The sequence below is a fragment of the Porphyromonas gulae genome (assembly GCF_000765945.1).
Taxonomy (GTDB): Bacteria; Bacteroidota; Bacteroidia; order Bacteroidales; family Porphyromonadaceae; genus Porphyromonas; species Porphyromonas gulae.
This window is the reverse complement of sequence record NZ_JRAT01000012.1, coordinates 1-115343: the sequence shown is the minus strand read 5'-3', so window position 1 is coordinate 115343 and position 115343 is coordinate 1. Positions and strand designations below refer to the sequence as shown.

The following is a 115343-nucleotide window of genomic DNA, read 5'->3' as shown; positions in this document are numbered from 1 at the left end:
TTGGAACCACCGGAAAGGCTTTCTGCTCCTTTCACATTGGCTTTCTGGGCAAAGGAAACCGGCATAACTGCTGCAAACAGGACAGCTGCCAATAAACTTTTCTTGTTCATACTGATTGTGCGTTAATAGTTAAACGTCTAAAATTATTCTGGTTCGTTAGTATCAGTCAGATCACTGACATCACCATTTTCTACAGATGCGGAAGAGTCGTCTTGCGGCAAAACTTCGTGGGTATGATCGGCATGCTCTTCCGCCTTGTTCTCTTCTTCCTCGGAGACTACACTGCAAACGGAAGCGATCTCGTCTCCACGCTTGGACAGATCGATGAGCTTGACACCTTGTGTAGCTCGGCCGATAATACTCAGATCGGCCACTTTCACCCGAATGGCGACACCGCTCTTATTGATGATCATAAGGTCGTTGGCATCGGTAACGGCACGAATATCAACCAGCTTTCCGGTCTTTTCGGTGATATTCAGTGTCTTCACCCCTTTACCACCGCGATTGGTAATACGGTAGTCGTCTATATTCGAACGCTTGCCGTATCCCTTCTCGCTTACTACCAAGATGGTTTCTTCTTCCGGATGCTTGATAGAGATCATTCCTACCACTTCGTCCTGACCGTCATCGTCGAGCGTCATTCCCTTCACTCCCATGGCTGTACGACCCGAGGGACGAACCACGGATTCATGGAAACGAATGGCACGTCCACCGCGATTGGCAATAACCATGTCGCATTTACCATTGGTCAATCGGACACTTACCAAGCCGTCGTTGTCTCGCAGGTCGATAGCGATCACGCCATTGGCACGTGGACGGGAGAAGGCTTCGAGCAATGTCTTTTTGATGATTCCTTTCTTGGTACAGAAGAGGAGATAGTGACTATTGACAAACTCCTTGTCCGTCGTCAGGTTCTTGATACGGATAAAGGCATTGACCTTATCGTCGGGATCGATATTAAGGAGATTCTGAATAGCTCGTCCTTTGGCATTCTTGGCACCTTCGGGGATCTCATACACCTTCAGCCAATAGCAGCGCCCTTTGGCCGTGAACAGCATAATGGTGGCGTGCATGGAGGCCGAGTAGATATACTCCACGAAATCCTCTTCGCGAGTATCCGATCCCTTGGCTCCGACTCCGCCACGAGCTTGCGTTCTGAATTCGCTCAGAGGGGTACGCTTGATGTAGCCCATGTGCGAAAGGGTGATGATCATATCATCGTCGGCATAGAAATCTTCGGGGTTGAATTCTTCCGAAGCATATATGATCTCGCTCTTGCGAGTATCGCCATATTTCTCTTTTATCTCCAACAGCTCGCTTTTGACCAGCTCCATCAGCAATGCTCTATCAGCCAAAAGAGCCTCCAAATGATTGATGGAGGCCATGATCTCTTCGAACTCTGCACGCAGCTTGTCGCGCTCCAGTCCTGTCAGGGCACGCAGGCGCATATCGACGATGGAACGTGCCTGAATATCCGACAAGTTGAAACGCTCTATCAAGCGACTCATTGCCTCTGCAGCATCTTTGGAGGAGCGGATGATAGAGATAACTTCGTCGATATTGTCTACGGCTATAAGCAAGCCTTCGAGGATATGAGCGCGCTCCCGTGCCTTACGCAATTCGAAACGACAACGGCGCGTCACTACCTCCTGACGATGATCCACGAACTCTCCAATGAGATCTTTCAGATTGAGGAGGCGGGGACGTCCCTTGACCAAGGCGATATTGTTTACGCTGAAAGAGCTTTGCAAGGCCGTCATCTTGTAGAGCTTATTGAGCACGACCGAAGCATTGGCATCGCGCTTGATCTCTACGACGATCCGCATTCCCTTACGGTTCGACTCGTCCGATATATTGGAAATACCATCCAGACGCTTCTCGTTGATCAGCTGTGCAATGTTGGAGACAAGCTCGGCCTTATTGACCAAATAGGGAATCTCCGTGATGATGATCCTCTCGTGGTTATTGTGCTGCTCGATCTCGGCACGACTTCTGATAACGACACGGCCTCGTCCCGTCTCGAAGGCTTCCTTCACTCCGGAATAACCGTATATGAATCCTCCTGTGGGGAAATCCGGAGCCTTGACATACTGCATCAAGCCCTCCACGTCTATGTCGCCATCCGCTTCTATATACGCCACACATCCGTCAATGGCTTCGGACAAATTGTGGGGAGGCATGTTGGTAGCCATACCGACAGCAATACCGGAAGCACCGTTGATGAGGAGATTGGGGATGCGTGTGGGCAGAACCGTAGGCTCCTGACGTGTATCATCGAAATTGTTCTGGAAGTCTACCGTTTCCTTATCTATGTCCTGAAGCATCTCACCGGCAATCCGGCTGAGGCGCGACTCGGTATAACGCATGGCAGCAGGCGAATCGCCATCCACCGAACCGAAGTTGCCCTGACCGTCCACCAACGGATAGCGCAGGCTCCACGGCTGTGCCATACGCACCAAGGCCATATAAACGGAAGAGTCGCCATGCGGGTGATAGTGTCCCAGCACTTCGCCGACGGCATTGGCGCATTTGCGAGTAGGATTGGTGTACACATTGCCGGTTTCGTTCATGGCATAGAGCACACGGCGATGAACCGGCTTGAATCCGTCGCGGACATCAGGCAAAGCTCTGGAGACGATCACCGACATCGAATAGTCGATGTAGGCGGTCTTCATTTCCTCCTCGATGCTGATGTTAATAATTCTGTCTTCTCGATCAGTCATTTTCTTATATTATGCTATGGTGAAAGTGCCGGGCCGGTCAATTAACCGAAGGCGGATATTTCCACCATTATATTATTCCTGTTTCCTAATTGTTTCCCGTTGGCAAATGGGATACAAGTCCCGTCCAAACAAGGCACTAAATTACTATTTTCGGGCAAAGGGAATACGTTCGCAATCAAAAAACTTACTCGCCCAAGCTGAAGCCTTTGCGTCCGATCAGATGCCCATCGGCAAAGAAATCGACCCGATAAGCTCCGGGCATCAGGGTTTCTCCCACATTCCAGTAGAGGATCACATCGGTCTGCTCTCCGGTGTATTCTATTTGTTTGCGACAGGAGTAGCTGATCTGCTTGCCCTCGAAGGCGAAAACGTCGGCAGAGGATTTTTGGAGCACGTCGTCACTGGGTGTGAGGATACGGGCGTAGATGGCTTTCTCTCCGACGGGAGCCGTAATGTTCTTGGGAATGATGAAGCTCATCTGAATGTTCTTGATCTTCGTCACCTTCTTGGTCGAACGGCCTTTCTTGTCGAGCAGAGCCACCGATATGCCGGTAGCCTCCAGTTTCGATGCCAGCTCCACCTTCCCGGTCAGCTCGGCTTTCTCCACTTTCAGACGACTGGCCTCGCCCACGGCCTCGGAGAGGTTGCGCTTCACCTCCTGATTCTCCGTTCGGAGGCGGGCATTGGCTGCATTGAGGGAGTCGATCTGCACGACATACGACTTCAGTATGGCACGAAGGGTCTTGACCTCTCCTCTCAGCTCGTTTATGCGGCGTGCATTGGTCGTCTTGACGGTTTTCAATTCGTCCTGCAAACGATTGACGCGGGCACGCTCGGCGGAGAGCTGAGCCAGAAGGGAATCGTTGGCCAATTGGATATTCATTTCTCCCGCAGAGCCGGAGAGCTTATTGTACTGCTGCGTATAGTCCTCGGATATACGATCCAGTTCGTCCTGCATGGCCTCCTTTTCGAGCTTGGCAAAGTTCTCACGATCCTGTTCCAGGGCAGCACGTTCGCGAGCCACACGCCAGTTGAAGAAAAACCCCATGGATACAATAAGAACGAGTACGGCAGCCCCCATCAGGACGAGCCTCTTCTTCGATACTTCCATCGTTTCCTTGCTATTACCTTAATAATATGTATTGCTTTATCGAACCTGCCGAACGAATCGTCCGGACTGCCAACGGTAGACTAACGGTTCGGGTGAAAGAAAAATTGCCGCAAGCGGTTTCTCCTCCTCTGCCAAGGTCTCTGTCACGGTCTGACGGACCGACAGGGTGTCCGACTCTTCCGAGAGCGACACCTGCATGTAGGACGGACTGAGACTTGCATGTATGGCCTGATAGGCATACGACTGCCTGTCCGTATCGGGGAGGAAAAAGTCGTCTATCCGAGGTTGCTGCCAGAAGCGGTCGGCCTCGAGCGGCTTCCATTCGGTGGTGTAGAAATCGATCCGGCTATCCGCCACGGGACGCGAGACCGTGGTGACCACGCAGATGACGGAGCTGCTGTCCGAAAAGGGTAGGACGCGCATAAATACTTCTCCGACGGTACTGGTCTGAATCCTGATAAAGTTCCGATTGAGGAAGAACGTAACGGTACCTCCCAGAGAAGACTCCAGAGATGCCGTATGGGTAAAGCCGGTGAGATGGCCTGCCCTTCGGCACAAATCGTTCCGCTCCTCCATGGTTACGATCGGCAGGACGGATTCGGGCATGGCCAAGAAGCAACGCTCCAGTTCGCTCGCCACTATCTCCTGCGACCTTGCAGGCAGCACACTACCGAATATGCATCCCGAAAAAATGGCGAGAGCCAGACTCAGCGACTTGGCTGTCCGACTGATAAATTCCTTCTTCATTATGCTTGCAAAGATAATCGGGCACACAAAAAGCACCAAATAGCACCCGAATCGGCCCCAAGGACTACAAGCCTGCGGAAGCATCGCCCTCGGCAGACTCCGTACCGCCGGTGGTAAGATCTTTCTTCTTGGTCAGATAGGGATTGTCCACCGCTATCCTGATCGAAGAGGAAGCTTCGCGCAGATGCCTGTTCTGTATGAACTGGATCTTCGCACCCTTGATCGTCGTGGCATTGACATCCTCGGGATGCTCCATAAACCGCCCGGGGGCATAAAGCCGAAACGTCCCGATCTGTCCGAGCCTGACGGTATTGCCTTCGGCCAACTCGCGCCTGAGGTAATAGGCCAGTCGATCCACGGCATTGCGCACATCGCCGGTCGTGAGCGAACTCATCTCGGCAACGTCCCGAATTACCTCTTCAAAGTCGATTACCTTCGATTTCTGAGCTTCGGCATAATACATCGTTTTGCCTGCATGCTTGCCGACTTTCATTCGGCGTTCCTTCACTGTGTACTGTATCATTTGTTCTGTCTTACTTCCGTGAAAACTTCCTAAGAGCCTCCCGACCGGCTCATCAGGCTCCAAATATAGGCATTATAAATAGGATCTTCCATAAAAGAATAGTATCCCCTCATATGAGACCATAGTATCCTCTTATAGGAGACCATAGTATCCTCTCACATGAGACTATAGTATCCTCTCATATGAGACCATAGTATCCTCTCATAGGAGACCATAGTATCCTCTCGTATGAGACCATAGTATCCTCTCATATGAGACCATAGTATCCTCTCATAGGAGACCATAATATTCTCTCGTATGAGACCATAGTATCCTCTTATCATTATATAATATCTACATTTGCAACACAAAGTATTGAAACGCCTGAAATGATACGAAAGGGAGCTATCGGAAGATTGTTCGGTCGGTACCGAGAGGAAGCCATTCTATGCTGCATACTCAGCCTGCTCTACGGAGCACTGACAACGTACATAGCATCTACCGGACTGCTGACGCCGCACGACGGACTCATCGGAGCCTATCTGGGCTATGACAACTACTATCGCTTCGAAACGGCAGGAGGTGTCTTCGACGTAAGCCATCCCTTCCTGAACCTCTTCTATGCCCTCAATCGGTTCGGATTCGTCACGATCGGAGGAGAGAGCTTCGCCCTCGGCATTTGTCTGGCCTTGATGACGTTGTGCACGGCAGCAGGCGTAACGGCCACCTACGCCTATCTCCGCCGTGTGGCGGATCAGGGACGAACGAGGAGCCTGCTCGTCACCCTCCTCTTGGCCGGTAGCTTCACAGCCCTTACCCTGCCATTCACCATCGAGAGCTATCCGATCTCGTTCTTCCTCCTTCCCCTTTCCATCACCGTACTGTCAGTTCGGTACAAGATGCGTGGGAGCTTCGGCGGAGGCACCATTCGTTGGTTTGCCTTTCTACTGGGAGGAATCACCCTGACCAACGTGGCCAAACCGGCCTTGGCTTTCCTTTTGGAAAAAGGGACGATAGGCTCGCGAATCAGGAAGGGAGCGGCCTTGGCAGGAGCATTCTCGCTCTGCGTCCTGCTGGTCGGCCTGCTCTTCACCTATCGGGCGGCCCAACAGGGACAACCCGAGAACGATCCGCGTGCGCTGGCCATCCGCATGTTCGACTTTCGGCAGGGAGCCGACGAATCGGTAGCCGAATACTTCGGCCATCCGCTCCTGATCAGCGATCTGGCCCCGGCACGCCGATACGAAGAGACCACCCTGCGCCCTACACCCTATCGCCGGCCTTGGTCCTATATCGTGCCGCTGCTTTTCCTCACGACGGTTGTCGCCGCCCCCCTGCTGAAGTGGAGGGAAAAGCTCGTTTGGCTGCTGCTCCTGTATCTATCGGTGGATGTAGGGGTCAATGTGATCGGAGGATACGGGATGAATGAAGCGGTGATATTCGGAGGACATTGGGTCTTTCTCTGGCCTATGTTGTTGGGATGGATTTACCGGTCGATCCCTCGGAAAGCCTGCCGCCCGATGGATATGGCGGTCTTCCTGCTTGCGGCCGTGCAGACAGTACACAACCTCTCGGTCATTCTGCTGCGCCTGCATCTCTGACGGCGACCGAAGAGGTTAGGCTCCTCCTACCGGCAGTCCCGGTCGGCATCGAGCCGGAGAAAGATGAAGATCAGCAGGGTAAAGCCCCAAAGAGAAGACCCCCCATAGCTGAAAAAGGGAAGGGGAATACCGATAACGGGCACGAGGCCGATCACCATCCCGACATTGATAGAGAGGTGGAAGAGCAATATGGCCGCCACACTATGGCCATAGACTCGCGAGAAGACTTTGGTCTGACGCTCCGCCAGTACAACGATCCGTATGATCAGCGTGGCATAGCCGATCAGCAGCAACACGGATCCTAAGAAGCCCTGCTCCTCGCCCACGGTACAAAAGATAAAGTCGGTATCCTGCTCGGGCACATATTTCAGTTTGGTCTGCGTCCCTTTCAGGAACCCCTTGCCCATAAATCCGCCCGAGCCGATCGCGATCTTGGACTGGTCTACATTGTATCCTCCTCCCCGCAAATCGTCCTCTATTCCCAAGGCAACCCTGATACGCATCTGCTGGTGGGGCTGCATCACTTTGTTGAACACATAGTCCACCGAATAGAAGTAGCCCACCGAACCCAGGGCGAAAACGGCTATCAGCGCATACGACAGCACATACCGCTTGATGGCCATTGCCAAAGCCCATACGACCAATGCAGCCAAAAGGCCGTATGCCACGAGGACAAAATCCACCGACACGAAGTACGACAGCACTATGGCTACGACATAGGTGGCAGCAGTAAGCCCTGCCGCCACGGCATAGAAGCGTCCTCGCTCCTTGGTATAGATCCGCACGAGGAAGACTCCTATCACAAAAGCCATCGAGACCACAGACCATTCGGCGGCATCCGTATGTCCCCACCATACATCGCCCTGCAGCTTCAAAGCCGTGACGAAAAAGAGGACGGCACAGAAGGCAATACCGATGAATACGCCGGACATTCCCTCACGATAGAGGGCAAGGAAAAAAGCTATATAGACGAGGGCAGACCCCGTTTCGTTCTGCATCAGGATAAGCAGTACGGGGATGAGGATAATGGCAAAAGTGTAGGCATAGGCTTTCATCCCTCGCAGGACGAAGTCGTTCTGATTCAGCTTCCACGCCAGGAAGAGGGCTGTGGTCACCTTGGCAAATTCGGCCGGTTGGAGTCGCAACGGCCCTATCACCAGCCACGAATGCGAGCCTTTTATATCCGGTGCTATCAGTATGGTCAGAGCCAAAAGCCCCAGCATGGCGGCATAGAAGACGGGAGCCAGCGACTCGAAAATATCCGTCTCCATGAGCAGAACCATAAAGCCTATCACCACCGCGAGACCGATCCACAGGAGCTGCATCATCGGACGACCGCCCATGGCGAAAAGATGGGATATGTCGAAGTCGTAGCTGGCTCCGCAGACGGCAAACCAACCGGCCACGACGAGCAGCAGATACAGAATGATGGTAAACCAATCGATCCGTTCCTTATAATTGCCTCGGTCTCTCTTAAAAGACATTGCTGTAGTGAATTGCAGTGTTGGACATCTTCGTGGCTACGGCTTCGCCCTCCGGAGACAGATTGCCCTCGCGGAGATAATACTCCATCATTACCCGTCCAATGGGAACTCCGTACATGGCCCCGAAGCCGCCGTTCTCTACATAGACGGATACGACCACCTTCGGATTATTGCGAGGGGCAAAGCCAAGGAAAGCCGAATGGTCTTTACCATGAGGATTCTCGGCCGTACCCGTCTTGCCGCATACCTCTATTTCCCCTGGGGCGAAGTTGGCCGCATGGCAGGTTCCGCCCGTTACGGCTCTTGCCATTCCCTCTACTATATACTCCATATTCGCCGCACTGATGCCGCTGTTCTGCCAGTTCGTATAAGCCGTATCGAGAGGGATCCCCTGAATGGCTTTCACCACATGCGGACGGCGATAGCGTCCTCTGTTGGCAATGATGGCACCCAGATTGGCTATTTGGAGCGGAGTGGCCAAGATTTCACCCTGACCGATCGAGATGGAAATAATGGTGGAGGAATTCCATCGCCCCCTATAAGCCTTGTCGTACACCTTGCTGTTGGGGATATAGCCTCGCCTCTCCCCGGGCAGATCCAGTCCAAGCCTGTAGCCGAACCCCAGTCCGACGATTCTGTTCTTCCAATGCTCGAATGCCTCCTGAACGGAAGGATAGAATCGCCTGCTGTCCAGCATGGCACGAAGCCCCCAGCAGAAGAAAGCATTGCAGCTGGTAGCCAGTGCCGGCACCAGACTGAGTGGAGAGCCGTGGCTATGACAGGCCGGCCTGTTGTTCAAGGGAGGGAAGCCATGATAACAGCTAAAGGCATCCGTAGGCCTGATCACCCCTTCCTGCAGGAAGATAGCCCCTTGTGCCGGCTTGAAGGTGGATCCCGGGGGATAGGTGGCCTGAATGGCTCGGGCATACAGGGGCTTGTTCCGGTCATGCTCCATCTCCAAATGATTTTTCCCCCTGTCCTTACCGGCAAGAAGCGAGGGGTCGTAAGAGGGTGAAGAGACGAGACAGAGTACTTCCCCCGTCTCCGGCTCGATCATCACTATAGCCCCACGTTTCCCCTGCATCAGCTGTTCGCCCAGCGTCTGTAGCTTGCTGTCGATCGAGAGGGTCAGATCGCGCCCGGGGATGGCCGGCGAATCGTATTTGCCATCGGAATAGTGTCCTTTGATACGACCGCGAGCGTCACGAAGCAGGACTTCTATCCCTTTTTCTCCTCGAAGCGTTTTCTCGTACTGACGCTCTACACCGCTTCTGCCCACATAGTCGCCGGCAATGAGCGAGCTGTCACGCTCCAAGTCGCGCGTGTTCGCTTCGGATAGATAGCCCAGCACATGTGCGGCTCCATGATACTTATATTGACGGATGGCACGGGGACGAATGGAAAAGCCCGGGAATTTGAACAACTGCTCCTGAAAACGTCCTGCTTCGCGAGGGTTCAGTTGAGCCAGCAGGAGTTGGGGCACATAAGGCGAGTAGCCGGGATTGATACGACGATCCCTTATGTCCTGAAAACGCTTGTGCACATACTCCGGCTCCACATTCAAGGTCTGACACAGAGCAAGGGTATCGAATTCGCCCACCTCTTTCGTCACGGCTACGAGGTCGTAGGCCGGTTCGTTATAAACGAGCAGCTCTCCGTTGCGGTCGTATATCACCCCTCGCGAAGGATATACAGGCTTCTGATAGAAAGCATTGCTATCCGCGCGAGCCTTATAGTTCGGACTCAGGATCTGCAGATAGAACAGGCGTATCGCATAAATGAACACCACACAGATCGTGGTTATCACCAGTAGGAAACGATGTTTTTCGTTGGGATCTTTCCGCCGTTTACTCATTTTCTGGCATTTTGAGTCTCTTGCCAAAAAGCGAATTCATAATAAGCAATAGCAAATAAGTGAGCAGGATGCTTGCCCCTGTACGAAGCAGCATATACGGCACACTCAGCAGGCTCCACGAATCCAGAATGAAAAGGAGCAGATGATGTATGACGGTAAGCTCCAGCACGAACACATATACACCGACTTTCAGATTCCGTGCCGACGGTGGATACCCCAAGTCCGAATCCTTGTCCAAGAAAGGACGTGCCAGTCCGTTGCGGGCGAAAGCCGTAGCCGTCAATGATGCGGCATGCAGCCCGGGTACTCCGCTAAGAATATCAAGGAGCATACCTATTATGAATGCTCGCCACAGAAGAGCGGAAACCGACATGTTCAGCGGCAGCAGCATCAGAGCATATATATAGACGAAAGGGGTGGCTACTTTGAACAGAAATATGTAGTTGAACACCCATACCTGTAGCAGAACGAGCAGCACGGCTGCCGAGAAAAACCTTATCTCGCGAATCATCAGTAAGCCTCCGTTTTGGGTATGTCGTTTTCCTCCTCCAGTTTCTGTCTCTCTATGTCGATCTTATTCAGGATCACATACACATCCGTCAGCCTGCCGAAGTCGGCAGACAGGATCACCGGCACGGCACTGAACGAGTTCCTCTCGGCCAAAGGCGTATCCTTGCCCTTTATCTTGCCTACACGCCCGACCATCAGGTTGGCAGGGAAGATGGACGAATACCCGCTCGTTACTACCGTATCGCCCTGTGCTAGCTGCACATGACGGGGCAGATCAGTCAGCTGGGCTACATTGCTCCCGGGCTTCTCCCATAAAATGGAACCTACGTATTCGCTTCCCTTGAGTCGGCAACTGAGTTTGAACTTCGGGTTGATGATCGGGATCACAATAGCATAATGGTCTGAAGCAGCCGTTACGGCACCGACTACCCCCGTAGCTGACACGACCCCCATCTCCGGCAGTACACCATCGGCTCGTCCCTTATCTATCGTCATGAAATTCTCCACCCTGTTATAGGAGGCATTGACCACCTGTGCTCTCAGGTAGTCCATCTCCACCGGTTGGGGATTGAGGGAATCCGGCCGAAAAAGCAGGGGGTGTACAGAATCGGCTATCGCAGCATCAACGGCTCTCTTGAGCGAAATATACTCCAACTCCAATCGTGCATTGGCATCGAGAAGCATGCGGTTTTTCTCGCGCAGATTCATATAACTGCGCACTTCGCCCGTCAGGCTATTGATACGCCCCGTCAGGGCATTGGCTATCGCCATTCCTTGTGCCCGATGGTAGATGCTGTCGTTAAAGAGTACGACAAAGGCTACTGTCTCCAGAAAAAGAAACAGTAGCCAATGCCGATGACGTACTATAAACTCAATGAGCTTACGCATGTTAGAGCATGCAGGAAGAAGGTTTTTCGGATTATCTCTATCGGATCAGGAAATTGAATGTGTCCACATATTTGAGTGCAATCCCCGTACCCTTGGCTACGGCCAACAGAGGTTCATCGGCTACCTGGAAAGTGATACCGAAACGATCGGTCAGACGCTTATCCAAGCCGCGCAGCATAGCTCCTCCACCGGTCAGGAATACACCGTTCCTCACGATGTCGGCATAGAGTTCGGGAGGAGTTTCCTCCAATGCTTTGAGGATGGCAGCTTCGATCTTCACGATGGACTTCTCCAGACAGTGTGCCACCTCCTTATAACTTACGGGTATCTTCCGCGGCAGGGTATCCATCTGGTCGGCACCGCAGACGAGGTAGGTCTCAGGCGGTGAAGCCAAGTCTTCCGAAGCAGCACCTACATTGATTTTGATCTGCTCGGCTGTACGCTCCCCGATCTTTACATTGTGTTCGCGGCGCATATAGTCCATAATATCATTGGTCAGTTCATCACCGGCTACACGGATGGACTGGTCCATGACGATACCGCCGAGTGAAATGACGGCAATCTCCGTTGTACCTCCGCCTATATCCACGATCATATTTCCCTCCGGAGCCAATACATCTATACCGATACCCACGGCAGCAGCCATAGGTTCATATATCATATATACGTCACGCCCACCTGCATGTTCGCTGGAGTCGCGCACGGCACGCATCTCGACTTCCGTACTGCCCGAAGGGATGCCGATCACCATGCGGAGCGATGGATGGATCCAACGATGCTTCTTACCGATCATACGGATCATACCGCTTATCATCTGCTCGGCAGCTTTGAAGTCGGCTATCACACCGTCTCGCAAAGGGCGTACCGTCCTGATATGCTGGTGTCCTTTCTCGTACATCTCACGAGCAGCTGTCCCTACCGCTATCACTTCATCTGTGCGGCGATCGAATGCTACCACGGAAGGCTCATCCAAGACGACCTTACCATCTTTGATTATTATCGTATTAGCCGTACCTAAGTCAATGGCCAATTCCTGTCGAAAAGAAAATAATCCCATCTTGTTCTGTATCTGTAGAAAAGTATTTCCTGTGCTGGTGACGGTACGGGAGTGCTATATCCGACCATTCTTTTGCTACAGGCCTATTTTCTATGTTTTTGTTAATGTTTGAAATGTCTTACTCCCGTCATCACCATGGCAATGCCCCTCTTGGTAGCCTCTTCGATGCTCAGGTTGTCCTTGATGGAACCTCCGGGCTGGATGATAGCGCGAATACCTGCTTCGGCAGCTATCTCCACACAGTCGGCAAAGGGGAAGAAAGCATCGCTGGCCATGACAGCCCCATTCAGGTCGAAGCCGAAGCTCCGCGCTTTCTCTATGGCCTGTCGTAGAGCATCGACTCTGGAAGTTTGCCCCACTCCACTGGCATAAAGTTGGCTATCCTTTACCAAAGTAATAGCATTGCTCTTGCTATGCTTTACCACCTTATTGGCAAAGATGAGGTCGTCCGTTTCGTCTGCCGTAGGCACCACCGGTGTTACAGGCTTAAAGTCCGTAGCCTTCGCTGTCACACTATCCGTTTGCTGCATGAGCACACCGCCAAACATGGAACGGAACTGCCACTGCTCACGTACAGGTTCTTTCTGTAAGAGGATGATCCTGTTCGTCTTTCGTGTCAGATATTCCATGGCGGCATTGTCATAATCGGGAGCAATGATCACCTCGAAGAAAATCTTGTCGATCTCTTGAGCCGTTTCCTTATCAATAGGAGTATTCGTCACCAGTATGCCGCCAAAAGCCGATACGGGGTCACCTGCCAGAGCAGCCTGCCATGCTTCGATCAGCGTACCGCGCGAAGCTATGCCGCAGGCATTCGTATGCTTGAGGATTGCAAAGGTGGGGGCGGAAAACTCACTGATAAGCGATACCGCAGCTTCGATGTCCTGCAAATTGTTGTAGGAGATTTCTTTCCCTTGGAGCTTATCGAAATAGAGGTCGAAGTTGCCGAAAAAGAATCCTCGCTGATGAGGATTCTCCCCATAGCGAAGCACTTTCGGGCTATCTGCCGACATACGGAAAGCCGTCTGCTCTCCATCATCGAAGTAACGGAAGATAGCACTGTCGTATGCCGAACTCACTGCAAAAGCCTCACGGGCATAGTGTCTGCGTTCGGCTATGGTAGTTTTGGCTCCCCGTTCTTTCAGCAGTCTGTAAAATCCGCCATACTGAGCCCGTGACGAGATGATAACGACATCTTCGAAGTTCTTGGCTGCTCCTCGAATGAGAGAGATACCGCCTATATCTATCTTCTCTATGATATCTGCTTCCGATGCCCCCGATGCCACGGTGGCCTCGAATGGATATAGATCCACAATCACCAGGTCGATAAGGGACAATCCGTATTCTCCTACTTCGCGCACATCGGTTTCATGACCACGACGTGCCAAAATACCGCCAAAAATCATCGGATGCAATGTCTTCACCCGTCCACCAAGCATCGAAGGATAGTGCGTCAGGTCATCTACAGCCCGACACGGATAACCGAGTGAAGTGATAAATTCATGAGTGCCTCCTGTGGATACGAACTCCACTCCTTGTCTGTTCAATTCGGCCAATATTTCGGCCAAACCATCTTTATGATAGACCGATATGAGAGCTCTACGGATAACCTTTTCCATCACACGCGATTTGCTGCTTGTATTACTACGTAGTTAAATAGGAATGGTTACAAAGGTAGTGGTTTTTCCGACAGATAGTTGCGTATTGTTTCTCCGATACCAACAGAATAACTTTACCATTACACATGCAAACTCTTAGGTCAATAAAATTATTTTCCTCGATAGCTGCATGAGCGATTTAGAAACAAAAGACATCTTGTTTGCTTGCAGTTTTACAAAAATGGCAATTTAATTTTCCATTGATTGCATTTCAATCAGCTAAAGCATAAGCGTTTACTTCTCTTTTTATCCACAAAAAAGAAAGTTGCTTCCACCGATCTTTCGACGTGGAAACAACTTTCTTTATAGTTTTTTTGCGGAGGTTCCTTACCGCTTACTTGGCTTTTTCCAGCTCAACGGTGAAGTGACGCATGATCGGATTTTCATACGTAATCACATAGCCGCGTGTAATGCTCTCGCGACGGTCGTACACATTCTTTACCGCAGCAGCGATAACGTCCATGTGGTTGTTCGTGTAGGTACGACGCGGAATAGCCAGACGCAGGAGTTCGAGACGCGGATAGCGGTTCTCCTTTGTCACAGGATCACGGTCTGCAAGGATAGAACCGATCTCAACCCCACGAATACCGGCCTCCAGATACAGCTCAATACCCAGAGTCTGAGCGATGAACTCTTCTTTCGGCACATTCGTAAGGATCTTCTTAGCATCGAGGAAAATGGCATGGCCACCGGCAGGACGCTGATAGGGAATACCATATTCATCCAACTTTTTGCCCAGATATTCCACCTGTTTGATGCGGGTCTCAAGTGTATCGAAGTCGGTACCTTCGTCCAGACCTTGTGCCAGAGCATTCATATCACGACCACTCATGCCACCGTATGTGATAAAGCCCTCGTTCATGATACAGAACATCTGGCAACGCTTGAAGAGCTCTTCATCCTTGAATGCCACGAAACCACCCATATTTACGATAGCGTCTTTCTTGCTGGACATGGTCATCATATCGGCATACGAGTAGATTTCCTTCACGATCTCCTTGATACTCTTATTTTCATAACCGGCTTCGCGCGTCTTGATGAAGTAGGCGTTTTCAGCAAAGCGTGCAGAGTCGATCAGCAAACGGAGACCATAGCGGTGCGTCAGCTCGCTTACTTCGCGGATATTCTTCATAGAAACGGGCTGTCCTCCGGCTGTGTTGTTCGTAATCGTAAGCACTACGCAGGGGATCTTTTCCTTAGGAGTCTCTTTCAGTATTTTCTCTAACTTGTTCAGATCCATATTGCCCTTGAAGGGAAGTTCGATCTGCGTATCGGCAGCCTCGTCGATGGTGCAGTCAGGGGCAAAAGCGCGACGGTATTCGATATGCCCTTTAGTCGTGTCGAAGTGAGAGTTGCCGGGCAGTACATCACCTTCTTTCACGATGGTGGAGAAAAGCACATTTTCGGCAGCACGACCTTGGTGCGTGGGGAGAAAGTAGTTAAAGCCCAGAATGTCGTGAATGGCATTCTTCATATTATAGTATGAACGTGCACCGGCATAACTCTCATCCCCGAGCATCATAGCAGACCATTGGCGGTCGCTCATAGCACCTGTACCTGAGTCGGTAAGCAAATCGATAAACACATAGTCGCTCTTGAGCAGGAAGAGATTGTAATGAGCGTCCTTGATCCATTGTTCACGCTCTTCACGCGTACTCTTACGGATAGGCTCTACCATTTTAATGCGGTAGGATTCTGAAAAAGGTAATTCCATAGGATTGTAACTGTGATTTTGAAGTTAGTTTTTCCTGTTATGTTCTAATGGGCGGCAAGTTAGTCATTTTTTACCGGAGGAAGTTCCTTTTTCCGCTAAATGCGCATAGTGCAGATTCCGGTCTCAAGTGCAATGGTTTGATAAATTCCGGATGAATACTTCGAAAGATCTTTCGAAACGAAGTTTTCTCGAACGTTTCGTCCGGATCAGCCTCGTATCTTTCTAATGACCGATTCGGAGTAAAAGGCTGCTATTTGAAGATCAGATAGCACCAAACCGGAAAGTGATCCGAAGCATGTACCGACTTGTCTACCGTACAGTTATATGCAAAAAAACCGGAAGAATAGAGGATATGATCAATACGTACCTTGAAAGCACCCTGATTAAAAGTAAAGCCCGGGCCACGCCCCGTATCGGAATACGCATCTTTCAGACCCGATGCTATTTTATGGCGGGTATATGATATGGGGGTATCGTTGAAGTCACCGCATACGATCACGTGCTCGGAGTCCGAGGACCGGATATAGCGATTCACAGAATCGGCCTGAGCAGCACGCAGAGCATAGGCCGGCCCCATCTTGGCCGTCATCATCCGACTGAGAGCTGCAGCCTCTCCTTCTCGCACCATTTTCAGATATTCCACTCCATCGGCCATTGTCAGGCGGAAACTTTCCAAGTGATTGTTCACGACAAGGACTTTGCGCCCCTGTATATCGACAGTATAGGCTGTGGAGCCATTGAATGCGGACTCGTACGGGATGCGGCGCACATCGAGAATAGGATATTTGGAGAGAAGCATAAGGCTGCTGCCTCTTCCATCTTCTCGAGTATGCGACAGTTCCATGTAGCGATATTCGGGAAGATATTTCTTGAAAGTGCGCAGACCTACATAGCAAGAGTTGCTTTTCCGACTCAGTACTGCCTCCTGCAAGCACACGATGTCAGCCCCGCTGCCTTTGATATATTTGAGGATAGGATTCGGATTCTCGGCATTGTGCGCTCGAAAATCAAATCCCTTGACGTTATAGGTCATCACCTTGATACGCGACTGCGGAATCGAGGATTCTTTCACCTTTCGATGCAGCGGTATATAAGTGTCGATGGTGCCCCATGTGAAAAGCAACAAAAGGGCATTCCCGATAAACCAAACAATCTTGCCTCGGAGTACCCAATATATAACCATCCCCACCTGAGCAGCAAGGAAGAATGGGAAAGCCAAGCCGAAGAAAGCAGGTATCGTAATCGTTGCCGGAGATATGAGTGGCGACGAGGCGGCCAAGAGATAACAGAACGTAATCCCCAGATTGATAATTACCGAAACGGAATGGAGCAATGTCCCGATCCTGCCCCTTGCTTTCTTCTTCTTTTTTTCACTCATCTCTATTGCGGACGACTCATAAACGTTTGCTTTGGTCGAAGAGACGACGCTTCTCTTCGGCGGTCAATGATGCATATCCCGATATACGAATCTTATCCAGGATCTGATCTATGGAAGACTCCGCTTCTTTTGTTTCTTCAGCCTTTGGGTTTGCATCGTTTTTCGGAGATGCCGGATGGGGCGTTCTTCTTACCCGAAAGCGAGGCTTTGCAAATTTCTTTTGAGGGCCAAAGAGCGAGCTGACAAAGTCTGTCATGCGATCGAGCAGACGCTGAAACCAAACTGTAATGTCTTTGCCCCCGGCCAATGAAAGGGCAAACCATACACCGAAGCCTGCTCCCCCGATATGTGCCACGTGGCCACCGAAGTTATCTCCCGTTAATAGCAACACATCCAGTCCGAAAAGGATGAGAGCCAATGTCGTCAGCCTGATCCGACCGATGAATAACAGACTCACTCGCTCCCAACGAGCATAAAAAGCTATTCCGAAAACAATGGCCATCACGCTGGCAGAAGCTCCGATCAGAGGAAAATGAGACAAGCCTAATGAAAAGGCATCGGCGACTAAGACTGTCAATACGTAGAGCAATCCTCCCGCCAATCCGCCAAGTAGATAGACGCTGATCAGCCTCCTGGGATTCTGATAGCGCAGGAAAAGCTGTCCGAACCAGTAAAGCCACAGCATATTGAAGAAAAGATGCCATAGATCCGAGTGCAGCCACATATACGTGAATATCGTCCACGGATGTCTCGAAAAGGTATATAAATCGGGGGCCAACCAAAGCCACCGTTCTACGATATACGGATCGGCCCCCAAAAGAGACAAAAAGGCATGCGAAAGCCAAACCAATAAAGAGATCAAAACAGTGAATACCATCAGACGAGTATTCATGTCTGCCAGCCTCAGGCGTCGGCTCAATTCTCTAATTGTAAGGCCCATCGATCTCTCCTTTCTTGCGCCAGAGGAAAATAAGAATAATACCTCCTATCATCCCACCCAGATGAGCAAAGTGAGCGATATTGCTACCGCCTGCCATCGGTGCAACACCGAGAAACAGTTCTATAAGTCCATATACAATAACGAACCACTTCGCTTTGATGGGAATAGGGATAAAGAAAAGATAGATCTCGCTATTGGGGAAGAGCATTCCGAAAGCCAGGAGCAATCCGAATACTGCTCCGGAGGCACCGACCGTCGTGGGTAAATTGAGGAAAGCACTCTTGAGCATCTCCGCACCATCCGGGAAGCGAACGAATTCGGCCGGGCTATTCACAATGGGCATCAGATCCACTGCCCATACGATCTGCTGTGCCAATGCTGCCGTAAGGCCACAAATGACATAGAAGATGAGGAAACGCTTCGTCCCCCAGAACTGCTCTATCAGCCGCCCGAACATCCAGAGCGAAAACATATTGAAGAAGAGATGCGAGAAGCCGGCGTGTAAGAACATATAAGAAACGAACTGCACAGGATTGAAACTACCTGCCTGGAAATAATGCAGTCCCAAGGTATCGTTCAGATCGATATTGAATCGTCCGCCGAGGACATAAGTAGCAAACCAGAATATCGCATTGATGATGATCAGGTTCTGCGTTACGGGTGGAGCAAACTGATAATTTCTTTCTCTAAAGCTATTCATATTGTGGATGATGTGGAATGTTCTTGTCTACTATGTTCAATACCATGTATTCGTTATAGGGCGATTGCTCTGCTGGTACTTCAGATCTTGCAGGAGCGAACTCTTCACCGATATGACGAAATTGTAGGACTTGTATGCTCCTATGGGAATGAAACTGGCAGAGATAGCCCAGCAGTGCATATCACGAGTGATATTACAGGTGAGCGATGTTATTTTCTTCAAGTCGAAATTGTAGTTCGCATTGAATCCGAAACTCCAATTCGGCGTAGGTTGGATATTGCCGCGGAAACTCAGGTTCTGCGTTACCCGATAGTAATACTCCATCTTATCGACATTGTACCTGTTATAGTCCGTAGCTATATTCCAGCTATAGTCGAATGACAGACTCCACGGGATTGAATACGTGAAGTAACCATCCTGATCCACTGTTCCACCCTCACGATTGCGTTCGAGGAGCGAGCCTCCGCTTTCGCCCTGCGGACTTCTTCCTTTAAGGATCCCTTCAGCATCGTTTCCGTCAGGAGGAGGGGTAGCCTCCGCGCTCTTCTTTTCGTCTTTCCGTTCCCTTTTGCCACTGAAAAGAGCCAGCAACCCGCTGAGCGATTCTTTGTTAAGCGTATAGCTGAAAGAAGTACCCGTACTGATCAGGCGTGCCAATCCCTTACCGTTAAAAATGCGCAGATCGTTGCTCTTATAGGGAATGATCTTTCCATCTTCTCCCTCATAATATTTCGTCACATAGGGGTCGAACAGACCGGACAAACGCAACGTAAAACTCTTCGAGAAGCGAAGGGCCAGCGAAGCCGAGATATTGTTCCATCGGATCGAATCGGCAAACATATTATAGGATGTAGACCATGTGAACTGATCTATCAGGCTGATCTTCTTGATCCCTGTCGAATCCGATTTGGACTTGATCTTGGCCTCTAAGTTATTGTCAAAAGAGAAATTGACCGATCCTGCATTACCCATAGAGGGTGCACCGAATATCTGTTCGGAATAGGGCGAATAGAGCAGCGTATGCAGCTTTCCGCTCTGATCAGTGTGCTCGATATGCTCCCAAAAGCCATATCGGCGCTTGGTAAAATCGGGCATATAGGAGAAGCTGACAGTAGGCGTGAAGCGATGGCGGATCATAATCAGATTGCCTCCAAAGGAGAATGGTTTCCAGGGTTTGAACATACCGTACAGTGTGGTAGATAAGCCTGCCGACAAGCTGTAATCGTACAGTCTGCGGAATTTATAGGTCGTGTCCGAAGGTAAAAAGGCCTTCTTATCCTCGTTCCACGACTTCCGGATACCTTTCGTGTACCACCATTCATTGTAGTTAACGCCCATGGTCAGATTGATATAATCCAACAAAGGAACAGTCAGACTGACAGGTACGGAGTGACGCATGCCATTCTTCCAGTCACGCACGAGATCGCTTTGGAGCAAATTCTTCTCATGCGTCAGAATACTATTGCGAAGCTGACCGGAATAGCCCACACTCAACTTTTCATACCAACGCTCTGGTCCCACACGGGTATTCCGCTTGAAAGGATAGCGCGTGGACATATTGATCGAGAGGTTCGGCAAGGTAAGGCTCACCGTCGTATCGCGCATGTTCTGGCTGATATCCATGCTACCTGTAATAGAAAAGGGAGTACCCGGAAACTTGCGCGAATAGCTCACGGCCGAACTCCGTGTCGTAGCAGTACGGGCATTGACATCGTAGGTGGTGTTCAGTGAATTCTGGAAATAGCTGCCGGTGGCAAAATTCACATTGGCCGACAACGTTTGCAAAGGATTGGCCTTCGGATCCTGACTGTGCGTCCATCGGACATTCAGGCTGGTGGTCTTGCTGTAGTCTCCGGGGATATATTTGTCGCCGGACTTCGATACCAGATAATTGGCTTCGAACGAACCGCTGTACTTATATCTCTTCTTATACTTCGATTGGGCTGAAATGCCCCATGACCCTTTGGAAAAGATCTCCCCACGCAAGGCCAAATCGATATAGTCGCTGAAAGCAAAATAATATCCGCCGTTCCTCAAATAGAATCCATAGCGATTGTCCTCCCCATACGTAGGCATCAATATACCGGAAGAGTATTTGTTGGAAAAGGGAAAATAGCCGAATGGAAGACCGATAGGCAGTGGCATATCGGCGATAACCAGATTGACCGGACCGGTGACGATGTCTTTCTCCGGATGCACCTTTGCTTTGGAGAGATTGATATAGAAGTGAGGATGATCATGATTGTCGCAGGTCGTATAACGCCCTCCTTGCATAAACATGATATTGTCGGGCATCTTCTTGGTCTTACCGGCGGTCAGATAACCTTCGCCCTGCTGCGTGATCACTCCACTGATAATCCCTTTCTGTGTACGGAAATTGTAGGTGAAGTTCTTGGCTTCGAACGACTGTTCCCCGTCCTTGAAGATCGGAAATGCCATCGGATAACCGGCTGTATCGAGGACGTAGCGTGTAAAGACCGTACTGCTGTCGGTATTGAGATACATGAAGTTAGCCTCCAAACGGCTCTTTTGGTAGCTCACATAGCTTTTGCCGAAAAGATAGGCACGATTCTGTCCGAGCAAGACGATGGAGTCGGTGGCTTCGTATTCGACAATGTCTTCCAATTCGAATTCATCGTCATACACACTGTCCTGCTGCATCAACCCGGTAGAATCGGCAGCAAGGGAATCTCGAAAGGAACTGTCTGGGATAGGTTTTGCGAGAAGTGCCGTGTCTTTCAATGTAGAATCAGACAGCGTAGTATGCCGACGGTGGTGCGACCCGACTGCTCCGGCCATAGGGCGTTCCGCAGCGAGCAAAGTAGCACAGAGCAATCCGACAAGGATTACAGGTAATAACCATGAAAGTCTGGAACAGAGATTGCCTGATTATCAATCATAGTTTTGAGTGCATTCTTTATCTTTGAGTATAATCTCCGAAATGCAATCATTTGAAAATTAGCAACTTGTATTTTCTCGAAATTTTTGATGCGGTTGCCCTGCCTATTGTATGAGAGTTGCCTATTAATGTGTTCACTATCTTCCAATGTGGATAGCAGGTGACTATAAAAAAGTGAGGCTGTCTAACGATGAGACAGCCTCAGCTTCATTTATTAATCTGTATGGATATTTTGGATTATTCCGCTGCAGACATTACTACAATACGGTTCCAAGCGTTCTCTTCGTAGATTTGCTCAGATGATCCCTTCCATTCAATCGTAATACGGTCAGCAGAAACACCGTACTTTTCAAGCATCTTGGCAACAGCCTTTGCACGACGCTCAGAGAGCTTCATGTTATAGGCGGCAGTACCGGTCTTTTCGTCTGCATAACCGACTACCTTAATCGGAGCATTGTTCGTCTTTGCGTACTCAGCAGTGTTGTAAACATTGATTTCTTGGTTGCGGTCGATCTTCGCGCTGTTGAGACGGAAGTAAACCACATTGTCAACTATAACACGAGTAACTGTCGGCTGAGTAGGCTCGGGACATTCGGGGCATGAAACCGGACGACGGCTCAACTCTTCTACTTGAGCGCGGAGTGAGTTGATCTGGTTGTTCAGGTCGTTTACCATAGCATAGTCCATAGGAATAATTTCTGTCCACTCTGTCTTGCCCATGTTGAACGTAAGGCCTGCTGTAGCCATTACCGGGAAGTCTGCTTTTCCTCTCTTAGTGCCGATGAAGTTCATTTTGCCTGCAAAAGCTTGGCCTTCGATGTTGAAGTCTACAACTCTTGAGAGACGGAATTTCAGCATCAAACCAACATTAACCGTTCCAGTCATATCGTCTTTGGTTCCAATTTTTTCACCATTTGCGTTTTCGCTATGGAATTTGTAACCAAATCCCACACCCGCCCAAGGGATAATATGGAAAACACGGTTTGGACGGTATACTCCGAAATAGTTCGTCAGGTCGAACATGAAGTCAAGGTGAGCGTTTCCAAAATAGTTATGGTTACGCTCTTCGCTGCCTTGGGTGTATCCGTAGATGTCAAATCCGGTGAATTGCAAGCGAGTAGCGAAATAAGGTTCATGCCACTTACCGATACCGAATGTAGGAACAATGCTAAGACGATCCATGATGTCTACATCGTTATTCCATCCGGATAGAGCCATGCCGGCACCTCCTGCTAAGTCAATGAACCAATGGTCAGAGGCCTTATCACGTTGGAATGCTGTGTGCATTCCTGCTTTGTTCTGTGTAGTAGCTTCTTGGGCAGTTGCACTAAACGTACAAGCGAGACCCGCAAGTGCTAATAATAAAGATTTAGCTTTCATAATTCTGTATGTCATTTTTTTATTATCCAACAAAAGTCTCAGATGAATTACTTGGAGCGAACGATTACAACGCGATTCCAAGCTTTCTTGTTGAACGGTTGCGTAGTGTCGCCCTTCCATTCTACAGAGATCAGTTCGGATGGCACACCATACTTGCCCGTCAGAACATCAACAACGGCTTTTGCGCGACGCTCAGACAATCTTTCGTTGTACTGAGTGTCACCCGTAGGATCAGCATAGCCTACAACAGTAATCGGCTCGTTGGTTTCTTTTACAAACTGAGCTACGTCATACAGATTGATAAGCTGGTCTTTGTCTACAACATAGCTGTCGAAACGGAAGAGTACAGCCTTCTCGGTTAGCTTGTTTTCTGTCTTGGTAACGGGTGTAACGTCGGGGCATTCGGGACATGATACAGGACGCTTGGAGAGTTCTTCGACTTCTCTGCGCAGGCGATTAATCTGACCATTCAGATCGTTGATAAGCGCGTAGTCCATGGGCTCGATGGCATTGAAGCCTACAGCACCCAAGCGGAAGTTAAGACCTGCTGTCGCCATTCCTTGGAATCCATTGTAATAACGTCCTTCCTGATCCTGGAAAATAGGAGTCGGCTTGGCATTGAAAGCACGGCTTAAGTTGAGATTGGAGTGTGCTGCTTGTGCTTCGATCACAAAGTCTACACGTTTTCCTAATCTGAAAGCCATCATAACACCCAGATTGGCAGTCAGAGACTCGACATTGTCTTTACTCCATTTGCTGCCAATGAATTTATGCTGGTAACCAACACCTACCCATGGAATTAAATGGAAGAAACGATTTTCGCGATATGGCGCAAAGTAATTAACCACATCGAACATGAAGTCAAAGTGAGCTGCGCCAAAATTGGTCTTAATTTCTTGTTCCGCATTTTTTCCAAGGAACGTGTGTGCCTGAGCTCCGTTAATTTGCAAACGGGTTGCAAAGAATGGATTGTGATATTTTCCAACTGAAATAGAGCCGGCAGCACCCAAGCGGTCTACAAAATCTTTGTTGTTGTTGTCATTGAGGAACTGCGCTGCAACACCGCCCTGCAGTGTTACGAACCAATTGCTGCCTGCTTTGTTGCGAGCGAAAGCAACATTTTTGGCGGGTAACTGACCCGTTGCCGGTACAGTATTTTCCTGTGCACTTGCATTCAGTGCAATAGCTCCAACGAATGTGAGCATTAAGTACTTTACCTTCATAGTTTTACTTTTCTAAGTGTATTTTTATACGTTTCCAATAGCCTATTCGCTACACAAATGTAGCTTAATAAATTTGAATAACCAAATATTATGCTACTCAGAAGGCCTCTGCCTTGTCTTTGATATGCTATAGATCGAAGCAAAAACGCTTTATTTAATAATAGAGTATTATGACAAAAAGCTAAAAGAAATTATTCTTTTACAGAAGCTGCATCCTTCCTTAAAATCTCGTTTGCCAAGGTCTATAGACTTCATTGACAGGTATCTTTTCCCTTTGTATATGCTATTTAGTTTATACACTGAAGCTATTCTTTTTTCTCTTTCAAATAATCTTTTATAACCTGTATTTGTGCGTCTTTTAGAATTACATATCCGTTATTTCCAAGTAGATAGATGGTTGGAGTGGCTTTGATGTCGTACAGCTGTTGATTAGTTATACTGCCATCGCTGTTGATTCCTACTTCTACGAAAGCGGGAAAATCTGAAAGCCCCAAAAGCCATGTATTTTTATCGTTGTCCGGATATATGAATAAAATGCTTAGTTGTTTGGTTTCTACTAAATTACGTAGTTGATCATCCTGATGTAGTTCGCGTATCAGTTGGGAACAAGTATGGCATCCTGGTTCGTAAAAGACAAGTATGGTGTTGGGCGTAAATCTGTTACTGAGTCGATGCAGGCTGCCGTTGCTTTGCTCGTAAATGAAATCCTCCGCCTTTGTGCCAACCCGGTTGCGCAGCATCAGCTCGTATCGCTCTTTCAGACGTATTCGTTCTGCGTAGGATATTTTGGGCGACTTCATCAAAAAAGCTACTGCCGGAATATAATACTCCTCATTGAGCATAGGAGAGTTAGGCTCGTATAGGTACTTTTTATAAAATCTCATGAATAGCTCCAGCAATGCTCCGGAGGATTTCTCCAACGGATAGATAATCGATGATTTTACCTCATGAACAGGAAGAGCGATAGCCACACCGAGAAAGTTGGCGATACTGATTTCCATATTTTGAGGCTTCCGGAGATAAGCTGAATCCGTGAAGTTGAATTCATCCCAATAATGCTTTACGAAGTACGATGCCCGTTCCTGCGGACTTGTTATTGAAACCGGTATATCCGGTAATGGGAAAGCAAGCTCCGGTTCTTCTGCCGATGCACTTGGAGCAATGCTGTCCACAGACTGCTGTATCTTATTCGGTCGTTGACTACACGAAGCTGCAAGCGAACTGATGGAGCCGAACAATGCTGCCATACTTACTATCATACAAAATCTGCGATACGTATTAGACATACCTTATTCTATTAGGATGAGACAAAATGTTTAGTGGTTCATGAAATGCTTGCCCATCTGACATAGGCAAAATCCATTTTATGGGGCAAAAGTGCCGAATGGGGAGTTATGCGTATTGCTACGCGATGCAGGCCGGGGTTCTTCAAGTTGCAACTTATCACATACTTCTGCCATCTGTTGTCAGCCGATTGCTCGGAAAGTTGGAGAGGAATATTTTGAACCAAAGAGACTCCTCCCTGATTGTCATCGGAAGTTACAATCAGCTCAACGTTAAGCTCAGTGGATAAGTTGCCCTTTTCTATTTCCACCTCAAGGGTTTGTGTAGTATGATTGTCTTCGAAGCAAAGGCCGAAGCCGGAAGCGGCAACTCGTACCACTCGCATCTCATCCCAATGCGCTGCGGTCTGTTGCTTCCAATTGGCGATCTCCGAAGCCAAAGCAAAGGAAGAAGCACTGACCGAACGATGACGTTGGGCAAGTGGTCTGTAGAACTTGTCATAATAGTCATCCAGCATTCTCCTCATCGTAAAGTGTGGTGCTATGTACATCATGGATCGACGTATGTACCGTATCCAGCCTTCAGAGTAGCTTTTCTCTTCCTTGTCATAGTAGAGAGGAATGATCTCTCGTTCCAGAATGTCATATATGGAAAGAGCATCGAGCTTATCCTGCATTTGCTGGTCGCGATAAGTAGACTTGTCAGTCAGTGCCCAGCCGGCATTCGGTCTATAGCCCTCGTACCACCAGCCGTCTTGTACGGAGAAGTTCAGTACACCATTCATTTCGGCTTTTTGTCCGGATGTCCCTGATGCTTCGAGTGGTCGGGTAGGGGTGTTGAGCCATACATCGACCCCGGCAATTAGTTTGGACGCCAGATGCATGTCGTAGTTTTCCAAGAAAATGATTTTGCCTTGGAATTCGGGACGACGGCTGATCTCCGTAATATGTTTAATAAGTCCTTGGCCACCCCCGTCAGCCGGGTGTGCTTTGCCCGCGTAGAGAAAACGTACGGGACGTTCGGGGTTATTGACCAGACGCGATAGTCGCTCTAAATCCGTAAAGAGCAGGTGCGCTCGTTTATAGGTTGCAAATCTGCGTGCAAAACCGATAAGGAGCGTATTGGGTTCAATATTGTCCAATCCATCCGGGAAACATATCGGATCCTCGTTGTGTCGCAGCCATCGTTTGCGATAATCATGCGCTATGTGGTGCAGTAGATTGTCCTTGAGCTTCGAGCGCAGATCCCATATTTCTTCGGAAGGGATTTGTTCTATTGCTTCCCATGCAGACTCTTCAGACTGATGGCTGAGAAAATCGGTGCCAAGGTGCTGTTCATAGAAATTTTGGCTCTCAGGAGAAGCCCAAGTCGGAAGGTGTACACCGTTGGTCACGTGCCCCACATGTAGCTCTTCGGCAAAGAATCCTGGCCATATGGGAGCAAACATCCTGCGAGAAACAACTCCGTGCAGATAGCTCACTCCATTGGCTTCCTGACAAGTGTTGAGGGCGAATACACTCATCGAAAACTTCTCGTTCGATCCCGGTGTTGTTCGTCCCATATCGATAAACTCTTGCCAGCTGATTCCAAGGCGGCGAGGAAAATGTCCCATGTAACGCCCCAAGAGCTCTTCATCGAAGTAGTCGTGACCCGCCGGTACAGGGGTGTGAACCGTATATAGCGAAGAGGAACGGACTACTTCCAGCGCAACGTCGAAACTCAATCCCTTTTGTTCAACATAGTCGGCCAGACGTTGGGCACTGATCAGTGCCGCATGGCCTTCATTCATGTGGAAGATTTCTTTGTTGATACCCAGACGCTGTAGCAGGAGGATGCCACCGATGCCGAGCAGATATTCCTGCTTCATGCGATTTTCCCAGTCTCCTCCGTAGAGGTTGTGAGTGATCTGACGGTCGGCTTCGCTGTTCTTGTCCAGATCGGTATCCATCAGAAAAAGATCTATCCGTCCCACTTTCACCTGCCATACATGACAGTAGACCGTATGATCGGAGAAAGGCACTTCCAGTACGATCTGATGCCCACTCTCATTCTTTACCGGTCGTATCGGCAGGAGACGAAAGTCCTGAGCGTCATAGGTGGCCAGTTGCTGACCATCTGCGCTGATCCTTTGGTCGAAATAACCGTATCGATAGAGAAAACCTACTGCTGTAAGCGGTACGTTGCTATCACTTGCCTCTTTGAGGTAATCTCCTGCCAATACACCCAGTCCACCGGAATAAATCTTCAATACGTGGCTAAGACCGTATTCCATGCTGAAATAAGCTATGCTTGGTCGATCGGTGTCTGACGGTGACGCCATATACCTCTGCCAGGCACTATAGACATCTTCAAGCTCTTGTAGCCAATCAGTATCGTTGAGGAGAGCATCGATACGGTTGAGCGAAAGAGAACGAAGCAATTTGATCGGATTGCCGTCCGTTTCGAACCAAAGATCCGGATCCATACGCTCAAATAGGCTCGTAGCACGCGGATTCCATGACCACCAAAGATTATAGGCCAACTCCTCCGCTTTGCCGAGCCTTTCGGGAAGTTCTACACATGTGAATATTTCCTTCCAAACGGGCGTATTATTCTTTTTCTGAATTATCATTTTCTTACTATGCTGTATGCATTATGCTATGGCCGTATTTCGCTGTGGCCATACTTCAAAAACATTTCAAAGGTATGTATTTGTTTCGATAGGCTTTTCTCTTGATACAGAGGAAATCTCTTTCGGACAGACTGAGATCGCAGAACTAACCCAAGATGAGTTTCAGCTTGTCAAGCCTGAGATTGCCAAGCGTAAGATTTTCGTTCTTGAATCAAGAGTAAAACCCTTACTAACCATCCTGAACGAGATTCAAAAACAAAAGAAAAAGCCTCTTGCGAAGTACCCGAACGGTGCTTGGCAGAGGCTTCCTTATGTGGTGGCGCGAAGCACACCTATTAGTCTTTTAGTAGCGAGCTTCTACTATATCCCAGTCAACGATGCTCCACAAATCTTTGAGGTGGTCTGCACGACGATTCTGGTAAGTCAAATAGTATGCATGCTCCCACACATCGAATCCGAGCAACGGATTCAATCCCTTGCGCACGGGGTTGCCTGCGTTCGGCTCCTTTTCGATAGAGAGTTTGCCATTGGCATCGGATGCAAGCCATACCCAGCCTGAACCGAAGAGAGTAGTACCGGCCGTATTGAACTCTTCTTTGAACTTTTCGAACGAACCGAATTGCTTATCGATAGCTTCTCCCAATTTGCCTTTCGGTACTCCTCCCTTGCCCGGACGGAACTGTGTGAAGTAGAGATTGTGGTTGAGGGTTTGGCCGGCGTTGTTGAAGATACCGCCTTCGCTCTTTTGTACGATAGTATTCAAGTCTGCGTTTTCAAATTCCGTGCCGATAATGAGCTTATTGAGGTTGTCCACGTAAGTCTTCAAGTGCTTACCGTGGTGAAATTCTACTGTTTCTTTGCTGATAACAGGAGCCAGTGCATCGACCGCATAAGGCAGGGAAACGAGTTCGTGAGTCATAACGTCTGATTTTTATTGTAATTAAGTCTTTTAATAATTGGTATCGGAGTAGCGCAAGACCGACTCCGAAACTCTTCAATCACTATTAGAACATTGTGAACGGAAAAAGGTTCGGATCTTGTCTGTAAAAGCCTACTTATTCCATTATAAAAAGATAGTTGCTCTCGTCCGAAAGTTCCGGTTGGAAGACAAAACCTTCGGGCGAAAAGAGCTGCATCTCTTCTACATGTCGGCATCGGCGAGTGAGAAGGTGTGCCGCCATCAGTCCGCGTGCCATTTTCGTATAGATGACGATCTGCTTGAGACCACCATCGGGTTGTGGCACTTTGAAGAGGGGTGTCACTACCCGTACAGCCTGTTCTACTCGTTTCCAGTCGAATAGCATTTTCATTTCTTCGCTTGCCAGAAAACATAGCTCACCGCCCTTTTCACGTACCTTTTCGATCAGAAAATCTGTTAGATGCGGTCGCCAGAAGTTGAACACCTCGTCTTCAACGGGTGCCCCCAGATGCGCAAATCCCTCCATTCTGTATGGACGAATCATGTCGCTCGGTCGCAAAAGACCATAGAGGAATGAGGTGATAAGAAGATGTTCGGAGGCATAAAGCCAATCGTCAGCACTGAAATTGGCGGGAGCAAGCTTCTTGAAAACCATACCCGTATAAGCCAATGCCGCGGGAGCAGTGGGCGAATCTTCATCGAAGAAGTGCTGCCAGCGTCGATGATTCTCTTCTGCCAGCTTTCTATTGATGCGGAGCAGTCCGCACAATTCTTCTATGTCGCAGGAAGATGCGGCCAAAGCAATCTTCGTACTCTGTTCCCGGAAGATCGGCGAAGTACTTGTCAAATGCGATGGTATACGTTTCGGCATACCGATCGTCTTGGCACATGAAAGGAGTATGAGCATAGGGCTTGATCCTGATATAAGCAAGAAGAGGAAGCCTCTGCCTGTCGTGACTCGTAGGCTTCCTCTTTGCTCCGTGTTTGCTACTTGGCTGTTTGGGACAAGATGTCTTTCATTAGCACGTCGAAATACTCTCCACGGGTGAGCACACCATCTTGTACAGCTACCACTTCTACTTCCCCAGAGGCCGCCATCACACCGTCTTCCCTGATAATGTCCTGCAAGAAGATGAGCTTGGGGCCTTTCTTGTGGCAGGTCAGACAGCTGCGGAAGCGATCACCACTGCGCAAGGACTGTTTGAACGTTATCGTCACTTTGTAAACGAAAGCATCGAGCCCTTTCTCGTGCATTTGGCCGAAATTGTCTCCGAGGCTTTCCCAGAACTCATGGCGGGTGTGCTCCATATAGCGCTGATAGTTGCTGTTATTCACCACACCTTGCAAGTCACATTCATAATCTCTCACCTTCATGTCGAGGGAGAAAAAATATTCTTTCTCTTTCATATCGTTAGGTTTTGTCGGGATCGATAAGTGAAAATTCACGTTCTTCCCTACATCTTATTATTCTTCTCTTTTGTCGAATCGGTATAGTTTGTCCGATGGCCGTACTTTCTCCTTTACCGGGATGGAGATGCGTTGCCCCTTTGTCGCTTTTTGCACGGTTTGCAGTTCGTACCGGATCTCTTCTACTCTTTGGATGATCACACCTGTCGTAGGGCCTGTGATCACAATCTCATCGCCTACATGCAGTTCGCCGGACTCTATCTCGAATTCAGCCACACCGAGACGGCTGAAGTATTTGATCCCTTTGCCTACATATATTTTCTGGCGGGTAGCTCCTGAACCGTATCGATGCGTCCATTCGCCGAGTCGCTGTCCGAGGTAGTATCCATCCCAAAAACCTCGGTTGAATACGGTAGCTAATTGTTCGTCCCACCGATCTATAGCTTCCTTGTCATAGGTGCCGTTGCAGTATGCTTCGATCGCTTCCTTGTAGCTCCGGCAGACCGTATAGACGTATTCGGGGCCACGTGCCCGTCCTTCTATCTTGAACACTCGTACGCCGGCATCCATCATCTTATTGATGAAATGAATCGTCTTCAGGTCTTTCGGCGACATGATGTATTGGTTCTCAATGTCCAGTTCCAGACCACTATCCTTGTCCTTGACGGTGTAGCCCCTTCTGCAGATCTGTGCACAGGCACCCCTGTTGGCCGAGCTGTTGTGCTCGTGCAGACTTAGATAGCACTTGCCCGAGACAGCCATACACAGGGCACCGTGAGCGAACATCTCTATGCGAACGGGATGGCCTTTAGGCCCACAGATATTATCTCTGAGGATGGTCTCGTGGATTGTACGTACCTGATCCATATTCAGCTCTCTTGCCAATACGACCACATCGGCAAAGCGCGAATAAAAGCGCAGGGCCTCCGCATTGCTGATATTGAGCTGAGTGGACAGGTGCACTTCTACTCCGATCTCGTTGGCATACGTCATCGCAGCCACGTCGGAAGCTATGATGGCAGATATCTGTGCCTTTTGTGCTGCGTCGATAATGGAGCACATGAGTACTATGTCCTCATCGTATATGACGGTGTTCACCGTTAAATAGCTCTTTACGCCCTTCTCTGTGCAGATCTCTGCTATTTTGTACAGATCTTCCGTGGTGAAGTTGTTAGCAGATCGGGCGCGCATATTCAGTCCTTCAATCCCGAAGTAAACGGAATCAGCTCCTGCTTTGATGGCTGCCATAAGCGATTCGTACGAACCGACAGGAGCCATTATCTCGAAGTCGTTTACATTCATTTCTTTCAATAAGTCAGAGGGCGTGAGACGGCTCGTCCGGATGCAGCCAGGGAGCTACATCCGATAGCGGCATACGTACAAAGTCCCGTTGCCACATTTGCGGGTGGGGCAGTTCCAGTTCGGGCGATTGTACCTTCGGGTATGTGGTATGCAATAGAATGTCTATATCGATCGGACGGTCGTGATAGATCCCTCCATTGCTTTTTTGTGTGCGACCCAATTCCCTTTCGATGGCTTGTGTGATATGCAGAATGTCCTGTGGTTTGAGCTTCGATCGCAAAGCCACCACCGCATTGAGGAAAGGATGAGGCGATTCGAACCCCCACGGTTCGGTTTCATAGAACCGAGAAAGGGTGAGCAGTCTGCCCACCCTCGTTTGTAGCATATCCAACGCTGCAGACAACAAACTGTGTCGATCGCCTAAGTTGCTGCCCAAAGAAAGATATACTATGCCCATACTCAATCGATAATGAGCATGGCATCGCCATAAGCACCGAAACGATACTTTTCTTTTACAGCGAGGTCGTATGCACTCATAATCAGCTCATGACCTCCGAAAGCGGCCGTCATCATCAGTAGGGTAGAGAGTGGCATATGGAAGTTCGTGACCAATGCAGAGGGCAGATGGAATTCGTATGGAGGAAAGATGAAGCGATTGGTCCAACCTTCGAACGGCTTGAGATGACCGTCCGTGCTCACGGCCGTTTCCAAAGCACGAAGAACGGAAGTCCCTACGACGCAGATCTTCTTTTCTTCATCCCACGAGCGGTTGATGTTTATGCACGGCTCTTCCGTGATATACATCTCCTCGCTATCCATTTTGTGCTTGGTCAGATCTTCTACATCGATGTCGCGATAAGCCCCCAAAGCATGGTGTACCGTTATGTAAGAAAAACGGCAGTCCTTGATCTCCAGTCGTTTCATCAGCTCGCGGCTGAAATGAAGACTGGCAGCAGGTGCCACCACGGCACCTTCCACTTCGGCGAATATGCTTTGATACCTCTCCGGATCCTCTTCGTTTACTTCCCGATCGATGTACTTGGGCAGAGGGGTCTGTCCCAATTGGAAAAGCAGCTCCTTGAACTCCTCATGAGAGCCATCGTACAGGAAGCGCAGTGTACGTCCTCGGGAGGTCGTATTGTCTATTACCTCTGCCACCAGCTCTTCGTCGTTGCCGAAGTAGAGCTTATTGCCTATACGTATTTTCCGGGCAGGATCCACGAGGACATCCCACAGCTTCAGACGCTCATTCAGTTCGCGCAGGAGGAAAACCTCGATCTGAGCACCGGTTTTCTCTTTATTACCATAGAGACGGGCAGGAAAAACACGGGTATTGTTGAAGACGAAGGTATCACCCTTGTCGAAATACTCCAGAATGTCCTTGAAAACGCGATGTTCGATTTCTCCTGTACGACGATGTACGACCATCATCCGCGATTCGTCGCGGAACTTGGTCGGCTCTAACGCGATCAGTTCGTCCGGAAGATTGAATTTGAACTTGGATAATTTCATAGCGATATATGTTGCCGTTAGTTATTTTTTGCTTGCAGGTATGGAGGACGGATCGGCCTCTTTCTGTTCGAACTCCGGTTCATAAGCAAAACCGAGACGATCGAACCATTGTTCCAGCTCATCCGTCGAAAGACAGTCTTCGATTCGTGCATCGCCTACTCTTGTCCTGCGCAATGCCTCCAAATGTCCCCCTGATCCGAGGGCTTCGGCTATGTCGCGGGCCAAGGCACGTATGTAAGTGCCTTTGGTGCATACGATGCGTAGCGTGATCAGGGGGAGGTCGTACTCCAGCAGTTCGATCTCGTCGATCTGCAAGGTGCGGGTTTTCAGCTCCACCTCTTTCCCCTTACGTGCCAAATCGTATGCACGTTTCCCGTTCACGCGAACGGCCGAGAACACGGGAGGCACTTGTTCTATCGTTCCCGTGAATCGAGGTAGTATGTCCAGAACCGATTGGTGCGTGATATGTTCGTACGGGAAGAAGGCGTCCGGCTCGGTTTCCTTGTCGAAGCTCGGTGTCGTGGCTCCCAGTCTGATAGTGGCAATGTACTCTTTCGTGCCGGCCTGCAGTACATCGATTTGCTTCGTGGCACGCCCTGTACACAGGATCATCACGCCTGTTGCCAGCGGATCCAATGTGCCTGCATGCCCTACGCGCAGCTTCTTGATCCCCATCCGACGACAAGCCCGATAGCGGAATTTATTGACCAAGTCGAACGAAGTCCATGTCAGAGGTTTGTCGAAGTAGAGCACTTCGCCCTCGCGCAGGTGGAGCGGACGATCTATTTGTTTCATGTTTCCGATTCAGACAGCTAAGGATACTCCTGAGAGCATCAGTACGATAAGCAGACCGCCAACCAAGATACGATAATAGCCGAATGCCTTGAACCCATATCGGGTGAGGAATCCGATGAAGAACTTGATCGCAGCCAGTGCTACGATAAAGGCCACGATATTGCCTACGAGGAGCACGGTCATGTGCTCTCTGAAAATCTCTATCCCGCCCTCCTTGTAGAGCTTGTAAGCCTTGAGCAGGGTGGCACCGAGCATCGTAGGTACTGCCAGAAAGAAGGAAAACTCCGCAGCTGCCTTGCGGCTTAGCTTTTGCTGTTGGCCGCCGACTATGGTAGCCATCGAGCGTGAGAGCCCGGGCAGGAATATGGCCAGACATTGGAATAGCCCTATGACTAATGCTTTGGGGTATGTGACCAGTTCCCGGTCCGATGAGGCAAACAGCTTATCGACGAATAGCATGAAGATACCACCGAGGAATAGCACGACGGCCACTACCCAGACACTGCCCAGCATCCTATCCACCCAGTCCTCGAACAGGAATCCCAGGATAACGGCCGGAACGAGTGCGATCAGTAGCTTCCAATAGAGATCGAACCGGCTCAGAAATTCCACCCCTTTGCCTTGGCCTAAGGCTCGTGGTGCCACGGGAAAACAGAAAAAACGCTTCCGGTATAGTACCAGAACGGATAGGATGGCTCCGAACTGTATCATCACGGTGAAGGCTTTGACAAAGGAAGTGCTCTCTATGCCCATTATACCTTCGGCGATAATCATATGTCCGGTGGAAGACACCGGAAGAAACTCGGTCAGGCCCTCTACGATGGCTAAAACGATGGCTTGTAGTATGGTCATATTGTCTTGCGGGAAGATGGCGACTTCTTCGTCGGAACAGGTATTAAATTACTTGACCGCGATGTGCAGTCGCAGCCTGATCGTCAGAAGAGTCCGCTTTAGGAGGGTTACTTGCGGTTGTCTTTTTTCTCCGGCGATACCATGATGGCATATACCATCAGGACGAAGCCGGCCATGCTCACCCACGGGGCTATCTGTATCCGCTTGGCACTGAAAATATCCGGATTGAAGCTTACTTGGTCGGCTGACCCTCCCCCTGACATCAATATGAAGCCCAGAATAATGAGGATAGCGGATACCCCCATCAAGATAAAGTTCTTTTTCCCGAAAAGCATAGTATGCTGTTTGATTGTCTTAGTTGGTTTGTCAATATTCCCTGCCCCCTATACGAGGTGCATCTTGCCCCCATCCATACGGATGTATTTGTTCGTTGCAGCACGTGCCGAAAAAGCAGATATCAGTATGCCCACAAGCAGCATGCCTCCGGCTATGATCAGGAGGTTTTCCACCGTGAGGTAGGGGCGCAAACTCTTGTTGAAAGCATATTCATCAGTTGCGTATAGGGCTATGCCCAGGAGCACGATGGCAAGCAAAGCGGCCACGAGTCCATTGAGCATGCTGTAGCGGACGAAGGGCTTGCGGATAAAGCGAGGTGTGGCACCCACCAGCGTCATGGTACGGATGCTGAATCGCTTCGAATAGATGAGCAAGCGGGTGGTATTATTGATCTGTATATAGCTGATCAGAAGGAGCAAGGCTGCCAGGATGAGTAGTACGAGACCGATGCGGCGTGTATTGCGGTGTACTATGTCGAACATATCTGCCCTGTATTGCAGATTGTCCACTCCATCCCATGTCCGAATGGCTGAGTCGATCACTTTCAGACTGTCCGGATGGGTGTATTGGGCCTTGAGGTGAACGCACATTTCCCCCTGTAGGGGATTATAGCCGAGCATCTTAGCCGGATCGTCTTCGCCCAGTTCTTTTTTCATCTCCTCGAGGGCTTGATCGGCAGAGATATAGCTGACATCTTTGACGAAGGGTGTGGCCACTATCTGTCGTTGTAGCTCTTGTATCTGCGTTTCATCCATGTCGGAGGATAATAGCAGATTGAAGGAGAGGTCTTCTCTCACGGAATTGCCTATTCCTCTGCCGATAAACTCGATAATGCCGATGGCCCCCAAAAGGAAGAGCACAACAGCAATACTCATAATGGCCAAAAACCTCGAATGGAAAAAGGCCGAAGACCGCTTCTTGTTCTTTTGTGACATTCTTTTTGCTGTATCTCAGAGATAGAATCGGAGACTGAAGCCCCTCTGCCGGCCGGCGGTGGATTTGATCATCGGCGGATCGGATTCAGAGAGTAATGGCCTGTCATTCTTTTGTAAAAGGCCGAAACACCCCAACTTCTCCGCAAAAATAGTATATAATATGGTATGGGGCTGTATTTTTCTTGGACAAGATATCCCTTCCTTCGCCCATTCTCAAGCATGCTATATATAATAGCGGAGTAGGGGCTATCTCCAGAGAGAGGGCAAAAACACTCTGTGTGGCTGTTTCTCTGATTTGCATCCATTGATTCGATTGGTACGGTTTACGCATGGAATGTTGTGTAGGCGGGATATCAGGCGAGCGGGTCGAATGAAAGGGGCGCGCTTTATGGTGATGCCGGCTGTTCCGAAGCGAAATGGATAGGAGGCCGCATCTTGCGGTCCCATGCCATTTGCCATCTCATGGTTTACGAACCGCAATCGCTGCGATTCTTACGCGTGTTTCCTGAAAAAGTGGAACCGGAATTTTTTCGTTTTGGTTCGGGAATTTTTTACTTCCCGCGCCAAAGCGAAAATTTTCTCGAGCCACGTTTTTCGGAGCGTAGTGTCGGAAAATTTTCGTGCCAAAACCATCGGATTGCCATTTCTCATACTCTGTCGGATTTTCTTATGGGAGCAAGAGCGGATAAAATTGGGTGATACCTTTCCGAATGTGGCGGTTGGAACTTCATTCGCAGAGCTGTTTCGTTTTCGAAATAGAAGACGGATAAGGTGAGTTTCTTAATCGACTGTGTGCGATTATGATAGATATGTCGATCTCAATGAGGAGAGTAACGAAAAGTTGTTGTAAGTTTGCAGCGCTTTTGAGAGATATGACCATATAATGTCCAATCTATTAGCAACGAAACGATTTAAAAAAACAAATGGAAAACTTAAAGAACATTCAGCCCAGAGAGGATTTCAACTGGGAAGAGTTTGAAGCCGGTGGTGCCAAAGCTGCCGTGAGCCGTCAGGAGCAGGAGGCTGCTTATGACAAAACCCTCAACACCATCAAGGAAAAAGAAGTGGTGATGGGTACGGTAACTGCTATCAACAAGCGTGAGGTGGTTATCAACGTAGGGTACAAATCGGAAGGTGTGGTACCTGCAACGGAATTCCGCTACAATCCGGACCTGAAAGTGGGTGAGGAAGTGGAAGTTTACATCGAGAATCAGGAAGATAAGAAGGGTCAGCTCGTCTTGTCTCACCGCAAAGCTCGTGCAGCACGTTCTTGGGAGCGTGTGAACGAGGCTCTCGAAAAAGACGAAATCGTAAAGGGCTATGTGAAGTGTCGTACCAAGGGTGGTATGATCGTCGATGTATTCGGCATCGAGGCTTTCCTCCCGGGATCGCAGATCGACGTGCGCCCCATTCGCGACTACGATGCATTCGTTGAGAAGACGATGGAATTCAAGATTGTGAAGATCAATCAAGAATACAAGAACGTAGTTGTATCTCACAAGGTGCTTATCGAAGCAGAGCTCGAACAACAGAAGAAAGAAATCATCGGCAAGCTCGAAAAAGGACAGGTACTCGAAGGTATCGTCAAGAATATTACTTCTTACGGTGTGTTTATCGACCTCGGCGGTGTGGATGGTCTTATCCACATCACGGACCTTTCCTGGGGTCGTGTGGCTCATCCGGAAGAAATCGTACAGCTGGATCAGAAGATCAATGTCGTTATCCTCGACTTCGATGAAGATCGCAAGCGTATCGCCCTCGGTCTGAAGCAGCTGATGCCTCATCCATGGGATGCTCTCGATAGCGAACTCAAGGTGGGCGACAAGGTGAAAGGTAAAGTAGTGGTGATGGCCGATTACGGTGCTTTCGTTGAGATTGCACAGGGCGTTGAAGGTCTTATCCACGTGAGCGAAATGTCATGGACGCAGCACTTGCGCTCTGCTCAGGACTTCCTGCATGTAGGCGACGAAGTGGAAGCTGTGATCCTGACGCTTGATCGCGAAGAGCGCAAGATGTCGCTCGGTCTGAAGCAACTCAAGCCGGATCCCTGGGCTGATATCGAGACTCGTTTCCCGGTAGGTTCTCGCCACCATGCTCGTGTTCGCAACTTCACCAATTTCGGTGTATTCGTTGAGATCGAAGAGGGTGTAGACGGCCTTATCCATATTTCCGACCTCTCTTGGACGAAGAAGATCAAACACCCCAGCGAGTTTACGGAAGTAGGTGCTGATATTGAAGTTCAGGTAATCGAGATCGACAAGGAAAACCGTCGTCTCAGCTTGGGCCACAAGCAGTTGGAAGAGAATCCCTGGGATGTATTCGAGACGGTATTCACTGTAGGGTCTATCCACGAAGGAACGGTAATCGAGGTGATGGACAAGGGTGCTGTCGTTTCTCTGCCTTACGGTGTGGAAGGTTTTGCTACTCCGAAGCATATGGTGAAGGAAGATGGTTCACAAGCTGTACTCGAAGAGAAGTTGCCTTTCAAGGTTATTGAGTTCAATAAGGATGCCAAGCGAATCATTGTATCTCATAGCCGTGTATTCGAAGATGAGCAGAAAGCGGCTCAGCGCGAAGCCAACGCAGAGCGTAAGGCCGAAGCCAAGGCGGCTCAGAAAGAAGCTGCTGCCGAAGCTGCCAATCCTGCACAGACTGTAGAGAAAGCCACTCTCGGTGACCTCGGCGAATTGGCCGCATTGAAAGAGAAGCTTTCAGAAAACTAAAAACTCCCATGGATCATACGCCCAAGAGCGTATGATCCACCTTATAAAATAGGCTGCACCGAAAACATTCGGCGCAGCCTATTTTTATTATTCGCTTCCCACCACTCCCCAAACAGCGTTACAAGTAGATGAGTAACGCAGAGGGATCAAGAGCAAACAACAAGTACGTTAGACGTAGCAAAACTATTACACATGCCCATAGCTCCAATCCTTCAATAGTTATTGTTGGTGGAGTTTGGTGGAGGTGGTAGCCTTACCGAAAGAAGGTGAAATTGACGGAGCCGTAGGCTCTATGTTCCTCAAATCGGGTATGCTCCGTAAAGCTGAAATCCTTGGGGTGTTCGAGGATGAATAGCCCATCTTCAGCCAGTATATTGCTTTCTAATACCTTGGTCGGCAGGCTCTCCAGTTCGGCCAATGTATAGGGCGGATCGGCAAAGACCAAGTCGAAGCGGCGGCATTCTTTGTTGCGTTCCAAAAAGTGGAATACGTCTGTCTCGAAGACTCTCCAGCAGTTTTCCTCGTTCAGACGCTTAATGAGGGTGCGAATAAAAGCTGCATGTTCACGGCGTTTCTCTACGGAAGTGACGGAAGAACAACCCCGAGAAACCAATTCCAATGCTATACTCCCCGTGCCGGAAAACAGGTCGATAGCCGAAAGTCCTTCGAAATCGAAACGGTTGGACAGGATGTTGAAGAGGTTCTCTTTGGCAAAATCCGTTGTGGGACGGGCATTGAAGCTTTTGGGTACATCGAAACGCCTGTGTCCGTATTTACCTCTGATTACACGCATAGGGAAAGATGTGGAGAAGAGACTTCGAGTATGGCGTTACATTAGACCGGCTCTTTGCACAGTTCGATATGGCGGAAGAACGGTTCCAATGTTTGCCTGAGATCATCCTTTCCGACAGAGTGGTCGCGGACATTTTGTTGGATACAGATAACGATACGGTCATGCTCTATATCCAACCGTAAGCTCTTCCAGACAGTGACCAGATAGAAAAGGACTTCTTCCTCGACAGAGCGAATAGCTTGATTGTCCGTGAGGCTGTATGTATTGGCAAAGAGCAGACTGCCTCCTTCGAATACGAAGAGGTCGAGTTTGTCATGCCGGAGATTGAGGGCAACTCTTTTGGCCGTATGCTGCCGGCTCTGTCGCTCCGTTTCTTTGAAAAAGGGGATAAAGTCGGGGGCGAACTCTGTTCCGACCTGTGTCCTTCTTAGAAATTCATAGAGAGGCTTGTCCCATCCCAAAATCAGCATCTTATCCTGATGAGACAGGTTGTACTCCATGACGGCTACACCCTTGCCTTCGTCCGGCAAGTGGACAGCAGTCCTCAGCCAGTAGTCGGCTCTACCCTCTTCGTACAAAGCGCGAGGAATGAGAACATACGAATCCGGGCTGTAACTGACGTGTACGTGGCGGTATGGGTAGGTGAGATGTTGGTAATGGAAAAAAAGCTCCTTCACAGCAGAGCAATAGTCTTCTGCTCCTGAGTCGAAAGGATAGGCACATCTGGCGCATGGCTTACCCTCCGTATCGAAGAGGCTAAAAATAAGTCCATCCGACAGGAATCGGATGGACATATCGTAGCTTTCTGCAGTGTGAGCAGAGAGGGGGGTAGCCGGAATATCGGAAGAAGGGATTTCCACGCGCTATACTTCCGAGAGATTATTCCCAGTTACCGGTATTCTTCACTTCTTTCAGAGATCCGATGCGCAGACCGGCATATCCATTGGCACGAGCTTCTGCATCGTTGATTTTCATTCTCAGACGAACCTGATCCTGATCGCTGAGGTAGTCAACGAAAGGCACTGATGCTTGGAATACGGACACGTTTATTGTATCCTGACCGATCTCCTGCTGGATGGAACCTACTTCGACCAAGATCTTTTTGCCGGCAAAACCGGGAATATCCAAGACTGTATTAGGATCAATACCTTTGAGCAGAGAGTCCTTGGCTGCAACCCAAACCGTATCGCGCTTGAGCAAGCCTGCACGAGCTGCCTGCGCTTCGGTCATTCCTTTGTCGCGCATGTCGTCGGTGTATTCGCCTTCGGCATTCACGTAGTAGACACGACCGTTGGCCAGGAAACCTACCAATTCATCTGCTGTGGCATAGCGACCATACATGCTTTCGAATGCAGCTTGATAGTCGGCTATGTTTTTCAGCTTCTTTTGGATAGCTGTTTCACGACTGGCCTGAATCTTGTCGAAACTAACGGGGGTGTATATGCTCATCACGGTGAGATATGCCAACACCACGACTGCTACAGCCACCAAAATCTTGATTAAAGTTTTCATCGTTATCTTACTTTGTTTTTGTATTAAATTCTCTTCTAAAGACGCTTCCTAATCCGTATTGCCCCACCGAATCCGAGCATATCGTTCAAAGGAAGTAACTTAGTCCCCGCAAATATACGATTTGTATAAAGATGGACAATTATTTGGCCGGGCAAATATTGAAAAATTTGCCATTTACCCCGACGCAAAGCCAAGATTCGGCTATTCGATCTTTGGCAAAGTATCTGCTCGACAGGGAGCCTTATTCGGTTTTTTTGCTTCGCGGATATGCCGGTACGGGTAAGACACAGCTTATCGCTTCGGTGGTGCAGACCATCCTGCAGCAAGGTGCGCATTGTGAGCTATTGGCACCGACCGGACGTGCTGCAAAGGTGTTGACATCCTACACTCGGCATCAGGCTTATACCATTCATCGACAGATCTATCAGGCTTCCGCTGCGGGGATAGAGGAGGGCGGCTCCTATCGCATCCGTCGCAGCAGCCCTACCGGTACAGTATTTATCGTGGACGAATCCTCTATGATCGGGAATGAAAGTGTCGAACCTACGCCCTTTGGCTCGGGTAGCTTGCTGAACGATTTGCTGGCATACGTGAACGAAACGGATGGTTGCCGTCTGATTCTGGCCGGAGATACGGCACAGCTTCCGCCGGTCGGCAGTGTGGTGAGTCCGGCATTGGATGCCGGTGTAATGGAAACTTCCTACGGATTGCGCATATATGAATGTACACTGACCGAGGTGGTACGTCAGCAGAAAGAATCCGCCATTCTCTCTTTGGCCACGAGCCTGCGCCGTTTACTTTCCGATGGTATTTCAGACAAAATCAAATTGAACATAAGGGATTCGGGAGATGTGTCGGCTATTTCCGGTGCTGAACTGATAGAAGCACTGGATGCTTCGTTTCGGACTGTAGGCATGGACGAGACCATTATTGTCAGCTATTCCAATAAACGTGCTTTGGCCTATAATCTGGGCATCCGCAGTCAGGTATTGTACTACGAAGAAGAGTTGGTACGGGGCGATCGATTGGTGGTGACGCGCAACAACTATCATTATTGTGACAGGCGAGACAAGACCGACTTCGTGGCTAATGGAGAGATCGTAGAGATTCTGCGGTTGGGCAAGCGATACGAGCTGTATGGATTCCGATTTGCAGATGCCACCATCAATCTGGTAGAGCAGGGGCGTGAGATAGAAGCGAGGCTATTGCTCGATGGACTGACGGCGGAAACAGCCGGTCTTACCCATGCACAGAGGCAAAAACTGTATGATGCCGTTGCGGAAGACTATAGTTCGGTGGAGAGCGTCCCTGCTCGGCGCAAAGCGATCAGAGAGGATGCTTTCTTTTCGGCCTTGGAAGTAAAGTATGCCTATGCCATCACCTGCCACAAAGCTCAGGGAGGCCAGTGGAAGCATGTTTATGTCGATATGGGTATGCTTAGCTATCTGCCTCACGACGAACAACTCTGTCGTTGGCTTTATACGGCAGTAACCAGAGCTTCGGAACAGCTCTATCTCGTCAATACTCCGAAAGACATGATGCCGTAAGAGAGAGGGCAGTCTCTTACAAACGGAAGTAGAGGCCGATACTCACCAATTCGTTCACCTGCCAATATGTTCCTTTGCCTTCCGGTAGTGACACACTGTCGTCATAGCGCAGGTACAGATATAAACGGGTGCTCAGCAGTCGGGTGAGCGACAGGTTGAGGGCATTCTCAAATTCTGCCACCGTATTATCGTATGTGGTATTGGCATACAGGCGCGACTGCCAACTCAGGCGACTATCGAAGTTCCATACGAGTTCGGCTTTTATGGCCGAACCCAATTCGTGTACAATGGTCTTTCCTTCGGGAAAACCGTGGCGGGCCAAGTCTATATCGTCTCTGACCGACCATTTGAGGATGTACGAGACGGGAGATAGGAACAGTCCCAGTTTAGCGGACTTGCCATAAACCTTTTTGCTTTTCGTATCCAACTCGTATTTCATGCCGAGACCCGTATTGAAGATTATCGGAGCGAGGAATGCAGATTGTTTCTTCAAGCTGTTTTCAGCTCGGTTCGTAAATAGCTGTGTACGCATTTCAGCATCCAAGGAGTAGTACCATTGCTTGAACGCCTTGTAGCCGAAGTTGGATCGCAGACGGAGCAAATCCTCTGCTACTCGATAGCGATTGACCGTGTCTTTGGCTGCGTTGAAGATGCTGAGTTTGTTTTCCAACTCATTTTTCCAGCGAATCTTCTTGTTGCGATACTGACGGACAATCAGATTGCTGAACATGATATTCAGATTGCTCGATCCCCCTTTGTACCAGTTTTCGGAAATGTAGTTCTGGGAGAATTGCAACATGGTCTCCATATTGAAAAACCAGTAGCGAGGTTTGAGTTCGATGCCACGGATTTTTCCCGGTTGGATGATCCTGTCTGATAGAGCACCCCCATTGATAAGCGGCATGTCTTGTGACTTGATATAGGAGTAGTCCGGGCCGAAAGGCTCCAATTCCGTGCGGCTGTACGTGAAGAGATCTAATCGACGATACTGAAGCTCGGTCAGCACCCTGCGTGCCAAATCCACTTCTGCAATCATATCGCTCAAATCCGGTACCGGAACGGGATCTTTCCCACAGGCTTTTTGCAAGCGAGAGGGTATCTCAGGTATGGTGATATGCCAGAGTCCTTCGGATAGAGGGGTGGACGAGTTTTCTGCTACGAGTGGTAGCTGCAGATAGCTCATCAGTAGGCGGCCGGAGGCTATAGGTGCTGTCGGCAGACTGTCTGTATCCGCTAAGAGGTGATTCTGCGGTCGGGGTACGGGAACAGTCGGTTTCGATGCTATGGCATCGGCAGCTCCGATGGAACAGCAGAACAGGAATATGGAGAGGAGGTATCTTATCTTCATCGTAGTCAAATCGTTTTTATATAACCGTTTTTGCGCGGGCAAAGTTATACCAATCTTTATTTTCTTTTTCGGGGTTTTTCGTTGAGCTTAAATAAGTCTTTCACTCTTAGCATCTTTATCTTTATTGAAAAAGAAAACCCCGAGAGTTTTTATTTGACTCTCGGGGTTCGCTTTCGTTTATTACCTGTTGTGCAGGGGCGATTTTATTGATTGTTGAAAACCTCACATGCACCGCAGAGGCTCGGAACCAAATTGCGGTCCCCATAGCCATTGTCGATACGGGCTACGTTGAGCCAGAACTTATTCTCACGCAGGTATTCCAGCGGGTAGGCTGCCTTTTCGCGAGAGTATGGATGCGACCAGTCGTTGGCTGTTACCTCGTACTGAGGATGCGGAGCATTCTTCAGTACGTTGTCGGTAGCATCCTGTTCGCCGCGAGCCACTTCCTGGATCTCTTCCCAGATGCAGTTCATCACATCTATGAAACGATCCAGTTCGGCCAGACTCTCGCTCTCGGTCGGCTCTATCATCAGAGTGCCATGTACGGGGAAGGAGAGCGTCGGAGCATGGTAGCCGAAGTCCATCAGACGCTTGGCTATATCGTTCTCGTCGATACCGCTTTCTTTGATCTTGCGGCATTCGAGGATCAGCTCATGACCTACGCGGCCTGTGGCTCCCGTATAGACGATACCGAAAGTATCTTTCAGACGGTTGGCCATGTAGTTGGAGTTCAGGATGGCGATTTTCGTAGCTCTGCGCAGACCTTCGTAGCCCATCAGGCGAATGTATGCGTAGGTGATAGTCGTTACCCCTGCACTTCCGTATGGAGCGGCGGATACCTCCAAGCCGTTGTAGTCCTCACGCAGCGGGTGGGATGGCAGGAATGGAGTCAAGTGCTTGGCCACACAGATAGGACCTACACCCGGACCTCCACCTCCGTGGGGGATGGCAAAGGTCTTGTGCAGATTCAAGTGGCACACGTCCGCTCCGATGAAGCCCGGGCTGGTCAGTCCTACCTGAGCATTCATATTGGCACCGTCCATATACACCTGACCACCACACTCGTGGATGCGACGGCAGAGATCGATAATGTTAGTCTCGAAGATACCATGCGTACTCGGGTAAGTGATCATCATGGCAGCGATTTGGTCCTTGTGTTGTTCCGTCTTGGCCATGAAGTCGTCCATATCTACGTTGCCTCGGTCGTCGCAAGCTACCGTCACCGTATCGTATCCGCACTGGATGGCACTGGCCGGATTGGTGCCGTGGGCAGAAGCCGGCAAGATAACCAGATGGCGGTGTCCCTGTCCGATGCTGTTCAGATAGCCGCGAATAGCGAGTAATCCGGCGTATTCGCCTGCTGCTCCGGAATTAGGCTGGAGCGAAGTAGCGTCGAAACCGGTGATTACGGCCAAGTAATGTTCCAGACTTTCGAGCATCTCGTTGTAGCCTTCCGTCTGGTCTTTGGGAGCATACGGGTGGATGGCGTTGAACTGCGGCATCGAGAGGTTGAACAGCTCGGATGCGGCATTCAGCTTCATCGTACAAGAACCCAGCGGAATCATGGAGTGCGCCAGAGAAATGTCCTTGCGTTCGAGGCGTTTGATGTAGCGCATCAGCTCCGTCTCCGTGTGGTAGTTGTTGAATACGTCGTAGTCCAGGAAGTTCGACGTACGGGCAAAGGCACCATCGAAATAACGCTTGTCAATGGCAATGTCCTCTGTGATTGTCTCCTCTTTGCCCAGAACGGATGAGAAGATATAGAGCAGAACGCCGAGGTCGGAGGGCAACGTAGTCTCATCCAAGCTGATGACGATGCTACCATCGGCGGGGTAGAAGAAGTTCACGCTGCACTCTTCAGCCAGTTCGCGTACTTTTTCTACTGTGACATCGGCCGGCAGCTCCACACGAAGTGTGTCGAAGAAGTTCTTGTTCGTGAGCTTATAGCCGAGCCCGGCGAGCTTCTCGCTGATAAATCCTGCATAAGCATGTACCCTGCCGGCTATATGGCGCAAGCCGTCAGCACCGTGATACACGGCATAGAAGCTGCTCATCGTGGCCAACAAAGCCTGTGCGGTACAGATATTCGATGTGGCTTTCTCACGCTTGATGTGCTGTTCGCGCGTTTGCAATGCCAGACGATAAGCCGGACGTCCGTATGCGTCTTTGGACATACCGATGATACGGCCGGGGATGTTGCGCTTGTAGTCCATGCTTGTGGCCAAATATCCTGCCGAGGGACCACCGTAATACATGGGAATACCGAAACGCTGTGCCGATCCGAATACGATGTCGGCACCCCATTCACCCGGAGGAGTCAGGATGGTCATACTCAAGAGGTCGGCTGCTACGGCTACCTTGGCGTTGCCGGCATGAGCCGCTTCGATGAATGCCTTATAATCATTGACCGAGCCTTCTGCATCGGGGAACTGTACGATGGCGGCAAATACTTCGGGTGTGAAGCCGAATGTCTTGTAGTCGCCCACCACGATCTGCATACCCTGAGGTATGATACGGGTGCGGATCACTTCGATCGTAGAGCGGAATACATTCTTGTCCACGAAGAGAACGTTGGCTCCGGCCTTGATTTGTGTGCGCGAACGGGTATCGAAGAACATACGTGCGGCTTCGGCACCGGCAGTGGCTTCATCGAGGAGCGAGCAGTTCGTCAGGGGCAGCCCTGTCAGTTCGGTGATCACCGTCTGGAAATTGAAGAGAGCCTCCAGACGTCCCTGTGATACCTCCGCCTGATAAGGTGTGTAGGAAGTGTACCACGCGGGATTCTCCAATACGTTGCGCTGGATGGGAGCCGGTGTGACCGTATCGTACCAGCCTTGTCCGATGTAGGAGGTGAAGACCTTGTTCTTGGATCCCAGTTCCATGAAATGCTCGAGCAGTTCGCGCTCGGTCATGGCTTCGGGCAGATCAAGAGGTTCGGACAGCAGGATGTCGCCGGGGATCGTTTCGCGGATCAGCTGATCCATTGACTCTACGCCTATGGTCCGGAGCATGACGGAGAGGTCGCGCTCGGCAATACCTATATGGCGGTTTTCGAATTTGTTCGTATTCATTATTCTAATCGAGAAAAGGGTTATTAGTTCGTTCGTAAGCTATCGTAGAGGTAGGCCCGTGTCCGGGGTAGACTACCGTATCGTCGGGAAGAGGGAGAAGTTCTGCGCGAATACTCTTTTTCAGCAGTTCGTAGCTACCGCCCCACAAGTCGGTCCGGCCCACGTCACCGGCAAAGAGCGCATCGCCGGTAAATACCGCTTGGGCCTGTGGGCAATAGAATGCCAGATGACCGGGCGAGTGCCCCGGGACGAAAAGCACCTTGATGGTACTCTCTCCCAACTGAAGAACGTCGCCCGGAGCAATGTATTGTATCGGCGGTTCGTCCATCGTGCCGAACATGCCGAATGCTGCCAGTTGCTTGGACGGAGACGGCATTTCTTCCACTTCAGCCCGATGCGTGAGCACAGGCAGGCCGAAGGTTTTGGCTGCAAAGCCATTGCCCCAGGCATGGTCGAAGTGCAGGTGCGTGTTGAGCAGGAGCTTTACTGTGAGCTGCTGTTCCTGAACGAAGCGGAGTAGCTGCTGCTCTTCGCTCCCATCCATACAGCCGCAGTCGATAAGTGCAGCTTCGCCCGTGGAGTTGTAAAGGATATATGTATTTTCTGCCACCGAGTTGAAGGTGAACATCTTTACTTTAGTCGTTGTCATAGAGGTAAGTAGACCACTTTTTTTGTTTTGAAATACGCTTCCTCGAAGGTCGGCCACAGCTCCTCTGTCATTGCCTTGTTCCGGAATGGCAGTATCTCGTGCTGAAGCTCTCCGCCCTTGAGGCAGATAAGCCCGTTGGGGAGCGCGTTTTGCTGATCTTCGTGCCGAATGAGCTTCCTGCAGATCTTGGCCAGTTCACTCAGTTTCATCACGGCACGGCTGACTACGAAGTCGAATTTCTCATCTATGCTTTCCGCCCGACAGTGCATGGTGCGCACATTGTCAAGCCCCAAGGCTTCGGCTATGGCGGCGGCCACTTTCACCTTTTTGCCGATGCTGTCCACCAGCAGAAAGGATACCTCAGGAAACAGAATCGCCAAGGGAATACCCGGAAATCCTCCGCCTGTGCCCAGATCCAATACACTTGTGCCGGGTTTGAAGTTCAGCATGCGAGCTATCCCCAAGGAATGCAACACATGGTGCGGATACAAATTGTCTATATCCTTTCGGGAAATGACATTGATAAGGGCATTCCAATGCGTGTACAGCGGTCCCAGTTGCCCAAACTGCTCGCGTTGTCGTTCGGACAAGTGGGGGAAGTATTTCTCGATGATCTCTATATCTGAAGCCTGGGGCAACAGCTCTTCGGGCATTTGCTGCGTATTCGTCATATCGGTCGAAACAAAAGGAGGGGGACTACGGCAGGTAACGCTTCAGGGGCGAATCGTCTCTTAGTAAAGGTGCCAATACGTCATAGCCGAGACGGACATAGACAGCACCTCTGGCATAAGCAGCTATCTGGTACTCATTGAAACAGTATGTGAGGCCCTTGTCATCGATCATAAAATTACCATTGGGCTGTATTTCTTCTGCGTTGAAGAAACCTATTGCATCCAATTCGGACGGCTTGGTCTTGCCGAAATCCTGTACCAATTGTCCTATGATGAGTGCGGACAGCCTTTCCGCATAGCTGATCTTGAACAGATCCCGCTCTTCGAGTATCTTGCCCGTAGAGCGAAGGATGTTGGCGAAGCGGACTGTGTTCTCCGGATGCGCACCGCCTTCGTACGTGTATGTATTGATACGTGTGGAGATCAATCCCGTGTCGCAATAAGCGATGGTATTTTCCTGCTTGTAGATGTAGTCCAGAAGGTCTAAGGGAAGTCCTTGCAGACTGGCTTCGGCATTGTTCGAGCGATAGTCTTCGCCCAGCACTCGCGCATAGCCTTCCATGGCATTCTCCGGCGAAGACGAATCCATCAGACTGTCCCCGAAGAGCAGCCCATTGAACACTTCTGTGAGCATGTCGTCCCCCGAAGGATAGACGTAGCTGATCACCACATGCAGCGATGGCGTGTCGATGTCCGCTCGCAGTGGAATATAGCGTTCGAGGTAGGCCGAATCGAACGTGATGTCCTTCGATTCGGCAGCTTTGTTCTTGCTACAGCCAAAAGCGGTGATCAGAGACAAGGGAAAGAGTAGCGACAGCACGCTGCGCATGGATTTCATCATAGTGAAAGATTATAATTCCGATAGATTCATTATTACTGCCACAAATTTACGCAATTCATTTCGGATAAGCCTTTTTTTACGCGCCGGAAAACGATGGATTGCGGTTCGGCAGAATCTCGATTATGGAACCAAAAAAAATACGTTTTGGTTCGGGAATTTTTTTCTTTTGGTTCGGGAACGAAAACTTTCTCGCGCCATGTTTTTAGCAACCATATCCACGAAATTTTTGGGACAAGAAACGCTGACAGAGAGGAAAATCCTCCCTCCCGATTCTCTTCGCTCAGAAGTGGAAAAACGATGCTCCGCCTTCCTTATTTCATGCTCTGCGATTGCTGTCATTGCAAAATGTTTTGTGCTGTTCCGTTAGGTACAATCCTTTTTCCCGTAAAGGATTACAGATGTCTGCTATAACTCTTGGCGTGAGAGTGGTCGGTTCGGTTTTTTAGTGATTTTTGGCGCGGAAAAATGTGTCGGCGGACGGAGAAAATGTTACCTTTGTTCCAAATAGTCGTCCGCTTCGGGGCGGCTCCTTTTTCACTCCGTTGCTATGAATAGGTTGATATCCCACATCGAACGCAGCATCAGTATACATAAGTGTGTAGTGGTGCCGAGCCTTGGCGGTTTTGTTGCTGAGCTGTTGCCGGCATGTTACGACCGTGATGACAATCTTATTTACCCTCCCAAAGAAGAACTCCGATTCAATGCTGCCCTCTCGCTTCGGGACGGTATCTTGGAGGATAGCTACGCACGAGCTTATGGTATCTCGCACCGCCGTGCCAGAGTGATGCTCGATGACGATGTGCGCACTTTGCGTGCCGAACTGGTACGTGCCGGACGTGTCAGCTTGGAAAAGATGGGCGAACTGACTTTGAATCCGGAGGGACAAATCAGCTATTCGCACCGAAGCGAAGCGGAGGAAGGATCGGGCTTTTCCTACGGCCTGGTTCCTTGCTCATTGCCTCGTTTGGCTGAGTCTTTCGACGAAGTACAGCCGTCTGCGGAGAGGGAGAAGGAAGTTTCGCCGGCCGGTCGGTCGGATTATTTCTACCTGAAGATCCATAAGCGTACCGGCATGATGGCGGCTGCGGCTGTGATGTTGGGCGTATTGCTTGTTGTCCCTTGGGGGCAAATCTCCTCGTCGGATAAGTTTGCCGCCAGTTTTGTCCCTACCGAGCTGACAGCCAAGAGCGTATGGAAAGATACCGAAGCCCGGCCGGTGCAGGTGGTGACGGCGAAGCCGGCTTCTGTTGCCGCTACGGCTGATTCGCAGCCAATCGAGGCTACGGCCTCTAAACCGGCCGAATCGCCCAACCAACTCTCCACGGACGTAGCCGAAGGGGGTGTGCCCGTGATGCACGAGCCTGTAGGTTCCAAATACTATTATGTGGTAGTGGGCACATTCGATACGAAGAAGAAAGCTCAGGAGTTTTACCGCATGAGCATCGATAAGGCCATGATGCCGAATGCCGTGGTGCTGCTTAGCTCCAATAAGGCACGTATTTATGCCGATCGCTTTGCTACGGCGGACGAAGCGCAGACTTATATCCGTTCGATGAAAGATAAACACAGGCTGTTTGCCGATGCTTGGGTGTATGCCGGACGATGAAAAAATAAAATTGCGATACTCACCGGAAGAGTCGGCGCGCCTTATCAAAGAAGAGGCGCGCCGACTTGGTTTTAGTGCTTGTGGGTTTGCCGAAGCACAGGCCTTGCCGCCATCCGTGGTAGGGACTTACGAGAAGTTCCTGTCCGAAGGCCGGCATGGGGAAATGGACTATCTGGAGCGCAACAGGGAGCTTCGCTATTCGCCGGCGGAGTTGTTGCCGGGTACTCGAACGGTTATCTCCGTGGCACTGAACTATTACCCCAGGATCAAACAACCGGCCTCGGCTCCGCAAATAGCCTACTATGCTTATGGGAAAGACTACCATAAGGTCGTCAAACGCCTCTTGGACAAGCTACTGGATTATATTCGTCGGGAGATCTGCCCTTCCGTTTCGGGACGGTCTTTCAGCGACTCTGCCCCTATTGCCGAACGCTATTGGGCTTGCCGTGCAGGTATCGGTTGGGTAGGGCGCAGCGGCATGCTTATTTTGCCCCGAGGGGGGACTTTCTTTTTCTTGGGAGAGCTATTGGTGGACATCGATCTGCCTCCCGATACTCCGATGCCATCACGCTGTGGAGCCTGCCGGAACTGTATCGAAAGCTGTCCCACAGGAGCTATTTCCGAAGAGGGCATGGACTCTCGTCTCTGTGTGAGCTATCTGACGATAGAGCATGAGGGGGAGATCCCTCCGGAACTGGTCGGTAAGCTGGGCAATCGTTTCTACGGATGCGATAGTTGCCAGCTCTGCTGCCCTTGGAACCGCTATGCCCATCCTTCCGAGGTCGAAGCCTTTGTACCGAGGGAGGCTCTGTTTACGTTCGACAAGGACGATCTCGCTTCTTTGGACGAAGAGAAATACCTGCACTTCTTCGCCGGTTCGCCCATGAAGCGAGCCGGACTCGATGGCCTTCGGCGCAATGCGCGAGCTTTGGAGCAGGGAGATAAGAAAGAGGATGAGCAGCCGACTGACGAAGACGGATAAGGGCTCAAATACGAATCTCTTGGAGCAAACGATTCCTTTCTCTTCTTGAGTCGTTGACTTTTCTGATTACTCAGATTACTCAGATTACTCTGAGTCCTCCGATCCCTCATATCTATAATCACAAGAATAAGTAGCCTTCACTGTTGATAACTCGGTGCGAAAAGTATCGGCAGATCGGTGTGAAATGTATTCCTTTGCATTAGTCTGCCGGCAGGCGTGGCGATGCATTTTTCAGCCTGTTCGGCACTCATCATTATTCTATAAAAACATATACCAGTATGAAAGTTGAATCTAACGGCGCATCGGCACGGGAGGATGTATTCCCATTCCGAGTCCATCGCGTCAAAGAAGTAGCCGTACGCTACTTCCCACATCTTACCCCGAATTCCGGTACACGTGCCCTGCGAAGAATCATCTACGGGGATCAAGATCTCCTCAATTCGATGAGAGAACATGGTTATGCTCTGGGACAGCGATCCCTGACACCGGCTATGCTCAACGTTCTTACAGCCTATCTTGGTTCGCCCGAAGATTTTTGTCCTTGACGGACAATAGCTGAAAAGTCTGCCTGTGGGGGGATGTCAAAGTCGTGATTTGCGGCTTTCGGCATGCCCCCTTTCAGTATATATAAGGAGTTTAGCGGGAAAGATATTCGGCAAATGCGGCTACATTCTCCGGCGGAGTAGCCCACGAAGTGACCAGACGAATGGCTGAGCTGTCGGGTGATACGGCTTGCCACACGTAGAAGTCGAATGTGGCTTTCAGCCTTTCGATCAGATCGTTGGGGAGGATCGGGAAGATCTGATTGGTTTGCGGAGGGTAGAGGAAGGAATAACCGCAGGAGGAGATGGCTGTCGCCAGATCTGTTGCCATTTTGTTGGCATGAGCTGCAAGCCGGTAGTAAAGCCCATCGCGGAAAAGCGTGGTAAACTGGATGCCCAGCACCCGCCCCTTGGCCAACATGGCTCCGCGCTGCTTGATTTGATAGAGGAAAGCATCGTCCGGACGTGGACGAGGGAAGACGATGGCCTCTCCGAGGAGTGCTCCGTTCTTGGTGCCACCGATATAGAACGCATCGGTCAGGGTGGCTATATCGGTCAGGGTCGGATTGTCCTCGGTCTCTGCCATGACCGCCGAACCGATACGGGCACCGTCGAGATAGAGTAGGAGACCGTTTGCACGGCAAAAGGCGGACAGATCCGACAGCTCATGACGAGAGTAGAGTGTGCCCAGCTCCGTGGATTGGGAGATATAGACCATGGACGACTTTACCATGTGTTCGTCCGTATGAAAAGCAAGGACTTCCCGGATATGCTCCACACTGAGTTTGCCGAGTGGAGTAGGTACTGTGCAGACCTTATGTCCGGTGGATTCGATAGCACCGGTTTCGTGCACGTTGATATGCCCTGACTGTGCTGCTATGACAGCTTCGTGTGGACGGAGCAGGTGACTGATCACCAAGAGATTGGTCTGCGTCCCACCCGATACGAAATAGACTTCGGCATCGGGCTTATTGCATTCGCGGCGGATCATTGCACGCGCTTCCTCGCAATAGGAGTCATAGCCGTATCCCTCTTGTGGAACGAAATTAGTATCTGCCAGCGCGTGCAGTATGTCAGGATGCGCACCTTCGGTATAGTCGTTTTTGAAGCTGATCTTGCTCATAAGCTATATTGGGGAGTATTGGTCTTGTGCCGGAGATGGTTAGACGATGAAGAATTCGGAAATAATCCTGTCCGAGAGGAATATCCCTTTTTCCGTGAGCCGTATTCGTCCATCGGTTTCTTCGTGGAGGAGACCGTCGCGGATAAAAGGAGCAGCTGTCCGAATACACCGTTCGGCAGATTCCTTTCCGAAGAGATAGCCTACCTGATCGGGCGATAAACCACGGGCAGTGCGGAGACGGGTCATGATTACTTCGTTGTAACGGTCGTTATCGGTCAGGATTTCTTCTGTGAAGAGGGGCTTCCCTGCTGCCATGGAGGCTATGTATCGGCTTATATCGGAGGGATTGCACCGCCTTGTGCGCCATCCATCGAAACTGTGTGCCGATGGGCCAAGACCCAGATAGGGAGTATCCTGCCAATAGGAGCTGTTGTGGCGAGAGTGATAACCGGCACGGGCAAAATTGGAAATCTCGTAGTGTTCATAGCCGGCTTCTGTCAGCTGTTCGCGGAGCATGCGGAAAAGTTCGAGGCTTACTTCCTCGTCCACTTCGCGCACTTTTCCTGCATAGAGTAGGCATGTCAGGGGTGTTCCTTCTTCGTATATCAGATGGTAGGCGGACAGGTGGGGTGGGGCGAGAGCAAGTACTGCGGAGATATTCTCTTGCCAGCGAGCAGGTGTCTGCCCGGGCAGACCGTAAATAAGGTCGATACTCAGGTTGGTAAGTCCTGCTTTGCGGCAGGTATCCACTGCTTCGTACACTTGGCGAGCATTGTGCCGACGATTGAGGAAGTGCAGGTCTTCATCGTGGAAACTCTGTGCTCCCATACTTATTCGATTGATCGGCAGAGTGCGAAGTTCCTGCACATAACCTGTATTCAGATCGTCGGGATTGGCTTCCAAGGTAATCTCGACATCGGAAGAAAATGAGAAAAGTTTATAGGCCTGCTCTATAATACGGCCTATTTCCTGTGGGGAAAGAAGCGATGGAGTCCCTCCTCCGAAGTAAAGGGTGCCGATCGTATCGGCGACTTCGGTACGACGAATACTCATTTCGGCGATCAGTGCCTGTATATACTCCGAACGAAGCGCGCTGTTCGTCTGCGAATAGAAGTCGCAATACGAGCAGCGCGTGGCACAGAAAGGAATATGAATGTATAGTCCTGTCACTTGATCTCTATACTTGTGGGAGCGGATATGGGGCCGGCCACATCCATTTTATTGACGGCTTGGAGGCGTACTTCTATCCGCGTGGCTTCCGCTGTTAGTTCCCCGGGCAGCAGGTAGGAGTTGTCTTCGATGCGGTCAGCCACCAGCCTGTCTTGCATCTGGCCGGCGGTGTCGAATCTTCTGAGGAAGAGGCGATAGGATACTTTAGCTGTTTCTCCGACAGCTTTATTCCAGCTCACAGCGATTTTGCCATCTGTCCGGCGTGTCAGCCGAGGAGTTTCTGCTTTTATGGGGGTGGCAAAACCCTTGCGATGTATGGGGATAGGTACCACGTCTTCAGCGAATCGCTCGCGAATGATCTGCGGTATGCCATTGCTTTCATGGCGCAACTGATCTTCTCGGAAGAAGCAGACACCGGGGAATCCCATGTGACGGGCGGAGTCGATTTGTTCTCCGATGACTTGAGCCGGCCACCGACTGTTGTCCACAACCCGATAGGTGGCTAATCCCGGTATAATCGGTAGATCGGGTAGCTGCGCTTTCCAATCTTCGAGGAAGGGATAAAAGAGGTCGTCACGGTAGTATAGCATCGGCACCAGAAAGTCCACACTCCCTTCCTTTGCCCAGACTACCGGATCCTGATGTACTCCCTCGTAGGCTGTCCAGTCGCCACCGCGCCTACCGGAGAGCTTTCTCAGACGGCCGATGGTAGCCACGCTTACCTGTACCCACGGAGTCTTTTCCGTAGCGGCTCGGTGAACGTCCGCCATGAGATCGGACAGGTTGCGTCGTCGCCAAGCTGCCGGATCCATATTACCCCCATATCGTTTATAGGTGGCAGCATCGTCGAAGCTTTTGGCTTTTTCCGGATAGCGCATATAGTCGAGGTGAATGCCATCAACGGGGTATTTCTCTACGATCTCACGAACGAGGGATGCAAAGTAGGCTCTTGCTTCGGGTATGCCCGGATTGAGGTACCATAGATTATTGTGTCGTACACACCATTCGGGATGACGACTTTTGACCGATTTGCCTTTCAGCGAACGTATGTGTTTGTCCGGTCCCAAGGGAGTGACGATCAGCCAGGCATGGAAAGCCAGACCTCGCTTGTGGCACTCTTTCAGGGCAAACTCCAGTGGGTCGTAGTCGGGCTTGCCTACTCCGGTGAATATGGTTGATTGGGGTTCTATCTCAGAGGGGTAAATGACATCTCCGCGATGACGCACCTGAAAGAACACGGTGTTGAACTTCTCACGCTTGAGCCTGTCCAGAATACGGCAGAGTTCTTCTCTCTGTTTTCGCAGTCCTTCGGCTGTAGGAGCGGAGCGTTGCGGCCAGTCGAGTCCGTATATGGTGGTCAGCCATACCCCACGCATCTCCTCTCTCACCGGACTGACCCACGGTTCGATGACAGGAGCTGCAATCGCCGTGTCCGGAAGAGGCTTCACTGTGGGGGGAGAGGGTACGACCTTTTTAGTGCCGCAGCTGGTGAATAGCAGTGTGGCAATACCGACGAACCACCCAGTGAGACAGCTAATCTTCATATTTGATATTATCGATCAGGCGAACCTCTCCGCAATACACCGTAATACAACCCACGGCATGGTCGGTATCCTGCCAGTTGTCGATCCTTTGTAAGGAATTTCCGTCTACTATTTCGAAGTATTCCACTTGCAGATGGGGCAGGGCATTGAGGCTTTCCGTCACCCATCGCGTAACGAGTTCAGGTGAGTGTGCGGGACGGAGTGTGCGGCTTTGTTTGAGGATACGAGCGATGGATGGAGCTATGGCACGTTCTTCGCTACTGAGACGGATGTTACGGCTACTGAGTGCAAGGCCGTCCTCTTCGCGGATGATAGGACAGGCTACGATCGTAACCGGTAAACCCAACAGGCTTACCATGCTGCGGATAACAGCGATTTGCTGGAAATCCTTTTCCCCGAAATATGCTTTGTCCGGCTCCACCATCATGAAGAGTTTGCTTACCACCTGCACCACGCCATTGAAGTGTCCGGGGCGATACTTGCCTTCCATCACTTCTGCCACACTGCCCAGATCGAATACGCGAGTGTCTGGTTCGGGATATACCTCTTCTACGGAGGGCATGAATACGGCATGACAGCCGGCTTCTGCCAAGACTGCTGCATCGGCTTCCGGTGTGCGGGGATAACATTCCAGATCGCGTTTATCATTGAATTGTGTAGGATTGACGAATACGCTTGCCACGCAAATGTCGCAATCGGCTACGGCACGGTTGATCAGACTGATGTGTCCTCGGTGCAAGGCTCCCATTGTGGGGACGAGGCCGATGGTTTTCCCTTTGGCGCGGGCATGTGCCACAAAGTTCTTGAGCGAAGCGACGGTATTGAAAATTTCCATAGCGGTATTATTTGTTCTTCTGTTACGACTTGAGCGATAAATCTCTCGGGGATAATTTTTTGCAAAGGAACAGATTATTTACGTATTGGCATGCACCGAAAAAAGTCATTGAGAATAGGGACAGTTTAGTTAATGATTATAGTCACAGAGTTTTTTGAAGAGTATAATGAGTTTATTAGACCTTTTTCCTCTTCTGATACAACTTTCTTATAGGCCGTCAAAATCACCATATTACAAGGTTTTATTTTCTTTTCTTATCATGGACGAGAGTTGATGGTTGGTTGATTTGTCTTGTGAAATTTGCATTGTTCTATGATTTTGTTTGTGTGGTTCTAAAAATATTGACAGAATGATAATTCCAATTGATTTGTTTTCTATATTTGATGCCGCCGATATTGGCTTGAATATAAGGTATGGGGCATATCTGTTGGGTCTGCCTCGATATACCGTCCTAATTCTACTACCGAATCAATTATGGTTTTGTCCGAAAAAGCAAAGTATTATGTTGATCTTGAGCATCGCTACGGTGCTCACAACTATCATCCGCTCGAGGTGGTACTCTCTCGTGGTCAGGGTGCTTATGTGTGGGATGTGGATGGGAAGCGTTATTTCGACTTCCTTTCTGCTTATAGTGCCGTCAATCAGGGGCATTGTCATCCGAAAATCATAGCGGCACTGAAGGAGCAAGCGGAAAAAATCTGTCTGACTTCACGAGCTTTCTACAACGATTGTCTGGGTGAATACGAAGAGTTTATGCACCATTATTTCGGCTATGATAAGATGTTGCCGATGAATTCGGGTGCGGAGGCTGTGGAGACAGCTCTGAAACTTTCTCGTCGCTGGGGTTATCGTGTGAAAGGAATACCCGAAGAGAAAGCTGTCATCATCGTATGCGATGGCAACTTCCATGGCCGCACCATCAGTATCGTTTCCATGAGTTCCGATCCCGACAGCTATACCGATTATGGCCCTTATACACCGGGCTTCGTCAATATACCATATAATAATATAGAAGCCTTGGAGAAGGCCTTGGAGGAGCACAAAGACCATGTAGCTGCTTTTGTAGTAGAGCCGATACAGGGCGAGGCCGGTGTCTTCGTTCCCGATGATGGCTATATCCGTCGTGCTGCGGAGCTTTGTCGTAAGTACCATGCCCTCTTTGTGGCTGACGAAGTGCAGACCGGTATCGCACGAACGGGGCGGATGCTCTGCTGCGATCATGATGACGTTCGTCCCGATATTGTTGTACTTGGCAAAGCTATTTCCGGTGGAGTATTGCCGGTAAGTTGCGTATTGGCTGACGATGAGGTCATGCTTACGATCAAGCCGGGTGAGCATGGTTCCACTTTCGGGGGATTCCCCCTTGCGTGCAAGGTGGCGATGGCTGCCCTTACGGTGGTGAAAGAAGAACGCTTGCCGGAGAGAGCCGAAGAGCTGGGACACTATTTCAGAGGAGAGTTGCTCAAAATCAAGAGTCCTCTACTGAAATTGGTACGTGGACGAGGTATGCTCAATGCCATTGTCATCGAACCGCACAATGGACACGAGGCATGGGACGTGTGCGAGGCAATGGCCGAGCGCGGACTTTTGGCCAAACCGACGCATCGCCATATCATTCGCTTGGCTCCACCGCTTTGTATCACACGTGAGGAGCTGGCGCAGGCTGTGGAGATTATCAAGGAATCCATCAAGGTCTTAGAGTAAACACTCATGGCTCTTATTCGCAAGCAGGCCACGAACCGCATGCTGATGGTGCGCCCGGCTCTCTTTGGATTTAATGCCGAGACGGCCACAAACAACAGCTTCCAGAAAGAAACGGGAGTACCCGAAGCAGTAGCAAGGGAAGCGAAAAAAGAGTTTGACAACTACGTCAATCTATTGCGCGAACACGGAGTAGATGTATGGGTCATTCAGGATTCGAAGACACCTCATACACCCGACTCGATATTCCCGAACAATTGGTTCAGCACGCATGTCACAGGCGAATTGGTGCTTTACCCCATGTATGCACCTAACAGGCAGCAAGAGCGGAAATTACCCGTATTGGCTACCGTTGGTGAAATGGAAGGGGTAGAACGCATCATCAATCTCTCCGGCTACGAGCGAGACAATTGTTTTCTCGAAGGTACGGGCAGTATGGTATTGGACAGGGTCAATCGTATAGCTTACTGCTGCTCATCCGAACGTACCAATCCGAAGGTGTTGGAAGAGTTCTGTCGGGAGTTGGACTACAAAGGATTGATTTTTACCGCCACAGATGCGAATGGTGCTCCTATCTATCATACCAATGTGATGATGTGCGTAGCTTCGCGCTATGCGATCGTTTGTTTGGAGTGTATCAGAGACGAAGCCGAGCGCAGTATGGTGGTGAATAGCCTGACTGCTACAGGACACCGCATCATAGCCATTAGTACGGAGCAGGTGGAACACTTCGCCGGCAATATGCTCGAAGTGGAGAGCGAGACAGGCCAATCCCTGTTGGTGATGAGTGCCGAGGCTCGCCGTTCCTTGACTGAAGAGCAGGTAGCTGAAATAGAAGGGTTCAGTACGATCGTAGCTCCGGAACTGACCACGATCGAAAAGAACGGCGGTGGTTCCGCACGCTGTATGTTGGCAGAGATATTCCTGCCTCAGGGATAATGAAGGACGAGCAAATATGCTTCGATAGCTTCATCCCGCCATTCATCAGAATCATATACAAGAAGAAATAAAAAACAATGAATAATTCGCATTTTACTTTTGCCAAGCCGGTCAATGAGCCGGTTTACGGCTATGCTCCGGGTTCGCCGGAAAGAAAAAAACTGAAAGAGGAGCTTCAACGCCAACTGTCTACGCCTATAGAGATTCCTGTTATCATAGGAGGCAAAGAGATACGAACGGGCGATACCGGCACTGTGGTGATGCCCCACAACCACGCTGTCCGACTGGCCACCTATCATCGGGTAGGGGAGAAAGAAGTGCTCCAAGCTATCGAAACTGCCGAAAAGGCTCGTCAGGATTGGAGCCGTCTGCCATGGACTGAGCGTGCTTCCGTAATGTTGCGCATCGCAGAATTGATTTCCACCAAATATCGCTATCAGTTGGCTGCCTCCGTAATGCTTGGGCAGAGCAAGAATCCGATGCAGGCAGAGATCGATGCTCCCTGCGAGTTGATCGATTTCTTGCGTTTCGGAGCCTACTATGCCGGACAGATCTATGCCGATCAGCCTATCAGCGAAAAAGGCATTCTCAATCGAGTGGAATACCGTTCGCTCGAAGGTTTCGTTTTGGCCGTTACGCCTTTCAATTTCACCAGTATTGCCTCCAACCTCAATCTGGCACCGGCCATGATGGGGAATACTACTATCTGGAAGCCTTCCACTACAGCCCTTCATAGCAACTACCTCCTTATGAAAATCTTCCAAGAGGCCGGTTTGCCTGATGGTGTGGTCAATTTCCTTCCCGGACAGGGTAGCTTGATCGGTCGGGTAGCCACAGCGAACGAACACTTGGCCGGTTTCCATTTTACCGGTTCTACAGCTACGTTCAACACCCTGTGGAAGAGCATCGCCGGCAATATAGATCGCTATCGTGGCTATCCGCGTATAGTGGGCGAAACGGGAGGAAAGAACTTCGTGATGGTTCATCCCTCGGCAGAAGCGCGCGAAGTGGCTACGGCTCTTGTGCGCGGAGCTTTCGAGTATCAGGGACAAAAGTGTTCGGCAGCAAGTCGCGCTTATATTCCTCGTTCCTTGTGGGAGAGCGTGAAAGAGGTGATGGGCGATATGCTCGACAGTATCAAAATGGGAGACGTAATGGAATTCGACAACTTTGTCAATGCCGTTATCGACGAAGCCTCTTTCGATAATATCATGAACTATTTGGCTGCCGCCAAACGAGATCCGGATGCCAAGATCATATTCGGCGGTGAAGGAGATAAGAGCGTGGGTTACTTTATCCGGCCTACCGTTATCGAAACGACGAATCCGCATTACGCTACGATGACGGACGAACTGTTCGGTCCCGTCCTGACCGTATATGTCTATGAGGACAAAGACTTTGCCGATACGCTACGTCTTTGTGACAGCACCGGCCGTTACGGACTGACCGGCTCCATCTTCTCTCGCGATCGCTATGCCATCGAACAGGCTTTGGATGCTCTGCGCTTCTCCGCCGGCAACTTCTACATCAATGACAAGCCGACGGGTGCCGTTGTCGGGCAGCAACCTTTTGGCGGTGCACGTGCCAGTGGAACGAACGATAAGGCGGGCGGACCACTTAACCTGATGCGCTGGTGCAATCCGCGGACCGTGAAGGAGACCTTCGTGCCTCCTACGGATTATCCCTATCCGTTCTTGGCAAAGGATTGATCCAAATTTTTGCTACGGGAAGAGTCGTACTTGGTCGCATCCCGTTTATTGAGAGACTGTATCCTTTTGGAGTGCAGTCTCTTTTTTTAGAATATATTTCTCGACCTTGATCAAGGAACAAAATTGGTGCCATGCTTTCAGATAGTTGTATAACGTTTATCTTTGCGCGCAATTTCCACTATAAAAGAAGAGGAATCCGACAGATAATTTTATGGAAGGCCAGCGTAATCAGATGGCACGTTTTTGGCTGTTACTTGTAGTGACAGCGATTCTCTTGGCTGCTTTGTTCTATCTGCCCGAGCAGATAGGGAGTTGGCAGCTCAAGCCGGTAGACCTCCTAAGCGATGTTCGCCGAGTAAAACCCGATTCTACCGCGGTACTTATTGCTCCGAAACACACTCCACCCTCCGAGAATAATACAGATAATAGAACCAAATCCGATAAGCGCAGAAGTGCTATTTATAGCCAATTGCTTGAGCAAAATACGGTAACTGATTCGACCTTTATCCCTATAGAGGATTATAGTTCTTCACGGACGGCACTCAAACGTTTCTATACGAGTATAACCGAGCGGTCAACTCTCGGCAGGCCTATTCGGATAGCCGTATTGGGCGATTCCTTTATCGAAGGTGATATTTTCACCGATGCTCTTCGTGCTGCCCTGCAAAAGCGTTTCGGTGGCAATGGAGTAGGGTGGATGCCTATTACCTCCGAGGTGGCAGGATTTAGAGGAAGTATTCGTCATGAGTTCAGGCAGTGGGACGATCATTCTCTACTTCGTTCGAAGAAAGGTCATTATCCCTTCACCGGTCATTTCTATCGCCCCAAGCAGGGAGCATGGGTACGTTATGCGATGCCTTTGGGACAGCCGAACTTCGGTCATGCGATACTATATTATAAGTCTACGGACGAGGCCTCGGTTCGTATAGAGACTTCGGATACTACGCTCACCGTCATCCTCCCTCCGACGGAAACCGTGGGCCAATACACTTTGAGCAGCGATCCGCAACGAAGTATCAAATGCAGTGTTCTTTCCGGGGGACAAGATTTTGTATCTTTCGGTGTCGCATTGGAGGATGCACAAGGTATTTCGGTCGACAATATGTCCATTCGTGGCAATTCGGGTATTCTTCTCAAATCCATCAATCGGGAAGTAAGCCGGGAATTTGCCTCTCTCCGCAATTATGATCTCATCATCCTGCAATATGGACTTAACGTCGCTTCGAATAAGCAAAAAGACTATAGCAATTATGCCAAGCAGATGGGAGGAGTGATCGAAATCCTTCGGAGCGTGTGTCCGGAGGCCGACATCCTTCTGATGAGCGTGTCCGACAGGGCGCAGCGTACTGCAAACGGAATCCGGACGATGTCCGGCGTTATTGCTCTTCATTCTGCACAGCAGGCTCTTGCCCAACAGTACGGTGTCGCTTTCTGGAGTACACTCAGAGCTATGCATTCGTTGGGAGGTATTTCCCGAATGGCCGATAAAGGCTGGGCGGCCAGAGATTACACGCATTTGGCACACCGAGGTGGACGGGAGTTGGCCAAGAAAATGATTGAAGCATTTGATTTTGAAAAAAAGTATTATGATGCCATTCGTGAGTAGACTCATACTATTGCTGCTCTGCCTTACTACAGCTTCCGGGCTGTCGTTTGGGCAGTCCTCGCTTTGGTACGAACCGGAAGGATATCTCGACCAAGTATGGCAGCACATCAGAGTAGCCGATTCGAACAAGAAGCCGGTTACGGTTCTCCACCTTGGCGATAGCCATCTGAGTGGAGGATATTTTACCCGATCCATGTCAGCCAAATTGGCTGCCCAATATGGTGATAAAGTTCGCTTCGAACGCATAGGTGTTCCCGGGGCGAGTTATTTTTCTTTCTCTCAGAATAAGGATAAATACCTGCAGCAGATCAAAGCGGTGCAACCCGACCTCGTCATTGTATCGCTGGGGACCAACGATTCGTATACTTTCCAATTTTCCGAAGATAAAATGCGGGGAAATATGGAGATCTTTTTCAATATGCTGCGTGAAGCTTTGGATGATGTGCCATTCATCCTGACCACGCCTCCGCCGTCTTACCTGCGCCGATCCGTCAAGGTGGCAGGCTCGAAACGCAACGGGAGCAAACGTCGTAGAAATCGTTATAAAACCACCTATCACTTTAATGACAATACGGAAAAGGCCTCCCGTCTTATCCGATCGTACACCTTGGAGCATGGTATGGCATGCTTCGACCTCTCTTCCGCTATAGGCGGAGAGACCGAAACTCGTCAATGGTTGCGTAGCGGATTGATGCACGCGGATCACATACACTATACGATCGGTGGATACACCCGTCATGGAGGGCTGGTAGCTGACGCCTTGCTCGGTTCGATTGATGGCCCTAACGTGGATCGGAGCAGCCAGCCCAAGCCTTATAAAAGATAGTTCGTTAGCATGCATTTTTTCGATTCGATGGATATATCCCGTCTCTGGGATCTATTGCAGTATCATGCATCCGCTCCCATGATTTTTTCCAGCGGGACGTTCTTTATCCTCTTCCTTTTGTTCCTTCCGCTATACATCCTGCTACGCCGGCAAACCAGCTTGCGGATCGTATATGTATCTCTCTTTTCTCTTTATTTCTACTACAAGAGCAGCGGTCTTTTTGTCCTGCTTCTTTTAGCGGCTGCTACGAGTGATTTCATCATCGGCCGTTTTTTGTCCCGTCAGCAGATCCAGGTTCGGCGCAAACTCCTTGTGGCACTCAGTATGTGCATCAATCTGGGTGTATTGTCCTATTTCAAATACTTCAATTTCCTCGGTGAGATGCTTTTCTCTCTCATTCAGGAAATCGGCCTCGTGACCAATCGCCCTGAGTGGATCATGACCGAGTGGAAGAATTGGGATATTATACTGCCTGTCGGGATCTCGTTCTATACTTTCCAGACGATGAGTTATATCATCGACATCTATCGCGGTCATGTGCAGCCCCTAAAGCGTTGGATAGACTATGTCTTCTACGTCTCTTTCTTCCCCCAACTGGTAGCCGGTCCCATCGTCCGTGCACGAGATTTTATCCCACAGATCTATCGCCGGCCGGTGTTGGAAAGGAAAGAATATGCCGAAGCCCTGGTGTTGATCATGGGGGGGCTCTTTAAGAAGGCAATCATATCCGACTACATCAGCCTGAACTTTGTGGATCGCATATTCGATGCTCCGACACTTTACACCGGCTTGGAGAACCTGCTCGGCGTTTACGGCTATGCCCTACAGATCTATTGCGACTTCTCCGGTTATTCCGACATGGCCATCGGTATAGCTCTGGTGCTCGGCTTCCGCTTCAATATCAATTTCGATTCACCTTATCAGTCGGCCAATATCACCGAGTTCTGGCGCAGGTGGCATATCTCCCTTTCATCATGGCTCAGGGATTACTTGTATATACCATTGGGGGGGAATAGGAAAGGGAAAATCCGTACCTATATCAATCTTCTGCTGACGATGCTTCTCGGCGGTCTTTGGCATGGTGCCGCCTTGCGATTTATTTTGTGGGGAGCTATCCATGGAGTGGCATTGGCCGTACACAAACTCTGGTGCGAGATCTTTCCGTCGAGTCGGGCTATGTCCACGGATATGCCTTTTTGGCGCAGATGGCTCGGACGGATCATTACTTTCCACCTCGTCTGTTTCGGTTGGATCTTCTTCCGAGCCGATTCGATGGCAGTGGCCGGACAGATTCTCGGACAAATATTCAATAACTTCCATCCCGAAGTTCTCTTCCAATTCATTGCCGGCTACAAGGGCGTTGTCGTACTGATGGTCACGGGTTACCTGTTGCATTTTGTCGGTAAGGGTAAGCGAAGCAAGGCACAATCCATGCTTGAGCGTGCTCCGTTCGTCTTGCAAACTCTGATGCTCGTTCTCCTGATCTTTACCATCATTCAGGTACGCAGCTCGGAAATACAGCCCTTCATATATTTCCAGTTCTAAACAGCCTTACCCGATCTTCTTTTTTCTAAGCGGATGAAGTAAAGGGCCTTCGAATTTTACAGGCAGAGAAATTGCGAGCCCGAAAATGCTCCGATTGGGGTCTGAGTTTTCTGAAAACGTGGCGCGGGAACTTTTTCGTTCTGGCGCGAGAATTTTTTACTTCCCACACCAGAACGAAAAAGTTCCCGCGCCACGTTTTTGGAGACCATAGATCCATTCGTTTGTTTGTCTACCGGGGTTCTCGCTATGGCCTTTCATGGCATATTATTCAGATGATTCTAAATTGATAAATGGAGAGAGTCGATGACGTCTCTGGTGTCGGGCTATCATTTCGTGTGTAAATGACTCAAAGAAAAAAGGCTGTGCGGAGAAGAATCCACACAGCCCTATTTTTTCTACTTGGGGAAGTTTATTCTCAGAATACTCTTTCCCGTAAGGTCTTATTTGACGATCTTCATCGTTTCACGGATACCGTTTCCTTCAACAACCAAAACGTAAGTACCCGGAGCATGGGAAAATACGTCCATACTGAAGACACTTGTTCCTGCTACTAAGTCTTTGTCCATCGCAGCGACTTCTTCTCCCAGCGTATTGTATAGCTTGATCCGGTATGTGCCGGCAGCATTCAAACTGACAGAGACAGCCAGCTCTGAACGATCGGCATTGAACCATGCACGAAGAGTCTTGGCAGCTCCGGTGACAGTGCATGTATTGGTTTCGTTCATACATGTAAACTTGAAAGGATCGGGTTCGCCGATAAAGGGATAAGTCTCTTTGCGACCACTATTGTCTGCGGCAGAGATGTAGTATTCTACCTTATCATTCTTGTTCAGACCTGTAAAGCTGTATGTATAGTGACCTGTGGACTCCATGGTCATATCTACAGCGTTAAAGCTTCCGGAACCGTTGATACGGTAGTAGCATTGTACCGGTGATATAGTAGCATTGGCGCATGAGATGACGTTTGCTTCGATCTTATAATTAGGACCGGCCTGTTCGCCAAGTATCGGATAGTGCTTGATATAGAGATAGCCCTTATCTGCTACTTCGTGAGTACGACAGTGCAGGGCGTCTGTTCCTAACCATGGTGTTCCTGAAGCCCCTTTAATACCTATAATTTCGTAACCGGGCATTGCTGTCTTATAGACATTCAGAGCATCGTTGTCCACGGAAGCGGGGCCATTGACAGGAACAAATACTCTGTTGTTCAGAATCAGAGAGTTCGTGTACGGCTGTTCATTGGTGGCCAGAACACGGTATATCTCGTACTTCGTTCCCCATGCGCAGGTCTGTGCTGCGAAGTAGGCTGCCATATCTTCCAGAGCTTGGTACTGAGCATGATTGTTAGGTACTTTCCTGATGAGGATTTTGTTCGGTGCCAGATACTTACCCCAACAGTCCACGTGGTCAATGTAAGTATTGTTCGGATCCTGTACCACATCATGGTGTGTAATGCCGAGATAGTCTTTCATCTTTTGATTTACTTGAGCTTGAGATAGAGAGGGGTTCTCCGTATATGCGATATGTGACTGTACAGCGGATCCATATCCGTCTGTCATGTAGTTACCACCGGTCTGCTTGAGCTTCATGCCGAACATCTCGATTCCCAGATATTGTGCTTCATATTTGGGGAAATCGTCATCGTTAGGACGAGGGCGGTTATAAATAAAGTCCACGAGACCTACCTTGTTCGTATCGTACATTGCGAACCAACCGGTATAGTCGCGTGTCCAGTAAGAGTCGGTTTTCGCAATGATGAAATCGCAATTAGAGAGATTCACACCGTTTTGGGTGTATTGGGTTGTAACGGTATTTTTTTGGGTTTCATTTGCCACGATGGTAATCACCTTGTCGTTCTTGGCGAGCTCTTTGATCAATTCCATTGGGATACCGAACGGATAGCGTACCAAAACGGCTGCGGAGCGTTCGTACTCAGCGATAGCACGCACAGGGCCTGCAGGGGGATTCGTTTCCTGGAATGCTCGTTGCATCTCTTCTGTTGCAAACTGATAGTTTCTTCCGTTCGTTTGCGTTTGTGTTTGGGCGATTGCCGGCAGTTGGAAGAGTCCCAACGCCAGAATCAAGGCTTTAGCCTGTAAAAGCTTTTTCATTTCAGATACGTTTTGTGTTATGAGTATGTTTCTTAAGCATGTCTTAATATTTCAGGAAAATGACGGCGATCACCGATTGGCGGTAATTTGAGAAATATCCTTACACGGATTCAACCTCAGTTGCTTTGATTCGGTAATAGGTTTTCTGCTTGATTATCGTGCGTAAAATTAGAAGAAATCAGTCAATATGAAATATAGCAGGCCTGTTTTCTTGATTTTTGTGTATTCAAATAAAATGGAATCCTCTATTACTACATGAATGTATCACTTATACAAGAATATATAAAGAAGAGAGCGGATGTGTGAAGATAATCTTCCACATCCGCTCTCTTTCTGCTACTATTATAATTGTACTTGGTTGTTATATCTTCTTAATGTGCTACATTGATTTTTGTCGTGTGTCGATCGACCTTAAGAATGTAGGTGCCATTGGGAAGGTGGCTGATATTCATTTTGCCATATCCTGTTGATAAACTGCTCTTTAGAACAATCCTGCCAGACATATCGAAAAGAATGATAGCAGTCTCTTGCGGAACGGTGGGAGCAGATATTTCAACGTAGTCCTTTGCCGGGCGAGGGAATACGCTGATCTTCTCTGTAGAGGCTATCGCTTCCACTGCTGTACCGTTAACGATCTTTACCGTATAGCTTTTTTTGCCTTTTAGGTACAACTGTGGTTGTCCATTTACGAATGCATGGAGCGTCGCACGATAAGTGCCATCGGGGATAGAACCTTCCACATGGGGCTTATACACGAAGGTTTCCCCCTGCTGGATATGCGCTGTTTCTTGGGCTACCAATAAGGATCCCGAAGAGGATTGTGTTTGGCGGAAGATAACGACCAAATTACCGTTGAAGGGCAATCCAATATTTTTTACCGTAAAAGGTGGCAATGCTCTATCATCAGCCATGTCCAGCATATAGGAAGAAGTTTGGTTATGATTCACCTCGAATAGCGGATGTGTGTACACACTCGGTGTATTTACAGATACTCGTTCTATTTTTTTCCATTCATCCACTCCTTCTTTGGCAGAAAATCTATACCATAAAGTATAATCACCTTCCATAAGAGTCAGAACTTCTGTCGAGAAAACAACCGGATAGTCATTGCTGCCGCCCGGTACCTCGGCCATTATCCAACCCAATGGTATGAGATTGTCTGCTGTAACTCCCGTAGATAGAGCAAAAGCTACCGGTGTGCGGATTTCGTCCGGGCTATCGCTACTGAATCGCACGGTTATAGAACTCTGCTCGTAAGAATTGAGATCTGCGATGAGACTATTGGGGATGATGCTGAGTTCGCCCTTATTATCGTCTACTGTCACTACGACATTGTTCGGATCTGTCGTATTTACTTTAATACTATTTACATATCCCCCCTGTATGCGTTGTATGGGTTCCCATTGTTCTGTGCCGGTTCGACGATAGAGTAGTGTAATCGTGTTAATTCCTTGAGGAAGTACATTCGAATCCAGCAAGAAAAGTTCTGAAAACGCCCCATATCCATGCCAAAAGATGTTGTTGGATGAGGTTTTCACCTCAGTGATTTCTCCGTTGGCGTTATTTAGTCTATAGCCAAGGTCCAGATTTGAATTTTCTTCTCCTGTGTTATAAACCGAATAATCTACATTCAAACCTAGTCCGGAGGTATACACAGTGGATATACTTTCCAGAGCCAAAATCGGCAAAGCGTCTGTGCCTGCTTCGGACGGAATTTTGGCTGGTTCGATACCCGTAATGATTTCTTGATAAATAGTGAATCCGATCCCCTGACCTCCAATACCCAGTGAGGTGGGAGAGAGGAGTGTAAGTTTATAGAAGCCGTTGGAAACACCTCCCCAGCCCCAATTGAAGTGGAAAGTACCATCCGAGGCATAGCCATCGCATACGAAAGCATGCCCCATACTCTGGTTGTTTCCTGCATAGTAGACTGGTCTTGAGGAGGCAAGTTCCTTTCGGATCATATCCTGCCATTCCTGTGCGGTGTATAGGGCGCGTACGTGTAGCTGCAATGAGCGTTTGTAGCGAAAGTTGTTTCGCAAGGCTCGCACGACATAAACGCTGTAGGTACCACTTCCATTTTCATAAAAATTCATGTTTACAGATGCACTGACATCACGCATCAGTGTGGCATAAGCATCTACTTGGGCTCCGCTCAGATTATCAAAGTTCGGATTACCGGGCATATTGCTCCAGTCGTACGTTTCACCGAATGCGCCGGACCAATTGCCTACCAGTGGTCCCGCGTCGTAATTGAATGCCCCTTCACCCTGAAGAGGCCAGCTATGATAGCGCATGATTTGTGCTGTTGCTGTAGCCACACATCCGGTATAGGCATGCTTGCCATTGGGTAGGAGTGGCTCTTTATTATTCCAAGGATATGCCTGATTCCATCTCATCGGATCGTTGGCAAAACTGCCATTGTCCATCAGAGCATGTACTTCTTCGGGTACTTCCTTCGTGCGCAATATCTCTTCGTTGGGCTTGGCTTTTCCCGAAAGTATCATCGATATTTCCTGATCGTAGACCTGTAGCCACATACGTAGATTGTCCGGCATATTGTACATGTCGAAACGTCCAATGGGGGAATAGGCAAGAACTGCCGGTATTCTGTCATCTGCTGCAATGAGAGCATAGCCCTCGTTCGTGCCGCGATTGGCTACATAAAAATATGGCGAGGAGTCGCCCTCTGCTGATACAGTACCGCGCTCTGCATCTCCTTGTCGGTAGACGTAGTCGATGGAAATTTTATCAGAAACTACTGGTTGTCCGGTGCGTAATGATGCCTGTCGCAAAGTCAGACGAGCTAAGGCCGAAGCTCGCTCTTTCGTGATAGGAGCAGAGTACCCTGTCATAGCAAAGCCTAAGAGCATTGCTATGGTTAGAAAAAAACTTTTTTTCATTGAGAATGATATTCTTAATTATGAGAATTTTTTGGCTTTAGAGCAACCTACGATGGCGTTGGATTCTTTGTGAAAGAAGAAAAGCTTCTTAGTCCCTTTTCATAACCACTTACAAAGTAAATCAAAAGCCTGAATAATCGATCTCTTACAACTCATAATACGTCAGAATTATATTATGCTGCCATGTCTTGCATAAAGAGGTGAAAATAACTTCCCTTTCGCCGAACTCATATAAGGCGATGTGTCAATGTTGCACTGATCGGTGGGACGTGCTCCCTATTAGCATGCAGTTGGATTCAATACAACAATCCTTATATTTGCGGCCGAAAGACTGTTTTCAATAGATCATTAAAGTAATGCAGCATGCTCATATGCTGTCCTTAAATAACAACTAATTCAACCAAAAAACGAAATGAGAAGAATTAAACTACTCTTGGGATTCGCCTTGTTTTTTCAATTGGCAAATGCCCAACAGTCGGGTGACTTGGATCCCACATTCGGTACAAACGGAGTGGTACAGACACCTATCGGTAATGGTAGCTTTATCGTAGATGAAGTTCGCAATGTTACTATCCAGCCCAATGGCAAAATTATTGCTATGGGGTCAACTCGAAATGGTACGAAAAAGCATGTTGCTTATGTTCGCTACAATCCTGATGGATCGCTTGATCAATCTTTTGGGAACGGAGGTAAGCAGATTTTTGTCCCTACTTCTTTATACGGCAATTTCGCTACGGCAGCGGCTACCTTGTCTGACGGTAAAATTATTTCATGCGGCTATGTCTTCGATTCTGATAATACGATTTGCCAACCTCTCCTGATTAGAATGAATGATGATGGTACATTGGACACCTCTTTTGGGAACAATGGTATTGTGCTTGCAGACTTTCCTTATAGCACACTTCCTGAGAAAATGGTACTTCAAAAAGATGGAAAGATGCTGCTGGTTGGCTATTACCATGACAATATGATGACTCTCCGCTATAACCCTGATGGATCCATAGATAAAACATATGGCATTGATGGCGTTTGCGAAATTGTAATTGAAGGTAGTGCCAATTCTTCTTTTGCTAAAGCGATTGCTTTGCAGGAAGATAACAAAGCGGTGATTGTCGGCATGTATGGTACACATCCGGATTGGAAATGGGCTATTGCACGAATCAATGAAAATGGATCATTGGACAATTCTTTTGGGGAGAATGGATTGAAGACCATGTCTATCGGCTCTGGCCATGACTTTGCCACTGCCGTGCAGATTCAGGAAGATGGAAAAATTGTCGTTGCCGGTCACTCTTGGGTTGCAAGCATCCCTACTTTGCAGTACGATCTGATAGTTCTCCGCCTGAATCAAGACGGTGAGTTGGATAATACGTTTGGAGAATCAGGTATTTTCAAAAAGAATGTGATTGACGGTGGAGCCACTTATGTGGATGGTATTGTCCTTTCACCGGAAGGTAACATTTATGTAGCTTTCAACGCCGTAAAGAATAGTATATCCGATCTGGGGTTATTGAGCGTCGATAAAAATGGTAAGTTGAATACCTCTTTTGGGGGAAATGGCTATACTGTAACCGACCTTAGCGAAGCTGCAGACGAAGCAAGTGCTATAGTTATGCAAGCTGATGGCAAGATAGTATTAGGAGCTTCTTCTTTTTCAGCTACTACTGGAACGCCTTTCGTCCTACTTCGGTATTTAACGGACGTGCCCTCTTCCGTTCTTCCTATGGTAGATGAAGAAAAGTCGTTTGTAGTTTATCCCAATCCTGTGAAAGACGTACTGAATATCGAGTATGAAGGTGAATTCGGCGTACGAATCTTCGACCTTTCCGGTCGTTTGGTGCTCTCTACGAAGAATACTCGTACGATTGACGTGAAGGCTTTGACTGCCGGAAGCTACGTGATCGAGCTGACGACTGAGGCAGGTGTACTGACCGAACGCTTCGTCAAACTCTGATTCCTGTAAGAATCGCTTCGAAAAGAGGGAATGCCGGATTGAACGGCATTCCCTCTTTTCTTTTTTCAGGTTAGAACGTGATCTGGAAGCGGGCGCGGACCCCCCATTTATTAGGGGTTGTCTCTTGCTGTGTGAAGCGCCGGAAATATTCGATGCGGAGCAGTCGGAAGATATTTTCCAATCCGACACTTCCTTCCAGGTACCATGTGCGGTTCATGGGAAAAGTATTATCGGGGAAGAGGAAACTACCGACAGCCCCCGGTTTATTGTGAGGAGTAAGATCACCCCACATACCATGAAGAGAAAGCACTTCACGCCAGGCCAACCGTTTGATGAATGGAATACGATTGAGCATAAGACCTTCTAAATGGTAGGTCAGATGGAACTGCGTGTATCGGTCAGCGATAAATTCCAGTGGCTCCATCAACTGGAATGCTCCGCTCTGTAGCGTGTAACTCTCATTGACGGGAGGGATTTCCAAGAGAGGGTAGGGAGCGTGTGTCCAAACTTGCCCTGCACGAACAGAGGCATCCAACATCCCGAAAAGAGAGAGCCAAATGTGATGTTTGTAGCGGAATTCCGTGCGGTGGTAGCTGAAGTCTCCTCCAAGCAGGCCTGAAAAAGCCATGCGGTGCTCCAGTTCGAACACAGGGGATCGGCGCACTACATTGAAAGCCGTGTTCGGCCCTTTGCGACCATTGTAAGGAATGCGCCCCGGTTCATAGCGGAGGGTAAGACCCAATTCCGTGGTGCGGTACGAATGGATCGGCCGTATCGTACCGTCAGCCTCTACCTGATCGTAGCGTAATGTGCCGGCAGGTTCGTCTCGGCGACGGCTTCCCCAAATGATCGTACTGAAATCAGTCCCCCAGTCTCTATCATATTCCAGCCGATATTCTTCGATGTAGGAGCGGCGCAGATTATTCATCGTACCGAGTATGACCGTTATGTTGTCTTTGAAGATAGGATCCACTACTTGTCCCGGCGTATATAGGTCGTAGGAAGCGATGAAAGAGAGATTGCGATGTGGAAATTCTTGTATGTACAGCTTCTTAGGAATAGAGGAATAAGTAAGAGCACCTCTCCACTTCCATCGTTTGTCCTTGAATCCGTATGCAATATAACCTTGAGCGAAAAAGTGCGGATTGAGAGCGGCCAGCGTCATGCCACCTATGCGCATACGGAAGCCCTCGATTTTGTTGCCCCCGAAGAGGGTATGCACAGGCCCGAAGTCAAATTTGGGGCGTATAGAGTCGTTCATCCTAATGGGGAGTCCGAGATAACCGGTCAGCAGTGTTTTGGCGATGGTGGTGGATGTCTTGAATGTACGATCGTTGCGGAGATAATGCATGAAAGACAACAGCTTTTGCCCCGTGGGAGGTAGCGGTTCCGGTCTCATTACGTTCCAGTAGCCATCCGTTTCGCGAGGAGCTGTCGCATCGTAAACCGAATCGGTAGCAATAAAACCGACAGAAGACGGATCCCTGCCGATGCTTCCTTCACCGATGCGATAGTCGGAAAGGATACGGCTCTGCTCCACTTCCAATCCTTGAGGGATGAATGAAGCAGCCGATAATAATGCCTGAAAATCCTGTCGTTTCAGTACGCGATAGTATCGGGTCGTTTGTCCCGAAGCATCTATACAGGGAACCCGTTGGAAATCTTGCGCTATGCGTAGGTGGGTCACCCAGTTCACATTGCTCGATATGGGCAGGTTCAGGATGATCCGACGTAGCGAATAATCGCTCTTGACGATCCAGAGCCTTCCCGTAAAGCCTGCACTCTCGGGATTGAAAGGAGAGAAAATCATTTCGATACAATCCTCATCCTCTATTCGCACTGTATCGGCAATGAAATACTTGTAGAAACTTGTAGCAAAAGTGTTGCTCATCGGGCTGGGAAAGCGACTGAGCATGATGGGAATATCGTTGTCGTAGATATTGATCGGACGGAATACTTCCTCCAGATTGGTGGTCAGGGGGCCTTCGTCCAGCTTTTCGTCCACACCGTCCAGTCGTCGTGCCAATACTTGCGTACGCTCGCCTTTGTTGGGTAGTCGCTCGGTCTGTATCAGTTTCTCTCGCATGGATAGCGGCAGTATGCGTCTGTCTGTAAAGCGTGAGCTGTCCGCCCATTGTGCACACTGTCCGTGCTTGAGGTGCAAGAAGCCTTCGTCCGATCGGAAATCATCGTCCGAGACAAGTATTCTTTCGTATGTACGGTAGCTGTACGCCGGTGCCGATTCTATCCGGTTGCTGTCCTTGGCTGCTATGGCTTTGCGGATCAGATCCACTGCGGGATTGTTTTTCTTGGAGTATTTCCGTTTCTTGGCTTTGACCACTACGCTGCTCAGTTGCAGCTCCTCCGAAGCTAAGAGAATACGGCAGTGCATATTGCGCTTTTCGCCCGAGCGTAATGAGTAGGTCTGTCTTCTGTATCCGGTCGATGAGATGATGATAGTCCGATCGTTATGGGGAGAAGTCAGGTCGAACATGCCGGCGGCAGAGGTTACCGTGCCCACTCCTTTATTGTCGGCACAGAAGACCGAAGCATAGGGAATCGGCTCCAATGTAGCCGAATCCAGTACCACTCCGGCGAAGCGAGTTTGCCCTGCGAGTGGTAGCATCCCCAATAAGGAAAGAGAGAGGAAGATGAGTGAGAGAGCCGACTTCCTGCTTATAGCTGACATTGCTGATGTTTGCATGAGTGGGTCTTCCGCCTGCGGGCGGTCAATGCGGAATAGTCAAAAATACCGGATCGGCACCATCTTCGGCACTGACGATCTGTGTATTTATGTCCGAAGCACCGGCATAAAGCTTGAGCAAGCGCACTGCTTCGGCAATAGCTTCTTGGAGGCAGTCCGAATGAGTCCGGTCTACACCGAAATCATTGATGAAAATAAGCGTGTTCCTCGTGCTGTCGTCCACGCTCGTTCGTTCGTGGTCGCTGGTCGGAGTGGCAAAGGCTCCGTTCTCATCACGATAGACGGGCAAGCCTTCGATATTCAATTCGCCACGGCCGATCCCGACAAAAGATTCGTCCGTATGTCCCACACCGAAGACAATGTCAGAGCCTACCTTGTCGCAGTCGAACACCCCGATGGAGTATCCTGTGCGAAGCGATAAGAGGTTGCCGATGTCCACCAAAGCGTTGATGTAATAAAGTCCCAGTCCGCGCACCACGCGTCGGGACAGCTGTTCGGCCGATGGCCTGTAGCGGTTAGGATCCTTGCCGGTACGCTTGTAGCAGTTGCGTGTGGCAGCTATGGAGGGAATCTCTTTGATGGCCGATAGCTCGCAGGTCTGCACCAGCCGATCGGCCTCGCTGTTCATTTCGTCTATCAGAGCAGACGGCGACAGTCCTCCTCCGACTTTTGCAGAGATCACCCCTACGCGAAAAGCCGGGCAATGATGCTGAATGGTACCGTCAAAGCTGATCCGGTGTGTCGTCTCCTTCGTCATCGTATTCGATCTCCAAATCAAAATCAATGTCGTCGAGATCTTCTTCCTCCTCTTCGTCTTCCATCGGTGTCGGGAACAAATCGTCCTCCTCATCCCATGTAAGGCTCGTCAGATCGAGAGCTTGGCGGACTATGCTATCCGGTTCGTGGAGGGTCTCCCTGCTAAGCTCTCGCCACAGGGTATCTTTCAGTTCTTCCAGTCCCTGTTGCGCTACGGCAGAAATGAAAACCACGGGCAACCCTGTCGGCAGCTCCTCCCGAAGCATCTCGCACAGCTCATCGTCGATGAGGTCGCACTTCGTTATGGCCAGCACTTTCCGCTTTTGTGCCAACTCTTCGTTGTATGCCACCAGTTCCCGACTGAGGATCTCGTATTCCTTGGCGATGTTGTCCGTATCGGCCGGAATCATGAAGAGGAGCAAAGCGTTCCTTTCGATATGCCGTAGGAAACGCAGCCCCAGACCTTTTCCTGCTGAAGCCCCTTCAATAATGCCCGGGATGTCCGCCATCACAAAGGATCGCTTGTCCCGATAAGCTACGATACCGAGATTAGGCTCCAGCGTAGTAAAAGGATAGTTGGCGATCTTCGGCTTTGCAGCAGTCAGCACGTATAGCAGTGTCGATTTGCCGGCATTGGGAAATCCGACCAGACCGACATCGGCCAGCATCTTGAGCTGCATGATCACCATACGCTCCTGTGCCGGCTCGCCCGGTTGGGCATAGCGTGGTGCCTGATTGGTAGCAGTCTTGAAAAAGGTGTTGCCGTGCCCGCCTCGTCCTCCTTGGAGGAGCATCACCTGCTGCCCGTGTTCGGTAATGTCTGTGATGAACTCACCCGTATCGGCATCGTAAACAGCCGTCCCACAGGGGACTTCTATGATACGATCCTCTCCGTTGGCTCCGGTACTTCGTTTGGCTCCGCCGCTATGTCCATTCGTAGCCATGATATGACGGTCATAGCGCAGGTGCAGCAGTGTCCAATAGTTCCGATTGCCACGGAGAAAGACGTGTCCGCCACGGCCTCCATCACCTCCGTCGGGGCCACCCTTGGGAATGTACTTCTCCCTGCGGAAGTGCGTAGAGCCTCTCCCTCCTTTGCCCGAACGGCAATATATCTTGACGTAATCAACAAAATTGGACTCTGCTGCCATACGATGGATTTAGTTGGAGACTTTGCAGAACTTGTCCACAATGGGGCTGATACGCAAGGCGATCTCTTCTATCGTCCCCGTACCTACCACGTTGTGCAGTACATTCTTCCGGGTATAGAAATCTACCAATGGTGCAGTCTCATCGGCATATACTTCCAGACGCCTGCGAATGGTATCGATATTGTCGTCCGATCGGCCGCTGATCTTTCCTCTGTTCAGGAGGCGTTCGATGAGCATTTCCTCGGGTACTTGCAGATTCAGCACTATGTCCACCTTCCATCCATGACGTGCGAGCATCGTCTCCATGGCTTCTGCTTGGGGGATGGTACGTGGAAAGCCGTCGAAGATAATCCCCTCGGCACCGGCCAGAGTGCTGATGAGCTTTTCCATCATATCTACGATCAGACTGTCCGGCACGAGGTGTCCTTCATTGATGTAGCCGGCTGCTGCTTGGCCCAGTTCGGTCTGGGCCTTAATCTCGGCACGAAGCAACTCTCCGGTAGAAATATGCCGGAATCCATATCGACGGATCAGCTCTTCGCTTTGGGTGCCCTTACCGGAACCGGGGGCACCGAAGATAAGTACGTTTAGCATCTATTCTTTTATTTTATAGATGTCCTGGTACATGCGTCCCAGATCATCATAGTCAAGGCCGTGTCCTACGATAAAGTCATTGCCGATCTCCAGACCCACGTAATCGGTATGGATGTCGCATTTGAGTGCAGCGGGTTTGGTCAGCATGGCTGCTATGCGTACCTCTTTGGCCCCGAGTTCGTAGAATTTCTCCTTTACGCAACTCATCGTATAGCCCGAGTCGATCAGATCCTCCACGATGACCACCGTTCTCCCACGCATATCGGCCGTCACGGGCATAATCTCTTTGAGTACGAATGTGCTCTGCGTACCGCAATAGCTGGAGTAGCGTGCGAAATCCACTTGATAGCTCTCGTCGAGAGCCTGCATCAGTTCGGCCGCAAACATAAACGAGCCGTTCATGATACAGACGAATAGGGGGTTGTCCCCATGCAGATCCCGTTTGATCTCGGCAGCCATCCTCTTAATGGCTTCATGTATGCGAGTCGCCGGAATGTAAATCTCAAACTCTTTGTCTTTCAGTTTGACTGTTCTCATTTGTCGCAATGACTTTATTGTGCGTGCAAATATAGCCATTTTGCATAGGGCAGCTATAGAAACGGCTCGGCTTATTATATGTAAGGGTGCGATTGTATAAGTATGCGTTTGGGATGATCTCCCTAATCTCGTGTCCTAATAGTTTACGCTCCGAAATTTTTATGTTTCTACCTCCTAAAAACGTGGCGCGAGAATTTTTTCGCTGTGGCGCGAGAAGTAAAAAAAATACGCGCCACAGCGAAAAAGTTGCGGTTCCACTTTTTCAGAAAACACGCACCGCAATCGGAGCGTTTTCGGTTCGTGTTTTTATATCGGCAGGTTATGGACATGTACCTGCAAGGGCGATATGCGCTGCCGAAAGCAGGCCGGATCAGATAAAAACAGCTGCCACATATGCTACACTCCGGTTCGTTTATATAAGTCAGAGGCAGGTTCTTTTCCGTTGATTTCTAATAGCATAATGGCGACTTTTTCTCTGTGGAGAGGTTCTTGGACGGAATGGAAATAACCGTGAATTTTCCCGAAAAGAGTCGGTTGCATGGAAAAGTCTGTACCTTTGGAAGAATTATAAACCAAAAATTTTGCACCACATGGCTAACGATAAGACGCAGACCGTGCAGATGCTCAAGCACGATTTGGATTATTTGGAATTGCTTTCGGAGAGCTTTCCGACTGCGACGGAGGTGGCTACGGAGATCATCAATCTCGAAGCTATATTGAATCTGCCTAAAGGAACAGAACACTTTCTGGCAGATATTCACGGCGAATATGAAGCCTTTATTCATGTGCTCAAAAATGCATCCGGCAGTATTCGCAGAAAGGTGGACGAAGTCTTCGGCGGTCAGTTGCGCCAAAATCAGAAGCGAGAGCTGTGCACCCTGATCTATTATCCTCGCGAGAAACTCGAACTCGTGAAGCAAAGCGATGAACGGATGGAGGACTGGTACATGGTCACGCTGAATCAGCTGATCAAAGTGTGCCAGAAAGCCGCGGAAAAGTACACTCGCTCCAAGGTACGCAAGACCCTTCCTCCCAAGTACAGCTATATCATTCAGGAGCTGCTCCACGAAGACGGTGTCAATCCCAACAAATCGGCTTATATCAGCAGCATCTTTTCCTCTATAATATCCACCGGACGCGCCGATGACTTTATTATCGCCATCAGCGAGACCATCCAGCGGCTGGTCATCGACCATCTGCACGTAGTAGGGGATGTCTTCGACCGTGGCCCCGGAGCACATATCATCATGGATGCTCTTATGAAGTATCATCATTTCGATATACAGTGGGGCAATCATGATATGCTCTGGATGGGAGCTGCCGTGGGCAATGCCTCCTGTATGGCCAATGTGGTGCGTATAGCACTGCGCTACGCCAATTTGGATACATTGGAGAGCGGGTACGGCATCAACCTTTTGCCCCTGGCACGTTTTGCCATGGATACCTATGCGGACGATCCCTGTACCGTGTTCAAGCCCAAACTGGCTCAGGCCGACCAGACGTATGATGACAAGAGTGTCTATCTGATCAGTCAGATGCACAAAGCCATATCTGTGATTCAGTTCAAGCTGGAGCACCAGATCATAGCCCGTCATCCGGAGTACAAGATGGACGATCGGGATTTGTTCCATCTGGTGAACTTCACCGATGGTACCATCAAGCTGTCGAGTGGCGTATATCCGATGCTGGATATGAACTTCCCGACCGTGGATCCGGCCGATCCGTATGCGCTGACAGAGCAGGAGCAGAATATCGTAGATCGGCTGATGGGCTGTTTTATGCGGAGTGAAAAGCTGCAAAACCATCTCAAATGTCTCTATCGTCACGGCAGTATGTACCTGACGTATAATATGAATCTGCTCTACCACGCTTCCATCCCTCTGAACAAGGATAAGTCGCTCAAGAAGGTACGGGTAGGGGACAAGACCTATGCCGGACGCGAATTGCTCGACAAGGTGGAAGAGATGATCCGTACCGCGTATGTGGCTCCCGAGAAAAGCGATCAGAAACTTGCGGCTGTGGACTACATGTGGTACCTCTGGTGCGGACCGGACTCTCCTCTTTTCGACAAGGCTATGATGACTACTTTCGAGCGTTACTTCATCGAAGATAAGGCTACGCATCATGAGGAAAAGGGTTACTACTACGTTTATCGTCAGGAGAAAGCCGTTTGTGAGATGATCCTCAAAGAGTTTGGACTCGAAGGTCCCGATACGCATATTATCAATGGGCACGTGCCGGTGAAGGCCAAGAAAGGGGAGCTTCCTATCGGGGCTGAAGGCAAACTGATGTTGATAGATGGCGGATTCAGCAAGGCATATCAGTCAAGTACGGGGATCGCCGGCTATACGCTGATATTCAACTCTCAGGGACTGCATCTTGTGCAGCACGAACCGTTTAGCTCCACACGCAAGGCTATCGAAGAGATGGAGGACATCAAGAGTATTACGGTGGTACGTGAGGTCACATCCCATCGTATGCTGGTGAAGGATACGGACAATGGCCGCTTGCTGAGCAAACAGGTCGAAAACCTCAAAAAGCTCCTTCAGGCGTACAGTTACGGACTGATCAAGGAACGGAAAAAATAGTCGGAAGAGACAAAGAGTGGCTCTAATCTCGGATTGGATCGGAGGGGGATGATGGATATGCCATTCCTCTTCCATTCTCCCGATTGGCCGACTACTTCAGATAATGATAATGATTAGGAGCAGCAGCATCTGCGCCCGATATTTCTAATTCATAGATAATACGACGTTGAGTAAACTAACCAATAAGATCGTTCGGATACTCTGGACCGTCTTCATTGCCGGTTGGGCTGTTATCGGCATTCTGTTTCTGCTCATTGCTACCGGTATGATCGGCTATATGCCGCCTATCGAGCATTTGCAGAATCCTATCGACAAGTACGCATCGCAGCTTATTTCTGCCGATGGGAAGGTGTTCGGTTCTTACGCCCATAGCGGTGACAACCGGATATATACCGGATACAACGAGATTTCCCCCAATCTGATCAAGGCTCTCATCGCTACGGAGGATGTTCGCTTCCGGAAGCATTCGGGGATAGACAGCAAAGGTCTGTTCCGTGCCGTGGTCAAACGCGGTATCCTCAATCAAAAAAGCGGTGGAGGGGGCAGTACTATTACCCAGCAATTGGCCAAACTCCTGTATTCGCCACGGACGGAGACCAAACTCGGACGTCTCTTCCAGAAGCCGATCGAGTGGGTTATTGCCGTGAAGCTGGAGCGTTTTTATACGAAGGAGGAGATCATCACCATGTATCTCAACTACTTCGACTTCCTGTACAATGCCGTTGGGATCAAGTCTGCGGCTTATACCTACTTCGGCAAGCAGCCGGCTGATTTGAAGATAGAGGAGGCTGCCGTTCTGGTCGGTATGTGCAAGAATCCGGCTTATTATAATCCCGTTTTGCATGGCGAGGTGGAACGTTGCCGAGGACGGCGCAATATCGTTTTGGAGCAGATGTACAAGGCCAAGTATCTGACAAAAGCGGAGCGCGATTCGCTCCAAAAGCTTCCATTGGTTACATCATTTCATCGGATCACGCATCGCGATGGCGAGGCTCCTTATTTCAGGGAGCGTCTGAGGCAAGTACTTATGGCCAAAAAGCCTGAGCGCAAAAATTATTTGGCTTGGCAGGACGATCAGTATCGTGCCGATTCCATTGCTTGGGAGACGGATCCTGTATATGGCTGGTGCAATAAGAATAAGAAGGCTGACGGCTCCAACTATAACATCTATACCGATGGTCTCAAGATCTATACGACCATAGATCTGAGGATGCAGCAGTATGCGGAAGAGGCTGTGGCCAAGCAGATGAAAGAGGTATTGCAGCCGATATTCGACAAAGAAAAGAGAGGACGTTCGTACGCTCCTTTTTCCAGAGATATTACTTCGGACGAGCAGCAAAGTATTTTGCTCCGAGCCATGAAGCAAACCGACCGCTGGCGAGAGATGAAGAAAGCCGGTATATCGGAGTCCGAAATCCGTGCTTCTTTCAACAAGAAACGAAAGATGCAGGTTTGGAATTGGCGAGGAACGATCGATACGGTAATGTCGCCGCTCGACTCCATCAAGTATCTCAAGGGAATCCTGCGAACAGGATTCATGGCCATGAATCCGCACAACGGACATATAAAGGCGTATGTGGGAGGAATCAATTTCCGCAATTTCCAGTATGATATGGTTAGTCAAGGGCGTCGTCAGGTGGGATCAACCATCAAACCATTCCTCTACTCCCTTTCCATGCTCGAAGGAATATCGCCATGCGATGAGATGCTCCATGTATCCCAGACCTTATTCACCGAATCCGGAAAAGCTTGGACGCCGAAGAATGTGGGTGCCAGACGGACGGGCGAAATGGTCAGTATCAAATGGGGACTGCAGAACTCTTCCAACTGGGTTACGGCCTATCTGATGGGACGTACCTCTCCCTACACTTTTGTCCGCCTGTTGAGGTCTTACGGCCTGAGCGGATATTTGGAGCCCAGCCTCTCTATCTGTTTGGGTACGCCAGACGTTTCGGTGCAGGAGATGGTGAGTGCCTATACCACCTTTGTCAATAAGGGTATTCGGGTGAATCCCCTGCCCATAACGCGAATAGAGGATCAGTATGGGAATGTGGTGGCTCAGTTCTCACCGAATATGGTGGAAGTGCTTCCGACCGATGCCGCATATAAGATGCTCTATATGCTGAAGTCCGTGGTCGATGGCGGTACCGGTAGCAGACTAAGGTATCGCTACGGATTCAAACTCGATATGGGAGGAAAGACGGGTACCACACAGAATAACAGTGATGGTTGGTTCGTGGGCTTTACTCCTTCTCTCGTGGCCGGCTGTTGGGTCGGTGGCGAGGATCGGTCTGTGCATTTCGACTCCATGTCGCACGGACAGGGGGCAGCTTCTGCCTTGCCTATCTTCGCCGAATTTCTCAAGCGTGTATATGCCGATCCTAAGCTGGGGTATACTTTGGAAGAGAAGTTCGATTTCCCAAAGGATTTCCAGCCGTGCATGATGGATCAGGATGTAGAGTATTTCGATGCGGGAGGCGGTGAAGTAGTAGAACCTTTGCCTGAAATCCTTGTTGAATAACCATAGAAAATATAATCACTAAAGCAAATAACGAAACGCTATGAACTTTAACGAATTGCGCAACTCATCCACTGTCTATGTGGATAGCACGCTCCAAACGACAACTATGCGCCATGTCTTTACTTGGATGTTTGGTGCTCTCGGTATCACAGCTCTTACAGCCATGCTTGTAGCTAAGAGTTCGTTGATATATACGATGATAATGAATCCCGGTTTGCTGTGGGGATTGATCATTGCAGAGTTGGCCTTGGTCTTTATACTCTCGGCACGTATCGGTAAGATGTCATTCTTCACTGCTTCTCTTCTGTTTACGATCTATTCGATTCTGAATGGGGTGACGCTCAGCAGTATTTTTATCGTGTACACAATGACGAGCATAGCGGCCACCTTCTTTATCACAGCCGGCATGTTCGGCGCGATGGCTCTGTGGGGATATTTCACGAAAAAGGATTTGAGCAAGTGGGGTAGTATCTTCTTTATGCTGCTGATCGGTCTGATTCTGGCTACTGTCGTGAATCTGTTCCTCCGCTCGAATCCTATGGGCTTTATCATCTCTATTCTTGGAGTTATCATCTTTACAGGTCTTACCGCTTTCGATGTGAACAAAATCAAGCAGATGCTGGCGCAAATGCAAGGATTCGAAGAGGGAGATGTAGCTCGCAAAGTAGCCCTGATGGGAGCCCTGACGCTCTATCTCGACTTCATCAATCTCTTCCTCTATCTGCTTCGCTTCTTCGGCCGAAGGGACTAAAGAGCTGAACAGAAAAGACAGAAACAGCAATAAAAAGCCCTGCCAACTCAGATCGTTGGCAGGGCTTTTTATTGGGAATAATTTAGTAGATAGCCGTTATACAACGACATTGACGATTCTTCCCGGGACTACAATGACTTTTTTCGGACTCTTGCCTTCGAGCCAACGTGCTGCTTCGGGAGCAGAAAGGGCTGCTTGCTCTACATCCTCTTTGCTCATATCTGCCGGCAGTTCGATATTGAAGCGAACTTTGCCATTGAAGCTCACCGGATAGCGTACACAGCTCTCCACCAGATACTCTTCATTGTATTCAGGCCAAGCTGCAGTTACGATACTGTCTTCCGCTCCCAGTTCCTGCCACAGCCACTCGGTGATATGGGGTGCGAAGGGAGAGAGTACTGTCAGCAGCGGGCATAGTATGGCACGAGAAGTGGTTTTGGCTGCTGTCAGCTCGTTTATGCAGATCATGAAAGCGGGTACCGAAGTATTGAAAGAAAAAGATTCAATATCCTGTCCTGCCTTTTTGATGAGCCTGTGCAAGCTCTTCAGCTCCTCTTTTGTCGGTACCGTATCGGTGACGCGTATACCATCTGCATTGTAGTACAACGCCCAGAACTTTTTCAAAAAGCGGTGTACACCATCGATACCGTTAGTGTCCCAAGGCTTGCTCTGCTCCAGCGGGCCGAGGAACATTTCGTAGAGTCGCAGAGTATCGGCTCCATAACGAGCAATAATATCATCGGGATTGACGACGTTGAACATGGACTTACTCATCTTCTCAATAGCCCATCCGCAGATGTACTTGCCTTCTTCAAGGATAAACTCAGCCGAAGCGTACTCCGGACGCCATGCGCGGAAACGGTCTATGTCGAGCTGATCGTTCGATACGATATTGACATCTACATGGAGTGGAGTCACCTCATATTGCTCGCGCAGTCCGTAGCTGACGAATGTGTTGGTATTCTTGATCCGATAGACGAAGTTGGAGCGTCCTTGGATCATTCCCTGATTCACCAGCTTGCGGAAAGGTTCGGCTTCGCATACGATACCGAGGTCAAAGAGGAATTTGTTCCAGAAGCGGCTGTAAATCAGGTGTCCTGTAGCGTGCTCCGTCCCACCGATGTATAGATCGACGTGACGCCAATATTCATTCGCTGATCGGCTGACGAGTGCAGTATCGTTTTGCGGATCCATATATCGCAGATAGTAAGCACTGCTACCGGCAAATCCGGGCATTGTGCTCAGTTCGTATGGATAACCTTCGGCTGTATGCCAGCCGGTAGCTCTTCCAAGGGGCGGTTCACCACTTTCCGTAGGAAGGAATTTATCTACCTCCGGCAATCGGAGTGGCAGTCGATCCTCATCCAGCGCATAAGGCATACCCTCTTTGTAATAGATGGGGAAAGGTTCCCCCCAATAACGCTGGCGGCTGAAGATAGCATCGCGCAGACGGTAGTTCACCTTCACGCGGCCTAATTGCTTTTCTCTGATATACTCCTTGGTGCGAGCTATGGCATCTTCTACCGAAAGGCCATTCAGGAAATCGGAATTGACCATTATACCGCTCTTACTGTCTTTGGCATCCTCCCATGTGGCAGGATCGGTAGAAGCTTCTCCCTCGGGTATCACAACTTGGACGATGGGAAGATCAAAATGGCGCGCAAAGGCAAAGTCGCGTGTGTCATGAGCCGGTACGGCCATAATGGCTCCTGTGCCATATCCTGCCAATACGTAATCGCTGATCCAAATAGGAATTTCCTTACCGGTAAGAGGATTGATGGCATAACTGCCGGAGAAAACTCCTGAGACTCGTTTGTCGGATATTCGCTCACGCTCTGTTCGTCGCTTTGTTTCTGTCAGATAAGCCTCCACTGCAGCGCGTTGCTCCTCTGTCGTTACTTCCTCAACCAATTCGCTCTCAGGAGCCAATACCATAAACGTGACGCCGAATATCGTGTCGCCTCTGGTAGTAAAAATCGTAAATGTGCAATCCTTACCGGCCAGGCGGAACTCCATTTCGGCTCCTTCGGATCGTCCGATCCAATTGCGCTGTGTCTCTTTCAACGATTCAGTCCAATCCAGTGTCTCAAGATCATGCAGCAAACGCTCGGCATAGGCCGATACACGCAGACACCACTGGCGCATCTTCTTTTGCTCCACGGGGTGTCCACCGCGCTCGCTCACTCCGTCCTTGACTTCGTCGTTAGCCAATACGGTACCGAGGGTCGGACACCAATTGACCATCGTGTCGCCCAAATAAGCCAGACGGTAATTCATGAGTATCTCTTGTTGATCTTTTTCGCTCATGGCTGTCCACTCCTCCGCAGTGAAACGGACTCCTTCGCTGCATGCAACATCGAGACCTCCATTGCCTTGTCGGGCAAAAACTTCGATCAGCTCGCTTATCGGTCGTGCCTGCTGTGCTTGATTGCAGTAGTACGAGTCAAACATCTTCAGGAAGGCCCACTGTGTCCATTTGTAATAATTCGGATCACAAGTGCGAATTTCGCGTTCCCAATCGTACGAGAAGCCGATTTTGTCCAGTTGCTCACGATAGCGAGCTGTATTTTCTTCTGTTGTTTTTTCGGGGTGTTGGCCGGTTTGGATGGCATATTGTTCGGCAGGTAGGCCGAATGCATCATATCCCATCGGATGCAATACATTGAATCCACGCAAACGCTTATAGCGCGAAAAAATATCGGAGGCTATATAACCAAGTGGATGCCCTACGTGCAGTCCTGCTCCGGAAGGATACGGAAACATGTCGAGCACGTAGAAAGGTTTTTTACTCGTGTCTTCCGTAACGCGGTAAACCTTGTCTTTGCGCCACTGTTCCTGCACACGCTTTTCTATTTCCTGAAAGTTATATTCCATAATCCCTTATCTCTTCGATCGATTAACTACTATTTTTCTTGGAGCAATATCGAAAAAAGGCAGTCAGCAAACGCGCTAACTGCCTTATTTTCAGTTTGAGCGGTAGGCGAGGCTCGAACTCGTGACCCTCAGCTTGGGAAGCTGATGCTCTACCAACTGAGCTACTACCGCGGTTGGAATGCGACAAAAGTAATCATTAGATATAATATCCGCAAGGAAATTTGCAGTATGAGATTCTATCCCAGATAGGAGGCAACACCTTCGGCACAGCGTTCTCCATCCATTGCTGCCGATACGATGCCGCCTGCATAGCCTGCTCCTTCTCCACAGGGAAAAAGCCCTCGGATTAGAGGATGTTCGCAAGAGGTTGATTCGCGCAGGATACGTACGGGAGAGGATGTGCGACTCTCCAATGCTATCAGCTGGGCTTCCGAAGTGAGGAATCCTTTCGTCTGTTTGTCGAATAGTTGGAAAGCTTTCTGCATCCTCTTTGTAATAAAGGAGGGAAGCCATTCGTCCAAACGTGAGGGTGTGAGTCCCATGCTGTAGGATGATTTGGGCAGATCGACAGAGCTTCGGCTTGATAGGAAATCCGTCATTCGTTGAGCCGGTGCTCGCAGGCTGCATCTTGCCTGTGTCCAACTCTCGCCTTCCAAGCGTTCTATCCAATTCATAAGAGCCAAGGGATCATCCGTAGGAGTGGAAAGTACGTCTTCAGGATGAATCTCCACCACTAAGCCGGAGTTTGCCCATCGGGAACCTCTGTTGGCCGGTGACATACCATTCACTACTGTCTGATCCGGTGCAGTGGATGCCGGTACGACGAATCCTCCCGGACACATGCAGAAGCTATAGACACCGCGTCCCTCCACCTGAGCCGTATAGGTATATTCTGCCGGTGGCAGGTAGAGTCCGCGCCCCTTAGGGTTGTGGTAGCGTAGTTGGTCGATCAGAGCCTGTGGATGCTCCAGCCGGACACCGACAGCCGTTCCTTTTGCTTCCAGTCGAATGCCGTTTCGATGAAGATAGCGATAGATGTCGCGTGCGGAATGTCCCGTCGCCAGGATAACAGGACCGCAGTATTCACGACCTTCACTGTCTCTTGCTCCCATGACTTGACCGTTATGTATGATCAGACTTTCCATTCGGCAACTGAAGTGAACCTCTCCTCCGGCTGCCAATATTTGGTGTCGAATGTTTTCTATCACTTTGGGTAGTCGGTCGGTGCCGATATGTGGATGCGCATCGATCAGGATAGAAGGTTGTGCTCCGTGTTTGCAGAGAATACGTAGTATTTTGGTTACATCTCCGCGCTTCTTACTACGTGTATATAATTTACCGTCAGAAAAAGCTCCAGCACCGCCTTCGCCAAATCCGTAATTGGATTCGGGATCTACGTGCCCCTCTTTGGGAATGCGGGCAATGTCTGCTTTTCTCTCGTGTACGCACTTGCCTCGCTCCAGAATAATAGGTCTCAGACCAAGCTCGATGAGCCGGAGTGCTGCGAAAAGACCTGCCGGACCTGCTCCTACTACAATGACAGCGGTTTTCCCTTCTACTGAAGGATAGATCAAATCTGAAAAATCGTCTTCAACCGGAGATTCCGAACCGCTATAGACTTCCAAACCCAAATTGACGTATACCTGTCGCTGGCGAGCGTCAATACTACGGCGTCTGATTATTATGGTATGTATGTCGGCCGGATCTGTTTTTGTCTGTCTTGCTACATATTTGCGCAGTATTTGTTCGTCAGCAGCCTCTTCGGGGCGCAGTCGCAGGTCTATACGCTGTGGCATGATGTTTCGTTTTTGGGGTGAAGACCGAGAGAGGTAGCCTTTTCGATCATAAAAGCACGGGCGGCTTCATAATCATTGGGGATGACACCATCGAGTATGGCCTCTTTGATCGCCTCCTTGATGGTGCCAACGTGGCGCGAAGGTTTTAGACCGAATGTCTGCATAATCTCTTCGCCGGAGATCGGTGGTTGGAAGTTGCGGACGTGGTCTTTCTCTTCTATTTCTTTAAACTTATGACGTACCAAAGCATAGTTGTCTATATACTTGCGCACCTTATCGGGATTCTTGCTTGTAATGTCAGCTTCGCATAGCATCATCAGATCATCTATGTCATCACCGGCTTCGAAGAGCAGACGGCGAACCGCAGAATCCGTAACTCCTTCGTCTACCAGAGTTGCCGGACGCATGTGTAGATCTACCAGTTTCTGTACGTATTTGAGTTTTGCATCGAGAGGAAGTCGGAGTCGTTTGAAAAGAGAGGGTAGCATCTTGGCTCCAACAAAGTTATGATTGTGAAATGTCCACTGTCCCCCAACAAACTTTTTAGTGCGTGGTTTGCCTATGTCGTGTAGCAATGCTGCCCACCTGAGCCAAAGATTATCGCTCTGCCGAGCCAAATTGTCCACCACCTTATAAGTATGAGTGAGATTGTCCTTATGCCCGATACCATCACGAGTCTCAGCCCCTTTGAGGGCTAATAGCTCGGGAAATACATATTCCATGAGCCCCGTCTGTTCGAATAGAGAAAGACCGATCGAGGGGCGAGGTGAGAGCATGATTTTATTCAGTTCTTCTATTACTCGTTCGGCAGATACAGCTTCTTTGATCCGGTGAGCATTCCGTTGTATAGCCTCGAAGTCGCGTGGCAGGATGGTGAAGCCCGGTAGCTGGGATGCAAAGCGGATGGCACGCATCATTCGAAGAGGATCATCACTGAAAGTAATATCCGGATCAAGGGGTGTGCAGAGGAGCATATCATCCATGTCGCACAGGCCGTCGAACATATCCACCAGATCACCGAAACGATCGCTATTGAGGCATACGGCAAGGGCATTGATGGTGAAATCGCGACGACGCAAATCATCCTCCAGCGTACCATCTTCGACTATCGGCTTACGACTATCGTGTCGGTAGCTTTCCTTACGGGCACCCACAAATTCTATCTCCAGATCACCATGCTTTACTTGAGCGGTACCAAAATTGGCGAAAACAGATAGGTGAGTCTTTCGTCCCAGCTTCTTGGTTACAACTTTAGCCAGATCGATACCGCGTCCTACGGCTACTATGTCGATATCTTTGGAAGGACGATTCAAGAATATATCTCGTACATATCCACCCACGACATAGGTTTCCAGTCCCAACTGATCTGCCGCTTCTGCGATAAGACGGAATATCGGGATGTCGATTTTACTAAGAATTAACTCTTTGTCTGTCATCTAAAAAATCAAGGAGTGATTGGCCAACAAAGGTACGCACTTGTTATTGAGTTTTCTGATTACTCTGACAACTCTGATTGTTTTGGTTGCTTCTGTATTGCTTCCTTACGGCTGTCATTTGCTCTCGGATACCACCTTGCTCTATAAATCGTTTCTGCAGCGATTCTAACAGCCGATATAGCATGTAGTTGGCCTGATGGATGAGTGTGATGCAGAGATTTGCGAGTTCTTCATCCGTAAGGCGTATCATCAAAGAAGAGTATTCTTCCAATAGCTGAGGACTACGCGCATAGTTACGCATAGATCCATAGCGTGGATGGCTCTTGGTCCATAGAACTCTCTTCCTGACTCGAAGGTAATCTTCATAGTCGAGTAGTAATTCTTCGAGACTGGCTTTCGCTACGTTGGTCAGTTTGATTTCTGTTTCGGCCGATGTGGTAGAAGCTGCATTGCCTTCTGCGATATTTTGTTTGCCGGAGCGCGCTGCTTGTATCATCTGATCTATGGTTCGATCGGACTTGCTCAAATACGTGTGGGCAAAGTGATATGTGAGATCATAGACGACCTCAACGACCCTATAGACACGTAGTCGGCGATACGATCCATGCCGAGGCAGGAAGGAGGTAACTGACATGCTGTATTTTGTTGTTTTTTCGGTGTTGTCTGAATACTCTGAATACTCGGAGTACTCCGAATACTCTGAAAGAGATTAGAGGAAAAAGTCCGTGCAATCAGCAAAAACTGCACGGACTTTTATATCTGATTCCCTAAGAGAGAGGCAGAACGGCTATCAACCTCCGGCGAGGGTTTCTTTTAGGATTTCGCCTACAGTCGGGTGAGGGAATATGATTCGCTCGATTTGTCGATCCGTCATGCCGGTTTCGATGGCCATGGCTGCGGTTACGATGAGTTCGCCGGCCGGATTGCCAATGAGGTGTGCTCCGATCAAGCGATTCTCTTCATCAAGTAGTAGTTTGCACTCTCCATTACCTTGTTCGTTTTCGGCTACAAATCGGCCGGAGAAGGCCATAGGAAGGCGACGAACAGTATAGGCACGTCCTGCTTTGCGAAGCGATTCTTCCGTCTCCCCCACACCGGCAACCTCGGGATTGGTGTACACCACACCCGGTACGGCACGGTAGCTCATCGTTTCGTCTGTTTTGCCCAAAATCTGATCTACTGCTACCTCTGCTTCTCGTACAGCCGTGTGTGCCAAAAGCGAGAAGCCCGTAATATCACCTGCAGCATAGACATTGGGCAGGGAAGTTTGCATCCTTTCGTTAGTCTTTACACCTTTGCCGGCAAGCTCCAATCCGAGCGACTCGAATCCTTGCAGCACGGGGCGGCGTCCTACACTCATCAGGATACGTTCTCCTTCGATTTCCTTCGTTTCTCCTTCGTATTCTACCGTAACAGCTCCGTTGCGAACAGAAGTAACCTTGTGTCCGAGATAGAATTTGATCCCCTCTTTTTCATAGAGAGCGCGAAGCATGGCTGCATGTTCGGGGTCAATGCCATTGAGTATTTCGGGCAGCATTTCCACCACATGCACTTGCGTACCGATACTGTTGAAGAAAGAGGCGAACTCCATCCCGATAACTCCTCCACCAATGATGACGAGAGAGGTCGGAATCTCTTTGTTCTGAAGTGCTTCTCGATTCGTCCAATACTCTGTCTGTTCCACTCCGGGAATGGGCGGAATAAACGTCTCCGAACCGGTACATAGTAGCAGGTTGGCAGCTTCGTACCGTGCCTCGCCCGCAGTAATGCCGATGATGCCGTCTGCATCGCGTCCCGTTACGGTAGCTTCTGCCGTCACCATCTCTACTCCGGCCTCTGTCAGGCGTGAACGGATGCCGGCCGTCAGCTTGCGAATAATCTTGCCTTTTCGGGCAATCACCTTGCCGAGGTCGAGTCCATCGGCCGTTCCACTTACTGCATATTTAGATGCCGTAGCCATTTGATGTAGCACTTTGGCTGAGTAGAGTAGTGTCTTGGTCGGTATACATCCTTCGTTGAGGCATACACCACCGAGAGCATTCTTCTCAATTAGGAGGGTTTTCAGGCCACCTTTGGCAGCACGTTCGGCAGCCGTATAACCGGCCGGTCCTCCACCGATGATAGCTAAGTCGTAGCGCATAGTTTATAGATTGTTGCGTTCGATATCCTTAAAGTAGTTGTACGTACCCACTTTCAGCTCCACACAGGCTGCTTCGTCGCAGACGATGATGCTGTGACGATGGAGTTGCAGGGCAGTGATCGTCCACATTTGGCTGACTGCACCTTCCACAGCTTCGCGAAGAGCACGGGCTTTGGTATGTCCATTTACGAGGATCATTACTTCCCGTGCATCCATGACTGTTCCCACACCGACGGTAAGAGCACGCTTGGGTACAAGGTTCGTATCATTGTCGAAGAAACGACTGTTAGCCAGTACCGTGTCCGTGGTTAGCGTCTTGATACGCGTGCGGGAGGTGAGAGAAGACCCCGGCTCATTGAAAGCAATATGTCCGTCAGGCCCTATCCCACCGATAAAGAGGTCTATGCCTCCGGTAGCCTCGATAGCTCTCTCGTATGCATCGCACTCGGCCGTCAGGTCAGGGGCATTGCCATTGAGAATATGGATGTTCTGAGGCAGGATGTCGATATGGTCGAACAAATGCCGGTGCATGAATGAATGATAGCTCTCCGGATGCTCTGTAGCAAGGCCTACGTATTCATCCATATTGAAGGTGATTACGTGGCGGAAAGATATGCGCCCTTCTTTACATGCTTTGACCAGCTCTCTATACATCCCTATCGGTGAAGAACCTGTCGGTAGACCGAGCACAAACGGTTTCTCAGCTGTAGGAGCTGCTTTACGGATACGCTCGATGACGTAGTCGGCTGCCCATTTGGAGAGCTTGTCGTAATCCGGCTCTATGATTAATCTCATTGTAAGATTGGGTTAGTCCAGTAGTGGGTATGATATATTACTGACGATCGGTTTTGAGTCGTTCGGCTATTTTGTTGCCGAGCTCCCAACCCTTCTCGTACAGTTCGTCTGTGGTAGACATTTTTTGTTCCAAAGGTTCGCCTATCATTTCCCAGCCCATTTCTTCTGCAAAGGGAACTATCTTCTTCACTGCCTGACCGGCCCATGTGAATGAACCGAATACGCTCAGATAGCGATCCTTTATCTCACGAAGGCGGATCATCTCCATGATGTTTTTGATCGGAGAGAAGATCTCATTGCTGTATGTGGGGCTACCGATTATCACAGCCTTGTACTTGAAGATGTCGCGCAGGATGTTCGATGCGGGACTGAAAGCTACATTGTGGCACACAACGTTGCGGATACCACCGGCGGCGATGCCCTGTGCGATCGTATCTGCCAATACTTCCGTATTGCCGTACATAGTGCCGTAGAGAATCACTGCACCTTCCTCGGCTTCGTAGCGGCTCATTCGATCGTATAGGTCGAAGGCTTCAGAGAAGTGTGCCGGTGTCCAAACGGGGCCGTGCGTAGAGCATATATATTGAACAGGCAGATTGGCTTCCTTGAACTTGGTGAGTACTTTTTGTACAAAGCTACCGTACTTACCTACGATACAAGCGTAGTAGCGGTACATCTCCTCCCAGCGGAAAGAAAGATCCATATCCTTGTCGAATATATGTCCATCCAGTGTACCGAACGTACCGAAAGCATCGGCCGAGAACAAGACTTGTTGGGTAGGCAGGTAGGTGAACATTACTTCCGGCCAGTGTACCATCGGAGCGAAAATGAAAGTAAGTTCGTTTTTACCGAGAGAGATCTTGTCGCCTTCCTTCACTTCCAGCAGTCCTTCCGTAATGTGGTGGTAACCTTCGAGCATGCCGTGAGTCTTCTTGTTACCCACGATTTGCATATTGGGGTAGCGTTGGCGCAGCAGACCTATCGAGCCACTGTGGTCCGGTTCCATATGATCAACGATAAGATAGTCGATGGGGCGTCCTTTGAGGACGGTGTCCAATTTCTTGAAGAAAATCTCCGAGTAGCATACATCTACTGTATCGATGAGAGCTACTTTTTCGTCTACAACGAGATACGAGTTGTACGACACGCCATATGGCAACGGCCACATATTCTCGAAGAGACTCTTCGAGCGGTCGTTTACGCCCACGTAATAAACGGAGTCTGTTACTTGAGGAACCTGATACATCATATTTCTTGGATACTTTTATAATTATTTGTTGTTATGATAATTTCTGCATAATCGGATTCTTTACGGCATGGATGATAAGCCAAATGCCTGCAAGAACGAATGGTATGCTGAGCAGCTGTCCCATATTCAGGCCGACTGATTCGATAAGCTTGAGCTCCCATGGCTCCTGAACGATCTTGATGTGCTCGATGATCAAGCGAGAGAGGAAGATGCCCGTGAGGAAAACTCCCACTATCAGCCCGGAGTAGCGTCGGGCGGCATCGCGCTTCCAGTATAGCCACATACAGAGAGCGAAGACTGCCAAATAGCACAAGGCTTCGTATATCTGAGTAGGATGACATCCCATATCCATATTCGGCACCAATCGGCGATACTCTTCCGAGCGAATAAAGCGGAAGCCCCAGGGCAATGTCGTCGGGCGGCCGAAAATCTCACTATTGGTCAGATTGCCCAGACGAATCATGGCAGCGACGATACCTGTAGGCACCGCCAAGCGGTCTAAAACCCACAGGATGGACTTGCGCGTTACTCTGCGCGAATACAGCCAGCAGGCTATTATGATCCCGATGGTACCTCCATGGCTGGCCAAGCCACCCTCCCAAGTGACGAATATCTTGGCCGGATTGGCCAGATAGTATGCCGGGTCATAGAATAGGACATGCCCCAGACGTGCTCCAACGATAGTACCTACAAAGACATAGACGGCCAGAGACTCGAACCATTTGGGATCCAGCTTCTCGTGTTCCCACATTTTTTTCTCTATCCAAGGGCCCAAAATGATCAACCCCAATGCAAAGAGCAAGCCGTACCAGACAACGGGGTGGCCGAAAAGGGTAAATAGGACCGGATCGAAATCCCATGTGATGAATGCAGGTAGTGTCATAATGTTCCGATTAGCCGTTTAGTTGAGTAGTATTTTTCTTAGCAAAGTTGCCCTATCCAGTACTCCCTGTCTCCGGGAAGAAGGTCTATGACGGGGATTTCCTGTAGGGTGTAAGCTCCGGGGTGTTGGCGCATGGCTGCCCGAGCTGCACAGACCAGTGCTTGTCCGGTCAATGCCGGATTGTTGATCTCCATATCGAATGACATCCGCTGGTTTTGCGTAGAACCGCTCACGCCCTTACGCACCATGTGGACGCCATGCCCCATATCGATGAGGGCATCCACATCATCTACCTGTATCACGTGGGTCTCGTCGTGAGCGAAGTACTCATCTGCTTTGATGGCAGCCGATATCTCCTCCAAGTTGTGTCCCGGAAGCAGTTCTACGTAAACCATGCGGCGATGCACACCCGTTCCGAGTGGAATGGTCATCGAAAGTGCGGCCTTCACGCCGTCTATGGCCTTCACGGCTACAGTATGTCCCATACTCATACCGGGACCGAAGTTGGTGTAGGTGATTCCTTTGGGGACGATAGCCTGCATCAGCGTACGCACCACAGAGTCGCTGCCCGGATCCCAGCCGGAAGCGATGACGGCTGCCGCTCCGCTTTCTCTGGCAGCATTTCCCAGTGATTGGCGCAAGGCCAAAATGTTGCCGTGAATATCGAAGCTATCGGCCGTGCATATTCCTTTTTTCAATATCTCTAAGGCTGTTCGCTCTACTTCCCGACTTGGTGAACATATCAATGCTACATCGACTGCTTCGAGTTGTTCGATGTCCGATACTACGGGGAAAGGTCGAAGCTCGGAGGGAACTTCGGTCGGATTGCGGCGTACGATGCCTGCTATTTCAAAATCAGGGGCTTCATTAAGAGCTTGCAGGGCATAACGACCGATATTGCCGTAGCCTATGATGGCCGCCCGAATCTTTTTGTTGTCTGTCATTTGTCGAATCTGGGGATAGGTGTTTCGCCCCCTTCTCTTATTTGAGTAGTTTGCCTTTCTCTCTGAAGCCTTTGACCACGGCATCGAGCAGACCGTTTACGAACGTTCCGCTCTTCGGGGTACTGAACAGCTTGGAGAGGTCGATGTATTCATTGATTGTTACCAAAGCCGGAATATTCGGGAAGTTGAGCAACTCGGCAATGGCCAGTTGCATGATCAGCATATCCATGTCCGCTATGCGATCCACTTCCCAGTTGATCAGATTTTCACGGATGATACGGCGATATTCCTCTCCGTTGATGATGGCATTGCGCAGTAGGGTGGTGCCGAATACGGCATCGTCTTTCTCCTTATACGCAGGAAGCAGGATAGCCGATGGATCGGTATCTTGGTCGATCCGTCGGATCGTCTTGAGGACGAACTCCTTCACGATTTCGATAGGTGCATTTTCCTGTCGGATCGTTTGGTAGTTGCCATCGGCAACTGCCTGCCGTACCGACTGTTCCACCTCTTCTATGTCGGGAGTCTCCTCTGTCTCGATTTTCTCGATAAGTTGTATTTGATTGTCCCAGAAGATACTATGCTCTTCCATTACTTCTGCCAGCTCTTCGTCGGGAAGGACGATGTCGCGCATCAGCTCATTCCAGAACGAACGGTCGGCTTCGAAGTCGTCGTTGGCATCGGAACCCATGTAGCGGGCGAAAGTCTCGGACGAATGGATTTTTTTCAGCAGGCGTCGCAGAAAAGCTTCTTCGGAACGCCAGTTAAGAGCGTTCTGTTCGGCTCTTACCCACAAAGGTCTGCAGCTTTCGATCTTTTCGGCAAGCCGGTTCTGTACCATGCGCAGATTGGGGTTTTTGTCCTTCTCTGTCGCTAAACGCTTGTTCTTATTGGCTTCGAGGATTTCCGCATGCAGTCTTGTCAGTTCCGGAACTAAGAGGAGGTAGTATAGGTATAGGTCGTATGTCCGCTCCAGACTGTTGAGCAACTCTTTTTCGGCAGATTGTATTTCAGCATCATCTCGATGGTAATACACATATGCTTGTTGCAAAACTCGGGATCGGACAAGTGCTCGATTGATCATTCTTATAATCCTTGAAAAGTAATGTCTGGCAAAGGTAATCAGACGTACTCAAACCCACAACATATTGGCTTTCGGCTTGAAAAAGGCGATGGGACTCATCTCCGAAGCATGATTGTCGTATCAGATCCATCTAACGTTCATGGCAGGGTAGGGATCTGGCATTTTCTCTTCTTTATGTCTAACTTTTATAAGACCATAGTATCCTCTCGCATGAGACCATAGTATCCTCTCACATGAGACAATAATATCCTCTCGCATGAGACCATAGTATCTTCTCATATGAGACTATAGTATCCTCTCATGTGAGACCATAGTATCCTTTCCCTGCTGGTCATACTTTATTCACGATATGGATCTCACAATGAATATCCGAATACCGTGGATGCAATTGTCCCGGAGATGGGAGGTGGCTCGTTTCGGTCGATGCTGCTGTTCGTCCGAGGAGCTGTTTCGGAGAATACGAACCACAAAAGCAAGAACAGTGGTTCGCGTTCTCCAACAAAAGACGCGCGTAAAACTTTTCGTTTTGGCTCATGAATTTTTCACTTCTCGAACCGAAAGAGAAATTTTCTTGCGCCACGTTTTGTGGCACCTCAATCAATGAGATTGACGAGCATGAATTGGTGCGATGAGGGAAATGACCTTCGCTGAAATGCGATGCGAGGAGTGTGGGCAATGCCGCTCTGGCTACTGCGTCAGATTGAAACGGAAGCTGACGCCGAAATTGCTATTCGTGATAGGGAAGGAAGCCGAGCTGACAAGCGGATGGTTCATATCCCAATCGTAATAGGCGCGTAGGGTAAGCATACGGCTGATGTCGTAGTCCGCACTGACGTTGATCTTGTGGCTGATATTGCCATTCGTAGCTTGTGTGTAAGCATCTTGGATCTTGCGAATCAGGGTCAGTGTACGGCTGTAAGCATAGTTCACTCGGACGGTCAGCGCGCCTCCGGTACGCGGAGTTGCAGTCTCATTGTTGTTTCGTCCGCCTTTGGCCTTTCTTGCAGGTCTTGTCCGTTGCAGGCCGATGAGTTTGGCAAAATTATCTGCCTTATAGCTCATCCCTACGGTTATCTGATCTTCGTTCGACTCCACGAGCTGATAAGCCGATAGATTCAGATTCAGACGGCGAGTCTTTCTGTAGTCCGTATTGATCCCCAACCCACTCATAAACGTAACTTCCACACCGAGGAGGGGAGCAAAACTATCTTCGAGACGGACAAATGGAATATCGAAAGGCATGGATGCAACGGGGGTCAGCGTCGTGGGATCCGATGAGTCTTGGATAAAACCCAGATTGCTACCATCGGCCAAACCCACCCAACCGAGGTAAGAGCTATAGCTATCAACGTTGTATATACCACGGTAAGCATGGTTGATACGCACATTTCGGAAGTACTTCTTGAGCAGTTCGGTTTTGCTCAAGCCCGTGTAGCTGACATTCCAGTTGGGGAGAATGGAAGACAATGAGGGGAATGCCGACAGGCCGATTTTTCCCACCGACCTCTGGGTATAAGCACTGAGGAAAGCCGGAATAAGCACGTCGGCCGAGTTGAGGGATACGGCACTGTTTTCCAGAGAAACCGGCTGACCGGCCAGACTGCTTCCTTCCATGAATCCGGAAGAGGGATAAGTGGCTCCATGATATTGGGCCATGATACGCCCTGCGATTATCTCCCGATTTCGCAGGAACTCATTGAAGGCCTCCGAGGCATAGCCCGTTGCTCCGGACGAACTGCTGAACATGCCTTTCAGTCCGATGGTCGTCATCACGAAGTTACCTCCATAAGTGCGCGGCATACCGGCATAGACGTATTGGGTCTGCGTTTGTCGGGTATCGGTTCTGTTGGCTGTGAGGTTGATGCGCAGCTCGCGAATCGGTTCGAGCGTCATCTTGATCTCGAACGAATTGCTCTCCGAGTAGACAGAGGGTGATACGTTTTGCTGCCCACCGATAAGCCAACCTTTCTGCGCAGCTTTGTCCACGAAATCTTCTCCGGTAAGGCCGAAAGCAAAGTCCCATCCCGGTGCCAAAACGCCATCCACAGAGCCTTGTCCGCCGGCAGCTTTGATATTGGGCAAGAATCCGGGCAGATGCAGGCCGGACGATTGCCGGTAGTTAAGGTTGATGCTCTTGAGCATCATCAGGGCGTATACCATCCTTTCGCCTATCGCACCGAATGCAGGAGTGGAACTGCTCTGCCTCGGGGGGGCTACCGTTACATTGATCTCTATGCTGTCATTGTTCAGAATTACGATTGTATTCTTATCCTTGATTTTTGTCTTCAGCGGATACATCTTGCCATCCGGGCCGAGGGCGGACACTCTCACTTTCTTGGAAGCAAAGGTGTGCGTCAGCGTTACCGTAGAATCGGGGAGCAACCGGATTTTCTTGGTCAATGGCTGAGCTGCTTTTTTTACAGGATCCTTTTTGTCCGGATTCGTGATATGCTGCTCTATTCTCTTGAGGAAAGCGGATTTGCGATACAGCGATGTCAGATTGAGTTGCAGGGGAAGTTCCAGCGTCGCCTGATTGCGGATCGTATTCCCGATGATCTGTTCGGTGGAGGTTTTGGCTCCACGATCCCAGTTATACACGGCATTATAGGTCAATGAACCGTTCACCCAATTCAAGGCGGATATTTGGGTTGTAGGCAGGGTATACGATACATTGAATGTTTGGTCGTATGCGATAGGAGTTCCCAATTCGGCAATACTGCGACGAACGGAGTCGCGCCATATCTTATACTCATCGGGAGCGAGCTTTTTGTTCACTTGTACATGCGGCTCTTCGATACGTGCATTGGTCCCGCTGCGGAAGTTGATCCTCAGACTATTGATCGGATTCCAGTTGACAGCTATGGCACGATCCCAAACGAAATTCTGCATGAACGTCACGGGTAGCTTTTCGGCCTGACCCACTCCATAACTGAAGTTGCGCACCTGTTCCTCCGAATAGGAACGGATCATATTGGTCTGGAAGGTGATCTTCGCCGGGAGCGGATTGATGGCAAAACCTTTCAGATAGGTTCCGGCCTTTTTGATTTTGGCAAACGGCTTGATCGGTTTGAGCAGAGGCGAATAATCATATACCATCCCGGCACTCCAGTTCAAATTCGTATTGTACTCCATGTCGGGATTGTGTCGTTCGCTTTTATTATAGGAGTAATTGAACGAGAAGTTCGCCGGATCGTAAGGCATCGGGTGTTTGCTCTTGACATTGACTCTGATATTGTTCAGTGCCAAACTGTGCGTTGTCATACGGTTTTCGCTTAGCCTCCTCAGAGAGTCGCGAGAATTTTTGTCGGGCAGAGCGTCCAAAGCATCTTTCAGAAGGATGTCTTGATCATAGGGATTGTATTGTGGAGATATTTTCTCATCCGATACCGAGTAATAGAAAGGTATGCTGATCTGAGCCTTTTCGGGGAAGAACTTGCCAAGTTCCAAATTGGTGGAAAAGTTGAGTGTGCGCGTATCTTCTATGGCCCGCTGCGTGAGAGACTCGTCCAAAGCACCGAATCCGGCGGTTATCATCTGTCCGCGCATATTCACCGATCCCAAGTCGCTAAGCTGCATATTGATGGTGGTATTGGCAGCCCATCCGCCTTTCTCATCGTAGTCCGTGAGCCTGAGTTCATTGACCCATATCTCGGCACTCTTGATGTCAGTACTGTTATTGCGAATACCGATCATGATAGTCTTGACTTCACTCAGTGTCGGATTTCCCATAACGCTAACGGTATTGCCGGTGTTTTCGGGGTCGGGTTCGGAGAAAAGGCGATAGAAGTCAGCGGCAGGATTGCCTGCGGCTTTCTCCCTGTTGCGTTTCGTCTTAATATCGGTGAGGGCAGACAGTTTGAAGTCGAACATATTCTCCTTAGGCCAAACAGTTTCCCTGTCGTTCTCGCTATTGGTCGAATAGGTACCGAAAGGAGTCAGGCGCAACGGTATGGAGTATTCGTAATAATTGTTCCGGTAATCCGTCCCTAACCGGATGAAGACGGACAGATCTCCATTGCCTGTATGCGTGGCGTCTTCATCCTGAAGGCGTTCGGCATGCGTAAACATCTGCAAACGCTTATAACGCCGCAGATCATAGCCCGTATTCTTATATACGGCACGTGCATCGCCCGGTGCCAGTGTTCGGACTTTCAGGCTCATGGACTGCTCGTTCTGCTGCGTGCTCTGTGCTTGCTGGGGATCGAGCGAACGCAATACGCCCGGAGGGAGCACATAGTTCACAGGCTTACGGTCACCATTCTCCTCTATGTTTACGGTACTTACTTCCAGTTTTGCATTCGAGATCGGTGTCAGGTTGGCCGGATGCAGTTCGCGTTCGTACTGTCGCCAATCGCCACGCACCAATTTGAAAGTCCCGAATCGTAGAATGACCTCTTCAGAAAAGTTCGTCAAGTAGACACGCATGAAGCGGATGGTCTTGAAATCCGTAATGCCTCCGATCTTTCTCTCGAACTCCCGTACCGGGACTTTGAACTGATACCAGGTTATAGTCTCCTTTTTGCCGTTGCGCAGCTCTACCTCCTTGGTACGAGAATCGACAATATAGTTTTGCCCCACAACCATTTTAGAGGGATGCAGCTCCACACGGTACTGGAAATACTTCTCTATCTCGTTGAGCGTATTGTCCTGATTGATGTCTTCCACATCGGGTACCAAGCGGCTGGATACGTTGTATCCGGTAATATCGTTGGTGGCTTCGGCCGAGTTGCCTTCTACTCCGTTGTATTGCTTATAACGATCGAGGATCGACTTGCGTGCGTCATCGTAATCGGCCCCCCGATAGTGGTGAAAGTTGTCCCCACCCGGATCGTTGATCGGGCTGAATGGATCTGCACTCCATTGACCCAGAACATCGGGAGATACGATAGACGTCAGACGGGATATATACTCGGCATATGCCAGGAATTCTTTTTCCTCCTCCGTCGTAAGCCCGTTGAAGCCGACATCCTGTTTCGGACGTGCTCCGGCTGTATTGTCGAAAGCATAGCCCGTTCCCTGACGCTTCGGCACCTTACCCCATACTGTGGTCTCTATGGCAGCGGGATCATCGTTGATGGGCATACCGTTCTCGAAAAACTTCTTTTCGTCTTTCAGAACTTCCTCGGATATTTCACCCAAGTTGATATACATTGACCCTCCCTTGGCAGTTTCTTTGTTGTAGATGAAAGGATCGAGAAGCCAAAACTCTACGTACTCGATATTGGATGCTTCGAAGTCGCTCTGATCTATCTTGCGCATGATACCGCCCCAGTTGGATTGAGGATTAGCCAAACGACCGTCCGACTGCATATCCACCGTATTGAGGTTGTATGGGCCACGCTCAGACGGATAATAGGACATCAGCAGCGTGTGCAGATAGCTATTCATATTGTACGTCTGATCGCGATAAGGGAAAAGCTCGGAGGTCTTCACTTCGCGGACATAATGGTTGGAGAGCTGTTCGAGGTCATTCTTCAAGTGGGCGGGCATACCTGCGGAATTCTCTCTTGTGAATATCGGATCAATGTAGAACCACGATAGTTTGGCTCTATGCTTGCCATAGTCAATATCGTTCGTCAATGATGCTTCCGGGAAAAACACCGGCCCTGCTCCATCTTGAAACGGAGTACTGGAGAGCATCCACGAATACGGATTCATCAGGTCGATATAGCTCTGCGAACTTTCGAAGTCGTCCAGATAGCTATTGCCTTGGGCATATTTACTTTGATAATGTCCGGGGATCAAATGAGCAAACTCAGCGTTTATCGTGATCTCACTGGGTTTTGTCAGCTCCACGAAAGGCAAAAGATCGAGTGCATTCGTCAGCCATTGAGCTTGAGTGCGGTAGTTCAGGTTAAGTCCCCAAAGCGTATTCTTGAGCGACTCGTCTCCAATCACGGATTTGGTTGTCAGTGGCATTTCGCTCAGGTGCATGAAGGTACCGCCGAGGGTGAAGTCTTTGGAAAAGTTGTAGTTCAGATCTATACCGAACATCGTTTTGCGCTGCATATTCATCAGCCCTCGGTTCTCCAGCGACACATTGATGGGAGTTCCCGAAGAGAGAATCGCTTCATTGATGATCGATACGTTGCCGGAGAGGTAGTCTACCGTATAATCCACATTCTCCGTCAGCTTGACACCGCCGGCCGTCACTACGACGGATCCGGGCGTTACGTTGATAGCCCCCAAAGAAATATCTCCACCCGAAGAAGCTTTGTATTCGCCTCTGAAGATAAATTTGTTTTTCTCTGCTACTTGCTGCGCAGCCACTGCCGTCGTATCGTACAGCTCTTGGAAGCAGTACTTTTTCGCCAATACAGGATCGCCAAACGCATCGGCAAGAGTCTTTCCGAATGGCTCCACGGTAGGAAGGATCACAACTCCTTTTTGAGGAAGGATCGTATAGCCATCGACAAAGTCATATGTGCCGTCGGGGTAAGGTTCTTGCTTGGCGTCCAGTCTATCCATGCCCAACACGCGCAGAAGCAGCTGTCCCTTGATCTTGCCTTCGCTGATATATGGCTGGTAGACGCCTGCGCTATCACTCTGGTAGAAAACATTCAGCTTGAACTTCTCTTTCTGCACATTATAAACACCGCCTCCCAACTGATAGGCATTCTTCATCATGAAGTGCCAATACGGCGAGGTCGAACTCATCGCCGTTCCTTTGAGCAGCTTAACGTAGAGGTTCTCCGTGGAATTGTCCGGCCGGTCTGTAGAAAACTCTCCGACCTGATACACCTGACCATTGTACGTATATTCGAATGCTATCCCCAACACCTCATCGGCAGAGAGGCGCATATTCAAACTGATATAGCCGAGAATGCTATTGACTGTGTAGTCCGCAGGGTTCAATAGGCGAGCACTCTCTACTTTTTCGTAGTCTCGCCCTCCTTGCATGATTCCGCCCAACTCCTGCGTTACCTGGTCGATAAAGCGCAAGTTCGGCATCGATAGTAGCATCGGATAGAGCGAATTGGCCTGATTGGCCGGTAGGCCGTTAGTACTCATGGAGGGAGAAACGGATGGCAAAGCTATCTTTTCCGGTTCTCCCAAATCGGTAAAGGCTACTATGTTACGCGTCTGGGTGTTGTCGAAATTGCCTTTCTTGTTGGTTACCCACACTTCCACACGATTGATTTTGACACCTGAGCTGATAAAGGGCAGTGTCTTCATGGCACCATCATAACGATCACGGAAGTAGTGGCCGAAGAAGAAGTGCCGATTCTCATCGTATTGGCCTGCCGATAATTCGAACGGGGTAGTCTGCGCACCACCTTTCGTGCTGACCCTCTTGGTCTCAGCTTCCTGCTGACTGACCACCATATCCACGTCCAATTTGCCGAACTGCATCTTCGTGTGTATCCCGAACAGGCTCGCTCCACCTCGAATCAGAGTGTTGCGCGTATTCATGGATACATTGCCGGCTTCGATCAGCTTGATGATGTCGTCTTCCTCTCCTTCGAAAGCCAACTTCAGCTTCTTTGCATCGAAGTCGAACGTACTCTCCGTATTATAGTTCATCCCGAAGTTGAGCTTCGTACCCACTGAAGCCTGCACGTTGGTCTGGATCTTTTCGCTGAAGTCGAAATAGGAATGCTTGCGTGCATTTTCGGGCAGAGACGGGTTGTTCGTGGCATTGCTCTTAGCCCCCATGGCCACCTCGGCCGATCCTTGGGTACGGAGTTTGACTCCGCCAGGGCCGAAGAGTTTCTCGGCCGGACCGAGGTCGAATGTCATTTCCAAAGGATTGAACCGCTTCTTTCCCTCCTGTTGAGCTTCAAGTCGTTCTTTTTCCATGAAGTAACGGCGGATGGAATCGCGCTGCATATAGCGCAGGTATTCTTCGGGTGTGAAGGGGATGGGACTGCCCAGAGGTTTATCCCCAAGCTTGGTCACAAGCAGATATGTATTGGTCTTCTCGTCGTAAATAAATTCGGTGCGGATGTTATCCGGAGTCTTCAGGTCGAGTGGATAGTTGCCATCCAGATAGCGGTAGTCTTTGGCTTGGGTCTTCTTGACGGGGAAACGAGTCGTATCGGCCGGAGAGGGAGTTGCATAGTGATTGCCGATAGCTGTCCGGGCAGGTACGGAGCCATTCGCCGGACGCCATGTGGCCAAAGCAAGGCCGGCGATTATGGGCAGTAGAGCTGCAAGTAGCCGAATGGGTTTGTTTTTCTTTTCCATTATCAAGACACCCGTGATCCTTCTTTGTTTGAGAAAAGGCTATAACATTCGTAATGCTCGCTTGATAATATCTTCGACAGCCAAAGACGAATCCTCGGAGAGAATGGACTTGACCGCTTTGCGTATAGCCGGATCGGCAAAGCCAAGCATCTTCAGGGCACTGATGGCCTCTTCTCCCGAAGCTATGGTATTCAGAGCGGCACCGCCTACAGCCGTCCGTGCAGACTGGATCTCGTCAGAGGAGGTTTCCAGCTGGATCTTACCTTTCAGATCCACGATGATACGCTGAGCCGTTTTCAGGCCGATGCCCTTCACCGCTTTCAGCGCATCGGCCTGTCCTGTGGTGATGAGTGCGGCCAGTTCTTGAGGAGCATAGGAGGATAGGATGAGCCGTGCCGTCGTAGGACCGACACCGCTGACGGAAGTCAGTTGGCCGAAGAGTGTGCGTTCTTCTTTCGTAGAAAAGCCATACAATAAATGGGCATCTTCTCGGATCAGTTGTGTGATCCAGATGAGTCCCTCTTTCTTCCCCTGATAGGCAGAATAAGTGGTGAGCGAGACATTCACATCATAACCCACTCCCGCACACTCGATCACGAGGTTCGTTGGCGTCAAACCGACTATTGCTCCCTTGAGATACTCTATCATTGCATGCTACACAGACCGAGGGCTTTATGTGTGGCTTCTTGGATCACTCGGCGAAACATTCCACAAAGTCTCCGGTCAAATTACTTTTACATGACTTTTTTTTCAAAAGCCACATAGTGTTGTTGTTTATACTACAGGAAACTAACGCAAAAGTAGGGAAAATGTTGTATCAAGTCCGTTTGTAGTGGTATAATACGAGGGGTAGAGGCATCTATTTTATTCCTCAAGGATACGCGAGAGCACAATGATATAATGAGTAGCCGAATTCACTGTTGAGGCAATCGAACGGCAGAAAAGAATATTGCTTTTTCTCGCAACGAAAAGTCCGTTAGGCTTGCATCGGATTTGAATGGGGAGATATTGATGCGGTTAGTCTGGGAGAACAAGTTTTCGTTTGGCTGTGATCGTATCTATTCGGATACGATAGATGGCGGTATGGGGCATACCGCTTTCAACGGCCTTATCGAACAAATCCATTTTCTCCGCCGTGTACTTCTCACAGATCAATCGTAAGGCATGCACGCACTCCTTACGATCTTCTACACGAACGACTCGCCCCCTGACTATAGCACTCTCGAATTCGGTGGTGAAAATTCGACTCAGCATAGAGCCGGATAAGGGAGCGCTTCCCTCTTTCAGTGCTTCCAGCGTTTCCGTACCATATACATCGGGTACCTCCACTCGGCCTACAAATACAATGGTGGCCGAAGGCTCATGGGTGAATAATTCGACTTTGTGTCCGGCACGTGCCGAATGGAAGTATAAATTCTCCCCATCGCGTACGATGGAAAGTGGCAAGGTATAGGGCGTATGGTCAGTATCCAAGACCGAAAGGACACCATAGGCTGCCCGATCAATCACTTCCAAACCGAATTCTTGGCTCATTTCTCGATCTTTACGTCGCATGATGAATGCCTAAAACAAGGGTTACACTTTGTATTTTCCAATAGTAAATGCAACACCCTATAAACAAAAACACGCCGAGGGATAATCGTTCGGGGTGTGAAGCCAATCGTTTAAATTCGTGTTGCAATGCATAAACAACTAACCTCGGAGCAAAGGTATACAATTGCCTGCCTACTCAAAGAGAACGTGTCCATCAGGAAGATCGCCGCAATGATCGGCGTTGCACCAAGAAATGAAGGGGGCAGCAAGAAGAGGGCTACTGAAGACCATTACCACGGACAACGGGACCGAATTCTCTAGTTATGAAATCATTGAGAAGGCACTCAAAATACCGGTGTACTTTGCCCACCCCTACTGCTCTACAGATAAACCTCATGTCGAATTATTCAATAAACTCGTAAGACAATACATCCCTAAGAAGATGGATTTCAGGCAAATAAGTCAAGATATGTGTATCAAAATACAACACAAAATTAATCGAAGACCCAGAAAAGGGCTAGGATACCTAACGCCAAGCCAAGTTTTAGGACTAACTTAGATCAACAAGGTTGCGCTGGAAGGGGGAATGTGCCCATGCGAAATTCGATTCCCCATGGTTGGAGGTTTTTGCTATATTTGCCGGCAGACAAAGCACCCAGCAAGAGGATATAGTTCTTCAAAAGAAAACTTATCTGCTTGATATAGAGCAATATTGACAAACAGTTTACGACTAAATGACAACGAATATGCACACTGCTTCATACATCATTCCCTATTTCATCAGGCCGATTTTACCCCATCCGTGTCTGTCATACCACTGCACTATTCGGACTAAACAAGAATATCCCTATGACAAATAAAGAGGAATAAGGCTTCCATAGTCCCCTCAAACATGTAAGGCACCCACTGAGTTCCCTGTAGAATTTGGTGGGTGCCTTTGTTTTATCACCTTCCGAAAAGACCTTTTTCAGCCTGTGATTTATATAGAAATGAGTTTCGATCTATATATAAATGGAAAACGATTTATATACAAATCGCAAACGATCTATATATTTATCGTAAATGATTTGTATATAGATCGTTATCCTCTCTTCTAAAAGTCATGTTTCGACTTGAAAAACCTCTTCTTTTTACCTTTTTGACTTCAAAAACCACGTTCATTCAGATGCTTATTTAGAATCATTCCAAACTCATCTTCGTTGTTGAAAACTTTTTTCGTGTGTGTTTTCAGTACAGTAAACATGCTGAGAAAGGAGAGACACGTCCTCCGGACAGCGATACGATTCTTATATCGCTCATCAGAAGCAAATGGTATGTGTTGCTCTCTGTGCTGAACTTTCAATTCAGTCTCGTTATGCCCGCTTTCACTTGGTATCTTGTCGGATTTGGTCTTGATCTCGAAATCGGGAAAACCGGATAGATACAGTGCTCAAGAAAGTAAATAAGTACCTTTGCGTGCAGTGAAGCAGTATACCAACTCTAAGTCGTAATGCCATGGATAGGCTGACAAAAGAACAACGCCACAGAAATATGTCTCTGAACAAAGGAAAAGGTACTAAACTGGAAATTTTGTTTGGCAAGCTGTTGTGGAATGCCGGAATCAGGTACCGAAAAAATGATAAGGAGATTTTTGGAAAACCGGACTTCGTGATTAGAAAGATGTATTACTTTGAAAACTTTCACAATAATATATTCGCATTATGAACAATTGGACTAGAGAAGAAACGATTATTGCATTCAATTTATATTGTAAGATAGATATTAGAAATAGCCATAAAAACCATCCCCTAATAATAAAATATGCTAAATTATTAGGGCGTACTCCGAGTGCTTTAAATATGAAGATTGGCAACATTGCACGGTTAGATCCCGATTTAAAACAAAAAGGAATTTCAGGTTTAACACATGGCGCAAAATCAGAACAGTTAGTTTGGGATGAGTTTTATGGAAACCCAGATCTGCTTGCATATGAAAGTGAGAAACTAATCGCTATCTATTCTCAAAAGAGCATTGAAGAGTCCACTGGAATTGAAATGATGGATTTACCGAATGGAAAAGAAAGAGAAGCTATTGTAAAGCAAAGAGTCAACCAATCTTTTTTTCGTTCCACAGTACTAAATGCTTATGATTATCATTGTTGTATATCAGGGATTAGTATACCGACTTTGTTGGAAGCATGTCATATTATAGGATGGTCAGAAGATAGTTCGATTAGAACAAATCCACAAAATGGGCTTTGTATGAACCCCCTATTTCACAAGGCTTTTGACAATTTGCTCGTAACTATAACTCCAGATATGATTATTGTTATTTCAGAGGAAATGATTACAAAGGTTGCAAAAGCTTCTTTCCAAGATTATTTACGAGGACTGAACGGAAGGCAGATTATGCTGCCAAATAAGTTTATGCCTCGTAAAGATTTCCTCAATATCCATTATGAAAGATTCAAAAAAAGATAACCTTATGAATTCAGAATACATTAATCAAATTTTATTTTTACTTCAGAGGGAGAACAAGATTCAAGATTTTTTTTATCCTATTATCATGATCCTTCGGGAAGACAAGGATGGAGATATTAAATACAGCTTACAAGATAGAGATGTTGTCATACAGACACCGACTGCCAAAGAGCTTTTGCGAGTAGCTGCATCAACATTTTTGGTAGAGGCAGAGAAGTTGCTTAAAGCGATAAACGAAAACAATGGCGCATTTGCTGTTCCCTACATAGAAACATTCATGAATGGTATTTATTGCCATTCATTGAAAGCCAAATCATCAGATAAAACCGATATCAGAATCATTCTGCATGATCGTAGAACAAAGATGAACTCTGAGATGGGATTTAGCATCAAATCTCAATTAGGCAGTAACTCTACATTGTTGAATGCGAGCAAAGCCACCAACTTCAATTTCAAAATAAAAGGTGCAAAATTTTCAAACCAAGACATCTGTGAAATAAATTCGTTGGGTTCCAAGAAAGACAAAGTGATTAAGCGTGTAAATGCGATTAAAAAGAAAGGAGCTACATTGGTATTTGACAAAGTCGATAACCGTATATTCCGCAATAATCTCATTATGTTGGATGGAGATTTGCCCATGATCATAGCCAATTTGCTATTGGAACAGTTTAATAGCGGCATCTCGACCTTGAAAGAATTGGCAGAGAAACTTTCTGAGGTTAATCCATTGAATTATGATATAACCCAATCATCGCCTTTCTATACTTATAAAATCAAACATCTTTTAACCTCTGCCGCATTGGGTATGATGCCGGCTACTCCATGGAGTGGCATATATGATGCAAATGGCGGATATTTGGTCGTAAAGAAAGATGGTGAAATACTTTGCTATCATTTCTATGATCGTAATAGATTTGAAGATTACTTATTTTCAAATACTTATTTGGAGCGATCGAGTACCACTCGTCATGAGTACGCATCAATAATTAAAGAAGTTGATGGAAGTCTTTCATTTAAGCTCAATTTCCAAATCAGATTGAAATAAGAGGACAAAAAGCAGTCAATTCAATCATTTGACCCCTGCTTATTTATCTTTTATGTCATTGGCCAATACGACAGTGGAATCTGTCACAAATAGTAACTTGAAAGCCGATGATATAAAGCATGAAAGAAAAAAATTACGCATTTTTTACAGATACGGCAGGAACGTAATCCAAAAAAATCGTGTATATTTGTGCCCGCTAAGCCTGCCGAGCAGGTGCGGTATGCGGCTGTGGTGTAATTGGTAGCCACGCCAGACTTAGGATCTGGTGCTTCACGGCGTGCGAGTTCGAGTCTCGCCAGCCGCACCCAAAAAGAAGAGAGTGTGTCAGTAAATCGCTATTTCGAAGCGATTTAAACACACTCTCTTCCTGTTTTATTGGAGATATTACAAAGAATAAAGGTCCGTGTTCAGGCCGGAAGGGATGCTATATATCCACGCATGGCCGAGAAAACAGCGCGGAAATAGCTTTTGAAAGATTGGGAAATCGTCTTTAGGGGATCAGCAATGAACCATCGCCATAGCTCAGGAAGCGATAGCCCGATTCGAGGGCATGGTGGTAAACAGCCTTCCAATCCTCTCCGATGAAAGCAGAGACAAGCAGCAAGAGGGTACTGCGCGGTTGATGAAAATTGGTAATCATGGCATCGACCATCCGATAGCGATAGCCCGGAGCAATAAGAATCTCGGTCGGAAAAATCAGCGTTTCGACTCCTTGCTCGTCCATCCAATCGAGTATTATGCGGATGGTCTCACTACGAGACAGGGTTGCATCTTCATTCTCATAGGCTTCCCACTGATTGACCTTTAAGGACTCTTGCGGTGTATGCGGTCCGATCGAGAGGCTTCTCCCCAGCCAATAGAGGCTTTCGAGTGTTCGTACGGAGGTTGTTCCGACAGCAACGATGCTACCCTGCCAATCACGCAGGGCTTCCAGCGATGAACGTTCGATGACTATCAGCTCGCGGTGCATCCGGTGTTCACCGATAGTCTCGCTTTTGACGGGACGGAAAGTGCCGGCTCCGACATGCAGGGTAACATCCACAACCGGAGTGCCTTGAGCTCTTAGCCGTTCGAACTCCTCCTCCGTGAAATGCAGCCCGGCCGTAGGTGCTGCCACCGAACCCTGATTTTTGGCATAGACGGTTTGGTAGGTTTCCAAGTCCTCCTCTTCGGTATCCCGATTGAGATAGGGGGGAATAGGGAGGATACCGGCCATTTCGAGGATTTCGCCAAAGGTGTAGTGATCATTTTCCCAGCTGAAACGGATATATCCATCTGCCGCAGGATCGTGAGAGGCTGTCAATAAGATGCTATCGCCATGCGGAGAAGAGATCTCCATCTGCAAGTCGCCTGACCGCCATCTTTTGGCATTGCCTACCATACAGTGCCAGACGCAGGAGCCACGAGCTGTGAGCGAGAGTTCGTACTGTGCAGGGCTGACAGGTTCGAGGCAGAATACCTCGATGGTCGCTCCCGTGGACTTGCGAAAAAGCAAACGGGCACGAATGACACGGGTATTATTCCTGACCAGCATACTGCCCGATGGCAGTACTTCCGATAATTGGGAGAATACGGCATCTTTTATCTCACCCTTGTCATAAACGAGCAGTTTACAAGCATCGCGCTGTGGCAAAGCATGTTTGGCAATCCGTTCTTCGGGCAGGGGATAGTCGTAGTCGGCAATGGAAATATCCGTGGTTGTAATCATCGTGGTATGATATTTTGCGCGGCAAAATTAGCAAATACTACGGCCGAACATTCTCTTTTCCCAATGGTTAAGTCGGTTCTTACATATCACAGATCGTTTACCTTTGTCACTGTATGAACTACAGACGATCAAGAACCATGCTGACGATCCGAAACTTCCTCCTCTATTGCTGTCTGTCGCTGATAGCATTTGCTGCCGATGCACAAAGCTCTGTCTCTTCGGGTAGACGACTGACAGAATATGTCAATCCCTTTATCGGAACGGCCAATTACGGCACCACGAATCCGGGAGCAGTATTGCCCAATGGGTTGATGAGCGTTACCCCTTTCAATGTCAGCGGATCGACAAAGAATCGCTTCGACAAAGATTCGCGTTGGTGGAGTGCACCTTATTCGGCCGACAATAGTTACTGCATCGGTTTCAGCCATGTGAATCTGAGTGGAGTAGGCTGTCCCGAACTGAGCGGAATGCTGCTGATGGCCACTTCCGGTACGTTCGATCCTGACTACCGCCACTACGGCTCTTCGCTTAGCCGAGAATATGCCCGACCGGGAGAATACAAGGCGGTGCTGGACAAATACGGTATAGATGCAGCCGTGACCGTAACCGAGCGGACTGCTTTGACCGAATTTGCTTTTCCCGAAGGAGAAGGCCATATCCTGCTGAATCTGGGACAGGCCCTAAGCAATGAATCGGGAGCCTCTGTTCGATTCTTAAACGACTCTACGGTGGTCGGCAGCAGGATGATGGGGACGTTTTGCTACAATCCGCAGGCGGTTTTTCGTCAGTATTTCGTCTTTCAGGTGAGTCGGCGACCGATCTCTGCCGGCTATTGGAAGAAGCAGCCGCCTATGACGGTGGAAGCCCAATGGAATTCGACAGCAGGAAAATATAAGCTGTACGATGGCTACAGGCGTGAGATGAGCGGCGATGACATCGGTGTCCGATTCTCGTTCAACTGCGATCAGGGGGAAAAGATCTATGTACGATCGGCTGTTTCATTCGTCAGCGAAGCCAATGCGCTCTATAATCTGGAAGCGGAACAAGGGGAGGTATTCAAAAATGCCGGAGGGAATCCGGCCAAGGCTTTCTCCGCTATACGCTCCCGTGCCATAGAACATTGGGAGGAAGTCCTCGGTACGGTGAAAGTGGAAGGAGGTACACCGGACGAAAGGACGATATTCTATACCGCCCTCTATCACCTGCTGATACATCCGAATATCCTACAGGATGCCAATGGGGAATATCCTATGATGGGCAGTGGCAAAACGGGTATTACGGATCATGACCGCTATACCGTATTTTCACTTTGGGACACGTACCGCAACGTACATCCGCTGCTCTGTCTCCTCTATCCGGAGAAGCAGTTGGACATGGTACGGACACTGATCGATATGTACCGAGAGAGCGGTTGGTTGCCGAGATGGGAGCTGTACGGACAGGAGACCCTGACGATGGAGGGCGACCCCTCGCTTATCGTCATCAATGACACTTGGCAAAGGGGCCTTCGTGCTTTCGATACGGCAACGGCCTATGAAGCCATGAAAAAAAATGCTTCTTCGGCAGGAGCGACCCATCCGATCCGTCCCGACAACGACGACTATCTCACCCTCGGCTTCGTACCGCTTCGCGAACAGTACGACAATTCCGTATCGCATGCGCTGGAATACTATCTGGCCGACTGGAATCTGTCCCGGTTTGCCCACGCACTTGGGCATAAAGAAGACGCAGCTCTATTCGGAAAACGCTCGTTGGGCTACAGACACTATTATAATAAGGAGTATGGTATGCTGCGTCCATTGCTGCCGGATGGATCATTCCTCACTCCTTTCGATCCCAAACAGGGTGAAAACTTCGAGCCTAGTCCCGGTTTCCACGAGGGCAGTGCTTATAACTATGCCTTTTTCGTTCCCCACGATATACAAGGGCTTGCCCGGCTGATGGGAGGAGCAAAGGTTTTTTCGGAAAGGTTGCAGAAAGTCTTCGATGAAGGATATTATGATCCGACCAACGAGCCGGACATGGCCTATCCTTACCTCTTCTCCTATTTCCCCAAGGAAGCATGGCGAACGCAGAAATTGACCCGGGAGTTGATAGACAAACATTTTCGCAATGCTCCTAACGGCTTGCCCGGTAATGACGATGCCGGTACGATGAGTGCTTGGCTTGTCTATTCCATGCTGGGATTCTACCCCGACTGTCCGGGCAGCCCCACCTATACACTGACCTCGCCGGTATTCCCCCGAGTTAGGATTCGGCTCAATCCGCAGTATTATCCTCAGGGGGAGTTGGTCATTACGACCAATACAGAGAATCAACCGACAGATTCCATTTACATCCATACGGTTTCTCTTGGCAATAAAACACTTCCGCATGGAACAAGGCATATCAGCCATGCCGATTTGGTGCGCTGCGGTCACCTCCGTTACGAACTAAGCAATCGTCCTCGATAAAGCCGAAGTTGCTTAGGATTACAAGCATATACCTGAGTTTTTGATACAGAAGGTTGCAACTGCATCCTGAGACTGTTGCATGGGAGTTTCATCAAGCTCTTTTGCTGCAGAGCTGATTCTTAGTGTCTTCGGGAAAGGTCAAACCTTCGGTATATGGACACAGCAAGCAAACAGAAATTTCATCAAGTTTCCATTCTGCACGATGCAGGACGCGATTGTCAGCTGATTCTTGCTCCCTGCATGATGCAGGACGCGATTGTCAGCTGATTCTTGCTTCCTGCACGATGCAGGACGCGATTGTCAGTTGATTCTTGCTTCCTGCACGATGCAGGACGCGATTGTCAGCTGATTCTTGCTCCCTGCACGATGCAGGACGCGATTGTCAGCTGACTCTGCTCCCATCAATACGCTAACTATCAGCTGTTTGCAACTATTTTATAGGACTTTCATTGAAGTCTTTTGCCGCAGAGCTGATTCTTAAGTGTTTTTCAGATTACTTGAGGTTTGCAGAGAGATCGCATGAAGCTCTCCTTTCTTCGTCAAATCAATGCATGTATCTGTCTTGATCGATATGAGGGGGG

At 49.2% G+C, this 115343-nt stretch carries 92 protein-coding genes and 2 tRNA genes (1 of these 94 running past the window's edge); 27 read left to right on the top strand and 67 right to left on the bottom strand.

The window, feature by feature from the left end:
* From HQ49_RS04000 to HQ49_RS03980, 5 genes are all read right to left on the bottom strand, one after another.
* Positions 1-110: the start of a tetratricopeptide repeat protein gene (locus HQ49_RS04000; RefSeq protein WP_018965545.1), read on the bottom strand. The gene continues 1093 nt to the left of window position 1, outside the view; only the first 110 of its 1203 coding nucleotides appear in the window; the start codon lies at positions 108-110; the stop codon falls past the left edge of the window.
* A 33-nt stretch (positions 111-143) separates the two neighbouring features.
* Positions 144-2723, bottom strand: coding sequence for a DNA gyrase subunit A (gyrA, locus tag HQ49_RS03995; RefSeq protein ID WP_039418577.1), 2580 nt, complete (start codon positions 2721-2723; stop codon positions 144-146).
* A 184-nt stretch (positions 2724-2907) separates the two neighbouring features.
* Entirely contained in the window at positions 2908-3834 is a 927-nt protein-coding gene (locus HQ49_RS03990; protein WP_018965543.1) for a hypothetical protein, read from the bottom strand.
* A 36-nt stretch (positions 3835-3870) separates the two neighbouring features.
* On the bottom strand, positions 3871-4581 hold the full coding sequence (locus HQ49_RS03985; RefSeq protein ID WP_039418575.1) for a DUF3256 family protein: 711 nt from the start codon (positions 4579-4581) through the stop codon (positions 3871-3873).
* A 64-nt stretch (positions 4582-4645) separates the two neighbouring features.
* On the bottom strand, positions 4646-5104 hold the full coding sequence (locus HQ49_RS03980; protein WP_018965541.1) for an HU family DNA-binding protein: 459 nt from the start codon (positions 5102-5104) through the stop codon (positions 4646-4648).
* Between the two features lie 368 nt (positions 5105-5472).
* Between HQ49_RS03980 and HQ49_RS03975 the strand changes: the two genes are divergently transcribed.
* Positions 5473-6684 (top strand): DUF6080 domain-containing protein, encoded by a 1212-nt coding sequence (locus tag HQ49_RS03975; protein ID WP_039418573.1) that lies wholly within the window; start codon positions 5473-5475, stop codon positions 6682-6684.
* A 26-nt stretch (positions 6685-6710) separates the two neighbouring features.
* On the opposite strand, the gene rodA is transcribed toward HQ49_RS03975, so the two are convergent.
* The 26 genes from rodA to HQ49_RS12065 all read right to left on the bottom strand — a co-directional run bounded on the left by rodA (position 6711) and on the right by HQ49_RS12065 (position 36956).
* A complete protein-coding gene (gene rodA, locus HQ49_RS03970; protein ID WP_018965539.1) occupies positions 6711-8168 on the bottom strand; it encodes a rod shape-determining protein RodA in 1458 nt (485 codons plus the stop codon).
* Positions 8158-10023, bottom strand: coding sequence for a penicillin-binding protein 2 (gene mrdA, locus HQ49_RS03965; RefSeq protein WP_018965538.1), 1866 nt, complete (start codon positions 10021-10023; stop codon positions 8158-8160). The genes rodA and mrdA overlap by 11 nt, the downstream gene beginning before the upstream one ends.
* A complete protein-coding gene (gene mreD / locus HQ49_RS03960; protein WP_018965537.1) occupies positions 10016-10534 on the bottom strand; it encodes a rod shape-determining protein MreD in 519 nt (172 codons plus the stop codon). Before mreD ends, mrdA begins: the two co-directional genes overlap by 8 nt.
* Positions 10534-11421 carry a rod shape-determining protein MreC gene (mreC, locus tag HQ49_RS03955; protein WP_039418571.1) on the bottom strand — a complete coding sequence of 296 codons (888 nt, stop codon included), beginning with the start codon at positions 11419-11421 and terminating at the stop codon, positions 10534-10536. Before mreC ends, mreD begins: the two co-directional genes overlap by 1 nt.
* Positions 11422-11458: 37 nt before the next feature.
* Positions 11459-12478, bottom strand: a complete 1020-nt coding sequence (locus tag HQ49_RS03950; protein WP_018965535.1) for a rod shape-determining protein — start codon at positions 12476-12478, stop codon at positions 11459-11461.
* A gap of 101 nt (positions 12479-12579) precedes the next feature.
* Positions 12580-14097, bottom strand: coding sequence for a bifunctional phosphoribosylaminoimidazolecarboxamide formyltransferase/IMP cyclohydrolase (gene purH, locus HQ49_RS03945; RefSeq protein WP_039418569.1), 1518 nt, complete (start codon positions 14095-14097; stop codon positions 12580-12582).
* Positions 14098-14470: 373 nt separating this feature from the next.
* On the bottom strand, positions 14471-15850 hold the full coding sequence (locus HQ49_RS03940; RefSeq protein WP_026292286.1) for a tryptophanase: 1380 nt from the start codon (positions 15848-15850) through the stop codon (positions 14471-14473).
* Positions 15851-16100: 250 nt separating this feature from the next.
* A complete protein-coding gene (locus HQ49_RS03935) occupies positions 16101-17228 on the bottom strand; it encodes an endonuclease/exonuclease/phosphatase family protein (RefSeq protein ID WP_039418568.1) in 1128 nt (375 codons plus the stop codon).
* A gap of 16 nt (positions 17229-17244) precedes the next feature.
* Positions 17245-18168, bottom strand: a complete 924-nt coding sequence (locus tag HQ49_RS03930; RefSeq protein WP_039418567.1) for a rhomboid family intramembrane serine protease — start codon at positions 18166-18168, stop codon at positions 17245-17247.
* The gene (locus HQ49_RS03925) at positions 18152-18868 is read right to left on the bottom strand and encodes a rhomboid family intramembrane serine protease (protein ID WP_018964445.1); all 717 of its coding nucleotides are present in this window, start codon (positions 18866-18868) and stop codon (positions 18152-18154) included. Before HQ49_RS03925 ends, HQ49_RS03930 begins: the two co-directional genes overlap by 17 nt.
* Positions 18869-18904: 36 nt before the next feature.
* A complete protein-coding gene (locus tag HQ49_RS03920) occupies positions 18905-21667 on the bottom strand; it encodes a putative LPS assembly protein LptD (protein ID WP_235290056.1) in 2763 nt (920 codons plus the stop codon).
* A 337-nt stretch (positions 21668-22004) separates the two neighbouring features.
* Positions 22005-23147: an OmpA family protein gene (locus HQ49_RS03910; protein WP_018964442.1), complete on the bottom strand. Its 1143-nt coding sequence runs from the start codon at positions 23145-23147 to the stop codon at positions 22005-22007.
* A gap of 47 nt (positions 23148-23194) precedes the next feature.
* The gene (locus tag HQ49_RS03905) at positions 23195-24370 is read right to left on the bottom strand and encodes an OmpA family protein (protein ID WP_039418565.1); all 1176 of its coding nucleotides are present in this window, start codon (positions 24368-24370) and stop codon (positions 23195-23197) included.
* Between the two features lie 305 nt (positions 24371-24675).
* Positions 24676-25629 carry a DUF5106 domain-containing protein gene (locus tag HQ49_RS03900; protein ID WP_196246898.1) on the bottom strand — a complete coding sequence of 318 codons (954 nt, stop codon included), beginning with the start codon at positions 25627-25629 and terminating at the stop codon, positions 24676-24678.
* A 65-nt stretch (positions 25630-25694) separates the two neighbouring features.
* The gene (gene glgP, locus HQ49_RS03895; protein ID WP_039418562.1) at positions 25695-28265 is read right to left on the bottom strand and encodes an alpha-glucan family phosphorylase; all 2571 of its coding nucleotides are present in this window, start codon (positions 28263-28265) and stop codon (positions 25695-25697) included.
* Between the two features lie 343 nt (positions 28266-28608).
* Entirely contained in the window at positions 28609-29184 is a 576-nt protein-coding gene (locus tag HQ49_RS03890; RefSeq protein ID WP_018964438.1) for a superoxide dismutase, read from the bottom strand.
* A gap of 136 nt (positions 29185-29320) precedes the next feature.
* Positions 29321-30091: a peroxide stress protein YaaA gene (yaaA, locus tag HQ49_RS03885; protein WP_039418561.1), complete on the bottom strand. Its 771-nt coding sequence runs from the start codon at positions 30089-30091 to the stop codon at positions 29321-29323.
* Between the two features lie 80 nt (positions 30092-30171).
* On the bottom strand, positions 30172-30591 hold the full coding sequence (locus tag HQ49_RS03880) for an acyl-CoA thioesterase (protein ID WP_039418559.1): 420 nt from the start codon (positions 30589-30591) through the stop codon (positions 30172-30174).
* A 57-nt stretch (positions 30592-30648) separates the two neighbouring features.
* Complete coding sequence (locus tag HQ49_RS03875; RefSeq protein WP_039418558.1) at positions 30649-31893, bottom strand: U32 family peptidase; 1245 nt, start codon at positions 31891-31893, stop codon at positions 30649-30651.
* A 13-nt stretch (positions 31894-31906) separates the two neighbouring features.
* A complete protein-coding gene (folK, locus tag HQ49_RS03870; RefSeq protein ID WP_018964434.1) occupies positions 31907-32350 on the bottom strand; it encodes a 2-amino-4-hydroxy-6-hydroxymethyldihydropteridine diphosphokinase in 444 nt (147 codons plus the stop codon).
* Positions 32351-32352: 2 nt separating this feature from the next.
* Positions 32353-33405 (bottom strand): tRNA preQ1(34) S-adenosylmethionine ribosyltransferase-isomerase QueA, encoded by a 1053-nt coding sequence (gene queA, locus HQ49_RS03865; protein ID WP_039418557.1) that lies wholly within the window; start codon positions 33403-33405, stop codon positions 32353-32355.
* Between the two features lie 21 nt (positions 33406-33426).
* Positions 33427-34200 (bottom strand): tRNA pseudouridine(55) synthase TruB, encoded by a 774-nt coding sequence (gene truB / locus HQ49_RS03860; protein ID WP_018964432.1) that lies wholly within the window; start codon positions 34198-34200, stop codon positions 33427-33429.
* A 9-nt stretch (positions 34201-34209) separates the two neighbouring features.
* Positions 34210-35052 carry an undecaprenyl-diphosphatase UppP gene (gene uppP / locus HQ49_RS03855; RefSeq protein WP_039418556.1) on the bottom strand — a complete coding sequence of 281 codons (843 nt, stop codon included), beginning with the start codon at positions 35050-35052 and terminating at the stop codon, positions 34210-34212.
* 107 nt (positions 35053-35159) lie between these two features.
* Entirely contained in the window at positions 35160-35387 is a 228-nt protein-coding gene (locus HQ49_RS03850; RefSeq protein WP_039418554.1) for a DUF3098 domain-containing protein, read from the bottom strand.
* A gap of 48 nt (positions 35388-35435) precedes the next feature.
* A complete protein-coding gene (locus HQ49_RS03845) occupies positions 35436-36323 on the bottom strand; it encodes a cell division protein FtsX (RefSeq protein WP_026292083.1) in 888 nt (295 codons plus the stop codon).
* Between the two features lie 492 nt (positions 36324-36815).
* Positions 36816-36956: a DUF1661 domain-containing protein gene (locus HQ49_RS12065; RefSeq protein ID WP_230587319.1), complete on the bottom strand. Its 141-nt coding sequence runs from the start codon at positions 36954-36956 to the stop codon at positions 36816-36818.
* Between HQ49_RS12065 and HQ49_RS12060 the strand changes: the two genes are divergently transcribed.
* Together HQ49_RS12060 and rpsA are read left to right on the top strand one after the other, a co-directional pair.
* Entirely contained in the window at positions 36898-37098 is a 201-nt protein-coding gene (locus HQ49_RS12060) for a hypothetical protein (RefSeq protein WP_230587321.1), read from the top strand. The genes HQ49_RS12065 and HQ49_RS12060 overlap by 59 nt on opposite strands.
* Positions 37099-37246: 148 nt before the next feature.
* Positions 37247-39046 (top strand): 30S ribosomal protein S1, encoded by a 1800-nt coding sequence (gene rpsA / locus HQ49_RS03840; protein ID WP_039418551.1) that lies wholly within the window; start codon positions 37247-37249, stop codon positions 39044-39046.
* Positions 39047-39299: 253 nt separating this feature from the next.
* Here the strand turns inward: rpsA and HQ49_RS03835 are convergent, their stop codons facing one another.
* Genes HQ49_RS03835 through HQ49_RS03825 form a run of 3 tightly spaced genes read right to left on the bottom strand, consistent with a single transcriptional unit; the run spans position 39300 to position 41351 of the window.
* Positions 39300-39839 (bottom strand): RsmD family RNA methyltransferase, encoded by a 540-nt coding sequence (locus HQ49_RS03835; RefSeq protein ID WP_018964427.1) that lies wholly within the window; start codon positions 39837-39839, stop codon positions 39300-39302.
* A 41-nt stretch (positions 39840-39880) separates the two neighbouring features.
* Positions 39881-40699, bottom strand: a complete 819-nt coding sequence (locus tag HQ49_RS03830; protein WP_039418550.1) for a DUF3822 family protein — start codon at positions 40697-40699, stop codon at positions 39881-39883.
* A gap of 19 nt (positions 40700-40718) precedes the next feature.
* On the bottom strand, positions 40719-41351 hold the full coding sequence (locus HQ49_RS03825) for a hypothetical protein (protein WP_018964425.1): 633 nt from the start codon (positions 41349-41351) through the stop codon (positions 40719-40721).
* 131 nt (positions 41352-41482) lie between these two features.
* On the opposite strand from HQ49_RS03825, the gene HQ49_RS03820 reads away from it, so the two are divergent.
* On the top strand, positions 41483-42898 hold the full coding sequence (locus tag HQ49_RS03820; RefSeq protein ID WP_039418548.1) for an ATP-dependent DNA helicase: 1416 nt from the start codon (positions 41483-41485) through the stop codon (positions 42896-42898).
* 16 nt (positions 42899-42914) lie between these two features.
* On the opposite strand, the gene HQ49_RS03815 is transcribed toward HQ49_RS03820, so the two are convergent.
* The 5 genes from HQ49_RS03815 to HQ49_RS03795 form a co-directional block, all read right to left on the bottom strand.
* The gene (locus tag HQ49_RS03815) at positions 42915-44246 is read right to left on the bottom strand and encodes a DUF3078 domain-containing protein (protein ID WP_039418993.1); all 1332 of its coding nucleotides are present in this window, start codon (positions 44244-44246) and stop codon (positions 42915-42917) included.
* Between the two features lie 203 nt (positions 44247-44449).
* Positions 44450-47317 (bottom strand): aminomethyl-transferring glycine dehydrogenase, encoded by a 2868-nt coding sequence (gene gcvP / locus HQ49_RS03810; protein WP_039418547.1) that lies wholly within the window; start codon positions 47315-47317, stop codon positions 44450-44452.
* A 4-nt stretch (positions 47318-47321) separates the two neighbouring features.
* Positions 47322-47966 (bottom strand): MBL fold metallo-hydrolase, encoded by a 645-nt coding sequence (locus HQ49_RS03805; protein WP_018964421.1) that lies wholly within the window; start codon positions 47964-47966, stop codon positions 47322-47324.
* Complete coding sequence (gene rsmG / locus HQ49_RS03800) at positions 47963-48619, bottom strand: 16S rRNA (guanine(527)-N(7))-methyltransferase RsmG (RefSeq protein ID WP_394331896.1); 657 nt, start codon at positions 48617-48619, stop codon at positions 47963-47965. The genes HQ49_RS03805 and rsmG overlap by 4 nt, the downstream gene beginning before the upstream one ends.
* A gap of 43 nt (positions 48620-48662) precedes the next feature.
* Positions 48663-49478: a DUF3298 and DUF4163 domain-containing protein gene (locus HQ49_RS03795; protein ID WP_018964419.1), complete on the bottom strand. Its 816-nt coding sequence runs from the start codon at positions 49476-49478 to the stop codon at positions 48663-48665.
* Here HQ49_RS03795 and HQ49_RS11220 point away from each other — a divergent pair.
* From HQ49_RS11220 to HQ49_RS10340, 4 genes are all read left to right on the top strand, one after another.
* Positions 49465-49845, top strand: a complete 381-nt coding sequence (locus HQ49_RS11220; RefSeq protein ID WP_039443451.1) for a hypothetical protein — start codon at positions 49465-49467, stop codon at positions 49843-49845. The two genes, HQ49_RS03795 and HQ49_RS11220, sit on opposite strands and share 14 nt — an antisense overlap.
* 180 nt (positions 49846-50025) lie before the next feature.
* Complete coding sequence (locus tag HQ49_RS03790) at positions 50026-51084, top strand: HU domain-containing protein (protein ID WP_018964418.1); 1059 nt, start codon at positions 50026-50028, stop codon at positions 51082-51084.
* A 10-nt stretch (positions 51085-51094) separates the two neighbouring features.
* Positions 51095-52066, top strand: coding sequence for a tRNA epoxyqueuosine(34) reductase QueG (queG, locus tag HQ49_RS03785; RefSeq protein ID WP_230587318.1), 972 nt, complete (start codon positions 51095-51097; stop codon positions 52064-52066).
* A 278-nt stretch (positions 52067-52344) separates the two neighbouring features.
* Positions 52345-52611 carry a DUF4248 domain-containing protein gene (locus tag HQ49_RS10340; RefSeq protein WP_018964416.1) on the top strand — a complete coding sequence of 89 codons (267 nt, stop codon included), beginning with the start codon at positions 52345-52347 and terminating at the stop codon, positions 52609-52611.
* Positions 52612-52702: 91 nt separating this feature from the next.
* On the opposite strand, the gene HQ49_RS03775 is transcribed toward HQ49_RS10340, so the two are convergent.
* The 4 genes from HQ49_RS03775 to panC are packed head-to-tail and all read right to left on the bottom strand — an operon-like array spanning position 52703 to position 57280.
* Positions 52703-53731, bottom strand: coding sequence for a threonine aldolase family protein (locus tag HQ49_RS03775; protein ID WP_039418546.1), 1029 nt, complete (start codon positions 53729-53731; stop codon positions 52703-52705).
* Positions 53732-53770: 39 nt separating this feature from the next.
* Positions 53771-54901 carry a radical SAM family heme chaperone HemW gene (hemW, locus tag HQ49_RS03770; protein WP_039418544.1) on the bottom strand — a complete coding sequence of 377 codons (1131 nt, stop codon included), beginning with the start codon at positions 54899-54901 and terminating at the stop codon, positions 53771-53773.
* On the bottom strand, positions 54898-56445 hold the full coding sequence (locus HQ49_RS03765) for a glycoside hydrolase family 10 protein (RefSeq protein WP_039418543.1): 1548 nt from the start codon (positions 56443-56445) through the stop codon (positions 54898-54900). The genes hemW and HQ49_RS03765 overlap by 4 nt, the downstream gene beginning before the upstream one ends.
* Complete coding sequence (panC, locus tag HQ49_RS03760) at positions 56435-57280, bottom strand: pantoate--beta-alanine ligase (protein WP_039418542.1); 846 nt, start codon at positions 57278-57280, stop codon at positions 56435-56437. The genes HQ49_RS03765 and panC overlap by 11 nt, the downstream gene beginning before the upstream one ends.
* A 474-nt stretch (positions 57281-57754) precedes the next feature.
* Here panC and rocD point away from each other — a divergent pair, with 474 nt between their 5' ends.
* The 6 genes from rocD to HQ49_RS03730 all read left to right on the top strand — a co-directional run bounded on the left by rocD (position 57755) and on the right by HQ49_RS03730 (position 65606).
* Complete coding sequence (gene rocD, locus HQ49_RS03755; protein WP_039418541.1) at positions 57755-58984, top strand: ornithine--oxo-acid transaminase; 1230 nt, start codon at positions 57755-57757, stop codon at positions 58982-58984.
* A 6-nt stretch (positions 58985-58990) separates the two neighbouring features.
* Positions 58991-59920 carry a citrulline utilization hydrolase CtlX gene (ctlX, locus tag HQ49_RS03750; RefSeq protein ID WP_039418540.1) on the top strand — a complete coding sequence of 310 codons (930 nt, stop codon included), beginning with the start codon at positions 58991-58993 and terminating at the stop codon, positions 59918-59920.
* Positions 59921-59997: 77 nt separating this feature from the next.
* A complete protein-coding gene (gene pruA / locus HQ49_RS03745; protein WP_039418538.1) occupies positions 59998-61629 on the top strand; it encodes an L-glutamate gamma-semialdehyde dehydrogenase in 1632 nt (543 codons plus the stop codon).
* Between the two features lie 211 nt (positions 61630-61840).
* Positions 61841-63235 (top strand): SGNH/GDSL hydrolase family protein, encoded by a 1395-nt coding sequence (locus HQ49_RS03740; protein WP_039418535.1) that lies wholly within the window; start codon positions 61841-61843, stop codon positions 63233-63235.
* On the top strand, positions 63216-64061 hold the full coding sequence (locus HQ49_RS03735; RefSeq protein ID WP_235290054.1) for an SGNH/GDSL hydrolase family protein: 846 nt from the start codon (positions 63216-63218) through the stop codon (positions 64059-64061). The genes HQ49_RS03740 and HQ49_RS03735 overlap by 20 nt, the downstream gene beginning before the upstream one ends.
* A gap of 9 nt (positions 64062-64070) precedes the next feature.
* On the top strand, positions 64071-65606 hold the full coding sequence (locus tag HQ49_RS03730) for an MBOAT family O-acyltransferase (RefSeq protein WP_039418534.1): 1536 nt from the start codon (positions 64071-64073) through the stop codon (positions 65604-65606).
* Positions 65607-65631: 25 nt separating this feature from the next.
* Here the strand turns inward: HQ49_RS03730 and HQ49_RS10670 are convergent, their stop codons facing one another.
* Positions 65632-65775: a DUF1661 domain-containing protein gene (locus HQ49_RS10670; protein WP_369794183.1), complete on the bottom strand. Its 144-nt coding sequence runs from the start codon at positions 65773-65775 to the stop codon at positions 65632-65634.
* Between HQ49_RS10670 and HQ49_RS12605 the strand changes: the two genes are divergently transcribed.
* The gene (locus HQ49_RS12605) at positions 65708-65893 is read left to right on the top strand and encodes a DUF1661 domain-containing protein (RefSeq protein ID WP_369794185.1); all 186 of its coding nucleotides are present in this window, start codon (positions 65708-65710) and stop codon (positions 65891-65893) included. The two genes, HQ49_RS10670 and HQ49_RS12605, sit on opposite strands and share 68 nt — an antisense overlap.
* Positions 65894-66046: 153 nt before the next feature.
* Here HQ49_RS12605 and HQ49_RS03725 read toward each other — a convergent pair whose 3' ends face one another.
* Together HQ49_RS03725 and HQ49_RS03720 are read right to left on the bottom strand one after the other, a co-directional pair.
* Positions 66047-67717: a peptidylarginine deiminase PPAD gene (locus tag HQ49_RS03725; RefSeq protein ID WP_039418532.1), complete on the bottom strand. Its 1671-nt coding sequence runs from the start codon at positions 67715-67717 to the stop codon at positions 66047-66049.
* A gap of 371 nt (positions 67718-68088) precedes the next feature.
* Positions 68089-70620, bottom strand: coding sequence for a C10 family peptidase (locus HQ49_RS03720; protein ID WP_039418531.1), 2532 nt, complete (start codon positions 70618-70620; stop codon positions 68089-68091).
* A gap of 412 nt (positions 70621-71032) precedes the next feature.
* Between HQ49_RS03720 and HQ49_RS03715 the strand changes: the two genes are divergently transcribed.
* Entirely contained in the window at positions 71033-72574 is a 1542-nt protein-coding gene (locus tag HQ49_RS03715) for a T9SS type A sorting domain-containing protein (protein ID WP_080734174.1), read from the top strand.
* A 70-nt stretch (positions 72575-72644) separates the two neighbouring features.
* On the opposite strand, the gene HQ49_RS03710 is transcribed toward HQ49_RS03715, so the two are convergent.
* The 6 genes from HQ49_RS03710 to HQ49_RS12055 form a co-directional block, all read right to left on the bottom strand.
* Positions 72645-75263: a DUF5686 and carboxypeptidase-like regulatory domain-containing protein gene (locus HQ49_RS03710; protein ID WP_039418990.1), complete on the bottom strand. Its 2619-nt coding sequence runs from the start codon at positions 75261-75263 to the stop codon at positions 72645-72647.
* A 40-nt stretch (positions 75264-75303) separates the two neighbouring features.
* Entirely contained in the window at positions 75304-76035 is a 732-nt protein-coding gene (locus HQ49_RS03705) for a B3/B4 domain-containing protein (protein ID WP_018964402.1), read from the bottom strand.
* Positions 76001-77185 carry a GTPase ObgE gene (gene obgE / locus HQ49_RS03700; RefSeq protein WP_039418528.1) on the bottom strand — a complete coding sequence of 395 codons (1185 nt, stop codon included), beginning with the start codon at positions 77183-77185 and terminating at the stop codon, positions 76001-76003. The genes HQ49_RS03705 and obgE overlap by 35 nt, the downstream gene beginning before the upstream one ends.
* A 9-nt stretch (positions 77186-77194) precedes the next feature.
* Positions 77195-77779 carry an adenylate kinase gene (locus HQ49_RS03695; protein WP_039418526.1) on the bottom strand — a complete coding sequence of 195 codons (585 nt, stop codon included), beginning with the start codon at positions 77777-77779 and terminating at the stop codon, positions 77195-77197.
* Positions 77780-78316 carry a phosphoribosyltransferase gene (locus HQ49_RS03690; RefSeq protein WP_039418525.1) on the bottom strand — a complete coding sequence of 179 codons (537 nt, stop codon included), beginning with the start codon at positions 78314-78316 and terminating at the stop codon, positions 77780-77782.
* A gap of 167 nt (positions 78317-78483) precedes the next feature.
* A complete protein-coding gene (locus HQ49_RS12055; protein ID WP_230587235.1) occupies positions 78484-78552 on the bottom strand; it encodes a DUF1661 domain-containing protein in 69 nt (22 codons plus the stop codon).
* Between HQ49_RS12055 and HQ49_RS11215 the strand changes: the two genes are divergently transcribed.
* From HQ49_RS11215 to HQ49_RS03675, 4 genes are all read left to right on the top strand, one after another.
* The gene (locus tag HQ49_RS11215) at positions 78521-78694 is read left to right on the top strand and encodes a DUF1661 domain-containing protein (RefSeq protein WP_152566931.1); all 174 of its coding nucleotides are present in this window, start codon (positions 78521-78523) and stop codon (positions 78692-78694) included. The genes HQ49_RS12055 and HQ49_RS11215 overlap by 32 nt on opposite strands.
* A gap of 242 nt (positions 78695-78936) precedes the next feature.
* Positions 78937-80904 carry a fructose-1,6-bisphosphatase gene (locus HQ49_RS03685; RefSeq protein WP_196247331.1) on the top strand — a complete coding sequence of 656 codons (1968 nt, stop codon included), beginning with the start codon at positions 78937-78939 and terminating at the stop codon, positions 80902-80904.
* Between the two features lie 166 nt (positions 80905-81070).
* Entirely contained in the window at positions 81071-83425 is a 2355-nt protein-coding gene (locus tag HQ49_RS03680) for a transglycosylase domain-containing protein (RefSeq protein WP_018964396.1), read from the top strand.
* Positions 83426-83465: 40 nt separating this feature from the next.
* Positions 83466-84176 (top strand): Bax inhibitor-1/YccA family protein, encoded by a 711-nt coding sequence (locus HQ49_RS03675; RefSeq protein ID WP_039418522.1) that lies wholly within the window; start codon positions 83466-83468, stop codon positions 84174-84176.
* A 96-nt stretch (positions 84177-84272) separates the two neighbouring features.
* On the opposite strand, the gene leuS is transcribed toward HQ49_RS03675, so the two are convergent.
* The 14 genes from leuS to HQ49_RS03600 form a co-directional block, all read right to left on the bottom strand.
* Positions 84273-87050 carry a leucine--tRNA ligase gene (leuS, locus tag HQ49_RS03670; RefSeq protein ID WP_039418520.1) on the bottom strand — a complete coding sequence of 926 codons (2778 nt, stop codon included), beginning with the start codon at positions 87048-87050 and terminating at the stop codon, positions 84273-84275.
* A 98-nt stretch (positions 87051-87148) separates the two neighbouring features.
* A tRNA-Gly gene (locus HQ49_RS03665) sits at positions 87149-87221 on the bottom strand.
* A 65-nt stretch (positions 87222-87286) separates the two neighbouring features.
* Positions 87287-88846, bottom strand: a complete 1560-nt coding sequence (locus HQ49_RS03660) for an NAD(P)/FAD-dependent oxidoreductase (RefSeq protein ID WP_039418518.1) — start codon at positions 88844-88846, stop codon at positions 87287-87289.
* On the bottom strand, positions 88831-90282 hold the full coding sequence (locus tag HQ49_RS03655; RefSeq protein WP_039418517.1) for a CCA tRNA nucleotidyltransferase: 1452 nt from the start codon (positions 90280-90282) through the stop codon (positions 88831-88833). Before HQ49_RS03655 ends, HQ49_RS03660 begins: the two co-directional genes overlap by 16 nt.
* Positions 90283-90325: 43 nt before the next feature.
* Positions 90326-90916: a four helix bundle suffix domain-containing protein gene (locus tag HQ49_RS03650; protein WP_039418516.1), complete on the bottom strand. Its 591-nt coding sequence runs from the start codon at positions 90914-90916 to the stop codon at positions 90326-90328.
* Between the two features lie 156 nt (positions 90917-91072).
* Complete coding sequence (gene lpdA / locus HQ49_RS03645) at positions 91073-92422, bottom strand: dihydrolipoyl dehydrogenase (RefSeq protein WP_039418514.1); 1350 nt, start codon at positions 92420-92422, stop codon at positions 91073-91075.
* Between the two features lie 3 nt (positions 92423-92425).
* Complete coding sequence (gene nagB, locus HQ49_RS03640; RefSeq protein WP_039418512.1) at positions 92426-93217, bottom strand: glucosamine-6-phosphate deaminase; 792 nt, start codon at positions 93215-93217, stop codon at positions 92426-92428.
* A gap of 37 nt (positions 93218-93254) precedes the next feature.
* On the bottom strand, positions 93255-94463 hold the full coding sequence (locus HQ49_RS03635) for an FprA family A-type flavoprotein (protein ID WP_039418988.1): 1209 nt from the start codon (positions 94461-94463) through the stop codon (positions 93255-93257).
* A 34-nt stretch (positions 94464-94497) separates the two neighbouring features.
* Positions 94498-95349: a prolipoprotein diacylglyceryl transferase gene (gene lgt, locus HQ49_RS03630; RefSeq protein ID WP_039418511.1), complete on the bottom strand. Its 852-nt coding sequence runs from the start codon at positions 95347-95349 to the stop codon at positions 94498-94500.
* A 38-nt stretch (positions 95350-95387) separates the two neighbouring features.
* A complete protein-coding gene (locus HQ49_RS03625) occupies positions 95388-96293 on the bottom strand; it encodes a diaminopimelate dehydrogenase (protein ID WP_039418510.1) in 906 nt (301 codons plus the stop codon).
* Positions 96294-96330: 37 nt separating this feature from the next.
* A complete protein-coding gene (gene nusB / locus HQ49_RS03620) occupies positions 96331-97344 on the bottom strand; it encodes a transcription antitermination factor NusB (protein ID WP_235290053.1) in 1014 nt (337 codons plus the stop codon).
* A 720-nt stretch (positions 97345-98064) separates the two neighbouring features.
* On the bottom strand, positions 98065-105564 hold the full coding sequence (gene sov, locus HQ49_RS03615; protein ID WP_039418507.1) for a T9SS outer membrane translocon Sov/SprA: 7500 nt from the start codon (positions 105562-105564) through the stop codon (positions 98065-98067).
* 39 nt (positions 105565-105603) lie between these two features.
* The gene (gene ruvA, locus HQ49_RS03610; RefSeq protein WP_018964383.1) at positions 105604-106212 is read right to left on the bottom strand and encodes a Holliday junction branch migration protein RuvA; all 609 of its coding nucleotides are present in this window, start codon (positions 106210-106212) and stop codon (positions 105604-105606) included.
* A 369-nt stretch (positions 106213-106581) separates the two neighbouring features.
* On the bottom strand, positions 106582-107097 hold the full coding sequence (locus tag HQ49_RS03600) for a pyridoxamine 5'-phosphate oxidase family protein (protein WP_230587233.1): 516 nt from the start codon (positions 107095-107097) through the stop codon (positions 106582-106584).
* Between the two features lie 147 nt (positions 107098-107244).
* On the opposite strand from HQ49_RS03600, the gene HQ49_RS12600 reads away from it, so the two are divergent.
* The 6 genes from HQ49_RS12600 to HQ49_RS03570 all read left to right on the top strand — a co-directional run bounded on the left by HQ49_RS12600 (position 107245) and on the right by HQ49_RS03570 (position 110905).
* Positions 107245-107418: a helix-turn-helix domain-containing protein gene (locus tag HQ49_RS12600; RefSeq protein ID WP_080745543.1), complete on the top strand. Its 174-nt coding sequence runs from the start codon at positions 107245-107247 to the stop codon at positions 107416-107418.
* Positions 107351-107656, top strand: coding sequence for an IS30 family transposase (locus HQ49_RS12595; protein ID WP_052073438.1), 306 nt, complete (start codon positions 107351-107353; stop codon positions 107654-107656). The genes HQ49_RS12600 and HQ49_RS12595 overlap by 68 nt, the downstream gene beginning before the upstream one ends.
* 935 nt (positions 107657-108591) lie before the next feature.
* Positions 108592-108801, top strand: a complete 210-nt coding sequence (locus tag HQ49_RS03585; protein WP_052073437.1) for a PDDEXK family nuclease — start codon at positions 108592-108594, stop codon at positions 108799-108801.
* Positions 108798-109556, top strand: coding sequence for an HNH endonuclease (locus tag HQ49_RS03580; RefSeq protein WP_039418502.1), 759 nt, complete (start codon positions 108798-108800; stop codon positions 109554-109556). The genes HQ49_RS03585 and HQ49_RS03580 overlap by 4 nt, the downstream gene beginning before the upstream one ends.
* On the top strand, positions 109534-110601 hold the full coding sequence (locus HQ49_RS03575; protein WP_052073436.1) for an HpaII family restriction endonuclease: 1068 nt from the start codon (positions 109534-109536) through the stop codon (positions 110599-110601). Before HQ49_RS03580 ends, HQ49_RS03575 begins: the two co-directional genes overlap by 23 nt.
* A gap of 222 nt (positions 110602-110823) precedes the next feature.
* Positions 110824-110905 (top strand) — tRNA-Leu (locus HQ49_RS03570).
* 186 nt (positions 110906-111091) lie between these two features.
* On the opposite strand, the gene HQ49_RS03565 is transcribed toward HQ49_RS03570, so the two are convergent.
* Positions 111092-112309: an S-adenosylmethionine:tRNA ribosyltransferase-isomerase gene (locus tag HQ49_RS03565; RefSeq protein ID WP_039418500.1), complete on the bottom strand. Its 1218-nt coding sequence runs from the start codon at positions 112307-112309 to the stop codon at positions 111092-111094.
* 137 nt (positions 112310-112446) lie between these two features.
* On the opposite strand from HQ49_RS03565, the gene HQ49_RS03560 reads away from it, so the two are divergent.
* Positions 112447-114762, top strand: a complete 2316-nt coding sequence (locus tag HQ49_RS03560; protein WP_039418499.1) for a GH92 family glycosyl hydrolase — start codon at positions 112447-112449, stop codon at positions 114760-114762.
* The last annotated feature ends 581 nt before the right edge of the window (positions 114763-115343 follow it).

What these genes read in the sequence shown, in the direction of transcription:
- HQ49_RS03985 (WP_039418575.1), bottom strand. Translation starts at nt 4,581, where the DNA reads ATGAAGAAGGAATTTATCAGTCGGACAGCCAAGTCGCTGAGTCTGGCT.
- leuS (WP_039418520.1), bottom strand. Translation starts at nt 87,050, where the DNA reads ATGGAATATAACTTTCAGGAAATAGAAAAGCGTGTGCAGGAACAGTGG.
- HQ49_RS03805 (WP_018964421.1), bottom strand. Translation starts at nt 47,966, where the DNA reads ATGACAACGACTAAAGTAAAGATGTTCACCTTCAACTCGGTGGCAGAA.
- HQ49_RS03850 (WP_039418554.1), bottom strand. Translation starts at nt 35,387, where the DNA reads ATGCTTTTCGGGAAAAAGAACTTTATCTTGATGGGGGTATCCGCTATC.
- uppP (WP_039418556.1), bottom strand. Translation starts at nt 35,052, where the DNA reads ATGACCATACTACAAGCCATCGTTTTAGCCATCGTAGAGGGCCTGACC.
- HQ49_RS03715 (WP_080734174.1), top strand. Translation starts at nt 71,033, where the DNA reads ATGAGAAGAATTAAACTACTCTTGGGATTCGCCTTGTTTTTTCAATTG.
- HQ49_RS03740 (WP_039418535.1), top strand. Translation starts at nt 61,841, where the DNA reads ATGGAAGGCCAGCGTAATCAGATGGCACGTTTTTGGCTGTTACTTGTA.
- HQ49_RS03655 (WP_039418517.1), bottom strand. Translation starts at nt 90,282, where the DNA reads ATGACAGACAAAGAGTTAATTCTTAGTAAAATCGACATCCCGATATTC.
- HQ49_RS03600 (WP_230587233.1), bottom strand. Translation starts at nt 107,097, where the DNA reads ATGAGCCAAGAATTCGGTTTGGAAGTGATTGATCGGGCAGCCTATGGT.
- HQ49_RS03905 (WP_039418565.1), bottom strand. Translation starts at nt 24,370, where the DNA reads ATGAAGGTAAAGTACTTAATGCTCACATTCGTTGGAGCTATTGCACTG.
- HQ49_RS03690 (WP_039418525.1), bottom strand. Translation starts at nt 78,316, where the DNA reads ATGAGAACAGTCAAACTGAAAGACAAAGAGTTTGAGATTTACATTCCG.
- HQ49_RS03705 (WP_018964402.1), bottom strand. Translation starts at nt 76,035, where the DNA reads ATGACGAAGGAGACGACACACCGGATCAGCTTTGACGGTACCATTCAG.
- HQ49_RS03910 (WP_018964442.1), bottom strand. Translation starts at nt 23,147, where the DNA reads ATGAAAGCTAAATCTTTATTATTAGCACTTGCGGGTCTCGCTTGTACG.
- HQ49_RS03735 (WP_235290054.1), top strand. Translation starts at nt 63,216, where the DNA reads ATGATGCCATTCGTGAGTAGACTCATACTATTGCTGCTCTGCCTTACT.
- HQ49_RS03730 (WP_039418534.1), top strand. Translation starts at nt 64,071, where the DNA reads ATGCATTTTTTCGATTCGATGGATATATCCCGTCTCTGGGATCTATTG.
- rsmG (WP_394331896.1), bottom strand. Translation starts at nt 48,619, where the DNA reads ATGCCCGAAGAGCTGTTGCCCCAGGCTTCAGATATAGAGATCATCGAG.
- pruA (WP_039418538.1), top strand. Translation starts at nt 59,998, where the DNA reads ATGAATAATTCGCATTTTACTTTTGCCAAGCCGGTCAATGAGCCGGTT.
- HQ49_RS03720 (WP_039418531.1), bottom strand. Translation starts at nt 70,620, where the DNA reads ATGAAAAAAAGTTTTTTTCTAACCATAGCAATGCTCTTAGGCTTTGCT.
- rodA (WP_018965539.1), bottom strand. Translation starts at nt 8,168, where the DNA reads ATGTCTTTTAAGAGAGACCGAGGCAATTATAAGGAACGGATCGATTGG.
- HQ49_RS12065 (WP_230587319.1), bottom strand. Translation starts at nt 36,956, where the DNA reads ATGGTTTTGGCACGAAAATTTTCCGACACTACGCTCCGAAAAACGTGG.
- HQ49_RS03775 (WP_039418546.1), bottom strand. Translation starts at nt 53,731, where the DNA reads ATGAGCAAGATCAGCTTCAAAAACGACTATACCGAAGGTGCGCATCCT.
- HQ49_RS03930 (WP_039418567.1), bottom strand. Translation starts at nt 18,168, where the DNA reads ATGGGCCTTACAATTAGAGAATTGAGCCGACGCCTGAGGCTGGCAGAC.
- HQ49_RS11220 (WP_039443451.1), top strand. Translation starts at nt 49,465, where the DNA reads ATGGATTTCATCATAGTGAAAGATTATAATTCCGATAGATTCATTATT.
- HQ49_RS03900 (WP_196246898.1), bottom strand. Translation starts at nt 25,629, where the DNA reads ATGATAGTAAGTATGGCAGCATTGTTCGGCTCCATCAGTTCGCTTGCA.
- glgP (WP_039418562.1), bottom strand. Translation starts at nt 28,265, where the DNA reads ATGATAATTCAGAAAAAGAATAATACGCCCGTTTGGAAGGAAATATTC.
- panC (WP_039418542.1), bottom strand. Translation starts at nt 57,280, where the DNA reads ATGGAAATTTTCAATACCGTCGCTTCGCTCAAGAACTTTGTGGCACAT.
- HQ49_RS03685 (WP_196247331.1), top strand. Translation starts at nt 78,937, where the DNA reads ATGCTCAAGCACGATTTGGATTATTTGGAATTGCTTTCGGAGAGCTTT.
- HQ49_RS03565 (WP_039418500.1), bottom strand. Translation starts at nt 112,309, where the DNA reads ATGATTACAACCACGGATATTTCCATTGCCGACTACGACTATCCCCTG.
- nagB (WP_039418512.1), bottom strand. Translation starts at nt 93,217, where the DNA reads ATGAGATTAATCATAGAGCCGGATTACGACAAGCTCTCCAAATGGGCA.
- purH (WP_039418569.1), bottom strand. Translation starts at nt 14,097, where the DNA reads ATGGAAAAGGTTATCCGTAGAGCTCTCATATCGGTCTATCATAAAGAT.
- HQ49_RS03925 (WP_018964445.1), bottom strand. Translation starts at nt 18,868, where the DNA reads ATGAATAGCTTTAGAGAAAGAAATTATCAGTTTGCTCCACCCGTAACG.
- HQ49_RS03725 (WP_039418532.1), bottom strand. Translation starts at nt 67,717, where the DNA reads ATGAAAAAGCTTTTACAGGCTAAAGCCTTGATTCTGGCGTTGGGACTC.
- ctlX (WP_039418540.1), top strand. Translation starts at nt 58,991, where the DNA reads ATGGCTCTTATTCGCAAGCAGGCCACGAACCGCATGCTGATGGTGCGC.
- HQ49_RS03790 (WP_018964418.1), top strand. Translation starts at nt 50,026, where the DNA reads ATGAATAGGTTGATATCCCACATCGAACGCAGCATCAGTATACATAAG.
- HQ49_RS03710 (WP_039418990.1), bottom strand. Translation starts at nt 75,263, where the DNA reads ATGTCAGCTATAAGCAGGAAGTCGGCTCTCTCACTCATCTTCCTCTCT.
- HQ49_RS03835 (WP_018964427.1), bottom strand. Translation starts at nt 39,839, where the DNA reads ATGCGTGTAATCAGAGGTAAATACGGACACAGGCGTTTCGATGTACCC.
- gcvP (WP_039418547.1), bottom strand. Translation starts at nt 47,317, where the DNA reads ATGAATACGAACAAATTCGAAAACCGCCATATAGGTATTGCCGAGCGC.
- HQ49_RS03815 (WP_039418993.1), bottom strand. Translation starts at nt 44,246, where the DNA reads ATGAAGATAAGATACCTCCTCTCCATATTCCTGTTCTGCTGTTCCATC.
- HQ49_RS03795 (WP_018964419.1), bottom strand. Translation starts at nt 49,478, where the DNA reads ATGATGAAATCCATGCGCAGCGTGCTGTCGCTACTCTTTCCCTTGTCT.
- HQ49_RS03980 (WP_018965541.1), bottom strand. Translation starts at nt 5,104, where the DNA reads ATGATACAGTACACAGTGAAGGAACGCCGAATGAAAGTCGGCAAGCAT.
- rpsA (WP_039418551.1), top strand. Translation starts at nt 37,247, where the DNA reads ATGGAAAACTTAAAGAACATTCAGCCCAGAGAGGATTTCAACTGGGAA.
- HQ49_RS12600 (WP_080745543.1), top strand. Translation starts at nt 107,245, where the DNA reads ATGCATAAACAACTAACCTCGGAGCAAAGGTATACAATTGCCTGCCTA.
- HQ49_RS03845 (WP_026292083.1), bottom strand. Translation starts at nt 36,323, where the DNA reads ATGTCACAAAAGAACAAGAAGCGGTCTTCGGCCTTTTTCCATTCGAGG.
- HQ49_RS03575 (WP_052073436.1), top strand. Translation starts at nt 109,534, where the DNA reads ATGAAAGATTCAAAAAAAGATAACCTTATGAATTCAGAATACATTAAT.
- truB (WP_018964432.1), bottom strand. Translation starts at nt 34,200, where the DNA reads ATGAAACAAATAGATCGTCCGCTCCACCTGCGCGAGGGCGAAGTGCTC.
- HQ49_RS03975 (WP_039418573.1), top strand. Translation starts at nt 5,473, where the DNA reads ATGATACGAAAGGGAGCTATCGGAAGATTGTTCGGTCGGTACCGAGAG.
- HQ49_RS03695 (WP_039418526.1), bottom strand. Translation starts at nt 77,779, where the DNA reads ATGCTAAACGTACTTATCTTCGGTGCCCCCGGTTCCGGTAAGGGCACC.
- queA (WP_039418557.1), bottom strand. Translation starts at nt 33,405, where the DNA reads ATGAAATTATCCAAGTTCAAATTCAATCTTCCGGACGAACTGATCGCG.
- lpdA (WP_039418514.1), bottom strand. Translation starts at nt 92,422, where the DNA reads ATGCGCTACGACTTAGCTATCATCGGTGGAGGACCGGCCGGTTATACG.
- HQ49_RS03660 (WP_039418518.1), bottom strand. Translation starts at nt 88,846, where the DNA reads ATGCCACAGCGTATAGACCTGCGACTGCGCCCCGAAGAGGCTGCTGAC.
- lgt (WP_039418511.1), bottom strand. Translation starts at nt 95,349, where the DNA reads ATGACACTACCTGCATTCATCACATGGGATTTCGATCCGGTCCTATTT.
- HQ49_RS03650 (WP_039418516.1), bottom strand. Translation starts at nt 90,916, where the DNA reads ATGTCAGTTACCTCCTTCCTGCCTCGGCATGGATCGTATCGCCGACTA.
- HQ49_RS03675 (WP_039418522.1), top strand. Translation starts at nt 83,466, where the DNA reads ATGAACTTTAACGAATTGCGCAACTCATCCACTGTCTATGTGGATAGC.
- HQ49_RS03560 (WP_039418499.1), top strand. Translation starts at nt 112,447, where the DNA reads ATGCTGACGATCCGAAACTTCCTCCTCTATTGCTGTCTGTCGCTGATA.
- HQ49_RS03890 (WP_018964438.1), bottom strand. Translation starts at nt 29,184, where the DNA reads ATGACTCACGAACTCGTTTCCCTGCCTTATGCGGTCGATGCACTGGCT.
- HQ49_RS03880 (WP_039418559.1), bottom strand. Translation starts at nt 30,591, where the DNA reads ATGAAAGAGAAAGAATATTTTTTCTCCCTCGACATGAAGGTGAGAGAT.
- HQ49_RS03580 (WP_039418502.1), top strand. Translation starts at nt 108,798, where the DNA reads ATGAACAATTGGACTAGAGAAGAAACGATTATTGCATTCAATTTATAT.
- yaaA (WP_039418561.1), bottom strand. Translation starts at nt 30,091, where the DNA reads ATGCTCATACTCCTTTCATGTGCCAAGACGATCGGTATGCCGAAACGT.
- ruvA (WP_018964383.1), bottom strand. Translation starts at nt 106,212, where the DNA reads ATGATAGAGTATCTCAAGGGAGCAATAGTCGGTTTGACGCCAACGAAC.
- HQ49_RS03920 (WP_235290056.1), bottom strand. Translation starts at nt 21,667, where the DNA reads ATGGCCGGAGCAGTCGGGTCGCACCACCGTCGGCATACTACGCTGTCT.
- HQ49_RS03765 (WP_039418543.1), bottom strand. Translation starts at nt 56,445, where the DNA reads ATGAAGATTAGCTGTCTCACTGGGTGGTTCGTCGGTATTGCCACACTG.
- mreD (WP_018965537.1), bottom strand. Translation starts at nt 10,534, where the DNA reads ATGATTCGCGAGATAAGGTTTTTCTCGGCAGCCGTGCTGCTCGTTCTG.
- sov (WP_039418507.1), bottom strand. Translation starts at nt 105,564, where the DNA reads ATGGAAAAGAAAAACAAACCCATTCGGCTACTTGCAGCTCTACTGCCC.
- HQ49_RS03875 (WP_039418558.1), bottom strand. Translation starts at nt 31,893, where the DNA reads ATGAATGTAAACGACTTCGAGATAATGGCTCCTGTCGGTTCGTACGAA.
- mreC (WP_039418571.1), bottom strand. Translation starts at nt 11,421, where the DNA reads ATGCGTAAGCTCATTGAGTTTATAGTACGTCATCGGCATTGGCTACTG.
- HQ49_RS03935 (WP_039418568.1), bottom strand. Translation starts at nt 17,228, where the DNA reads ATGAGTGAAAAAAAGAAGAAGAAAGCAAGGGGCAGGATCGGGACATTG.
- HQ49_RS03990 (WP_018965543.1), bottom strand. Translation starts at nt 3,834, where the DNA reads ATGGAAGTATCGAAGAAGAGGCTCGTCCTGATGGGGGCTGCCGTACTC.
- HQ49_RS03950 (WP_018965535.1), bottom strand. Translation starts at nt 12,478, where the DNA reads ATGGGATTATTTTCTTTTCGACAGGAATTGGCCATTGACTTAGGTACG.
- HQ49_RS03625 (WP_039418510.1), bottom strand. Translation starts at nt 96,293, where the DNA reads ATGACAGACAACAAAAAGATTCGGGCGGCCATCATAGGCTACGGCAAT.
- HQ49_RS12595 (WP_052073438.1), top strand. Translation starts at nt 107,351, where the DNA reads ATGAAGGGGGCAGCAAGAAGAGGGCTACTGAAGACCATTACCACGGAC.
- HQ49_RS03820 (WP_039418548.1), top strand. Translation starts at nt 41,483, where the DNA reads ATGGACAATTATTTGGCCGGGCAAATATTGAAAAATTTGCCATTTACC.
- rocD (WP_039418541.1), top strand. Translation starts at nt 57,755, where the DNA reads ATGGTTTTGTCCGAAAAAGCAAAGTATTATGTTGATCTTGAGCATCGC.
- HQ49_RS03585 (WP_052073437.1), top strand. Translation starts at nt 108,592, where the DNA reads ATGGATAGGCTGACAAAAGAACAACGCCACAGAAATATGTCTCTGAAC.
- HQ49_RS03635 (WP_039418988.1), bottom strand. Translation starts at nt 94,463, where the DNA reads ATGTATCAGGTTCCTCAAGTAACAGACTCCGTTTATTACGTGGGCGTA.
- HQ49_RS03825 (WP_018964425.1), bottom strand. Translation starts at nt 41,351, where the DNA reads ATGAAAACTTTAATCAAGATTTTGGTGGCTGTAGCAGTCGTGGTGTTG.
- HQ49_RS03940 (WP_026292286.1), bottom strand. Translation starts at nt 15,850, where the DNA reads ATGGAATTACCTTTTTCAGAATCCTACCGCATTAAAATGGTAGAGCCT.
- obgE (WP_039418528.1), bottom strand. Translation starts at nt 77,185, where the DNA reads ATGGCAGCAGAGTCCAATTTTGTTGATTACGTCAAGATATATTGCCGT.
- HQ49_RS10340 (WP_018964416.1), top strand. Translation starts at nt 52,345, where the DNA reads ATGAAAGTTGAATCTAACGGCGCATCGGCACGGGAGGATGTATTCCCA.
- gyrA (WP_039418577.1), bottom strand. Translation starts at nt 2,723, where the DNA reads ATGACTGATCGAGAAGACAGAATTATTAACATCAGCATCGAGGAGGAA.
- folK (WP_018964434.1), bottom strand. Translation starts at nt 32,350, where the DNA reads ATGGGCATAGTATATCTTTCTTTGGGCAGCAACTTAGGCGATCGACAC.
- mrdA (WP_018965538.1), bottom strand. Translation starts at nt 10,023, where the DNA reads ATGAGTAAACGGCGGAAAGATCCCAACGAAAAACATCGTTTCCTACTG.